At 62.3% G+C, this 110,309-nt stretch carries 103 protein-coding genes, 4 tRNA genes and 3 pseudogenes; 55 read left to right on the forward strand and 55 right to left on the reverse strand.

Annotated elements, in window-relative coordinates:
• Positions 1 to 357: 357 nt before the first annotated feature.
• Positions 358 to 663, forward strand: coding sequence for a hypothetical protein (locus H7995_RS16550; RefSeq protein WP_182344059.1), 306 nt, complete (start codon positions 358 to 360; stop codon positions 661 to 663).
• Positions 664 to 733: 70 nt separating this feature from the next.
• Here the strand turns inward: H7995_RS16550 and H7995_RS16555 are convergent, their stop codons facing one another.
• Positions 734 to 1,828, reverse strand: coding sequence for a DUF1615 domain-containing protein (locus H7995_RS16555; protein ID WP_182344057.1), 1,095 nt, complete (start codon positions 1,826 to 1,828; stop codon positions 734 to 736).
• 150 nt (positions 1,829 to 1,978) lie between these two features.
• On the opposite strand from H7995_RS16555, the gene H7995_RS16560 reads away from it, so the two are divergent.
• Entirely contained in the window at positions 1,979 to 2,593 is a 615-nt protein-coding gene (locus H7995_RS16560) for a LysE family translocator (protein ID WP_166592400.1), read from the forward strand.
• A 46-nt stretch (positions 2,594 to 2,639) separates the two neighbouring features.
• A pseudogene (locus H7995_RS16565) lies at positions 2,640 to 3,209 on the forward strand (FAD-dependent oxidoreductase); the annotation flags it as partial.
• 18 nt (positions 3,210 to 3,227) lie between these two features.
• On the opposite strand, the gene hemB reads toward H7995_RS16565, so the two are convergent.
• A complete protein-coding gene (gene hemB, locus H7995_RS16570) occupies positions 3,228 to 4,202 on the reverse strand; it encodes a porphobilinogen synthase (RefSeq protein WP_166592399.1) in 975 nt (324 codons plus the stop codon).
• Positions 4,203 to 4,435: 233 nt separating this feature from the next.
• Here hemB and H7995_RS16575 point away from each other — a divergent pair, with 233 nt between their 5' ends.
• Positions 4,436 to 5,056 (forward strand): LysE family translocator, encoded by a 621-nt coding sequence (locus H7995_RS16575; protein ID WP_166592398.1) that lies wholly within the window; start codon positions 4,436 to 4,438, stop codon positions 5,054 to 5,056.
• Positions 5,057 to 5,101: 45 nt separating this feature from the next.
• Here the strand turns inward: H7995_RS16575 and H7995_RS16580 are convergent, their stop codons facing one another.
• Entirely contained in the window at positions 5,102 to 5,803 is a 702-nt protein-coding gene (locus tag H7995_RS16580; protein WP_182344051.1) for a glutathione binding-like protein, read from the reverse strand.
• 332 nt (positions 5,804 to 6,135) lie between these two features.
• Between H7995_RS16580 and H7995_RS16585 the strand changes: the two genes are divergently transcribed.
• Positions 6,136 to 6,810, forward strand: coding sequence for a histidine phosphatase family protein (locus H7995_RS16585; protein WP_185818628.1), 675 nt, complete (start codon positions 6,136 to 6,138; stop codon positions 6,808 to 6,810).
• Between the two features lie 76 nt (positions 6,811 to 6,886).
• The gene (locus H7995_RS16590; protein ID WP_185818629.1) at positions 6,887 to 7,939 is read left to right on the forward strand and encodes a permease; all 1,053 of its coding nucleotides are present in this window, start codon (positions 6,887 to 6,889) and stop codon (positions 7,937 to 7,939) included.
• Between the two features lie 38 nt (positions 7,940 to 7,977).
• Here the strand turns inward: H7995_RS16590 and mnmH are convergent, their stop codons facing one another.
• A complete protein-coding gene (mnmH, locus tag H7995_RS16595; RefSeq protein WP_185818630.1) occupies positions 7,978 to 9,081 on the reverse strand; it encodes a tRNA 2-selenouridine(34) synthase MnmH in 1,104 nt (367 codons plus the stop codon).
• The gene (selD, locus tag H7995_RS16600) at positions 9,081 to 10,115 is read right to left on the reverse strand and encodes a selenide, water dikinase SelD (protein ID WP_185818631.1); all 1,035 of its coding nucleotides are present in this window, start codon (positions 10,113 to 10,115) and stop codon (positions 9,081 to 9,083) included. Before selD ends, mnmH begins: the two co-directional genes overlap by 1 nt.
• A gap of 151 nt (positions 10,116 to 10,266) precedes the next feature.
• Here selD and H7995_RS16605 point away from each other — a divergent pair, with 151 nt between their 5' ends.
• Positions 10,267 to 10,494, forward strand: a complete 228-nt coding sequence (locus H7995_RS16605) for a DUF6555 family protein (protein ID WP_095167875.1) — start codon at positions 10,267 to 10,269, stop codon at positions 10,492 to 10,494.
• A gap of 57 nt (positions 10,495 to 10,551) precedes the next feature.
• Here the strand turns inward: H7995_RS16605 and H7995_RS16610 are convergent, their stop codons facing one another.
• The 3 genes from H7995_RS16610 to H7995_RS16620 form a co-directional block, all read right to left on the reverse strand.
• A complete protein-coding gene (locus H7995_RS16610) occupies positions 10,552 to 10,719 on the reverse strand; it encodes a metallothionein (protein ID WP_166592393.1) in 168 nt (55 codons plus the stop codon).
• A 122-nt stretch (positions 10,720 to 10,841) separates the two neighbouring features.
• Complete coding sequence (locus H7995_RS16615) at positions 10,842 to 11,297, reverse strand: DMT family transporter (protein WP_166592392.1); 456 nt, start codon at positions 11,295 to 11,297, stop codon at positions 10,842 to 10,844.
• Between the two features lie 2 nt (positions 11,298 to 11,299).
• Positions 11,300 to 11,797 (reverse strand): DMT family transporter, encoded by a 498-nt coding sequence (locus H7995_RS16620; protein ID WP_232534592.1) that lies wholly within the window; start codon positions 11,795 to 11,797, stop codon positions 11,300 to 11,302.
• Between the two features lie 115 nt (positions 11,798 to 11,912).
• On the opposite strand from H7995_RS16620, the gene H7995_RS16625 reads away from it, so the two are divergent.
• The 3 genes from H7995_RS16625 to H7995_RS16635 all read left to right on the forward strand — a co-directional run bounded on the left by H7995_RS16625 (position 11,913) and on the right by H7995_RS16635 (position 14,509).
• Entirely contained in the window at positions 11,913 to 12,845 is a 933-nt protein-coding gene (locus tag H7995_RS16625) for a LysR family transcriptional regulator (RefSeq protein WP_166592391.1), read from the forward strand.
• Between the two features lie 190 nt (positions 12,846 to 13,035).
• Entirely contained in the window at positions 13,036 to 13,830 is a 795-nt protein-coding gene (locus H7995_RS16630; protein ID WP_166592390.1) for a hypothetical protein, read from the forward strand.
• 82 nt (positions 13,831 to 13,912) lie between these two features.
• The gene (locus H7995_RS16635) at positions 13,913 to 14,509 is read left to right on the forward strand and encodes a DcrB/PsbP domain-containing protein (RefSeq protein WP_166592389.1); all 597 of its coding nucleotides are present in this window, start codon (positions 13,913 to 13,915) and stop codon (positions 14,507 to 14,509) included.
• Positions 14,510 to 14,518: 9 nt separating this feature from the next.
• Here H7995_RS16635 and H7995_RS16640 read toward each other — a convergent pair whose 3' ends face one another.
• Entirely contained in the window at positions 14,519 to 15,235 is a 717-nt protein-coding gene (locus H7995_RS16640; RefSeq protein WP_166592388.1) for an alpha/beta hydrolase, read from the reverse strand.
• Between the two features lie 251 nt (positions 15,236 to 15,486).
• Positions 15,487 to 16,266, reverse strand: coding sequence for an ABC transporter substrate-binding protein (locus H7995_RS16645; protein ID WP_095167862.1), 780 nt, complete (start codon positions 16,264 to 16,266; stop codon positions 15,487 to 15,489).
• Between the two features lie 258 nt (positions 16,267 to 16,524).
• Between H7995_RS16645 and H7995_RS16650 the strand changes: the two genes are divergently transcribed.
• The gene (locus H7995_RS16650) at positions 16,525 to 17,184 is read left to right on the forward strand and encodes a type 1 glutamine amidotransferase (protein WP_182344044.1); all 660 of its coding nucleotides are present in this window, start codon (positions 16,525 to 16,527) and stop codon (positions 17,182 to 17,184) included.
• Between the two features lie 7 nt (positions 17,185 to 17,191).
• Here the strand turns inward: H7995_RS16650 and H7995_RS16655 are convergent, their stop codons facing one another.
• A complete protein-coding gene (locus H7995_RS16655; RefSeq protein WP_185818632.1) occupies positions 17,192 to 17,626 on the reverse strand; it encodes a rhodanese-like domain-containing protein in 435 nt (144 codons plus the stop codon).
• Between the two features lie 100 nt (positions 17,627 to 17,726).
• On the opposite strand from H7995_RS16655, the gene ftrA reads away from it, so the two are divergent.
• Positions 17,727 to 18,704, forward strand: a complete 978-nt coding sequence (gene ftrA / locus H7995_RS16660) for a transcriptional regulator FtrA (RefSeq protein ID WP_166592385.1) — start codon at positions 17,727 to 17,729, stop codon at positions 18,702 to 18,704.
• Positions 18,705 to 18,765: 61 nt separating this feature from the next.
• Here the strand turns inward: ftrA and H7995_RS16665 are convergent, their stop codons facing one another.
• On the reverse strand, positions 18,766 to 19,995 hold the full coding sequence (locus H7995_RS16665) for an acyl-CoA dehydrogenase (RefSeq protein WP_185818633.1): 1,230 nt from the start codon (positions 19,993 to 19,995) through the stop codon (positions 18,766 to 18,768).
• Between the two features lie 164 nt (positions 19,996 to 20,159).
• On the opposite strand from H7995_RS16665, the gene H7995_RS16670 reads away from it, so the two are divergent.
• From H7995_RS16670 to H7995_RS16680, 3 genes are all read left to right on the forward strand, one after another.
• Entirely contained in the window at positions 20,160 to 21,095 is a 936-nt protein-coding gene (locus H7995_RS16670; protein WP_166592383.1) for a LysR family transcriptional regulator, read from the forward strand.
• A gap of 100 nt (positions 21,096 to 21,195) precedes the next feature.
• Positions 21,196 to 21,606, forward strand: coding sequence for a MerR family transcriptional regulator (locus tag H7995_RS16675; protein WP_095167852.1), 411 nt, complete (start codon positions 21,196 to 21,198; stop codon positions 21,604 to 21,606).
• 17 nt (positions 21,607 to 21,623) lie between these two features.
• Positions 21,624 to 22,523, forward strand: a complete 900-nt coding sequence (locus H7995_RS16680; RefSeq protein ID WP_166592382.1) for a hydroxymethylglutaryl-CoA lyase — start codon at positions 21,624 to 21,626, stop codon at positions 22,521 to 22,523.
• A 697-nt stretch (positions 22,524 to 23,220) separates the two neighbouring features.
• On the opposite strand, the gene H7995_RS16685 is transcribed toward H7995_RS16680, so the two are convergent.
• Positions 23,221 to 24,918: an AMP-binding protein gene (locus H7995_RS16685; RefSeq protein ID WP_182344039.1), complete on the reverse strand. Its 1,698-nt coding sequence runs from the start codon at positions 24,916 to 24,918 to the stop codon at positions 23,221 to 23,223.
• 218 nt (positions 24,919 to 25,136) lie between these two features.
• Here H7995_RS16685 and H7995_RS16690 point away from each other — a divergent pair, with 218 nt between their 5' ends.
• The 4 genes from H7995_RS16690 to H7995_RS16705 all read left to right on the forward strand — a co-directional run bounded on the left by H7995_RS16690 (position 25,137) and on the right by H7995_RS16705 (position 30,789).
• Entirely contained in the window at positions 25,137 to 26,300 is a 1,164-nt protein-coding gene (locus tag H7995_RS16690) for an isovaleryl-CoA dehydrogenase (protein ID WP_095167847.1), read from the forward strand.
• Between the two features lie 11 nt (positions 26,301 to 26,311).
• The gene (locus H7995_RS16695; RefSeq protein WP_159994630.1) at positions 26,312 to 27,919 is read left to right on the forward strand and encodes a carboxyl transferase domain-containing protein; all 1,608 of its coding nucleotides are present in this window, start codon (positions 26,312 to 26,314) and stop codon (positions 27,917 to 27,919) included.
• A gap of 105 nt (positions 27,920 to 28,024) precedes the next feature.
• Entirely contained in the window at positions 28,025 to 28,840 is an 816-nt protein-coding gene (locus H7995_RS16700) for a gamma-carboxygeranoyl-CoA hydratase (protein ID WP_166592380.1), read from the forward strand.
• A complete protein-coding gene (locus H7995_RS16705; RefSeq protein ID WP_166592379.1) occupies positions 28,840 to 30,789 on the forward strand; it encodes an acetyl/propionyl/methylcrotonyl-CoA carboxylase subunit alpha in 1,950 nt (649 codons plus the stop codon). The genes H7995_RS16700 and H7995_RS16705 overlap by 1 nt, the downstream gene beginning before the upstream one ends.
• 42 nt (positions 30,790 to 30,831) lie before the next feature.
• On the opposite strand, the gene H7995_RS16710 is transcribed toward H7995_RS16705, so the two are convergent.
• The gene (locus H7995_RS16710) at positions 30,832 to 31,491 is read right to left on the reverse strand and encodes a LexA family protein (RefSeq protein ID WP_166592378.1); all 660 of its coding nucleotides are present in this window, start codon (positions 31,489 to 31,491) and stop codon (positions 30,832 to 30,834) included.
• 130 nt (positions 31,492 to 31,621) lie between these two features.
• On the opposite strand from H7995_RS16710, the gene H7995_RS16715 reads away from it, so the two are divergent.
• On the forward strand, positions 31,622 to 31,963 hold the full coding sequence (locus tag H7995_RS16715; protein ID WP_166592377.1) for a DUF6124 family protein: 342 nt from the start codon (positions 31,622 to 31,624) through the stop codon (positions 31,961 to 31,963).
• Between the two features lie 524 nt (positions 31,964 to 32,487).
• On the forward strand, positions 32,488 to 33,639 hold the full coding sequence (locus H7995_RS16720; protein WP_182344032.1) for a M14 family metallopeptidase: 1,152 nt from the start codon (positions 32,488 to 32,490) through the stop codon (positions 33,637 to 33,639).
• Between the two features lie 37 nt (positions 33,640 to 33,676).
• Here H7995_RS16720 and H7995_RS16725 read toward each other — a convergent pair whose 3' ends face one another.
• Positions 33,677 to 34,129, reverse strand: a complete 453-nt coding sequence (locus tag H7995_RS16725; RefSeq protein WP_166592375.1) for a winged helix-turn-helix transcriptional regulator — start codon at positions 34,127 to 34,129, stop codon at positions 33,677 to 33,679.
• A gap of 83 nt (positions 34,130 to 34,212) precedes the next feature.
• On the opposite strand from H7995_RS16725, the pseudogene H7995_RS16730 reads away from it, so the two are divergent.
• Positions 34,213 to 35,202, forward strand: a pseudogene (locus H7995_RS16730) (MFS transporter); the annotation flags it as partial.
• On the opposite strand, the gene H7995_RS16735 reads toward H7995_RS16730, so the two are convergent.
• Complete coding sequence (locus H7995_RS16735; protein ID WP_185818634.1) at positions 35,094 to 35,636, reverse strand: cytochrome b; 543 nt, start codon at positions 35,634 to 35,636, stop codon at positions 35,094 to 35,096. The pseudogene H7995_RS16730 and the gene H7995_RS16735 sit on opposite strands and share 109 nt — an antisense overlap.
• A complete protein-coding gene (locus tag H7995_RS16740) occupies positions 35,633 to 36,718 on the reverse strand; it encodes a catalase family peroxidase (RefSeq protein ID WP_166592373.1) in 1,086 nt (361 codons plus the stop codon). The genes H7995_RS16735 and H7995_RS16740 overlap by 4 nt, the downstream gene beginning before the upstream one ends.
• A 158-nt stretch (positions 36,719 to 36,876) precedes the next feature.
• On the opposite strand from H7995_RS16740, the gene H7995_RS16745 reads away from it, so the two are divergent.
• The 3 genes from H7995_RS16745 (at position 36,877) to H7995_RS16755 (ending at position 39,529) form a co-directional block, all read left to right on the forward strand.
• A complete protein-coding gene (locus H7995_RS16745; RefSeq protein WP_166592372.1) occupies positions 36,877 to 37,383 on the forward strand; it encodes a sigma-70 family RNA polymerase sigma factor in 507 nt (168 codons plus the stop codon).
• Positions 37,380 to 38,132: an anti-sigma factor family protein gene (locus tag H7995_RS16750; protein WP_182344028.1), complete on the forward strand. Its 753-nt coding sequence runs from the start codon at positions 37,380 to 37,382 to the stop codon at positions 38,130 to 38,132. The genes H7995_RS16745 and H7995_RS16750 overlap by 4 nt, the downstream gene beginning before the upstream one ends.
• Positions 38,133 to 38,215: 83 nt before the next feature.
• Positions 38,216 to 39,529 (forward strand): leucine-rich repeat-containing protein kinase family protein, encoded by a 1,314-nt coding sequence (locus tag H7995_RS16755; protein ID WP_185818635.1) that lies wholly within the window; start codon positions 38,216 to 38,218, stop codon positions 39,527 to 39,529.
• Positions 39,530 to 39,639: 110 nt separating this feature from the next.
• Here H7995_RS16755 and H7995_RS16760 read toward each other — a convergent pair whose 3' ends face one another.
• Entirely contained in the window at positions 39,640 to 40,344 is a 705-nt protein-coding gene (locus H7995_RS16760; RefSeq protein ID WP_095167828.1) for a YebC/PmpR family DNA-binding transcriptional regulator, read from the reverse strand.
• Between the two features lie 171 nt (positions 40,345 to 40,515).
• On the opposite strand from H7995_RS16760, the gene H7995_RS16765 reads away from it, so the two are divergent.
• A complete protein-coding gene (locus tag H7995_RS16765) occupies positions 40,516 to 42,426 on the forward strand; it encodes a type VI secretion system tip protein TssI/VgrG (protein WP_185818636.1) in 1,911 nt (636 codons plus the stop codon).
• Between the two features lie 7 nt (positions 42,427 to 42,433).
• Here H7995_RS16765 and H7995_RS16770 read toward each other — a convergent pair whose 3' ends face one another.
• Positions 42,434 to 43,831: an FAD-dependent oxidoreductase gene (locus tag H7995_RS16770; protein ID WP_178117398.1), complete on the reverse strand. Its 1,398-nt coding sequence runs from the start codon at positions 43,829 to 43,831 to the stop codon at positions 42,434 to 42,436.
• Between the two features lie 75 nt (positions 43,832 to 43,906).
• Positions 43,907 to 45,232: an MFS transporter gene (locus H7995_RS16775; protein ID WP_166590765.1), complete on the reverse strand. Its 1,326-nt coding sequence runs from the start codon at positions 45,230 to 45,232 to the stop codon at positions 43,907 to 43,909.
• Positions 45,233 to 45,524: 292 nt separating this feature from the next.
• On the opposite strand from H7995_RS16775, the gene H7995_RS16780 reads away from it, so the two are divergent.
• Positions 45,525 to 46,397, forward strand: a complete 873-nt coding sequence (locus H7995_RS16780; protein WP_166590766.1) for a LysR family transcriptional regulator — start codon at positions 45,525 to 45,527, stop codon at positions 46,395 to 46,397.
• 114 nt (positions 46,398 to 46,511) lie between these two features.
• On the opposite strand, the gene H7995_RS16785 is transcribed toward H7995_RS16780, so the two are convergent.
• Positions 46,512 to 47,372 (reverse strand): LysR substrate-binding domain-containing protein, encoded by an 861-nt coding sequence (locus H7995_RS16785; RefSeq protein WP_166590767.1) that lies wholly within the window; start codon positions 47,370 to 47,372, stop codon positions 46,512 to 46,514.
• Between the two features lie 109 nt (positions 47,373 to 47,481).
• On the opposite strand from H7995_RS16785, the gene H7995_RS16790 reads away from it, so the two are divergent.
• From H7995_RS16790 to H7995_RS16800, 3 genes are all read left to right on the forward strand, one after another.
• Positions 47,482 to 48,591, forward strand: coding sequence for a 2-aminoethylphosphonate--pyruvate transaminase (locus H7995_RS16790; protein ID WP_166590768.1), 1,110 nt, complete (start codon positions 47,482 to 47,484; stop codon positions 48,589 to 48,591).
• 79 nt (positions 48,592 to 48,670) lie between these two features.
• Positions 48,671 to 49,498: a phosphonoacetaldehyde hydrolase gene (phnX, locus tag H7995_RS16795; RefSeq protein WP_166590769.1), complete on the forward strand. Its 828-nt coding sequence runs from the start codon at positions 48,671 to 48,673 to the stop codon at positions 49,496 to 49,498.
• A gap of 198 nt (positions 49,499 to 49,696) precedes the next feature.
• The gene (locus H7995_RS16800; protein ID WP_166590770.1) at positions 49,697 to 50,245 is read left to right on the forward strand and encodes a cytochrome b; all 549 of its coding nucleotides are present in this window, start codon (positions 49,697 to 49,699) and stop codon (positions 50,243 to 50,245) included.
• On the opposite strand, the gene H7995_RS16805 is transcribed toward H7995_RS16800, so the two are convergent.
• Together H7995_RS16805 and H7995_RS16810 are read right to left on the reverse strand one after the other, a co-directional pair.
• On the reverse strand, positions 50,242 to 51,174 hold the full coding sequence (locus H7995_RS16805; protein WP_166590771.1) for a 1-aminocyclopropane-1-carboxylate deaminase/D-cysteine desulfhydrase: 933 nt from the start codon (positions 51,172 to 51,174) through the stop codon (positions 50,242 to 50,244). The two genes, H7995_RS16800 and H7995_RS16805, sit on opposite strands and share 4 nt — an antisense overlap.
• A gap of 256 nt (positions 51,175 to 51,430) precedes the next feature.
• Entirely contained in the window at positions 51,431 to 53,470 is a 2,040-nt protein-coding gene (locus H7995_RS16810) for an NADPH-dependent 2,4-dienoyl-CoA reductase (protein WP_182344021.1), read from the reverse strand.
• A 211-nt stretch (positions 53,471 to 53,681) separates the two neighbouring features.
• On the opposite strand from H7995_RS16810, the gene H7995_RS16815 reads away from it, so the two are divergent.
• Together H7995_RS16815 and H7995_RS16820 are read left to right on the forward strand one after the other, a co-directional pair.
• The gene (locus H7995_RS16815) at positions 53,682 to 54,812 is read left to right on the forward strand and encodes a carbon-nitrogen hydrolase family protein (protein WP_185818637.1); all 1,131 of its coding nucleotides are present in this window, start codon (positions 53,682 to 53,684) and stop codon (positions 54,810 to 54,812) included.
• A 3-nt stretch (positions 54,813 to 54,815) separates the two neighbouring features.
• On the forward strand, positions 54,816 to 55,856 hold the full coding sequence (locus tag H7995_RS16820) for an AraC family transcriptional regulator (protein ID WP_166590774.1): 1,041 nt from the start codon (positions 54,816 to 54,818) through the stop codon (positions 55,854 to 55,856).
• 339 nt (positions 55,857 to 56,195) lie between these two features.
• Here the strand turns inward: H7995_RS16820 and H7995_RS16825 are convergent, their stop codons facing one another.
• The 11 genes from H7995_RS16825 to H7995_RS16875 all read right to left on the reverse strand — a co-directional run bounded on the left by H7995_RS16825 (position 56,196) and on the right by H7995_RS16875 (position 66,716).
• Positions 56,196 to 57,095, reverse strand: a complete 900-nt coding sequence (locus tag H7995_RS16825; protein ID WP_166590775.1) for a DUF2242 domain-containing protein — start codon at positions 57,093 to 57,095, stop codon at positions 56,196 to 56,198.
• 212 nt (positions 57,096 to 57,307) lie between these two features.
• A complete protein-coding gene (locus H7995_RS16830; protein ID WP_166590776.1) occupies positions 57,308 to 59,167 on the reverse strand; it encodes a SurA N-terminal domain-containing protein in 1,860 nt (619 codons plus the stop codon).
• 231 nt (positions 59,168 to 59,398) lie between these two features.
• Positions 59,399 to 59,671: an HU family DNA-binding protein gene (locus H7995_RS16835; protein WP_002552737.1), complete on the reverse strand. Its 273-nt coding sequence runs from the start codon at positions 59,669 to 59,671 to the stop codon at positions 59,399 to 59,401.
• 147 nt (positions 59,672 to 59,818) lie between these two features.
• The gene (gene lon, locus H7995_RS16840; RefSeq protein WP_095167799.1) at positions 59,819 to 62,215 is read right to left on the reverse strand and encodes an endopeptidase La; all 2,397 of its coding nucleotides are present in this window, start codon (positions 62,213 to 62,215) and stop codon (positions 59,819 to 59,821) included.
• Between the two features lie 182 nt (positions 62,216 to 62,397).
• Entirely contained in the window at positions 62,398 to 63,681 is a 1,284-nt protein-coding gene (gene clpX / locus H7995_RS16845; RefSeq protein ID WP_095167797.1) for an ATP-dependent Clp protease ATP-binding subunit ClpX, read from the reverse strand.
• A 113-nt stretch (positions 63,682 to 63,794) separates the two neighbouring features.
• Positions 63,795 to 64,430: an ATP-dependent Clp endopeptidase proteolytic subunit ClpP gene (gene clpP / locus H7995_RS16850; protein ID WP_095167796.1), complete on the reverse strand. Its 636-nt coding sequence runs from the start codon at positions 64,428 to 64,430 to the stop codon at positions 63,795 to 63,797.
• A 91-nt stretch (positions 64,431 to 64,521) separates the two neighbouring features.
• Complete coding sequence (gene tig, locus H7995_RS16855) at positions 64,522 to 65,832, reverse strand: trigger factor (protein ID WP_166590777.1); 1,311 nt, start codon at positions 65,830 to 65,832, stop codon at positions 64,522 to 64,524.
• 403 nt (positions 65,833 to 66,235) lie between these two features.
• Positions 66,236 to 66,311 (reverse strand) — tRNA-His (locus tag H7995_RS16860).
• A 78-nt stretch (positions 66,312 to 66,389) separates the two neighbouring features.
• A tRNA-Leu gene (locus tag H7995_RS16865) sits at positions 66,390 to 66,474 on the reverse strand.
• 57 nt (positions 66,475 to 66,531) lie between these two features.
• Positions 66,532 to 66,607, reverse strand: a tRNA-His gene (locus H7995_RS16870).
• Between the two features lie 32 nt (positions 66,608 to 66,639).
• Positions 66,640 to 66,716: transfer RNA gene (locus tag H7995_RS16875), tRNA-Arg, on the reverse strand.
• Positions 66,717 to 66,992: 276 nt separating this feature from the next.
• On the opposite strand from H7995_RS16875, the gene folD reads away from it, so the two are divergent.
• Both folD and pbpG read left to right on the forward strand, forming a co-directional pair.
• Positions 66,993 to 67,847, forward strand: a complete 855-nt coding sequence (folD, locus tag H7995_RS16880; RefSeq protein ID WP_095167791.1) for a bifunctional methylenetetrahydrofolate dehydrogenase/methenyltetrahydrofolate cyclohydrolase FolD — start codon at positions 66,993 to 66,995, stop codon at positions 67,845 to 67,847.
• 237 nt (positions 67,848 to 68,084) lie between these two features.
• Positions 68,085 to 69,023 carry a D-alanyl-D-alanine endopeptidase gene (pbpG, locus tag H7995_RS16885; protein WP_166590778.1) on the forward strand — a complete coding sequence of 313 codons (939 nt, stop codon included), beginning with the start codon at positions 68,085 to 68,087 and terminating at the stop codon, positions 69,021 to 69,023.
• A gap of 38 nt (positions 69,024 to 69,061) precedes the next feature.
• On the opposite strand, the gene H7995_RS16890 is transcribed toward pbpG, so the two are convergent.
• Positions 69,062 to 69,736, reverse strand: coding sequence for a peptidase C39 family protein (locus H7995_RS16890; RefSeq protein WP_371927852.1), 675 nt, complete (start codon positions 69,734 to 69,736; stop codon positions 69,062 to 69,064).
• A 179-nt stretch (positions 69,737 to 69,915) separates the two neighbouring features.
• Between H7995_RS16890 and H7995_RS16895 the strand changes: the two genes are divergently transcribed.
• Positions 69,916 to 70,119: a hypothetical protein gene (locus H7995_RS16895; RefSeq protein WP_178117399.1), complete on the forward strand. Its 204-nt coding sequence runs from the start codon at positions 69,916 to 69,918 to the stop codon at positions 70,117 to 70,119.
• A gap of 77 nt (positions 70,120 to 70,196) precedes the next feature.
• Here H7995_RS16895 and H7995_RS16900 read toward each other — a convergent pair whose 3' ends face one another.
• Both H7995_RS16900 and H7995_RS16905 read right to left on the reverse strand, forming a co-directional pair.
• A complete protein-coding gene (locus tag H7995_RS16900) occupies positions 70,197 to 70,946 on the reverse strand; it encodes a TerC family protein (protein ID WP_166590781.1) in 750 nt (249 codons plus the stop codon).
• Positions 70,947 to 70,975: 29 nt separating this feature from the next.
• On the reverse strand, positions 70,976 to 71,224 hold the full coding sequence (locus H7995_RS16905; protein ID WP_166590821.1) for a hypothetical protein: 249 nt from the start codon (positions 71,222 to 71,224) through the stop codon (positions 70,976 to 70,978).
• Positions 71,225 to 71,360: 136 nt separating this feature from the next.
• On the opposite strand from H7995_RS16905, the gene nhaR reads away from it, so the two are divergent.
• A complete protein-coding gene (gene nhaR / locus H7995_RS16910; protein ID WP_185818638.1) occupies positions 71,361 to 72,257 on the forward strand; it encodes a transcriptional activator NhaR in 897 nt (298 codons plus the stop codon).
• A 4-nt stretch (positions 72,258 to 72,261) separates the two neighbouring features.
• Here the strand turns inward: nhaR and H7995_RS16915 are convergent, their stop codons facing one another.
• Positions 72,262 to 73,416 carry an MFS transporter gene (locus H7995_RS16915; RefSeq protein ID WP_185818639.1) on the reverse strand — a complete coding sequence of 385 codons (1,155 nt, stop codon included), beginning with the start codon at positions 73,414 to 73,416 and terminating at the stop codon, positions 72,262 to 72,264.
• A gap of 300 nt (positions 73,417 to 73,716) precedes the next feature.
• Between H7995_RS16915 and sstT the strand changes: the two genes are divergently transcribed.
• Positions 73,717 to 74,949: a serine/threonine transporter SstT gene (sstT, locus tag H7995_RS16920; protein WP_166590784.1), complete on the forward strand. Its 1,233-nt coding sequence runs from the start codon at positions 73,717 to 73,719 to the stop codon at positions 74,947 to 74,949.
• A 65-nt stretch (positions 74,950 to 75,014) separates the two neighbouring features.
• Here sstT and H7995_RS16925 read toward each other — a convergent pair whose 3' ends face one another.
• Complete coding sequence (locus H7995_RS16925; RefSeq protein ID WP_159994581.1) at positions 75,015 to 75,524, reverse strand: DUF1993 domain-containing protein; 510 nt, start codon at positions 75,522 to 75,524, stop codon at positions 75,015 to 75,017.
• Between the two features lie 128 nt (positions 75,525 to 75,652).
• Between H7995_RS16925 and H7995_RS16930 the strand changes: the two genes are divergently transcribed.
• Entirely contained in the window at positions 75,653 to 76,300 is a 648-nt protein-coding gene (locus H7995_RS16930; protein ID WP_185818640.1) for a YceH family protein, read from the forward strand.
• Positions 76,301 to 76,336: 36 nt separating this feature from the next.
• Here the strand turns inward: H7995_RS16930 and H7995_RS16935 are convergent, their stop codons facing one another.
• Entirely contained in the window at positions 76,337 to 77,155 is an 819-nt protein-coding gene (locus H7995_RS16935; protein WP_166590787.1) for a shikimate 5-dehydrogenase, read from the reverse strand.
• A gap of 245 nt (positions 77,156 to 77,400) precedes the next feature.
• Here H7995_RS16935 and H7995_RS16940 point away from each other — a divergent pair, with 245 nt between their 5' ends.
• The 3 genes from H7995_RS16940 (at position 77,401) to H7995_RS16950 (ending at position 78,466) form a co-directional block, all read left to right on the forward strand.
• On the forward strand, positions 77,401 to 77,754 hold the full coding sequence (locus H7995_RS16940) for a hypothetical protein (RefSeq protein ID WP_166590788.1): 354 nt from the start codon (positions 77,401 to 77,403) through the stop codon (positions 77,752 to 77,754).
• A 247-nt stretch (positions 77,755 to 78,001) separates the two neighbouring features.
• On the forward strand, positions 78,002 to 78,196 hold the full coding sequence (locus tag H7995_RS16945) for a hypothetical protein (protein ID WP_166590789.1): 195 nt from the start codon (positions 78,002 to 78,004) through the stop codon (positions 78,194 to 78,196).
• Positions 78,197 to 78,310: 114 nt separating this feature from the next.
• Positions 78,311 to 78,466: a hypothetical protein gene (locus tag H7995_RS16950; protein WP_185818650.1), complete on the forward strand. Its 156-nt coding sequence runs from the start codon at positions 78,311 to 78,313 to the stop codon at positions 78,464 to 78,466.
• On the opposite strand, the gene H7995_RS16955 is transcribed toward H7995_RS16950, so the two are convergent.
• On the reverse strand, positions 78,463 to 79,524 hold the full coding sequence (locus H7995_RS16955; protein ID WP_166590790.1) for an AI-2E family transporter: 1,062 nt from the start codon (positions 79,522 to 79,524) through the stop codon (positions 78,463 to 78,465). The two genes, H7995_RS16950 and H7995_RS16955, sit on opposite strands and share 4 nt — an antisense overlap.
• A 156-nt stretch (positions 79,525 to 79,680) precedes the next feature.
• Between H7995_RS16955 and trhP the strand changes: the two genes are divergently transcribed.
• Complete coding sequence (gene trhP / locus H7995_RS16960) at positions 79,681 to 81,006, forward strand: prephenate-dependent tRNA uridine(34) hydroxylase TrhP (protein ID WP_182344015.1); 1,326 nt, start codon at positions 79,681 to 79,683, stop codon at positions 81,004 to 81,006.
• 171 nt (positions 81,007 to 81,177) lie between these two features.
• On the opposite strand, the gene H7995_RS16965 is transcribed toward trhP, so the two are convergent.
• Entirely contained in the window at positions 81,178 to 82,494 is a 1,317-nt protein-coding gene (locus H7995_RS16965) for a Na+/H+ antiporter family protein (RefSeq protein ID WP_166590822.1), read from the reverse strand.
• Positions 82,495 to 83,857: 1,363 nt separating this feature from the next.
• Between H7995_RS16965 and H7995_RS28860 the strand changes: the two are divergent.
• Together H7995_RS28860 and H7995_RS28865 are read left to right on the forward strand one after the other, a co-directional pair.
• Positions 83,858 to 84,004 (forward strand): annotated as a pseudogene (locus H7995_RS28860) (HAMP domain-containing protein); the annotation flags it as partial.
• 102 nt (positions 84,005 to 84,106) lie between these two features.
• Positions 84,107 to 84,862 carry a methyl-accepting chemotaxis protein gene (locus tag H7995_RS28865; RefSeq protein WP_371927853.1) on the forward strand — a complete coding sequence of 252 codons (756 nt, stop codon included), beginning with the start codon at positions 84,107 to 84,109 and terminating at the stop codon, positions 84,860 to 84,862.
• Positions 84,863 to 84,911: 49 nt separating this feature from the next.
• Here the strand turns inward: H7995_RS28865 and H7995_RS16975 are convergent, their stop codons facing one another.
• From H7995_RS16975 to H7995_RS16990, 4 genes are read right to left on the reverse strand one after another with little or no spacing between them, the layout of a single operon-like run.
• On the reverse strand, positions 84,912 to 86,225 hold the full coding sequence (locus tag H7995_RS16975; protein ID WP_182344011.1) for a sensor histidine kinase: 1,314 nt from the start codon (positions 86,223 to 86,225) through the stop codon (positions 84,912 to 84,914).
• Positions 86,222 to 86,890, reverse strand: a complete 669-nt coding sequence (locus H7995_RS16980; RefSeq protein WP_166590794.1) for a response regulator transcription factor — start codon at positions 86,888 to 86,890, stop codon at positions 86,222 to 86,224. Before H7995_RS16980 ends, H7995_RS16975 begins: the two co-directional genes overlap by 4 nt.
• A 3-nt stretch (positions 86,891 to 86,893) precedes the next feature.
• On the reverse strand, positions 86,894 to 87,205 hold the full coding sequence (locus tag H7995_RS16985) for a PepSY domain-containing protein (RefSeq protein ID WP_166590795.1): 312 nt from the start codon (positions 87,203 to 87,205) through the stop codon (positions 86,894 to 86,896).
• The gene (locus H7995_RS16990) at positions 87,205 to 87,513 is read right to left on the reverse strand and encodes a PepSY domain-containing protein (RefSeq protein WP_185818642.1); all 309 of its coding nucleotides are present in this window, start codon (positions 87,511 to 87,513) and stop codon (positions 87,205 to 87,207) included. The genes H7995_RS16985 and H7995_RS16990 overlap by 1 nt, the downstream gene beginning before the upstream one ends.
• A 124-nt stretch (positions 87,514 to 87,637) precedes the next feature.
• Here H7995_RS16990 and H7995_RS16995 point away from each other — a divergent pair, with 124 nt between their 5' ends.
• The 4 genes from H7995_RS16995 to codA all read left to right on the forward strand — a co-directional run bounded on the left by H7995_RS16995 (position 87,638) and on the right by codA (position 91,939).
• On the forward strand, positions 87,638 to 88,717 hold the full coding sequence (locus H7995_RS16995) for a patatin-like phospholipase domain-containing protein (protein WP_185818643.1): 1,080 nt from the start codon (positions 87,638 to 87,640) through the stop codon (positions 88,715 to 88,717).
• Positions 88,718 to 88,812: 95 nt separating this feature from the next.
• Complete coding sequence (gene queD, locus H7995_RS17000) at positions 88,813 to 89,169, forward strand: 6-carboxytetrahydropterin synthase QueD (protein ID WP_007955941.1); 357 nt, start codon at positions 88,813 to 88,815, stop codon at positions 89,167 to 89,169.
• Positions 89,170 to 89,406: 237 nt separating this feature from the next.
• The gene (gene codB / locus H7995_RS17005; protein WP_185818644.1) at positions 89,407 to 90,678 is read left to right on the forward strand and encodes a cytosine permease; all 1,272 of its coding nucleotides are present in this window, start codon (positions 89,407 to 89,409) and stop codon (positions 90,676 to 90,678) included.
• Positions 90,679 to 90,691: 13 nt separating this feature from the next.
• Positions 90,692 to 91,939 (forward strand): cytosine deaminase, encoded by a 1,248-nt coding sequence (codA, locus tag H7995_RS17010; protein WP_166590799.1) that lies wholly within the window; start codon positions 90,692 to 90,694, stop codon positions 91,937 to 91,939.
• A gap of 112 nt (positions 91,940 to 92,051) precedes the next feature.
• On the opposite strand, the gene H7995_RS17015 is transcribed toward codA, so the two are convergent.
• Positions 92,052 to 93,044 (reverse strand): diaminopimelate epimerase, encoded by a 993-nt coding sequence (locus H7995_RS17015; RefSeq protein WP_182344007.1) that lies wholly within the window; start codon positions 93,042 to 93,044, stop codon positions 92,052 to 92,054.
• Positions 93,045 to 93,203: 159 nt separating this feature from the next.
• On the opposite strand from H7995_RS17015, the gene H7995_RS17020 reads away from it, so the two are divergent.
• Positions 93,204 to 94,355 (forward strand): MFS transporter, encoded by a 1,152-nt coding sequence (locus H7995_RS17020; RefSeq protein ID WP_185818645.1) that lies wholly within the window; start codon positions 93,204 to 93,206, stop codon positions 94,353 to 94,355.
• A gap of 24 nt (positions 94,356 to 94,379) precedes the next feature.
• Here the strand turns inward: H7995_RS17020 and H7995_RS17025 are convergent, their stop codons facing one another.
• The 4 genes from H7995_RS17025 to H7995_RS17040 form a co-directional block, all read right to left on the reverse strand.
• A complete protein-coding gene (locus H7995_RS17025) occupies positions 94,380 to 96,794 on the reverse strand; it encodes a TonB-dependent siderophore receptor (protein ID WP_166590823.1) in 2,415 nt (804 codons plus the stop codon).
• 133 nt (positions 96,795 to 96,927) lie between these two features.
• On the reverse strand, positions 96,928 to 97,902 hold the full coding sequence (locus H7995_RS17030; RefSeq protein ID WP_166590802.1) for a FecR family protein: 975 nt from the start codon (positions 97,900 to 97,902) through the stop codon (positions 96,928 to 96,930).
• Positions 97,903 to 97,942: 40 nt separating this feature from the next.
• Positions 97,943 to 98,443, reverse strand: a complete 501-nt coding sequence (locus tag H7995_RS17035) for a sigma-70 family RNA polymerase sigma factor (protein WP_185818646.1) — start codon at positions 98,441 to 98,443, stop codon at positions 97,943 to 97,945.
• A 114-nt stretch (positions 98,444 to 98,557) separates the two neighbouring features.
• A complete protein-coding gene (locus H7995_RS17040; protein ID WP_166590804.1) occupies positions 98,558 to 98,944 on the reverse strand; it encodes a type 1 fimbrial protein in 387 nt (128 codons plus the stop codon).
• A 189-nt stretch (positions 98,945 to 99,133) separates the two neighbouring features.
• On the opposite strand from H7995_RS17040, the gene H7995_RS17045 reads away from it, so the two are divergent.
• The 4 genes from H7995_RS17045 to H7995_RS17060 all read left to right on the forward strand — a co-directional run bounded on the left by H7995_RS17045 (position 99,134) and on the right by H7995_RS17060 (position 103,630).
• Entirely contained in the window at positions 99,134 to 99,649 is a 516-nt protein-coding gene (locus H7995_RS17045) for a sigma-70 family RNA polymerase sigma factor (RefSeq protein WP_166590805.1), read from the forward strand.
• Positions 99,619 to 100,632, forward strand: coding sequence for a DUF4880 domain-containing protein (locus H7995_RS17050; protein WP_342345334.1), 1,014 nt, complete (start codon positions 99,619 to 99,621; stop codon positions 100,630 to 100,632). Before H7995_RS17045 ends, H7995_RS17050 begins: the two co-directional genes overlap by 31 nt.
• A gap of 169 nt (positions 100,633 to 100,801) precedes the next feature.
• On the forward strand, positions 100,802 to 103,153 hold the full coding sequence (locus tag H7995_RS17055; protein WP_244647750.1) for a TonB-dependent siderophore receptor: 2,352 nt from the start codon (positions 100,802 to 100,804) through the stop codon (positions 103,151 to 103,153).
• Between the two features lie 87 nt (positions 103,154 to 103,240).
• Positions 103,241 to 103,630: a VOC family protein gene (locus H7995_RS17060; RefSeq protein WP_166590807.1), complete on the forward strand. Its 390-nt coding sequence runs from the start codon at positions 103,241 to 103,243 to the stop codon at positions 103,628 to 103,630.
• A gap of 22 nt (positions 103,631 to 103,652) precedes the next feature.
• Here the strand turns inward: H7995_RS17060 and H7995_RS17065 are convergent, their stop codons facing one another.
• From H7995_RS17065 to H7995_RS17075, 3 genes are all read right to left on the reverse strand, one after another.
• Positions 103,653 to 105,095, reverse strand: a complete 1,443-nt coding sequence (locus H7995_RS17065) for a mechanosensitive ion channel domain-containing protein (RefSeq protein ID WP_185818648.1) — start codon at positions 105,093 to 105,095, stop codon at positions 103,653 to 103,655.
• Between the two features lie 174 nt (positions 105,096 to 105,269).
• Complete coding sequence (gene ycaC, locus H7995_RS17070) at positions 105,270 to 105,896, reverse strand: isochorismate family cysteine hydrolase YcaC (RefSeq protein WP_166590809.1); 627 nt, start codon at positions 105,894 to 105,896, stop codon at positions 105,270 to 105,272.
• Positions 105,897 to 106,045: 149 nt separating this feature from the next.
• Positions 106,046 to 106,912, reverse strand: a complete 867-nt coding sequence (locus H7995_RS17075; RefSeq protein ID WP_182343993.1) for a pirin family protein — start codon at positions 106,910 to 106,912, stop codon at positions 106,046 to 106,048.
• A gap of 104 nt (positions 106,913 to 107,016) precedes the next feature.
• On the opposite strand from H7995_RS17075, the gene H7995_RS17080 reads away from it, so the two are divergent.
• Positions 107,017 to 107,925: a LysR family transcriptional regulator gene (locus H7995_RS17080; protein ID WP_166590825.1), complete on the forward strand. Its 909-nt coding sequence runs from the start codon at positions 107,017 to 107,019 to the stop codon at positions 107,923 to 107,925.
• 138 nt (positions 107,926 to 108,063) lie between these two features.
• Entirely contained in the window at positions 108,064 to 108,867 is an 804-nt protein-coding gene (gene dkgB / locus H7995_RS17085) for a 2,5-didehydrogluconate reductase DkgB (RefSeq protein WP_166590811.1), read from the forward strand.
• A 10-nt stretch (positions 108,868 to 108,877) separates the two neighbouring features.
• Here the strand turns inward: dkgB and H7995_RS17090 are convergent.
• The coding region (locus tag H7995_RS17090; RefSeq protein WP_185818649.1) for an ATP-binding protein at positions 108,878 to 110,309 on the reverse strand (1,432 nt) is incomplete at its 5' end.

Consider the following 110,309-nt stretch of genomic DNA (forward strand, 5'->3'; position numbering starts at 1 on the left):
CAACTCCTTTCGCGCTTCGATGAACTGAAGCAACCTGCTGCCGAAAACTGCGTAACTCATTGTTTACCAAGGAGTTTCCCGTTTCGACTGCGCCGGAAGTGGGGCGAATTATAGACACCTGGAATCTGCCGTCAACTGCTAATTTGGTTTTTCTATCAAAAGCCCCAGAACCGCCCTCAATCCCGACTCTCTATATAGAAGAGCAATGTCTTGCCCTGCCCCCATCAGTTCCTGGTCCTGCTTGTCCGCGCCATCACCGCCATCGATGTTCACCATCGACCCAATGAAATTCTCTTAAAAATCCTGACGCGTAACATTGGCTCCATACCAACCACGACACCCCCGGAGCACACCCTCATGAAACGCCACATCATCCTCAGCCTCGCTTTCTCCGTACTGGCCACCAGTGCATTCGCCACCGACCTGGCACACCCCGTCAGCGCCACACAACAACCCGCCGTGATCGCCGAAGGTGGCTCCGACCGCCTGCAACAGAACCGTGTTGCCGAAGGTGGCTCCGATCGTCTGCAACAGAACCGTGTCGCCGAAGGTGGCTCCGACCGCCTGCAACAGAACCGTGTCGCCGAAGGTGGCTCCGACCGTCTGCAACAAAACCGTGTCGCCGAAGGTGGCTCCGATCGCCTGACCCAGAACCGTGCATGAATTGCCGGTCCGCACACCTCAACAAAAAGCCCGGCACACTCTGCCGGGCTTTTTTCGCCCTCCGTCGGCCCTAACCCGCGGCTGCGCGCTTCATGCAACGCTGATAACGCTCATCGACACGCTTGGCAAACCAGGCCGTGGTGAGCTTACGGGTGATTTTCGGGCTCTTTAGCTCAATCCCCGGCAACACCGCCCTGGGCAACGCCTGGCCTTGAGGCTTTTCGGCCAGCGCGAATACCCGCTTGTAGAGTTTGCTGTCTTCGAAAGCCAGACTATCCCCCAACTCCAGTTGATCGCGGATCGTGCTGTTGCGCATATCCAGGCGTTTACCCAGGCTGCGCACTGCCAGTTCAGTGGAACCCGGCAGTAGCGAACCGTAGCGGATCAAGTCGCCATCCAGCGCCAGGGAACCACCGGTCGCGCGGTTCAGTGCAGCCTGGAATGCCGCATTGCGGCTGGCGTACCAGCCGGCATTGAAGTCGGCGAAGCGATACAGCGGCTGGCTATAGCTCACCGGGTAACCGAGCAGGTGGGCGATGCCGAAGTACATGCCGCCCCGCCGAGTGAACACCTCACGGCGGATCGAGCCGTCCACCGGGTACGGATAGTTGCGCGCCTGCTTTTCGGCAAACGCGATGCTGACCTGCATCGGCCCACCGGTGTGCACCGGGTTGAACCCGCCGAACAGGGTCTTGCCCATGGGCACCCGGCCGATGAAGTCATCGAAGATCGCGCTGAGCTCTTTTTCGCTACGCGCCGCATTCAACCGGTCACTGTAACTTTTGCCATTGGTCGAACTGACCTGCAGGGCCCCCCGCACCAGGAGACTGGGGATATGCGCCCTGGCAGCACGGCGGTCGATCTCGTCCCGGGCAATCTTGCCCAGCCCCGGCACTTTCGGGTCAGCCTGAAAGGTCGACTCCTGCTCGGTCACTGCCAGCACCGAACAGAGATTCTGCGAGGTCGCGGGAATCGCCTGCGCGGCAAAGGCACTATAGATGTCGTTAGCCCAACCTTGCCGGTCCACCGTACTGGCGGGCAACAAGCGTACGATCTGCGCTTTGACCTGGTCCGGCTTGGGCGCTGCATCGCGGCTACCCTGACTCGCACACCCGGCCAGCAATAGCAGCGTAGCGAGGCTGATGATCAATTGATTGGCTTGCATGGTGTGGCTCAAGGGTCCTTTTGACCGACCGGGCGAATGACTCGCACTACACTTCGGTGTTTTCCTCTGGAAAAGCAACCCGCATTGCACTTCAATGAACGATTGCTTGCGGGTGCTCTGACACCCGATCACCGACTGGAGTTCGCTGGCATGCTGACAATGGATTTTCTGCTGACCTCACTGATCGTCGTGTTGATCCCCGGCACTGGCGTGGTATTTACCCTCTCCACGGCGCTGGCCGCTGGCAAACGGGCCAGTGTCTACGCTGCGCTGGGCTGCACGGGCGGGATAGTGCCGCACCTGATGGCCTCGATGCTGGGCCTCTCGGCAATCCTGCATACCAGCGCGCTGGCATTCCAGGGGCTGAAGTTTGCCGGGGTCGCCTACCTGTTGTACCTGGCCTATGCCACCTGGCGCGACCGCTCGGCATTTGCCGTCAGCGATACACCGCTCAACCTGAGTGGCGGCACCATCATGCTGCGCGCTGGCCTGCTCAATCTGCTCAACCCCAAGCTGACGATATTCTTCCTGGCGTTTCTGCCGCAGTTCATCACGCCCAACGGGCCGTCGGCCACGGTGCAGATGCTCACCCTAAGCACAGTGTTCATGTTGATGACCTTTGCGGTATTTGTGATCTATGGCTTACTGGCGAACTTTTTTCGCACGGCCGTCATCGAGTCACCCACCGTTCAGAACTGGCTGCGCCGCGGATTTGCCGCATCGTTCGCCGCACTGGGCCTGAACCTGGCGTTTGCCCAGCGCTGAGCCTCCCCATGGGGCGATGATAAAGACACCACCCACTACCAGAACGGCAGATCACAGGTTGCTCGACAGCTATGCCATCGAACGCATGGCCTTTGCTCGCAAACTGGTGAGCACCACCGATCGGGTATTCAGCTTCATCACAGCCGAAGGCGCCATCGCCGACCTGTTGCGCACCCGCGTGGCACCGTTGCTGTTACCCAAAATGGCGGCACTGGAGCGGGCTCGCGAGTGGTTGTTCCGCACCGTGTCGCAAATCACCCTGAACTACCGCGCGATGCCACTCAGTGCGGGCCATGCCGGCACGGTGTTCGGTGGCGATCGCCTGCCGTGGGTACAGGATGCTGAGCGCGACAACTTTTCCAGCCTCGCCCTCCCCGCCTGGCAGGTGCATGTGTACGGCGACACCAGCGACGAAATGCGCGCCTGGTGCAGCGATCATCACCTGGCGCTGCAGGTGTTCGCCTACACGCCCGCCCATGCAAAAGCCGGCCTGGCGTGCAATGGGTTCTACCTGTTGCGGCCTGACAGCTACGTAGCGCTCGCCGACCCGGGCGCTGACCCGAAAGTCATCGAGCGCTACTTTCACGCTCATGGGATCAAGCCGTTCATGAGCTGAGCGCGCGCCCGTAGCGGGTCAGATTCCGCTAAGCGCCAGGTCCATGGCGAAGTAGGTGAAGATCAGGTCCGCACCGGCGCGCTTGATCGCACCCAGGCTCTCGCGCACCACCCGCTCTTCGTCGATCGCCCCGGCGGCCGCGCCGAACTTGATCATCGCGTACTCGCCACTGACCTGATACGCCGCCAGCGGCAACCGCGAGGCTTCGCGGATATCGCGGATGATGTCCAGATAGGCGCCGGCGGGCTTGACCATCAGCGCATCGGCACCCTCCTGCTCATCCAGCAGCGATTCGCGCACGGCTTCGCGGCGATTCATCGGGTTCATCTGGTAGCTCTTGCGATCGCCCTTGAGCGCACTGCCACCGGCCTCGCGGAACGGGCCGTAGAGGGCCGAGGCAAACTTGGTCGAATAGGCCATGATCGACGTCTGGTGGAAGCCAGCAGCGTCCAGGGCGCGGCGAATGGCCTGCACCTGCCCGTCCATGGCCGCCGAGGGTGCAATCACATCCGCCCCGGCACGCGCGGCGGCGACGGCTTGCTGGCCAAGGTTGAACAGCGTCAGGTCGTTGTCGACTTCGGCGCCATGCATCACCCCGCAGTGGCCATGATCGGTGTACTCGCAGAAGCAGGTGTCGGACATGACGATCATTTCCGGCACCGCGTCCTTGCAGATCCGCGCCATGCGCGACACCAGACCGTTTTCCCGCCAGGTGTCGCTGCCATTGCCATCCAGGTGGTGCGACACCCCAAAGGTCATCACCGACTGGATACCGGCCCGGGCGTAACGCTCGATTTCACCGGCCAGTTTCGACTCGGGAATCCGCCGCACACCCGGCATGCTGGTGATCGGTACGAAATCGTCGATTTCTTCCTCGACAAAGATCGGCAACACCAGGTCATTGAGGCTGAACTCGGTTTCCTGGAACAGCTTGCGCAGTTGCGGGGTGCGCCGCAAACGGCGTGGACGGGCTTCGGGGAACTGGCTGGACATGAAATTTCCTGGCAGGAGGCCAAAGGCCTGAACAAGACAAAAAGTGCTGGAGGCGCGAGCTTATGCCCCTCGCCCCTGCTGGCACAAATGCCGGTGAGGCAAGAGTTTATTGCGAAAACAGTAACAATAGAACCCGAGGGGCCCCATCCCCTGACAGTGACTCACAGTTCAACTAATCTGCCTAACGCACCCACGGTGGGTGACAAACCCCGAAGGATACGGAGTGAGCCCAGATGTTTGAGATACACAACTACGGCAGTTTCATCGCGGCGATCGTGATTTTCCAACTGATCCCCGGCCCTGGCACCTTTGCCATCCTCAATGCCACCGCCCGCAACGGCATCGGCGCCGGTTTTGGCGCGGTGCTGGGGACCCTGCTGGGGGATGCGACCTACATGATTGCCGCTGCGGCCGGCCTGGCAGCGCTGATGAGCGCCAACCCGCTGCTGTTCCAGGGGCTGCAGTGGTTCGGTGCAGCGTACCTGTGCTGGATGGGCATACAAATGTTGCGCACCCCGGTGGCGCAACATGACGCGGCCCTGGAACCGCGACGCTCGGCGCGCACCTATTTGCGCAACGCCCTGGTCATCAGCCTGACCAACCCGAAGGTCATGCTGTTTTTCGTGGCGTTCTTCCCGCTGTTCATCAGCCCGGGGTCGTCGACGGTGACCCTGGTGGCGATGATGGTCCACGTGACCCTGATCAGCCTGCTGTACCAGGGCGCCCTGGTGCTGATCGGCAACGCCGCGGCGATCCGCTTGAAGGCCCTGCCCCTGGCCCGGACCATTGCCACCCGGGTGGCAGCCATCGCGCTGATCGGCTTTGGCCTCAAGCTGGCGGCCAGCAACCGCTAACCCAGCGCCCAGGTACGCCACTGCACCCGGCAGTGGCGGACCGGTTCAAGGCTTGGGAATTTCCAACCCGCGCACTACCGCCGGGCGCGCCAGGAAGCGCTCCAGTACCCGCAGCACATTGGGGAAGTTATTGATCCCCACCAAGTCGCCGGCCTCATAAAATCCGATCAGGTTGCGTACCCACGGGAAGATCGCGATGTCGGCAATGGTGTAGCGCTCACCCATGATCCAGTCACGCCCTTGCAGGCGTTCGTCGAGTACCTTCAGCAAGCGGGTGCTCTCGGCGACATAACGGTCCCGCGGACGTTTGTCCTCGTACTCCTTGCCGGCGAATTTATTGAAAAAGCCCAACTGGCCGAACATCGGGCCGATACCGCCCATCTGGAACATCAGCCACTGAATCGTCTCGTAACGTGCCGCCGACTCCTGGGCCAGCAGTTGCCCGCTCTTGTCGGCGAGGTAAATCAGGATCGCTCCGGACTCGAACAGCGCCATCGGCTTGTCGTCGGGGCCGTGAGGGTCGAGGATCGCCGGAATCTTGTTGTTGGGATTGAGCGACAGGAACGCCGGGGACATCTGGTCGTTGGTCTCGAAACTCACGCGATGGGCCTCGTACGGCAAGCCGATCTCTTCGAGCATGATCGAGACTTTGACCCCGTTTGGCGTAGGCAACGAGTAGAGTTGAAGCCACTCGGGGAACTGGGCAGGCCATTTTTCAGTAATCGGGAACGCTGACAAATCGGTCATAGTGAACATCCAGTGACAATTCAACGGCTGAGTTTTGGCCTAACACGCGGCACACGGCCGGCCTGTACGCGGGCTAGCTTATAGCGAGCCTGCCGGCGCCGGCATCTTAAATCGGAAACATTATGTCGCTAACCTTCCCCCATTCTCAGCGTTACCCCGGATAAAGTGCGCGCCCGCAGATTCCAATCGAACCAATGGCCCTCAGCGGACTCTGAAGGCAGCGCGCGCGCAAGATGACTCGCCCAACGACATGGAAAACCATCCGAAGCCGGGAGCTTGCGGTGGAAAGGTTTGTCAGCCTTAACCTGAATGTGCTGAAGAACTAATACTTGATGAGAAACCCACTGCAGATCACCCAACGCCTGAAACAGCGCGCCTTCGTGTTCCTCCCTGCACTGCTGACTACCTGCGCCCTGCTGCTGTCGCTGGAGTCGAGCGAAAGCCGCGCCCAGCCGGTTGATGGCACCCAGACCCTGGTGTTTTTGCGGCATGCGGAAAAACCGGCCGGCGGTCTCGGACAACTCAATTGCCAGGGCCTGAACCGCGCCATCGATCTGGCACAGCTGCTGCCCGAAAAATTCGGCAAAGCCGATTTCGTGTTTGCCGCCAACCCGACCCGCAATGTCGAGGAAGGCGAGCTCGACAACTCCTACAGCTACATCCGTCCCCTGATGACCATCAGCCCGAGCGCGATCAAGCTGGGCCTGCCGGTGAACATCGAGTTTTCCGCCAACGACACCAGTGAACTGGCGGACGAACTGCTCCACGACAAGTACCACAACTCGATCATCTACACCGCCTGGTCCCATGGCTACTTGCCAGAGCTGATCAACAAGGTGGCGCGCGAAGCGGTGGGCAGCAAGCTGTCGATCACCGAGGACTGGGAGTCCGGCGACTTCGACTCGATGTACGTCCTGACCCTGACCTGGCACAACGGCAAGGCCACCTTGCAGAGCCAGCATTACAAACAGGGCCTGGACAATGGCCAGGAGAGCTGCCCGACCTGACAGGGCGGCCGCACCAGCGCAGGGCCCGGGGTGAGGTATGATGCGCGACCTGTCCCCCTGTACCCGGAACCCCTGTATGTCCAACTTCTTAACCACCCCCAACCGGGGCTGGTCGTTCTGGTGCAAGCCGGCCCTGTTCCTGTTGGTGGCCTGCATTGGCCTCTACTACGTCAAGTGGTCCCCGTACTACTTCAAGGCCTTTACCGCTGCCGACAGCCACAGCATTGGCGCCTCGATTCTCAACGACGCGCAAACCGCCCCCCTGGCCGCCGCATTGACGTACGCCAAGGTGTACTTCCTGGCAATCTGGAAGGCCGCCGTCCTGGCGGTAATCCTCGGTTCCCTGCTGCAAGTCCTGATCCCGCGGGACTGGCTGCTGCGGCTGTTCGGCCGCGCGGGCTTCGCCTCCACCCTGCGCGGGGGCCTGTTCGCCCTGCCCGGCATGATGTGCAGCTGTTGTGCAGCGCCGGTAGCCGCCGGCATGCGCCGGCAAAACGTATCCGTGGGTGCGGCGCTGGCATTCTGGATCGGCAACCCGGTGCTGAACCCGGCCACCCTGGTATTCATGGGTTTTGTCCTGGGGTGGGGCTTTACCGCCCTGCGACTGGTCGCCGGCATCGTGTTGGTGCTGGGGGTTTCGCTGGTGGCCCAGCGCATTTCGCGACCCGAGCAAGTGCCACAAGCCGCCCTGCAAGCCGTGGAAAACGTCAGCACCACGGATTCGCAACCCTTCCTCGGCCGCTGGATCCGCACCCTGTGGCAATTGTTCTGGAGCACCATTCCGGTCTACATCCTGGCCGTATTGGTGCTGGGTGCCGCGCGGGTCTGGCTGTTTCCCCACGTTGACGGGGCGATGGCAGACAGCTTGTGGTGGCTGGTACCGCTGGCCATCGTCGGCACCCTGTTCGTGATCCCCACCGCGGCGGAAATCCCGATCGTGCAGACCATGATGGCCCTGGGCATGGGCACCGGCCCGGCGGTTGCGCTGTTGATGACCCTGCCCAGCATCAGCCTGCCGTCGCTGCTGATGCTGCGCAAAGACTTCGACACCCGGGTGCTGGTGACCGTGGCCCTGCTGACCATGCTGGTCGGCGGGCTGTGCGGGCTGATCGGCGCGCTGATACTGTAAGGCACGTGGCAAGGCGCTGAACGGTCGGCGCCTTGTTCTCAAGCTTGCCGGCGGCTGCGTTCGCGCAGGTATTCAAGCACCGCGGCCTGCTCACCCGCGAACTCGATTCGATCGCCCTTCTTCTCGCGCTGAAAGGCGTACATCGGGTCGTAGTACTCGTTCAACAACCCTTCGATCCAATCGCGATGCAGGTCCACCGCACCGCTGCGTGCCTGTTCAGCCAACGCCGCTTCCATCAAGCCGAACAGCCGTTGGTGGCGCTCGCCCCCCAGACGTTTGCGAATGTTGTTCAGGCTGTCCAGCAAGCGCTCGGAAAACTGTACAAAGCCCTGATCGCCATACACCGCGACAAACTCGGCGCACAGGTCCACCACATAATCACGCAGGATGCGCTCTACCCGCCCCTGCACGCTGTCCTCCAGCCAGACCATCGCAAAACGCTGCATGCCCTGATACAGCGGCAACGGCAAGGCGCAACTGCCCACCATGCGGCTTTCGTCCTCGAGCACAAACTGCTCGATGCCCCTGGCGCGCTTTTTCAGTACGTCGACTGCCAGGCGGTTCTCGAAGTCGATATTGGACGGTTGCCCGCTCGCCCGCTTGCCGAAGCTGGAGCCACGGTGATTGGCATGCCCTTCCAGGTCCAGGCCATTGTTCAATCGCGTGAGGACATCGGTCTTGCCGGTACCGGTCATGCCACCGAGCAAAACGAAATCGCACTGGCCGACAGCCTGGTCGAGCGTATCCAGCAGGAAGGTACGCATTGCCTTGTAGCCACCGCCGACCCGAGGATAGTCGATGCCTGCTTCGTCCTTGAGCCATTGCTGGACGATCTGCGAGCGCAGGCCTCCACGAAAGCAATACAGATAACCCTCGGGATGGGCCTGCGCGAAATCGGCCCAGGCCTGGATCCGCTCGGCCTTGATAGCCCCCGAGACCAACTGGTGCCCCAGGACAATGGCCGCCTGCTGGCCTTGCTGCTTATAACAGGTGCCGACACGCTGACGTTCGTTGTCAGTCATCAGCGGCAGGTTGACCACCCCGGGAAACGCACCCTTGGTGAATTCGATCGGCGCACGGGTGTCCATCATCGGGCGATCGTTGAGAAAGATGTCGCGGTAATCGGTGATATCGACAGGCATCAAATCACCTCGACCGCGTTGCTCTGTCGCTCGACCAGTTCACCGATAGGCGCCAGGTCCAACCCCAACTCGGCGGCCACCGCCAGGAATTGCGCGTTGCCCTGCGGTGTCACGGCAACCAGCAAGCCGCCACTGGTCTGCGGGTCGCACAACACACGCTTGTGCAACTCCTGGACACGCCCCAGCTTACTGGCGTAGCTGTCGAAATTGCGCAGGGTGCCACCCGGCACACACCCTTGGTCCAGGTAGTACTCGACACCCGGCAGGCGCGGCACGCGGTCGTAGTAGACCCGAGCCGTCAGCGCACTGCCGTCGGCCATTTCCACCAGATGCCCGAGCAAGCCAAAACCGGTGACATCAGTCATGGCGGTCACGCCGTCGAGCTTGCCGAATCGGCTCCCAGGCTTGTTCAAGGTGCACATCCAGTCCCGAGCCAGGCCCACGTCGCTGTCACGCAGCTTGCCCTTCTTCTCGGCGGTGGTGAGGATGCCGATCCCCAACGGTTTGGTCAGGTACAACAGGCAACCAACGGTCGCCGTGTCATTGCGCTTCATATGACGTTTTTGCACCAGCCCTGTGACCGCCAGGCCGAAAATCGGCTCCGGGGCATCAATCGAGTGCCCACCGGCCAAGGGGATTCCCGCCTCATCGCAGATCGACCGACCGCCGCGAATCACTTCCCGGGCAATCTCCGGCGCCAGCACATTGACCGGCCAGCCGAGAATGGCAATCGCCATCAACGGATCGCCCCCCATGGCGTAGATATCGCTGATGGCATTGGTCGCGGCGATGCGCCCGAAGTCGTAGGGATCATCGACAATCGGCATGAAAAAGTCGGTGGTCGAGACCACGCCGCGCTCGTCATCAATGGCATACACCGCCGCATCATCACGCGAAGCGTTGCCCACCCAGAGTTTCGGGTCGAGGTTCTGGGCGCCGCTGCCAGCCAGGATCACTTCCAGCACCTGGGGCGAAATCTTGCAACCACAGCCTGCACCGTGACTGTATTGAGTCAGGCGAATGGGCTCGCTCATGGGGGGCACCTCGGCAAAAAAGATCGCCCAGTCTAACAGAGCCCATTGGCCGCCCCCCAGAAGCCAGTCGATTGAGGCCCGCCGAGCAATTGGAATGAATTTTTTCAGCGACGGGGGATCACTCTAGTACGACAGGGAGGAATAGCGGCACATGATCAACGCAAAATTGTTCGTCATCGAATACACCCTTCACGGTGTGCCCAAGTCTTTCATCATCCGTCAGGAAAAGATGGACAACGCCGAGGCCTGGCACTGGGCCAGTTGCGACGCCGGGGTTGGGCGCATCGGCCGCTTTGGCCGAGAGAAAGTGAAGAAGACCAGCAAGCCGGCAGCGGAGAAATTCGGCATCGAAAACGTCACGTGGCGGCCCACCAGCTGAAGCGTGCATGACCTTGCCGTGGGCGCCATCTCGGCGTCAACGGCAAGGTCATACCCACTAGCCATGAGTCCCTTTGGCGCACTGGCAGCCCGCCGTCGTGCAGGCTTCGCCGTGCTCGTGATGCTTGGCACACCCCTCGCAGCAGTAGTGCTTGCCATGCCGGACTATCGAATGCTCGCCCAGTTTGCACGAGCAGTTGGGACAAGCGCAGGTGTCTGCTTTCATCAGTCTGACTCCATTGGTGTGGTCGTCCAGAGGCGACGCCAATGTCACCTCTCAAGCAGTGACCGCACCCACCGACATACCCTCGCGGCCCCTCGCTCCTGATACAGGTTAGTCGATAAACCTCAGGCCACTTGCCGGCGACTGCTGCGGTACATCAACACCAGCGCCAGCCCCAGGCAGACCATGGCCAGAATGCGATGGCTGGACAACTCGATGGACGGATTGCCCAGCCAGCCGAAATGGTCGATCAGCATGCCCATGCCCAACTGGCCGAGGATCACCGCCACCGTCGCCACCGCCGTGCCAACCCGGGGCACGGCACCGACCATCACCAGCATGTAAACCACGCCAAACAGGGCTCCGCTGAGCTGCCACTTCGGCACCTCCAGCAGGCTGACGGCATGGGCTGGTTCGAAGAACAGAATCAGCAAGGCGGTCGTGATGGCCCCCACCACAAAGGTCAACAGGCTACTGCGCAACACACCGACCGCCTGGCCCAAACGGCCGTTGATCGCCGCCTGCACACTCAACACCGCACCGGCCGCGACAACCACCAGCAACAACACCAACAGATACATGTTCAACCCCGCGCAATCAGGACAAGAGCAGCGACGATCAGCAGCAAGGCCAGCCAACGCTCCCGGTTGACCGGCTTGCGCGCCGCGCCGAACCAGCCGAAATGGTCGATCAGCACACTCTTGCCGACCTGACCGGAGAGGATCGCAATCATCGTCATGGCAATCCCGATGACCGGTGTCGCCAGGGTCAACACCACCACGTACATCGGCCCGAGCAAACCGCCAATCAATTGCCAGCGCGGCAAAGTGCTGAATGCCGGCCCCGGTTGCGGCCCGCTGAACAGCAACAGCAGAAACAGGATCGCCGAGCCGACACCGAAAATGCTCAGGGTCGCCCACAGATGCCCCACCTGGGCGCCCAAAGGCCCCAGCAAACCCGCCTCCACCGACAGGCCCATGCCCGCCAGGATCACCAGCGGTAGCAACAACAAGCGGGTGAGCGGGTTGGGCCGGGGCGTGACAGCGGCCCCGAGGGCCTCACGGGTAGAAACTGAAGACATGACAACTCCTGCACAAAGGTGAAAAGAATGACGGGCATTATCAATTGCCCAACCTTTGCGATAAATGCGATTCTGTCGACAACACTTTTGCGTAACTCGCACAGCAGGCTGTTTCATGCAGGGTCTCAATGAACTCAGTTTCAAGGCGCTACGGTTGTTCGTAGCGGTTCTCGATCACGGCAGCTTTTCCGAGGTCGCCCGCCGCGAAGGCCTGGCGCCTTCATCGATCTCGCGGCAGATCCAATTGATGGAACAGGCCCTCAGCCAGCAATTGCTCTACCGCCACACGCGGGCTGTGACGCCGACCGAGGCCGGGCGCCTGCTCGGCCAGCATGCCCGGGTGATGCTGGTGCAACTGGAAGAAGCCGAACAGGCCTTGCAGGAACAGGCCAGCGAACCCAGTGGCCTGGTGCGCATCAACGCGCCGGTGGTGTTCGGCCAGTTGCACCTGTCGCCCTGGATCGCCGAGCTGTGCCAGCGTTATCCCAGGCTGCAGCTGGACATCCAGCAAACCGATCGTTACGTCGACCCACTGCAGGAAGGCTGCGACCTGCTGTTTCGTATCGGCGCCCTGCACGACTCCAGCATGCAGGGCCGCGTGGTCGCGCCGCAGCGCTATCACGTCGCCGCCAGCCCGGCGTACCTGGCACACCATGGCACCCCGCAGCATCCCGTGGAGCTGGCGCGGCACCAGTGCCTCGCCTACAAGGGCGACTCCGGTCTGCAACGCTGGTTCTTCCGCCAGGACCCGGGCGAGTGGACCCCCTACTCGGTCAGGGGGCCGCTCACCGGCAACCACGCCGACACCCTGACCCAGGCTGCCGAACAGGGCATGGGCCTGGTGATGTTTCCTTCCTGGCTGATCGGCGAGGCCCTGAGCCGGGGCAAGCTGGTGCAGGTGCTCGGTGATTTCCAGGCCTCCAACAGCCTCGAACCCCAGCAGATCGCCATTCTCTGGCCAGGCAGTCGACGCTTGTCAGTGAAAGTGCGCGCAGTGATCGACTTTTTCGTCGAACGTTTTGGCGCAGTGCCCTACTGGGATCAGTAAGCCGGCTGGGGGTACAACCCAGCCATCGCACGATCAGCCACCTGTTCGCCGCGCGGATCATCACACACAGCCCCAGACCGATCGACGACGCAGCCCTCTTGAAGTGACGGGGATGTTGCAACCAGAGGGTTCAGGCGCCACGGCGAAGCCTTGTATGCTGTGTGCCCCGCCATCGAACAAGGAACGCTCCGTGCTGCTGTTGAAACTCGTGCTGATCCCCGGTTTTCTCCTGTTGATTTCCCTGGCCGGCAAACGCTGGGGACCGAGCGTCGCAGGATGGCTATCGGGGTTGCCGGTGGTGGTCGGGCCGATCCTGTTTTTCCTCGCGGTCGAACAAGGCCCGGCATTTGCGACCCAGTCGGCGATCGCGGCGCTGTCGGCCATGTCGGCGATGATCACCTTCTGCGTGGTCTACGCCCAGGCCGCGCAACGCTGCAACTGGCCGGCGGCGCTGCTGATCGCCCTGTTAAGTTGGAGCCTGGTGGCCTGGGTGCTGTCAGTGATGCCCGCGTCGCTGCTGTTGTCGGTGATCGCCGCGGCGACCGCCCTGCTCGCGGCTCCCTACCTGTTCCCCGCCGCACAACCCTTGCTCGCAGGCCCCGCGCCAAAGTCCGACAGACTGTTGCTGCGCATGCTGGCCGGGGCGTTGCTGACGCTGGCGGTGACCTGGTTCGCCAGCACCCTGGGTGAGCGCTGGAGCGGTTTGCTTGCGGTCTTCCCGGTGCTTGGCAGCGTGATGGCAGTGTTCTCCCAGCAAACCCGGGGGCCAGCATTCACCGCCGCGTTGCTGCGCGCCACCGCGACCGGCATGTACGCCTTCGCAGCCTTTTGCCTGACCCTGGCCTTGACCTTGCCGCGTTGGGACGGCTGGGCCTTTGTGCTCGGGGTGGCGGTGTCGCTGGTGATGCTGCTGATGACCAAGCGGCGGGCCGCACCCTCGCCCCTGCGCACCGGGACAGCGCCGCCGGTCAAGCTTGAAGACTGACCCACCGGCAAGTTCGTGCTGGAGTGAGTGAGGGGCCCCGTGGGATGATCGCCACCCCGCGCGATCACACCCGGAGACTCGCATGTCGCTGCTGAAAAAAATCATCGCCAGTAAACACGCCGCTGTTCTGTTGCTGACAGCGCTCACCACCTTCGGCGCCGCCAGCGTCTACGCCGCCAGCCAGCCGACGACCAAGACCGCCGCGGCAGAAAAAGTCGCGGTGCTGGGCAACAAGTTCACCTTCAGCCTGCCCAAGGGTTTCATTGCCAACCCATTGCCCGGCGGTGACGCGGCCAACGGCACGTCCGGCGCCAAGGGCACCATGTACACCAATCAGCAAAGCAAAACCGTGCTGATCATCGCCGAAAACACCTTGCCCGAAGGCCTCAGCGTCAAGGACAACGACGCGGTATTCCTCGACGAGTCCATCTCCGGTTTCGCCAGCCAGCAACGCGAAGCCCTGGCCGACTTCAACAAACAAAGCGAAAAAAGCCTGACCCTCAAAGGCCTGGGACTGCGCCAGATCGACTTCACCGCCACCCAGGGCGGCGGCCCGACCCTCAACACCAGCCTGCTGGCCGGCTCGGGCACTCGGATGATGCTGATCCAGATCATCTCCCGCGCCGACGACAAGGCCGGGCACGCGGCCCTGGTGAAAAACATCCTTGGCGAAAAGTAAACCGGCGAGCTACTGATTGATCCGTAACAACCAGGCATCGAGGTCCTTGATCTCCGACTCGCTGATACTGTGACCGAGCCCCGGATAGGCATGAAACTGCGGCACCAGGCCCAGCCCCGACAACAGGCTGTTGGCGTCAGTGCCATCGCTGAAGGGCAAGCGCTGGTCGTCCGTGCCATGGCCGATGAAAATCGCCAGGGAACCCAGCGCCGGGTCCGCCTTGAGCTGACCACGCAACACCGGCAGCACCTTGCCACTCAACGCCGCTATCCCACGCACCGCCGTGGGATGGCGTAGCGCGACTTCATACGACATGATCGCCCCCTGGCTGAAGCCCACCAGGAACACCCGATCGGCCGTGGTGTGATACTTGCTCGCCGCCTTCGCGACAAAATCCATCAGCAACGCGGCACTGCGCTGCAAGTCATCACTGTCCCCGTCGTACGCCCCGTCCCCCTTCTTGTTAAACCACTGATAACTGCCCTGCTCCAGCACCTGCGGCGCACGTACCGCCAAATAGGTATACGACGCCGGCAACCCCTCCTTGAGATTAAACAGATCCGCCTCGTTGCTGCCGTAGCCATGAAGAAAAATCACCAGCGGCTGATTGGCCGGGCCGGGGATCGATTGTTCGAGGTACTGCAGCGGCAAATCGTCATGCAACACCGATTGGGCCTGCACGACCGGGGATGCCAGCAACAGGCATACGGCAAACAACTTGAGCATGGACCTTCCTTCAATGGGGCGGATTCGCGGGGCAGCGTAGCATGCGAGGGAAAACGGGGAATGAAACAGGCCGGGCACGCCGACCTTGATCAAGGGCTGCGAGGATTGGGGTATTGCCGAAACATACGGTGCGGCGGATCTGCCCCCCCAAAAACTCAGCGCCTACCCAAATGAACACGAACGGACTCCCCCTCCAGGCATAAAAAAAGTGGCCACCGCGTCAACGGTGGCCACTTTTTCCAACGGTGAAATTACTCGCCGTAAACGTCGAAATTGAAGTACTTGTCCTGCACTTGCTTGTACTTGCCATTGGCGCGGATTTCAGTGATGGCAGTGTTGAACTTGTCCGCCAGCTCCTTATCGCCCTTGCGCACGGCAATGCCTGCACCGCCACCGAAGTACTTGGCGTCTTCATAGGTCGGGCCAACAAACGCAAAACCTTTACCGGCGTCGGTTTTCAGGAAGCCGTCGTCCAGGGTGACCGAGTCGGCCAGCATCGCGTCGAGGCGGCCAGAGACCATGTCCAGGTTGACTTCCTGCTGGGAGCCGTAGCGCACCAGCACGATACCGGCCGGCTGCAGCACTTCGGTGGCGAAACGGTCGTGGGTACTGGCACGCAGAACCCCGACTTTCTTGCCCTTGAGCTCGGTCAGCGGATCCTTGATGTCGGAACCGGCCTTCATCACGAAACGTGCCGGGGTGTGGTAGTACTTGATGCTGAAGTCGACGTTCTTCTTGCGGTCGTCAGTGATGGTCATGGACGACAGGATCGCGTCGATTTTCTTGACCTTGAGCGCGGGAATCAGGCCATCGAACTCCTGCTCGACCCAGGTGCACTTGACTTGCATCTGCGCGCACAGCGCGTCGCCGATGTCCACGTCGAAACCGGTCAGCTTGCCGTCTGGGGTTTTCATCGAGAACGGCGGGTAACCGGCTTCGATACCGATACGGATCGGCTTGGCGTCTGCGGCCACGGCCGAGAGGGACAACACGGACAGTGCCAGAGCACCGAACATCACTAGCTTCTTCATTTATAACTCCTGTGTGCGGAGACTCTTGTTGGCGACCTCGACGGTAGCTTGTGGCTAGTATTTATCGAAGTGGCCGGCAGTCTAGAGCTGCACCCAGCGAGCAAATTGTGCATATGCGACAAATAGTTATAGAAAAGTGGCAAAGGTGTGAGCACAGATGACCCCTTGCCTCGACCTACCGAAATGGCCTACAGAAGCATCACGCTTTGCGTCATGATGCCCGCGCAGTCCGACATTCACCTGCGACGGTTCCCGCCCATGCTCGCACCTTCAAATTCAGTGCAGTTGATTCAGCACCACCCTGCCGAAGGCCCCGGCGCCATTGCCACCTGGGCGCAATCCAGGGGCCTGACCCTGGCGGTATTCCGCGCTGACCTCGGGCACTTGCCAGCGGTGAGTGCCGCTCCGGTGATTATTCTGGGAGGGCCATACGAATCCAACGCCGGCCCCGCGTGGCTGGCGCAAGAACGCCAGTGGCTGGCCGCCAGCCTGGCGCAGGGGGCACCGGTGTTCGCCATCTGCCTGGGCGCACAATTGCTGGCCCTGAGCCTGGGCGGCCAAGTGCGCCGCATGGCCACGACTGAAACCGGCTGGACCACCGTCAACTTTGCCGACGGCTCGGCATTGAAGGTACTTGAATGGCACGAAGACGCGATTGACCTGCCGCCTGGCGCGCAGTTGCTGGCCAGCAGTGCGCTGTGCGAGCAACAGATGTATGCCGTCGGCTCGACCCGTATCGGCTTGCAATTCCACCCGGAATGGAACGCCGAGTCGGTTGCCCAACTCAACGCCCATTTCGCCGATGAATCGCCCCTGCCCCGCCACCAGGACCACAGCGCCGCTTACCGCCAGGTGTACGACTGGCTGCAGGTGACACTGGATCAATGGCACCTGGCCGCAACCGCCGCCTCGCGGTAACGGACGCTCAGCACTCGCAGCCAATTGCCACATCGGCCCGCGCTGCACCTGCGGCACTTAATACAAATCCCTCATCCAGCCACCCGGTCACTCCACCGATCATTTCCTTGACCGAGTACTCCAGCGCCGCCAGTTTCACCGCGGCCTTGTTGGCGCCATTGCAATGGGGGCCGGCGCAATACACCACGAACAAGGTGTCCTTGGGGTAACCCGCCAACAACCCGGCCGTGATCAGGCGCCCGGGAATGTTGATCGCCCCCGGCAGATGACCGCGCTGGTAAGCCAAAGGCCCACGCACATCCACCAGGACAAAATCCACTGCACCGGCCTCCTGGCTGCTGAAGACGTCGGAACAATCGGTTTCAAAGGTCAGGCGGTTGCTGAAATGCATCAAGGCAACGGCGCTAGGGGCTGCAGGAATCGCGCGAACCAGGCTGGTCATGGGTGTTCTCCAAAGCATGTGTGGGCTTGCCAGCACTGTATCGAACCGACCTGAAGCGCTACAGTGGCGCACAAGACACTCACTGGGAACTTTCCGCCAAATGCACAGCACACCCGGTTCTGTAGCGATCCTGGCCTACGACGGCCTCTGTACCTTTGAGTTTGGCATTGCGGTGGAGATCTTCGGCCTGGCACGGCCCGAGTTCGACTTCCCTTGGTACCAGCACCGGATCGTCGCCGTCGATCAGGGCCCGATGCGGGCTACCGGCGGCATTCAGGTGTTGGCCGATGGCGGCATGGAACTGCTGGAGACCGCCCGCACCATCATCATTCCCGGCTGGCGCAGCCGCAGCGATCCGGTGCCCGCCACTCTGTTGGCGGCATTGCGCCGGGCCCACGGGCGCGGAGCACGCCTGGTGTCGATCTGTTCCGGGGTGTTTGTGCTGGCGGCCAGTGGCCTGCTCGACGGCTTGCGCGCCACCACCCACTGGCGCTACACCGACGAACTGAGCGCACGCTACCCCAACATCCTGGTGGACCCGGACGTGCTGTACGTGGACGCGGGCCAGTTGCTCACCTCGGCTGGCAGCGCCGCCGGCATCGATGCCTGCCTGCACCTGGTGGCGCGGGACTTTGGCACCCAGGTGGCCAATTCGGTGGCGCGCCGGCTGGTGATGTCACCGCAACGCACCGGCGGCCAGGCGCAGTTCATCCCCGCCCCGGTCAGCCGCACACCCCGCAGCGACCTGTCACGGGTAATGCAATGGGCTCGCGAGCGCTTGCACGAACCACTGGAAGTACGCGACCTGGCCAGCCAGGCGGCAATGAGCGAGCGCACCTTCCTGCGCCGTTTCAGCGAAGCCACCGGGGCTTCGCCCAAGTCCTGGCTGCAACAGCAACGCCTGGCCCGCGCCCGTGAACTGCTGGAAAGCAGCCGGCACACGACCGAGCAGATTGCGCAGCAGTGCGGCTATCGCAGTGTGGAGAGTTTTCGCGTGGCCTTTCGCACGGTGGTCGGGTTGGCACCGTCGGTGTATCGCGAGCGGTTTGGTCGCGGCGAGCAGGCGCTGCCGGCCTAGGACCGAAACGTCAGCACCCGCCAACGCCAAAGGCGCGGGCGGGTGTCAGGTGAGGCGCGGTTTAATGGCCGCTACGGAGCATTTCCTTGGGCACATACTTGCCGATTTCGAACTTGCCGATCGCCGCACGGTGCACCTCGTCCGGGCCATCGGCCAGGCGCAAGGTGCGTTGCATGGCGTACATGTAGGCCAGCGGGAAATCGTTGGAAACCCCGGCACCGCCATGGATCTGGATCGCCCGGTCAATGACCCGCAAGGCCACGTTCGGGGCGACCACCTTGATCTGGGCGATCTCGCTTTTCGCCACTTTGTTACCCACGGTGTCCATCATGTAGGCAGCCTTGAGGGTCAGCAGGCGCGCCATGTCGATTTCCATCCGCGAGTCGGCAATCTTGTCGATGTTACCGCCCAGGCGTGCCAGCGGTTTGCCGAAGGCCGTGCGATTGACCGAGCGCTTGCACATCAATTCCAGCGCGCGCTCGGCCATACCGACCGAACGCATGCAGTGGTGAATGCGGCCCGGGCCGAGGCGACCCTGGGCGATCTCGAAACCACGTCCCTCGCCCAACAGTACGTTTTCGTAGGGCACACGGACGTTTTCGAACAGCACTTCGGCGTGACCGTGGGGCGCGTCGTCGTAGCCGAATACCGGCAGCGGACGCAGAATTTTTACCCCAGGAGTGTCCACCGGCACCAGGATCATCGAGTGCTGCGCATGGCGTGGCGCATCCGGGTTGCTCAGGCCCATGAAGATCAGAATCTTGCAGCGCGGGTCGCAGGCCCCGGAGGTCCACCATTTCTTGCCATTGATCACCCACTGATCGCCATCGCGCTCGGCACGGGCCGCCATGTTGGTGGCATCGGATGAGGCCACATCCGGCTCGGTCATGGCGAACGCCGAACGGATCTCGCCGCGCAGCAGGGGTTCAAGCCAGCGCTGTTTCTGCTCTTCGTTGGCGTAGCGCACCAGCACTTCCATGTTGCCGGTGTCCGGCGCCGAGCAGTTGAAGGGTTCCGGCCCCAGCAAGGAGCGCCCCATGATCTCCGCCAGCGGTGCGTATTCGAGGTTGGTCAGGCCGGCACCGAGTTCCGATTCCGGCAGGAACAGGTTCCACAGGCCTTCGGCCTTGGCCTTGCTTTTGAGTTCTTCCATGATCGCGGTGGGCTGCCAGCGATCACCTTCGGCGACCTGGCGCTCAAACACGGCTTCGGCTGGATAGACGTAAGCATCCATGAACGCAGTCACGCGTTCACGCAGTTCCTGAACCTTGGGCGAATAAGCGAAATCCATGGGCGGCTACCTTTTTTGACGAGGTGATGAAGTCGTTATTGAGGGCATGAATTGATGCTAGATCAGCGTTGATAATTTACCTAGCCTATTCTCGGCGTGTATTAACATTCATCACCGATATATGATCGACTGATCGAGCCCACCTACAACAAGAGCGTAGTGACATGAATCTGAGCAAGGTCGACCTCAACCTTTTCATCGTCTTCGATGCCATCTATACCGAAGCCAACCTGACCCGCGCCGGGCAGATCGTCGGCATTACCCAGCCCGCAGTGTCCAACGCTCTGGCCCGCCTGCGCGAGACCTTCAACGACCCGCTGTTCGTGCGCACCGCCCAGGGCATGGTGCCGACACCGATGGCGCAGAACATCATCGGCCCGGTGCGCAATGCGCTCTCGCTGTTGCGGGTCTCGGTCCAGGAAAGCCGCATCTTCAACCCGTTGCAGGCGGTCAAGACTTACCGCATCAGCATGACCGACCTCACGGAAGCGGTGATCCTGCCGCCGTTGTTCCAGCGCCTGCGCCGCCTGGCCCCGGGCGTGGTCATCGAAAGCTTCCTGTCCAAGCGCCGCGAGACCACCAAGGAACTGGCCGCCGGACGCCTGGACTTCGCCGTCGATGCGCCGCTCAACACCGACCCGCAAGTGCGCCACGTCAAGCTGATGGAAGACCGGTACGTCTGCGCCATGCGCAAGGGGCACCCCATGGCCGGCAAGGAAAAGTTCAGCCTCGACGATTACCTGTCCCTGACCCACATCCATATTTCCAGCCGTCGCAGCGGCCTGGGCCATGTCGACCTGGCACTGGGCAAGATGGGCATCCAGCGCAAGATCGCCCTGCGGTCGCAGCATTACCTGATGGCCTCTCAGGTCCTGCAGCAAACCGACATGGTGATGACCGTGCCGGAACGTTTTGCCCGCCGCCATGAACTGCAATCATTCCTGCTGCCGGTCAACGATGTGCCCCCGGTGGCAACCCACCTGTACTGGCACGAAAGCACCGACCAGGACCCGGCCAACCGCTGGATGCGCGAGCAGATGATCGAGTTGTGCCAGCAGGTCACGGCGCACGAGAAGAAGCTGGATAAGCAGCAGGCTTGAGGGCGGGTATCGGACAATGGGGTCTGGTGCAGCGCTTGCTGCTTGACGTTTACGTCAACCTGACATTAGCTTAGCGCCAAGCCCCTTTTTCGAGCGTGCCATGAGCAGCCAGACCTACAGCATTTCCGACCTCGCCCGCGAGCTCGACATCACCACCCGCGCCATCCGTTTTTATGAAGAGCAAGGACTGCTCAGCCCCGAGCGGCGCGGGCAGGAGCGGATCTACTCGCCTCGGGACAAGGTCAGCCTGAAGCTGATCCTGCGGGGCAAGCGCATTGGCTTTTCCCTGGCCGAATGCCGCGAGCTGATCGAACTCTACGACCCCACCAGCGGTAACACCAAGCAGTTGAACAGCATGCTGGCGAAAATCAGCGAACGCCGGGAACAGCTGGAACAGCAACTGCTGGACATCGAACAGATGAAGCTGGAGCTCGACACCGCCGAAGAGCGCTGTGTCCAGGCGCTGGAACAGACCCTCAAGAGCCAGCAGGCCGCGCCTTCACACTCCTAACCACAGGTGAACCTGATATGTCCCTCCCCTCCCATGTACGCCTGATCGAAGTCGGCCCACGCGATGGCCTGCAAAACGAAGCCCAACCCATCAGCGTCGCCGACAAGGTGCGGCTGGTCGACGCGTTGACGGCCGCCGGCCTGGGTTACATCGAAGTCGGCAGCTTCGTTTCGCCCAAGTGGGTACCGCAAATGGCCGGCTCCGCCGAAGTGTTCGCGCAGATCCAGCGCAAGCCCGGGGTTACCTACGGTGCGCTGGCGCCGAACCTGCGTGGGTTCGAAGACGCCATGGCCGCCGGGGTCAAGGAAGTCGCGGTGTTTGCCGCCGCCTCCGAAGCCTTCTCGCAACGCAACATCAATTGCTCGATCAGCGAAAGCCTGGAGCGATTTGTGCCGATCATGGACGCCGCCCGCCAGCACGGTGTCAGTGTGCGCGGTTACGTGTCCTGTGTGCTGGGCTGCCCGTACGAAGGTGACGTGGCCCCGGAGCAAGTGGCCCTGGTTGCTCGCGAGCTGTATGCCATGGGCTGTTATGAGGTGTCCCTGGGGGACACCATCGGCACCGGCACCGCCGGCGCTACCCGGCGGATGTTCGAGGTGGTGGGCGCCCAGGTGCCACGGGACAAACTCGCCGGCCACTTCCATGACACCTACGGCCAGGCCATGGCCAACGTCTACGCCAGCCTGCTCGAAGGCATCGCGGTGTTCGACAGCTCCATCGCCGGCCTGGGCGGCTGCCCGTATGCCAAGGGTGCCAGCGGTAACGTGGCCACCGAGGACGTGCTGTACCTGCTCAACGGCCTGGGGATCGAGACGGGGGTGGATATGCCGCAATTGCTGGTGGCCGGCCAGCAGATCTGCGACGTCTTGGGGCGAGTAACGGGTTCGCGCGTGGCCAAGGCCCGCAGCGCCCAGTAAATGTGTGCCGGGGTGTTACCGCCCCGCACCAAAACGAGTAACACGGAAACAACCTGAGGGAATTTTTAGCCTGGGCTTGTTCAACAAAATATTAAGTCATTGATTTTAAAGGACTTTTAAAAGTTGGCACGGGTTCTGCTATCTCTATGGCATAACAAGAACAAAAAAAGCGGCAAACCTAATAAAAATAAGACGTAACGACTCTGACATAACAAAAACAACACGGCAGAGACGCAGCTAACAGATTTTTTTGGAGAAGGTGTGCTTTCAGGGTGCTGCTTGCAGTGACCCGCAACCGGGCAGAGAACAATAAAACTACCTTCAGGTAGCTCCCGAACTGGTTGGATCGCTTGGCGAAAAAGCAGATCAGCGCTCAAAAAAATACGTTTGCTCTTGACCCCGCATGGGGGTCGCACAAAACAGCGGTAAAGGGCCACGGTTGCCAAAAACAACAACAGACCGCCCCTTAATAATAAAAATAGAGCACGCAACGACAAATTAAAGGGGAGCCTCGGCTCCCCTTTGTGCTGTCTGGGGTTTAAGGTCCCCGCCACCCCCATTTGCAGAAGCAGCGGATCAACCCATCACCCACGGTGGGAGCGAGCGTGCTCGCGATAGCGGTGGCTCATCCGACATCCATGCTGGACATACCATCGCCATCGCGAGCAAGCCGCGTGCGGCTTGCTCGCCCCTGCAGTCAGCCCTTGACCTCCCGCAGCTCCTCGATGGAGATCTCGCGCATCTTGAACTTCTGGATCTTGCCAGTCACGGTCATCGGGAACTCCTCGACGAACTTGAAGTGACGTGGCGTCTTGAAGTGGGCGATGCGCTCCTTGCACCAGGCTTGCAGCTCCAGTTCGTTGGCGCTGTGACCGGGGTGGAATTTGATCCAGGCGACAATCTCCTCGCCATATTTCTCGCAGGGAATGCCGATTACCTGTACATCCGCCACCGCCGGGTGGGTGAAGAAAAATTCTTCCAGCTCGCGCGGATAAATATTCTCGCCGCCACGAATGATCATGTCCTTGTTACGCCCGGCGATGCAGACGTAGCCCTCTTCGTTCATGGTCGCCAGGTCGCCGGTGTGCATCCACCCGGCCTGATCGATGGCTTCGGCGGTGCCCTCAGGGTTGTTCCAGTAGCCGAGCATCACGCTGTAGCCGCGGGTGCACAGTTCACCAATGGTGCCGCGGGGCACGAGGTTGCCGGCTTCATCGATAATCTTGCTTTCCAGTTGCGGCTGGGTGCGGCCGACGGTCGTCACCCGCAGCTCCAGATTGTCCGCAGGACCGGTCTGCAACGACACCGGGCTGGTTTCCGTCATGCCGTAGGCAATCTGCACTTCGTTCATGTGCATTTCGCTGATGACCCGGCGCATCACCTCAATCGGGCAGGTCGCCCCGGCCATGATGCCGGTGCGCAGGGACGACAGGCCAAACTCCTTGCGCCGCGGGTGATCGAGCATGGCGATGAACATGGTCGGCACGCCATACAAGCCGGTGGCCTTTTCCTGGGCCACGGTTTCCAGGGTCAACAGGGGATCGAAGGCGTCGTTGGGGTAAATCATGGTGGTGCCATGGGTGATACACCCCAGGTTGCCCATCACCATGCCGAAGCAGTGGTACAGCGGCACCGGGATCACCAGGCGATCGTCGGCCGTCAGCCCGAGGCTTTCGCCCACCATGTAGCCATTGTTGAGGATGTTGTAGTGACTGAGGGTGGCTCCCTTGGGGAAACCGGTGGTGCCGGAGGTGTACTGAATGTTCACGGCCTGGTCGAAATGCAGGCTGTTCTGCCGCGCCTTGAGCTGCTCGGGCGGCACCCCTGCCCCCAGCTCTGTCAGTTGCGACCAGGGCAGGAAGCCTGCGGGCGGCTGCGGGTCGAGGCTGATGACGCCGCGCAGTTGCGGCAGGCGCTCGCACTGCAATTGGCCGACCGGGTGTTGCGCCAACTCCGGCGCCAGGCCCTGCAGCATGGCGTGGTAATCGGAGGTCTTGAAGGAGCCGGCACATACCAGCCACTGGCAACCGGACTGCTTGAGCACGTACTCCAGCTCCGAGCTGCGATAGGCCGGGTTGATGTTGACCAGAATCACCCCGATCTTCGCGCTGGCGAACTGGCTGATGCACCACTGGGCACAATTGGGCGCCCAGACGCCGAGGCGATCCCCGGCCTGCAGGCCCAGCGCCAGCAGCGCCCTGGCGTGCAACTCCACCGCCTCGGCCAGTTGCGTCCAGCTGTAGCGCAACTGCTGGTGGCGGACCACCAACGCTTCGCCCTGCGGGTAACGGGCGACCGTGTTGTCGAATGCCTGGCCAATGGTCATCGCCAGCAAGGCTTTGTCCTGCGAGCCACGGGTGTAGCTGTGCTGTGGGTGAGCACTGTGTTGATCCATGACGACCCCTATTGTCTTTATTAGCGGGTGTGTGGAAGCCCGGCATCATGCCGCCGGACCCGACCTGAACTGCCTCTACTCTCGCTCAAGTTGACGTTAACGTAAAGGGCGATTGACAGCCATTCGTCTCAGGTTTACGTTAACGTAAAGGTGACAGTCGACTCGGCGCGCATCGCAGGCCGATTCTCCATTGATAAAAACAAGTTTGAAGGTGCCCCATGAGCTATCCGTCTCTGAACTTTGCCCTCGGCGAAACCATCGACATGCTGCGTGACCAGGTCCGCGCATTCGTCAGCAAAGAGATCGCGCCCCGCGCCGCCCAGATCGACATCGACAACCTGTTCCCCGCGGACCTGTGGCGCAAGTTCGGCGACATGGGGCTGTTGGGCATCACCGTCGCGGAAGAGTACGGCGGTGCCGGCCTGGGCTACCTGGCCCACGTGGTCGCGATGGAAGAAATCAGCCGCGGCTCGGCCTCGGTCGCCCTGTCCTACGGCGCTCATTCCAATCTGTGCGTCAATCAGATCAACCGTAACGGCAACCACGAGCAGAAAACCAAGTACCTGCCCAAGCTGATCAGCGGCGAGCACATCGGCGCGCTGGCCATGAGCGAGCCGAATGCCGGTTCCGACGTGGTCTCGATGAAGCTGCGCGCCGATAAACGTGGCGACCACTATGTGCTTAACGGCAGCAAGACCTGGATCACCAACGGTCCGGACGCCAATACCTACGTGATCTACGCCAAGACCGACCTGGAAAAGGGTCCGCACGGGATCACCGCGTTCATCGTCGAGCGTGACTGGAAAGGCTTCAGCCGCAGCAACAAGTTCGACAAGCTGGGCATGCGTGGCTCCAACACTTGCGAGCTGTTCTTTGACGACGTCGAAGTCCCGCAAGAGAACATCCTCGGCGTGCTCAACGGCGGCGTCAAAGTCCTGATGAGCGGCCTGGACTATGAACGCGTGGTCCTGTCCGGCGGTCCTACCGGGATCATGCAAGCCTGCATGGACCTGATCGTGCCTTACATCCACGACCGCAAGCAGTTCGGCCAGAGCATCGGCGAATTCCAGCTGATCCAGGGCAAGGTCGCCGACATGTACACCCAGCTCAACGCCAGCCGCGCCTACCTGTATGCGGTGGCCCAGGCCTGCGAGCGTGGCGAAACCACCCGCAAGGACGCCGCCGGGGTGATCCTCTACAGCGCCGAACGCGCCACCCAGATGGCCCTCGACGCGATCCAGATCCTGGGGGGCAACGGCTACATCAACGAATTCCCGGCCGGTCGCCTGCTGCGCGACGCCAAGCTGTACGAAATCGGTGCCGGCACCAGTGAGATCCGTCGCATGCTGATCGGTCGCGAACTGTTTAACGAAACCCGCTAACGGAGCTGTCCATGGCCATCCTGCACACCCAGCTCAACCCCCGTTCGGCGGAGTTCGCCAGTAACAGCGCGGCGATGCTCGCTCAGGTCGACGCACTGCACACCCTGCTCGCCCAGGTCCAGCAAGGCGGCGGCGCCAAAGCCCAGGAGCGGCATACCTCGCGGGGTAAACTGCTGCCCCGCGAGCGGATCAACCGCTTGCTCGATCCTGGCTCGCCCTTCCTGGAAATCAGCCAGTTGGCGGCGTACCAAGTCTATGGCGAAGACGTCCCGGCAGCGGGTGTGATTGCCGGCATCGGCCGGGTCGAAGGCGTTGAATGCATGATCGTCGCCAACGATGCCACGGTCAAAGGCGGCTCCTACTACCCACTGACGGTGAAAAAACACCTGCGGGCCCAGACCATTGCCCAGCAGAATCGCCTGCCGTGCATCTACCTGGTGGACTCCGGCGGTGCCAACCTGCCACGCCAGGATGAGGTGTTCCCGGACCGTGAGCACTTCGGCCGGATCTTCTTCAACCAGGCCAACATGAGTGCCATGGGCATTCCCCAGATCGCCGTGGTCATGGGCTCCTGCACCGCCGGTGGGGCCTATGTGCCGGCCATGGCCGACGAAGCCATCATGGTGCGTGAGCAGGCGACGATCTTCCTCGCCGGCCCCCCCCTGGTGAAAGCCGCGACCGGCGAAGTGGTGAGTGCCGAAGACCTTGGCGGGGCCGATGTGCACTGCAAGATTTCCGGGGTCGCCGACCACTACGCCGACAGCGACGAACATGCCCTGGCCCTGGCCCGACGCAGCGTCGCCAACCTCAACTGGCGCAAGCTGGGCGAGCTGCAACAGCGCACGCCGATTGCTCCGCTGTTTGCCAGCGACGAGCTGTATGGCGTGGTTCCGGCTGACGCCAAGCAACCGTTTGATGTCCGCGAAGTGATCGCGCGCCTGGTCGACGGCTCGGTGTTCGATGAGTTCAAGGCGCTGTTCGGCACCACCCTGGTGTGCGGTTTTGCCCACCTGCACGGTTACCCGATCGCGATCCTCGCCAACAACGGGATCCTCTTCGCCGAAGCCGCACAGAAAGGCGCGCACTTCATCGAACTGGCCTGCCAGCGCGGGATTCCCCTGCTGTTCCTGCAAAACATCACCGGCTTCATGGTCGGCCAGAAGTACGAAGCCGGCGGCATCGCCAAGCACGGCGCCAAGCTGGTGACCGCGGTGGCCTGTGCCAAGGTGCCGAAGTTCACCGTGATCATTGGCGGCAGTTTCGGCGCCGGCAACTACGGCATGTGCGGGCGCGCCTACGATCCGCGGTTCCTGTGGATGTGGCCCAACGCGCGCATCGGCGTGATGGGGGCCGAGCAGGCCGCTGGCGTGCTGGTGCAGGTCAAGCGCGAGCAGGCCGAACGCAGCGGCCAGGACTTCAGCGCCGCCCAGGAAGCCGAGATCAAGCAGCCGATCCTCGATCAGTACGAAGAACAGGGCCACCCCTACTACTCCAGTGCGCGGTTGTGGGACGACGGGGTCATTGACCCGGCGCAAACCCGTGACGTGCTGGCACTGGCGTTGTCCGCTTCGCTGAACGCAGCGGTCGAACCGACTCGCTTTGGCGTGTTCCGGATGTGATCCCGCAGGCGTCAGGCTGCCCGCGAAAAGAGCGCTTGAGACAGGCGCAATGACGTTCGCCGGCAAGTCCGAGGCCTGCATCGAAGAGTTGTGCAGAGGTTAGACATGAGCGACTTCAATACCCTGGAACTGCTGACCGATCCCCGTGGTTTCGCCACGCTGTGGCTCAGCCGCGAAGCCAAGAACAACGCGTTCAACGCCGAAATGATTCGTGAGCTGATCCTGGCGCTGGACAAGGTCCAGGCCGATCCGAGCCTGCGTTTTCTGCTGGTGCGCGGGCGTGGCAAACATTTCAGTGCCGGCGCCGACCTGGCCTGGATGCAGCAATCGGCCGAGCTCGACTATCACACCAACCTGGACGATGCCCGCGAGCTCGCCGAGTTGATGTACAACCTGGCCAAGCTGAAGCTCCCGACCCTGGCCGTGGTGCAAGGCGCGGCCTTTGGCGGCGCGGTGGGCCTGGTCAGTTGCTGCGACCTGGCGATCGGCACCGATGACGCGCAGTTCTGTCTGTCGGAAGTGCGCATCGGCCTGGCGCCCGCGGTGATCAGCCCCTTCGTCGTGCAAGCCATCGGCGAGCGTGCGGCCCGTCGTTATGCCCTGACAGCCGAGCGCTTCAGTGGCCAGCGGGCCCGGGAGCTGGGCCTGCTCAGCGAAAGCTATCCGGCCAGCGAGCTGGAGTCACAGGTCGAAAGCTGGATCAGCAACCTGCTGCTCAACAGCCCGCAAGCCATGCGCTCGAGCAAAGAGTTGCTGCGTGAAGTCGGCAGCGGTGCGCTGAACCCAGCCCTGCGCCGCTACTGCGAAAACGCCATTGCCCGGATCCGGGTCAGCCCCGAAGGCCAGGAAGGCTTGCGGGCCTTCCTGCACAAACGTCCGCCGAGCTGGCAGGCACCCTCCACCCCCCAGGAGCCACGTTGATGAGCGCACCTGTACTCACCACCCTGCTGGTGGCCAACCGCGGCGAAATCGCTTGCCGCGTCATGCGCACCGCCAAGGCCCTGGGCCTGACGACCGTGGCCGTGCACAGCGCCACTGACCGCGACGCCCGCCACAGCCGCGAAGCGGATATCCGCGTGGACCTGGGCGGCAGCAAAGCGGCCGACAGTTACCTGCAGATCGACAAATTGCTGGCCGCGGCCAAGGCCAGTGGCGCCCAGGCGATTCACCCCGGCTACGGCTTCCTTTCGGAAAACGCCGGCTTTGCCCGCGCCATCGAAAACGCCGGGCTGATTTTCCTCGGCCCACCGGCCTCGGCCATTGACGCCATGGGCAGCAAGTCTGCCGCCAAGGCCTTGATGGAAACCGCCGGCGTACCGCTGGTCCCGGGGTATCACGGGCAAGCCCAGGACCTGGAGACCTTCCGCATCGCCGCCGAGCGCATCGGCTACCCGGTGCTGCTCAAGGCCACGGCCGGGGGCGGCGGCAAGGGCATGAAAGTGGTCGAGGACACCAGCCAGTTGGCCGAGGCCCTGGCCTCGGCACAACGTGAAGCCCTGTCATCGTTCGGCGACTCGCGGATGCTGGTGGAAAAATACCTGCTCAAGCCACGCCACGTGGAAATCCAGGTGTTTGCCGACCAGCACGGCAACTGCCTGTACCTCAACGAACGGGATTGCTCGATTCAACGTCGCCACCAGAAAGTGGTGGAAGAAGCCCCGGCCCCCGGCCTCAGCGCCGAGCTGCGCAAAGCCATGGGCGAGGCGGCGGTACGCGCTGCCCAGGCCATCGGTTATGTCGGTGCCGGCACCGTGGAGTTCTTGCTGGATTCGCGTGGCGAGTTCTTCTTCATGGAAATGAACACCCGCCTGCAGGTCGAACACCCTGTCACCGAAGCCATCACCGGCCTGGACCTGGTGGCCTGGCAGATTCGCGTCGCCCAGGGCGAGCCACTGCCGATGACCCAGGCTCAGGTGCCGCTGATCGGCCATGCGATTGAAGTGCGTCTGTACGCCGAAGACCCGAGCAATGACTTCCTGCCGGCCACCGGGCACCTGGCGCTGTACCGCGAATCCACCCCGGGCCCGGGACGTCGAGTGGACAGTGGCGTCGAGGAAGGCGACGTTGTTTCGCCATACTATGACCCGATGCTCGGCAAGCTGATTGCCTGGGGCGAGGACCGCGAACAGGCCCGCCTGCGCTTGCTGAGCATGCTCGATGAGTTTGCCATTGGCGGTTTGAAGACCAACATCAGCTTCTTGCGCAGAATCGTCGCCCACCCGGCATTCGCCGCAGCCGAACTGGATACCGGATTTATCCCACGCTACCAGGAGCAATTGCTGCCGGCACCCCAGGCACTCAGCGATGAGTTCTGGCACGTTGCCGCCCAGGCCTTCGCCCAAAGCCGACGCCCCAGCGTGCGCGGCGACGACCCGAGCTCACCGTGGGCCAACGGCAACGGTTTGCGCGCAGGCTTGCCGGCTGAAACCACCCTGCACCTGAGCTGTGAAGGCCAGGACCGGGCCATTACCCTGGCACCGGCCAACGCCCACACTGCTGAGCTCAAGGGCGAGCAGCTGCAGGTCGAGCATCAGGGACTGCGCCGCCAGTTGCGGGCGATTCGCCAGGACCGGCAGCTGTACCTGCAATGGGCAGGCGAGTTGCGCTGCATCAGCGAGTACGACCCGATTGCCGCCGTGGAAGCCAGCCACAGCCATCAAGGCGGCCTGACTGCTCCAATGAACGGCAGCATTGTCCGGGTGTTGGTCGAAATCGGGCAGACGGTGGAAGCCGGTGCGCCACTGGTGGTGCTCGAAGCGATGAAAATGGAGCACAGCATTCGGGCGCCCCAGGATGGCGTGATCAAGGCTTTGTATTGCCAGGAAGGCGAGATGGTCACCGAAGGCAGCGCGCTGGTCGAGCTGGAGTAACCGGGAGTCACCGGCAGGTCCTGTGAGCCAGGACCTGCCGGGTTAAAACCGCGCGGTGGCCTGCACCACCACGCCGATGATCCGACACTGGTCGGTAAACAGGGCCTTGGGGTAGGTCGGATTCAAGGGCACCAGATACCGTTGCCCGCCCTCCTCGATCAACTTGCGAAAGGTCGCTTCGGCGCTGTCGGCCCATTGCGCGATCACCAGCTTGCCCGGCACCGCTTCCACCGCCGGGTCGACCAGGATCAGCATGTCCTGGGCAATGCTGATGCCCGTGGGGGCGGTCATCGCGTCCCCCACCACCACCAACCAGAAGGCTGCACCCTGGGCACGGTAATCCGACATCTCGGAGCGCCCGTTGCCGTAGGCCGGCACCTGGGCTTCGCGCACTTGCGACACTAGCCGCCAGTCGCTCACCGGGTAACGAAAGTACGGGTTGTACTTTTGCGCCAGCGACCCCGACTGCTCATCGCCAGCGTCCTGCGCCTGCTCGACCTCCCTGAGCACCATGGCCACTTCGAGAAAACCCAATCCGAGTTCCTGCAGCACCCGGTTCATGTCATCGAGGCTGGGCTGCCGGCGTTTGTTCAGCCAATGCCCGACACCGCCCTGTGACATGGCGAGACGCTCTGCGAGTTTTTCCTGAGTGATCCGCAGTTCACTCATCTTGGCCTTGACCAATTCAATCCATTTATCCATGGGCGGAACAATACTTCGCGTTGGCTGACCCTCAACACACACATTGTAGTATTTAATTTTTGGTCATGAATACAGTTGGTACTATTCTCTAGCAACACCAACGGCACCACCCACGGAGTAAGTACTCACCATGGATAACACCGACAACACGTTGCCCGCGCCGCAAACCACCGGCGACTTCACCACGCTCAACAACTGCGCCGCCGCCCAGCGCGCATTGGACTATTACTTGAAACCCGCTGTTTCAGAGCCTCAGGTCATCGAACAACTCTTCGATGTCAGCCGCCACGTCAGCCGCGAGGAGGCCCTGGTGCATGCCTCGGACCTGCTGCGCTGTGCAGCCGCCTGCGCCCATGAATCGGCGGACAGCCTGCAGGGCGCAAGCCGCGACCTGGCGTTTTCGGTGGTGCACATGATCGACATGGCAAAAGCCATGGTGGACAGGTCACTGGACGCAGAACAGGTCTATTGAGAAAAGCCGGTTGAAACCGAGGAAAACGTGCGGATCAGGATCAGATCGGCAGCGTCTGGCAAAGCGACGGGAAAGATTTTTCCCAGGTGAGGGGTAAAAATAGTTGACTTGCAAATGATAATGATTATTATTGCACGCAACTGGTCGCGAGATCAGTCGATAGACCAAGGGACCTTAGGTCGGACTCTTGGAATATCTCCTCATCAGGCTAATCACGGTTTTTGACCCGGCTTTTTGCCGGGTCTTTTTTTTGCCAGTTATTCTGGCTTTGGCTTCAGGCTAATGAAGATGGGTACTGCTGAATTCGATGGCGCGAATGATATCAAAAGACCATCTTTTTGCAACACGACTCACAAAAACCCGAATTAAACACTGATAAATAGCACTTGAGAATCAATCGCATAGCCACTAAGCTGCTGCAGCGTCAAGGACGACGCCCCCCCGCCTTTCCCGGTAAATTGCCCTCGGCTTTGCCCCCCGCACGTGTAAAGTAACGCCATAAAAATCATATCCAGGATGAGATTATGACCGTGGCTCAACGCTCCTTTGATATCACTGCCAACTTCGACAGCGGCAACATCGAAGTGCTGGACCTCAGCAACCCGCTACAGGCCCTGCTGGCCATCAGACCCGACACCCACAGCCCACATTTCCAGTGGTTCCACTTCAAGGCCAGCGGCCTGCATGTGGGCGAAGAACACTGGTTTCGCCTGAGCAACGCCAGTAAGTCTTCCTACAATAAGGCCTGGGACGGTTACCAGGCCGTGGCCTCCTACGACCACGTCAACTGGTTCCGGGTGCCGACCATTTTTGAAGGCGACTGCCTGCGCTTCAGCCTGGAAGCCAGCGAGACTCACGCCTGGTTCGCCTACTTCGAGCCCTACAGCCGCGGCCGCCATGACTGGCTGATCGAGCAGGCGCTGGGCAAGGCGGGTACCGAGCTGTTGGCGACCGGCAAGAGCGTCGAAGGCCGTGACATTCAACTGTTGCGCAAGGGCAGTGGTGCCGAAGGCCAGCGCAAGGTCTGGATCATCGCCCAGCAGCACCCTGGTGAACACATGGCCGAATGGTTCATGGAGGGGGTGATCGAACGCCTGCAGCAGCACAATGATCCAGAGCTCAACAGCCTGCTGGCCAGTGCCGACCTGTACCTGGTGCCTAACATGAACCCGGACGGGGCTTTCCACGGCCACCTGCGCACCAACGCCATGGGCCAGGACCTCAACCGTGCCTGGCAGAGCGCAAGCCAGGAGATCAGCCCGGAAGTGTTGTTCGTGCAGCAGCACATGGACCAATACGGGGTTGACCTGTTCCTGGATATCCATGGCGACGAAGAAATCCCCTACGTGTTCACGGCTGGCTGCGAAGGCAACCCTGGCTACACGCCACGCCTGGCCGCGCTGGAGGAGCACTTCCGCAGCCATCTGAAACACAAGACCCGCGACTTCCAGACCACCCACGGCTACACCCGCGACCTGCCGGGCCAAGCCAACATGACCCTGGCCTGCAACAGCGTCGGGCAGAAGTTCGACTGCCTGTCTCTGACCCTGGAGATGCCGTTCAAGGACCACAACGACGCCCCGAACGCCCTCACCGGCTGGTCCGGCAAGCGCTCGATGCAATTGGGCAAAGATGTGTTGTCGACCGTCGCCGAACTGGTGAAAACCCTGCGCTGATCGCTCAACTGGCCGCATGCCTTAGCGCATGCGGCCCTCAGGCCTCGCCGGCAGGCAGCCGCCGGCAATCTTCTGGCCCCAGCAAGCGGCCGTCCTCGGCGCGCAGTTCCAGTGGCCTGATTGGCTGCCCCGTCTGGCGATCCACCAGCCGCGAATGGGCCTCGCCCTGGGTAAAGAAAAACGCCTCGCCCCACTGGCGCAAGCCAATGATCAACGGAAACAGCCCGCGGCCTTTCTCGGTCAATCGGTATTGCTGGTAGGCGCTGCCATCGGCTGCCGGCAGCAGTTCGAAAATCCCATGTTCGACCAGCGCTCGCAGGCGCGCCGAGAGGATGTTCCTGGCCATGCCCAGGTTGCGCTGGAACTCACCGAAACGGCAGATGCCATCGAAGGCATCCCGCACGATCAGCAACGACCAGACATCACCGATGGCGTCCAGTGAACGGGCGACGGGGCATTCGGCGTCGGCAAAGGCAGTGCGTTTGACCATGGGTAAGCTCACAGGCAGGCCATCGAAAATGTAGTTGCAATATAAATCCACATACGAGATCGACTATGAAGCCTAGTGTGCCCCTGACCGGGTTGCTCGCGGTGGTGACCCAGGTATTGGTGGCCTATGCCGCCACGCTGGCCATGCCGCAGCAACGGGGTCGGGTGGTCGGCGTGGTCACCAGCGGCATCGTCGTCGGCATCCTGCTGGCCCGTACCGTGTCCGGGGCCATGGCCGACCTGGCCGGGTGGCGCTCGATCTATTGGCTGTCGGCCGCGCTGACCTTGCTGATGGCCCTGCTGCTGCTTTACGTGCTGCCCAAACAGGAGGCCGCGCAGCCCCAGCAACGCTACTGGCGCTTGATCGGCTCGGTGTTTGTGCTGTTCAAGGAAGAACCCGTGCTACGCCAGCGGGCGGTGTTGGCCTCGCTCTCGTTCGCCAGCGCCATGGTGCTGTGGACGCCCATGGTGTTGCCGCTGAGCGCGCCGCCCTTGTCGCTGTCCCATAGTGAGATCGGCCTGTTCGGGCTGGCGGGTGCCGCCGGGGCCCTGGCCGCTGCCCGCGCCGGGCATCTGGCCGACCGTGGCCTGGGCCACTGGGTCAGCGGCCTGTCCCTGCTGTTGATGCTCGCCTCGTGGGTGCCGATCGGCCTGGCCCAGTCGTCGCTCTGGGCCTTGCTCCTGGGGGTGATCACCTTCGACCTCGGCCTGCAGGCCATGCACGTGACCAGCCAGAGCCTGATTTACGGCGTACGGCCCGAGGCGCAAAGCCGGCTTACCGCCGGGTACATGCTGTTCTACTCGATTGGCAGTGCCCTGGGTTCACTCGCCTCGACCGCCGTCTACGCCTGGGCCGACTGGTTCGGCGTGTGCCTGCTGGGTGCCGGGATCAATGCCCTGGCGCTGGTCTACTGGCTGTCGACCCGAAGAAGCGCTGCCCACCAACGCGGCAGCGCCCTGCCCGATCAGCGATCCTTGCCGGACAGCATGCTCTGCAACACGCCGTCACGCCGGACCCAGCCGTGGAACAGCGCCGCGGCCAGGTGCAGCAATACCGTGAGGAACAGCAGGTAGGCCAGGTAACCATGAGCTTTGCGCAAAAAGGCAAACAGCGTGGCATTGGCCGGTACGATTGCCGGCAGTTGCACGCCAATCCCCAGCGTCACCGGATCGCCCGCGGCCGAAATCATCGCCCAGCCGAGCACTGGCAAGATCAGCATCAGGGCGTACAGCAACCCATGGGACGCCTTGGCCGCGAGCACCTGCCAGCCGGGCAAGTCCGCCGGCAAGGGCGGCTGGCGCGTCGAGAAACGCACAAACAGGCGCACGATCACCAGCAACAGGATCGCCACGCCCAACGGCTGGTGCAGGTGGATCAGCCATTCATGGCGCTCGGACACCGAGGCGACCATGCCGGCACCGATGAACAGCATGGCGATCACCAGCAACGCCATCAGCCAGTGCAGCAGCCGCGCCAGGGGCGCGAAGTGATTCGGTTGCGCGCTCATTGGGCGGCCTCCTGTTTAGCGCCAGGCAACTGGCCGACTTCGCTGGTCCGGCGCAGGTAAGAGCTGGCGTAGGCGGCCGAGCGCGCCGCCAGCAAAGGGTCGTTCGAGGGCTCGATGCCACTGGGCAGAATCAGCGGGTCGTAGTTGATATCCCGGCACTCGCCGCTGTTTTGCGCCTGGCTGCTTTGCAGCACCAGCGTCCCGGCGTTCAACACCTTGCGTGCGGCCGGCCAGGCTTGACTGGCGTCATCCGTGGGGTCCGTCGGCTCGGCCAGGGTAATCAGCAACTGCCAGCGCAGCGGCCCGGCCTGCAGGCGCTCGCGCAAGTCCTGTTCGAGAAAATCAGCGCCTTGCGTGGCGCCGGTGGATGCATCGTCCTGGGCCAGGGGGACTACTCCCCAACGCACGGCCTGGCGTTGACCCGCCGAATTCACCAGATAAAACGCATTGATGCCGTTATAAGTCTCGGTGGCGTAGCTGGCCGAGGGTTTGGCGCTCTTGACCCAGCGCAGGAACGGCGCGGTTTCCGGGTGTGCGGCAAAAAATGCCGGGGCCGCCGCCGGATCCGGCTTGCCCGTTGCAGGGTCCGGGCTCTGCGCCTGCTGCAACTGATAGAACGCCTGCGGCGTACCGACCGGGAACACCGGCATGCTGTTCATCCCGGTGCGCCATTGCTGTCCGTTAGCCTGGGTGAAACGCAACGCCAGGCTACGGATCGGCACGCTGCTATCCGGCGCGTAGGGATTGCCGCTGGGCAAGGCAAACCGCCCCACCACCGGGGTTCGTGCCGCATTGAACACCTGCGCGGTGGAATAGGCACGCACCTCGTTACTGCTCTCGAAATAGCCGATCACACACACGCCCTTGGCATGATTGCGGCGAAATCCTGGATGAACACCGTTGTTGGTTTCGAGCACGTTGACCAGTGCCTTGGGGGTCAGGCGCTGTGGGTCGAGAGACCCGTTGACGTAGGCAAAGGCCACAGCCATAGCGCCAACCACCAGGCCAATCGCGGCCAGGCGCAGGGCCAGGCTGACGGGACTCAAAGGGGGCCTATCGGGGGTCGGGGAACGATCTACCATGTAACACTCCAGGGCCGGGAACGGCTTGTGGCAAGGATCAGGCAGACGTTGCCCGCCGAGGTTTATTCCATGGCCCGGTGTTTATTTCTGCGCCACGGGAATAACCTCCACTGCCAAGCGTCTCTCTGGTCCCAAGCGTAGTGACTGGCCCGCCCACCATGAATAATCTCGACGAACAGTTACGTGACCTGATCCCCAGGCTGCGCCGCTTTGCCGTCTCGCTGACCCGCAATGGCAGCAGCGCCGACGATCTGGTGCAGTCCTGCCTGGAGCGCGCGCTGTCGAGTTGGGGCAGCAAACACCCGGAGGGCGATCTGCGGGCCTGGCTGTTTGCGATTCTGTACCGGCAGTTTCTCGACGCCCATCGCCGCTCCCGGCGTTATGCGCGGATGCTCGAGTTTTTCACTGGCCGCGACGAGCCGCAGCCTTCGCTGGAGCGTACGGTGATCGCGCAGACCACCCTGCAAGCCTTCGACCGGTTGCCCACTGAGCAACGGGCGCTGTTGCTCTGGGTGTCGGTGGAGGGCTTGAGTTATAAAGAGGTCGCCGAGATCCTCGGTGTCCCTACCGGCACCGTGATGTCTCGTCTGTCCCGGGCGCGCCAGGCCTTGCGCCAACTGAGCGACGGTGAAATCAGCAGCCCTTCCCTGCGGAGACTCAAATGATCAGCATGCCTCCCAGCGTCAATGACCTGCACGCCTACGTCGACCATCAGCTCAACGATGCCGACCGGCGCCTGGTGGAGACGTACCTGGCGGCCAACCCGCAGATGGCCGAGCAGGTCCGCGCCTGGCAGCAGGATGCCCAGCAACTGCGGGCAGCCCTGGGCGGCGCCTTGCAACAGCCGGACAACCCGGACCTCGACCCGAGCCTGATTCGCCAACGCCGCAAGCGCCAGTCCCGGCGTCACCTGGCCAATGCCGCCCTGCTGCTGATCGCGGTGAGCGTCGGCGGCCTGGGCGGCTGGCAGGCACGGCAAATGACCTTCGGCAGTGGCACCCTGCCGATGACGGACGCGATGCAGGCGTACCGGATGTTCGCCCAGCAAGGCCTGCTGCCGGCCGACTATCGGGTCCGTGACGACGGCGACATGCAGGGCTGGCTCGACCAGTATTTTGCCCACGCCAACCGCCTACCGGACCTCGCCAACTCGGGTTTCCAACCGGTCAGCGCACGGTTGCTGAGCACCGACCAGGGCCCGGCGGCCATGGTGATGTATGAAGATCAAGGCGGGCGCAAGATCAGCTTCTACATCCGTCCGCCCGGCCCGCGGAACTACCTGCTACCCAAAGGCAGTCGCAGCGACGGTGAATTGCAGGCGCAATACTGGTCGGGGGCCGGCTACAACTATGCGATGGTCAGCGAAGCCCGCGATCCGGCCACCCAGATCATCCGGCAGACCCTGAAGTTCTAGCCGCCCACCCCGGACGTTTACCGCTATCATTCCCACGTTTGCAGGCTCGACGCCGCCCCCTCTTCCCTTGACTGGATGTGTTCATGCATACCCTTGCACAACTGCGATCCGGCGAGTTGGCCGGGATCAAACGACTGGACCTGTCGTGCGGCCTGGAGGAATTTCCCGAGGAAATTTTCAGCCTGGCGGACTCGCTCGAGGTGCTCAACCTCAGCGGCAACGCCTTGCGCCAATTGCCGGACGACCTGCACCGACTGCGCCACTTGCGGGTGCTGTTCTGCTCGAACAATCGCTTGCGCGAACTACCGGCCGGCCTGGGCCAGTGCCAACAATTGAGCATGATCGGTTTCAAGAGCAATCGCCTGCAGCGGGTCCCGGGCGAGGCGCTGCCGCCACAGTTGCGCTGGTTGATCCTGACCGACAATGAACTGGAGGAGTTGCCCAGCGAACTGGGGCAGCGCCCCCTGCTGCAAAAACTCATGCTCGCCGGCAACCGCCTGCGCAGCCTGCCCGCCAGCCTGAGCCAGTGCCATCGGCTGGAGCTGATCCGCATTGCCGAAAATCGCCTCAGCGAACTGCCCCAGTGGTTACTGAATCTGCCGGCCCTGGCCTGGCTGGCGTATGCCGGCAACCCGCTGGAAACCGAGGCCGATGCCAGCGCGCTGGCCGCCACCGCGCACATTCCCTGGGCGCAACTGCAGCTGCAGCAGCGCCTGGGCGAAGGGGCTTCGGGGGTGATTCATCAGGCGCTGTGGCAGCCGCCATCAGCGCCGGCGCGCGAGGTCGCGGTGAAACTCTACAAAGGGCCGATGACCAGCGACGGCTCGCCCCTGCATGAAATGAACGCCTGCCTCAGCGCCGGCAGTCATGCGCAACTGATCAGTGTGCTGGGGCGCATCGTCGACCATCCGCAGCAGCAGGCCGGCCTGGTGATGGGGCTGATCGACCGCAGTTATCGCAACCTGGCCGATTTACCCAGCCTGGATTCCTGCAGCCGCGACGTGTATCAGCCTGACACGCGCTTTACCGCCGAAGTGGCGTTGAACATCGCCCGCGGCATCGCCTCGGCCGCTGCGCACCTGCATCAACAGGGCATCACCCACGGCGACCTCTATGGCCACAACACCTTGTATAACGATCAGGGCGACTGCCTGCTGGGGGACTTCGGCGCGGCGTCCTTCCATACCCGCGCCGAAACCCTGGAAACCTGCGCGCTGCAACGCATCGAAGTGCGAGCCTTCGGGATTCTGCTGGGGGAGTTGCTGGCGCGGATCGACTCCGGCCTGAGCGCGACACGGCGCGAGGTATGGGAGGAGTTGCAGCGGCAATGCTGTCAGCCCCAGGTGCTGGCACGTCCCGGGTTCAACCAGATCCTGGCCGCTTTGCACCAGGCCTGAATGGCACGCGGGCAAGCCTTGCTCCTACACAGTGCTCGGTATGCCCGTGATTTGTCGGGACCAGAGAGGTAGGAGCCGGCTTGCCGGCGATGGTGCGCTGTTCGCCTGGCTTAGCCGGCCAACCCGACAAACATGTCCTGCACGTCGTCGTGGTTGTCCAGGCCCTCGAGGAACGCTTCGACTTCTTCCATTTGCGCGTCAGTCAAGCCGCTGACAGGGTTCTTCGGCTTGTAGCCCAGTTTCGCCGACAACACGGTGAAGCCCTGCTCCGGCAAAGCTTTCTGTACCGAGTCGAGGTCGGTGGCTTCGGTGATGAACAGGGTCGCGCCGTCTTCGGCTGGTTCGAAATCCTGGGCACCGGCTTCGATCGCCGCCATTTCCGGGTCAGCGTCCGGGGTGTCCGGCGATGCCTCGATCATGCCCACGTGGTCGAAGTCCCAGGCCACGGAGCCGGAAGCCCCCAATTGCCCCTTACGGAACGCCACGCGGATTTCCGCCACGGTGCGGTTGATGTTGTCGGTCACGCACTCAACGATCAGCGGCACCTGGTGCGGGGCAAAACCTTCGTAGGTCACACGGTGGTACTGCACGGTCTCGCCCAGTTGACCCGAACCTTTCTTGATCGCACGTTCCAGGGTTTCACGGGGCATCGAAGCCTTCTTGGCCTGTTCCACCACCAGGCGCAAATGTGCGTTGGTTGCGGTATCGGCACCGTTACGCGCAGCAATGGTGATTTCCTTCACCAGCTTGCCGAAGATTTTCCCCTTGGCGTTGGCTGCCGCTTCTTTGTGTTTAACCTTCCACTGTGCGCCCATAACTCACTCTCTTGATCTGTGGCGCCGAGACATCTATTGGCCGACGCGTTGCGCAAGTTTATACGGCAAAAAGTTGGCAATCGACCAAAAAGTGCAGCGGATGAGCGACATCATCACAAGCACTTGTAGGGTCTTTCTGAAATGCGCTGATGGGCTGACTATTGACCCTCAGTGTTTCGTACCCTCGATGCCCCGAACTTCATGGCAGAAGAGTGTGTGATGCACAACGACATGGAAAGCCCCCTGGGCCTGAACCCAACCCTGACCCTCCCTGAGCTCGCCTTGAGTTTTGCGGTGCGTCAGTTCAAGGGGCACGAAGCCCTCAACCAACTCTACCAACTGGACATCGAACTGCTCGGCCCGGCACCGGCGATTCGGCTTGAGCAGTGGCTGCACCAGCCGGCCTACCTTTGCCTGGGGCCGGGTATCGGCCGCCACGGGATCGTCCAGCGCGCCGGGCTGATCGATGCCAACGCCCAGCAGATCACGTACCGCCTGACCCTCGCCCCCCGCCTGCTCGCCCTGGAGCAACCGCCACGGCGGCGTATACGGCGGGAGTTGAGCGTGCCGCAACTGCTGCACCAGTTGCTCGAGGAACACGGCCTGCCCGCCGACAGTTACCGCTTCGAACTGCACCATGGCGAGTACCCACCGCGGGCGCTGTGCATCCAGTACGACGAAACCGACCTGCACCTGCTGCATCGGCTGTGCGAAGAGGAAGGCATCCACTTTCATTTTGAACACCACGACGACCGACACGTACTGGTGTTCGCCGAGGACAGTGCCAGCTTCACCCAGCACCCGCTCGAGACCGCCTTTGCGCCCGGTGCCGACCACGCGGTGATCAGCCAGTTGTTTCAATGTCACAACCCGCCCTGCTCCGCGCCGCGCCACAGCGTTCAGCCACGGGGCGAACCACAGGAGTCGGGCCCCGCGCCGGCAGACGCCGCCAATCAAGTCGCCCAGGCCACCGCCCGGGCAACCCCGACCCAGCAGCACCAGCGCCAGTTGAGCCGGCGCGAGCTCGAACGCCTGCGGTGCCTGCACCGGCAAGTCCAGGGCCACAGCACGCAGCCCGGTCTACGCAGCGGGGGCATCCTGCAAGTCAGTGGCCATCCTGTCGCGGCATTCAATGACCAGTGGTTGCTCTGCGAGGTGGAGCATGAAGGCACCGCGAGCCACTACCGCAATCAATTCACCGCCATCCCCTGGTCCAGCGAGTTCCGCCCAGCGCACACGCACCTCAAGCCGCGCATCCCTGGCCAGCACATCGGGCGGGTGGCAGAGCCGCCGGTGCTCGACGCTCAAGGCCGGGTACAGGTCTGGTTGTGGCCTGCGCAAGCCACCGATGACGCGCCCTCGGGGCTCTGGTTGCCAAGGGTCCAGGTGGCCACGGACGCCGGGCAGTTGCCCGCAGGCGGCAGCGAAGTCCCGGTCAGTTTCCTGGATGGTGATCCCGATCGACCGGTGCTCTATGCCTGCGACCTTGGCGCCGCGCGCAATGACCAAGCCTGGCAGGATAAAGAACAGCCCATCAGCCTCTCGGCCAATGGCAACGTGCTGCACCTGACGGCAGACAGCATCACCTTGTCCGGCCCGCTGTTCAGCCCCACCCCTGCCCCTGACGTGGCCCCGCTCGAACATCCCGGACGGCCTCAGCCCCAGCACAGCGGCTGGAGCGGTGAGATCTATCTGTTCGAACATCCGCCCGCCACCACCGACCGATTGGCCCACGCCAACTGGTACATCGTGCGTATGCCGCAGCCCGGGCTCATGGAGCTGACCGGCCTGGATCGCAGCGACGTGGTCATGCAGGGCACCAGCCTGGCGTCGGGTAACCTGGCGCTTTCGCCCGCGCAGAAAAAACAGCTGGCCTGCGAGTTCGCCCGCACCCCGGAACAACTGTGCTTGCTGTATCCGGGGCAATGCGTGGCGCTGGCCGAATACTTCCAGCAACACTGGAACAGCGCGCAACGCCTGAGCTTCATTGAGAGCGCCCGGCCCGCCAGCCCGCCTGCGCACACGGGGCACAACCAACTGTTATTCGACTGGCTGCTGCCCCACGCCGGCAAGGCGCCTTGAACCGCCGCTAGCCTTTATCGGCCTTGCCGGCCGCCGCCGCAAATTTCGCCAGGCGCACGTCCAGATGCCGTGGACGCCGGCCGTGATCCTCGGCGCGCTCCTTGCGCCGGATCGCGTTACGCACCAGCAGCGAGCCCAGGTAGCGAATCGGCTCCGGCGGGAAATACCCCAGCGGGCCGTTGACCAGGGGTGAGCGGGTCCAGGGGTTGTCCAGCCCCAGCACCAGCGACGAGAGGATCTGCCCACCCATGTGACAGGGGCCGACGCCACTGCCGGAATAGCCAAACCCATAAAACACATTGCCACTGGCGCTCATCTGGCCAAAAAACGGCAGGCCGGTCACCGAGCGATCCGACGGCCCGTTCCAGGTCGCCGCCACCGGCACCTGGGCAAAGGCCGGGAAAAACTGCGCCAGGCTTTTTTGCAGCAGGCCCGCATAGGGCGATGGCTGATCGAACACCGGCAGCATGCGTCCGCCATAGGCGAAAGTATTGCCGCCCTTGCCGAGCATGATTCGACCGTCGGGGGTGTTGTGGTAGTAATGCACGAAGATCCGCGAGTCGAGCACGGTCACACCGGTGGTCAGGCCGATGGTCTTGAGCAACTCCGGGCGCGGCTCGGTGATCAGCATGTCGCTGGAAACAATCGCCACGCTGCGCTCGAACTGGGGAAAGGCACGGGCCATCCAGGCATTCATCGCCAGCACCACCCGCTTGGCACGGATGCGTCCATGGGGCGTGCGGATCACCGCCGGCCGGCCTTCCTCCAGGCCAGTCATCGCGGTGTTTTCATGCATTCGCACGCCCAATTGCAAGGCCACTCGCCGCAGGCCGCGCACCAGCTTGCCCGGTTGCACGCTGGCGGCGGCCGGCGAGAACCAGCCTTCCAGGTGTTTGCTGGAGCCCGCCATGCGCTGCACGTCGGCCACCGGACGCTTGCTGAACGAGTTGATGCCATTGCGCTCCAGCGCGGCGATCACGCTGTCGGTGGCGCCGCACTGGGCACGGTTGGTCGCGGTGTACAGCGTGCCATCAAGGCGGTAGTCGGCGTCCACCCCGTACTGCTCGCAAAACGCGCCGATGGCCTGGATGCTGTGCTCCGACTCCTTGACCAGGCGCACCGCCTCCTCGACACCGAACAGGCGCTCCAGGGTGAAGTACTTGGCCGACCAGGACAGCGCACACCCACCATTGCGCCCACTGGCGCCGGCGCCGCAGACATCGGCTTCGATCAGCAGCACATCCAGCCCGGGGTCCTGCTGCTTGAGCATGACGGCGGTCCACAGCCCGGTGTAGCCGCCACCGACAATACACACATCGGCATCGGTGTCCTGCGCCAGGGGCACACAAGGAGCGCTGGTGTCGGCTTCCAGTGCCTGGGCCAGCCAAAAGGGTCTCATGGGCAAATCTCCATATCGAGGGGGCACGGCCCCGCCGCCGATCAGGCCATGAGCGTCGGCGAGGTCGCGGGGGTAGAGTTATCAGCTGCGCAGTGGCTTGATCGCCATGGGCACATTGGGCACAAACGCACGCTCAGGTTGCAGGCTTGCCGGGCGGCTGTTCCAGTGGGGGACCAGCACCAGGGCCGAAAACAACGCGCAACCGGCAAACACGATGAACACCGTGACCGTGTCGAAGTAGCCCGGCAACAGGCCGCCGAGGATGGCGCCGACCGAGCCGCAGCCGTTGACGAAACCGGCGGCGGTGGCGCCGGCCTTGGCGGTGCCGAAGTCAATCGCGGCCGCACCGCTGATCATCGAGTCAGGTCCGTACAGGGTCAGGCCCATGACAAACAACAAGGCCACCACCAGCAACACGCTGCCGGTGTGCAAGGCGCCCATGAACAGCGCCAGCGAGACCGTCAGGGCCAGCAGGCTCAAGACACAGGCCGGCAAGCGCCGCGCTCCGAACAGTTTGTCCGAGGCCAGGCCAATCATGATCGGCCCCAGCAACCCCGCCAGCTCGAACGCGGTGGGGATGATCGCGGCGCCCACCTTGCCCACCGAGGGCATTTGCTCGAAGACGATCACCGGGCCCCACAACAGAATTGCGTAACGCGCCGGCTTGAGCATGAAGTACGCCAGGCCCAGGGTCAGCACCGTGCGATTGCGCAGGATTTCACGCAACGGCGCCCACATGCTGATCCGGCTTTGCGCATCCGCCTCGGCGGCGGTCAGTTGCGGCGCAGGCTCCACCGCCGGCAAGCCGACGTCTTCAGGCTTGTTGCGCTGAAAGATAAAAAACAGCAGCGCCACCACCGCCACCACCGCGGCACTTGAAATGAACGCCGCATGCCAGCTGCCCACCAGGGTGTAGGCCCACCAACCGGCAAAAGGCGAGGCCACCAGGCCGCCAAAGGCGTAGCACGAACTCCACAGGCCCAGTACCCGACCGCGTTGTTCGGCAGGGTAGAAACTGCCCAGGTTCTTGCACAGGCCCGACCACCCCGTGGACTGCGCCAGGCCCTGGATCACCATGCAGGTGGCAAAGATCGGCAAGGTGGCAAAGGTACCCATCACCAGCGCCGCCAGGGCTGAGATCAACAACCCACCGAACACCACCACCCGCGGTCCGTAGCGGTCGGCGAGGATGCCCCAGGTGAACTGGCCAATGGCATAGGCGGCCAGGTAGAGCCCGTCGAGGTTGGCCATGGCCATTTTGTCGAGGTGGAAGGTAGGGTCTTCGCCGATCCCCAGTTTGGCCACGGAGAACGCTTTGCGAGTGAAGTAGAAGGCCGCGTAGGCGAGCCAGGTGATGGCGAAGATTTGCACGCGCCAACGCTTGATAGTGCCGATGTGCTTATTCATGGTGGATCTGACCTCAGGGTGTGAGTGTGCCGGCAGATTCAGAAAACTAAACGCCTGTGTTTTTTATTGTTGAGCACTGCGGCAAGGCCCCTAGGAGGGCGGGCGTTACCGGTCAGATGAGTCCTGTTCCATCCCTGTCTCGAGATTTTCCATGCGCGCCAGGATCATGGCCACCGCCGCGGGTCGACTGACCAGTCAGCGGGGCTAGGGGCGATAAAAACAATTACTGATTAATAAGTGAAATCGATTTATCGTATTTCAAATATAAGCTCAGCTTGTAAGAGGTCATGCGATGTCGGTATCCCACGCCCAGCTCAAGGCTTTCCATGCCGTGGCCCAGCACGGCAGCTTTACCAAAGCGGCCGAACGCCTGTTCCTGACCCAGCCAGCCATCTCCGACCAGGTGCGCAAACTCGAAGAACGGTTTGGGGTGTTGTTGTTTCATCGCAACAAGCGCTCTGTGCGCCTGACCGACCTGGGCGAACGCCTGTTGAGCATCACCCAGCGCCTGTTCGTGATCGAAGCCCAGGCCCAGGAACTGCTGCAGGACTCCCAGGCCCTGCAGACCGGCAGCCTGATCCTGGCGGTGGATGCCCCGGTCCACGTGCTGCCGCAAATCGCCCGGTTCTGCGAGCGTTATCCGGGCATCAGTGTGAAGATCGAAACCGGCAACACCGACGAATCGCTGTTTCGCCTGTTCAACTATCAGGCCGACCTGGCCTTGCTCGGACGGGACGTCAACGATGCGCGCCTGCTGACACTGCCGTTGCGCAACGACCCGATGGTGGCCTTCGTTTCCCGCAACCACCCCTGGGCCGACCGCGAGTCGATCCGCCTGGCGGACCTGGACGACACCCCGCTGGTATTGCGTGAAGTCGGGTCGGTGACCCGCCAGACCCTGGAAGAAGAAATGGCCCGGGCCGGCTTGCGCATTCGACCGGCGATCCAGGTGGAAGGCCGCGAGGCCGCACGGGAAGCCGTGGTGGTCGGGATTGGCGTGGGCGTGGTCTCGGCCGCCGAGTTTGGCGCCGATTCACGGGTTTGCGCACTGCCGATTATCGATTGCACCCGGCGCCTGACCGAAACCCTGGTGTGTCTGCGCGAGCAGAGTTCACGGCGCGTGGTGGCGACATTTCTGCAGATGGTGCGTGAGAGCCTGGAGTAAGCAGGTCCGGCCCTATCGCGGGTAGGCCGCAAGCGGACACAGCTCCCACAGTTCCACAACCCTACACCAGCCAAGTGGAAGCGAGCCTGCTAGCGATAGCCGCGCCACACGTCATCAGACAGGCGCCAGGGCGAAAAACGCCTGGATCAGGCGCAGGTCCCGGCGCCGCTCCATGCAGCCAATCAGGTGTCGATTGACCAACCCCTTACCGATGATCGGCACCGCCCGCACCCGCGGATCGTGACTGACCTCGACTGACGACACCACCCCGACCCCCAGTTCCGCCGCCACCGCCTCGGTCACCGCCTCGCGGCTGTCCAGCTCCAGCAGCACCCGCGGGGTGATGCGCGCCTGGCTGCAGGCCTCATCGAACGTGCGCCGGGTGATGGAGCTCGGCTCACGCAGGACCATGATCACCTGGTCCAGCGCCTCGAGGCTGATGCCCTGGTCCAGGCTCGACCAGGGGTGACCGGCGGGCACCAACGCGCAGATCCGCGACTCGCTCAGGGCTTGCAGGTGCAGGCCCTTGCGCGGCTCGACTTCGGTCAGGACCGCCACATCGGCGTGTTCGGACAGCAGCGCCGCGAGGGTTTCCTGGGCATTGCCCAAGCGCAGGTTGACCGTGATGCCCGGGTAGCGCGCCCGCAGGCTGGCGAGCATCGGCATGACCATGTGCGGCCCGTCCGCCGCCACTTCCAGGCGCCCGGTCAGTAACTGCCGGTTGGCCTCGAGCATGACCTGGGCTTCTTCGGCCAGGCCAAACATCGCCCGGGTGATCGCCGCCAGCTTGATGCCCTCCTCCGTCAGTTCGACCCGCCGTGCGGTGCGCCGCAACAGCGTGATCTGGTAGTGCTCCTCCAGCGCCTTGATGTGCCCGGTCACTGCCGGCTGGCTGATGAACAGACGGGCAGCGGCCCGGGTAAAGCTGCCCTCACGGGCCACCGCATCGAATGCGCGCAACTGGAACAGGTTCATGAATAAGCCTTACTGATGATTGGCATAACAACAAACAATTTGATTGATGGCGCGGCAAATTGCAATTTATCTCCCGTAGCTTCATCCCATCGATAACGAGGACACGCGAATGAGCACTGCCGAACCCATCCTGCTCACCCCCGGCCCATTGACGACTTCGGCCCGCACCCGCCAGGCGATGATGGTCGACTGGGGTTCATGGGATGACCGCTTCAATCAACTGACGGCCAGCCTCTGTGAACAACTGCTGAGCATCGTCAACGGCGCCGACAGCCACCACTGCGTCCCCCTGCAAGGCAGCGGGACCTTCGCCGTCGAAGCGGCGATCGGCACCCTGGTGCCCCGCGACGGTAAAGTGCTGGTGCTGATCAACGGCGCATATGGCAAGCGCCTGGCGAAAATCTGTGAGTACCTGGGCCGTTCGTTCAGCACCTTTGAAACCGCTGAAGACGAGCCGACCACTGCCGCCGATGTCGACCGCCTGCTGCGGGCCGACGCCAGCATCACCCACGTTGCGCTGATCCACTGCGAAACCAGCACCGGGATTCTCAACCCACTGGCGGACATCGCCCAGGTCATTGCCCAGCACGGCAAACGCCTGATCATTGACGCCATGAGTTCCTTTGGCGCGCTACCGATCGATGCCCGGCAAGTCCCCTTCGACGCGCTGATCGCCGCCAGCGGCAAGTGCCTGGAAGGTGTGCCCGGCATGGGTTTTGTCTTCGCCAACAAGCAGGCCCTGGCCACTGCGGCCGGCAACTCCCATTCGCTGGCCATGGACTTGTTCGACCAGCACAGCTACATGGCCAAGACCGGCCAGTGGCGCTTCACCCCGCCGACCCACGTGGTCGCGGCGCTGCACGAGGCCCTGCTGCAATACAACGAAGAAGGCGGCTTGCCGGTACGCCACCAGCGCTACGCCGACAACTGCCAGGTGCTGCTCGAGGAAATGGCCAGGCTTGGCTTGCGCAGCTTCCTGCCGGCGGCCATCCAGGCGCCGATCATCGTCACCTTTCACGCCCCCCGGGACCCGCGCTATCAATTCAAAGCGTTCTACGAACGGGTAAAGGCCAAGGGTTTCATCCTCTACCCAGGCAAGTTGACCCAGGTCGAAACCTTCCGCGTCGGCTGCATCGGCCACGTCAACCAGGCCGAGATGCGTGCAGCGGTGGCCGCTGTGGCCGAGGTCTTGCGCGAGATGGAAGTACTCGAGATCTGACTTTTCAGCGATCAGCCGGCCGCTGGGTACGCCAGCGGCTACAGGGTTCATCATTCTCCAAATACAGGATTCGCACACTATGAACTACACCAACCCAACAAAGCTGCAAGCCGCCATCCTCGACTGGGCCGGCACCGTGGTCGACTTCGGCTCGTTCGCGCCGACCCAGATCTTTGTCGAGGCCTTCGCCGAATTCGACGTGCAGGTGTCCATCGAGGAAGCCCGGGGCCCGATGGGGATGGGCAAGTGGGACCACATCCGCACCCTGTGTGACCAGCCACAAGTGGCTGAGCGCTATCGCCAGGTGTTTGGCCGCACCCCGACCGACGATGACGTGACCGCCATCTACCAACGTTTCATGCCGCTGCAGATCGAAAAGATCGCCGAGCACTCGGCGTTGATCCCCGGTGCCCTGGAGACCATTGCCAACCTGCGCCAGCAAGGCATCAAGATCGGTTCGTGCTCTGGGTATCCGAAGCAGGTGATGGACAAGGTGGTCGAACTGGCCGCCACCAACGGCTACATCGCCGATCACGTGGTCGCCACCGACGAAGTGCCCAACGGCCGCCCATGGCCGGCCCAGGCCCTGGCCAATGTCATCGCCCTGGGCATCGACGACGTCGCCGCCTGCGTGAAGATCGACGACACCGTGCCCGGCATCCTCGAAGGCCGGCGCGCCGGGATGTGGACCGTGGCCCTGATCTGCTCCGGCAACGCGCTGGGCCTGACGTACGAGGGCTATCGCGCCCTGGGCAGCGACACCCTGGCCAACGAGCGCCAACGCATTCATGGCCTGTTCGAAGGTTCGCGCCCGCATTACATGATCGACACCATCACCGACCTGCCCCAGGTGATCGCCGACATCAACAAACGCCTGGCCCAGGGTGAGATGCCACAAAGCAGCTGATAGCTCACGCGCCCGACAAAGCGCCAGCCCTTGACCGGGGCTGGCGCTTTTTTTTGCACAAAAGCCTGTGGCAGAGCGCTGGACGTAGGACAAGAGCCTGACTTGGCTCAGGCAATTTCCCCCTAACAGGATTACAGTTAGCGCACTCCGTCGCACAAGAATGGAGATTTATGACCTGAATACTGAGGAATGGACCCTATGCCCTGGAAGAACTCTGTCTCACGCTACAGCACCGTATCGATCGCGCTGCACTGGTTGATGCTGGTGCTGCTGGCCGTGGTGTATGCCACCATCGAACTGCGTGGGATCTTTCCCAAAGGCAGTGGCGGTCGGACCCTGATCAAGGAAGCGCACTTCATGCTCGGCCTGACCGTGTTCGTCCTGGTCTGGCTCCGCCTGTTCGCCCGCAGCCTGGGAGTGGCACCGAAAATCGTACCGACTCCACCCCGCTGGCAAAGCCTGCTGGCGACCCTGATGCACGTCGCGCTGTATGTGTTCATGATCGGCATGCCGATCCTCGGCTGGCTGATCACCAGCGCCGCCGGCCATCAAGTGATGTTCTATGGCATCGACCTGCCGCTGTTGATCGGCGAAGACAAGGAGCTGGCCAAGCAGATCGAAGGCTGGCATGTGCTGGGCGGCACCATCGGTTACTGGCTGATCGGCCTGCACGCCGTGGCCGGACTGGCGCACCATTATTACTACCGCGACAACACCCTGCTGCGGATGATGCCCAAACGCGGTTAAACCTGCGCCTGGGTGGCAAAACCCCGGCGGCCCTGCAAGCCGCCGGTGTGCACAAAGATCCAGCGCGTACCGGACGCCACCTGCCCCGCCTCGACCTGCTGCTTGAGCGCCAGCAAGGCCTTGCCGGTGTACAGCGGTTCCAGCGGCAGGCCACTGGCCTGCTCGGTGGCCTCGATGAACGCCAGCAGCACCGGGTCGACCTTGGCAAAACCGCCGCGGCTGCCATCGATGAGCCCATAGTCGCCCACTGAGCACCCGCCCTGCGCCAGGATCGCTGCGACCTGCTCTGCCACGCCATGGTCGTGCGGTACCGCCAACACCCCCTGCACCGGATGCCTGCCCGCCTCGGCCAGCACCAGACCCGCCAGCGTGGTACCCGTCCCGCAGGCCAGCCACCAACCGTGATGATCGGTCCAGCCCAGGCCAGGCAGCTGTTCAGCGACCAGGCCCAGCAGTTGCCCGCAACCACGCGCCCCCGCCAAGCCGCCACCGCCCTCGGGAATGGGCTCAAACCCCGGGTACTGCGCCAGCCACGGCTGCCAGAACCCAGGCTCATGCCGGGCTCGATAGCCGCCGTAACCCAGCCAGTGCAGGTGCATGCCGAACGCCTGCAGGTCCTGCACCGTGGCGTTGGACTGGGGATGCCCACGCAACAGGCCGACGGTGGCAAAACCAAAGCGCTTGCCGGCCGCCGCCAGGGCGTGCAGGTGATTGGACCAGGCACCGCCCAGGCTGATGACACCCTGCGCCCCCGCCTCGCCGGCAAGCCGCAGGTGATCCATCAGTTTGAACCACTTGTTGCCACAGATCAGCGGGTCGATCAGGTCCAGACGCAGCACCGCGACCTCGACACCGGCACGGTCGAGCCAGTCCAGGTGCAGGGGTTCGAGGGGGGCGTGGGGAGACCAATCGGCAGGTAGGCAAAGCATCGGCAACATCGTTCACAAGACGTGGAAGGCCAGTCTACCAGCCATGCACCTCATAGCAGCTGCCGAGCCTGCGACGCTGCGTTCGCCTGCGAAGCGGGCGCCAAGGACCCACGCCAACCCGGCGAGGACTGCGTCCTCGAACACAGCCTCGCGCGCTCGGCAGCTGCTACCAATACTGATCGAAGTGAAAGCACCGCGATTGCTTTGCACAATCGCGGTGTCGGGTGACGGCTGTTCCGGCCGGACCCAGGTTGACTTAGAGCTCAGCCGCCAGGCGCGATCCCTGATTGATCGCGCGCTTGGCATCCAGCTCCGCCGCCACGTCCGCACCACCGATCAGGTGCACGTTCTGCCCAGCGGCCAGCAGGCCGTCGTACAGTTCGCGCAGCGGATCCTGGCCGGCGCAGATCACAATGTTGTCCACCGGCAACAGTTGCGGCTCGCCCGTCTCGCCGATGCGGATGTGCAAGCCGGCGTCGTCGATCTTCAGGTACTCGACGCTGTTGAGCATCTGCACCTGCTTGTTCTTAAGACCGGTGCGGTGAATCCAGCCGGTGGTCTTGCCCAAGCCGTCCCCGACCTTGGATTTCTTGCGTTGCAGCAGGAACACTTCACGGGCCGGGGCATGGGGCTCGGCCTTGATGCCCGCCACGCCACCGCGCGCTTGCAGGTGAGTGTCGATGCCCCACTCCTTCCAGAAGGCTTCACGGTCCTGGCTGGTGGCCACGCCCTGATGCACGAGGAATTCCGACACGTCGAAACCGATACCGCCGGCGCCAATCACCGCGACTTTTTTACCCACCGGCTTGCGCTGCAGAATCACGTCCAGGTAGCTCAGCACCTTGGCATGGTCGATACCGGGGATCGCTGGCAGCCGTGGTGCGATGCCGGTGGCCAGGATCACTTCGTCGTAGCCGCCGGCGACCAGTTGTGGCACATCGACCCGAGTGTTCAGGCACAGCTCGACATGGCTGGTCTGCAACTTGCGATTGAAGTAGCGCAGGGTTTCGAAGAACTCTTCCTTGCCCGGCACACGTTTGGCGACGTTGAACTGACCGCCGATTTCGCTGGCCGAATCGAACAGCGTCACTTGATGGCCGCGCTCGGCGGCAACGGTGGCGGCCGCCAGCCCCGCAGGCCCGGCACCGACCACCGCGATCTTCTTGATCTGCTGCACCGGCAGGTAGTTGAGTTCGGTTTCGTGGCAGGCACGCGGGTTGACCAGGCAGGAGGTCAACTTGCCGCCAAAGGTGTGGTCCAGGCAGGCCTGGTTGCAGCCGATGCAGGTGTTGATTTCATCACCCCGCCCGGCAGCGGCCTTGTTGACGAACTCCGGATCGGCGAGGAACGGCCGGGCCATCGAGACCATGTCGGCATCGCCTTCGGCGAGGATCTGCTCGGCGACTTCCGGGGTGTTGATACGGTTGGTGGTGATCAGCGGAATACCCACCGAACCGCGCAATTTGGCGGTGACCTTGCTGAATGCCGCACGCGGCACCTTGGTGGCGATGGTTGGAATCCGCGCTTCGTGCCAGCCGATCCCGGTGTTGATGATCGTTGCACCGGCCTGCTCGATGGCCTTGGCCAACTGCACGATTTCTTCCCAACTGCTGCCGCCTTCCACCAGGTCGAGCATCGACAGGCGGAAGATGATGATGAAATTCGGGCCCACCGCTTCGCGCACGCGACGCACGATTTCCACCGGCAGGCGCATGCGGTTTTCGTAGGCACCGCCCCAGCGGTCGGTGCGATGGTTGGTGTGGGCGGCGAGGAACTGGTTAATGAAATAACCTTCCGAGCCCATGATCTCGACGCCGTCGTACTCGGCGGTTTGCGCCAGGGTGGAGCAGGTGACGAAATCGCTGATCTGTTTCTCGATCCCTTCCTCGTCCAGCTCTTTGGGCTTGAACGGGTTGATCGGCGCCTGGATAGCGCTCGGTGCCACCTGTTTCGGGCTGTAGGCATAACGCCCGGCGTGGAGGATCTGCATGCAGATCTTGCCACCGGCTTCATGCACCGCACGGGTGACAATCTGGTGTTTCAGCGCTTCTTCAAGGGTGGTCAACTTGGCCGCGCCAGCGTACACGCCGCCCTCTTCGTTCGGGCCGATACCGCCGGTGACCATCAGGCCAACGCCGCCACGGGCACGCTCGGCAAAGTAGGCCGCCATGCGTTCGAAACCGCCCGGCTTCTCTTCCAGCCCGGTGTGCATCGAGCCCATCAGGGTGCGGTTGCGCAACGTGGTAAAGCCCAGGTCCAGCGGGGCCAGCAGGTGCGGGTAGTGAGCGGCGGCCATCGGTAACTCCACAACGAGTAATCACGGAAAAAGTGCGGACGCTCTTGGGCGTCCATCGGTTATGGGTCACAGACTAAGAGCAGGCCCGCCCGCACTCAATGACCGTAACTGACAAGTTATTGATCCAAATGTGCAGCACCCCTTGGCATTCGCCGGCATGGCGCCTACCCTAGTCGGCGAACCCTGCACACGGCTGATCCTTAGTTTTCTCATGCGCAAACTTCTTTACCTGACATTCGCCATGGCCTTGCTCGCTGCCCTCACCACCTACGCCATGTGGACCGCCGAACGCCCGGTGGGGCATTACCTGTCCGACCTGCGCATCCAGCTCGCGGTGGATCAGGGCGTACCCGGTGACCGGGGCAACCTGCTGGGGATCCAGCCAGAACTGTTCCCCACCGACTACCAAAGTCCCGAACGCCTGCATCGCAAACTCGCGGCCTACTTGCAGCAAGCCCGCGACCAGGGCCTGCTCAACGCCAAGACCATCGTCGTGCTGCCTGAACATATCGGCACCTGGTTGATGGTCAGCGGCGAGAAGGACGAGCTGTACCAGGCCAGCACGTTCGACGAAGCCATGAACTGGCTGGCGGTGAGCAATCCCCTGCCTTTCCTGCGGGCGCTGATCGGCGCCCAGGGTGACAGCCGCCTGGAGGATGCCCACCTGCGCATGAAGGCCAAGAGCATGGCCGGCCAGTACCAGGCGCTGTTCGGCGGCCTGGCCCGGGAATTCGACATCACCCTGGTGGCGGGCAGCATCGTGCTGCCGGAGCCGAGCGTCAAAGACGGCGCCCTGAGTATTGGCAAGGGTCCGTTGTACAACACCAGCCTGGTGTTTGGCCGGGACGGTGCGCCCATCGGCCAGCCGCAACGGCAGTTGAGCCCGAGCCTCGCCGAGCAAGGGTTTATCCGGCCCAGTGGCGACCGGGCGATCAACGTGATCCAGACCCCCGCCGGGCGCCTTGGGGTGCTGATCGGCAACGACAGCTGGTACCCGGACAACTACCGCAAGCTCAACGACCAGGGTGCCGAATTGATCGCCGTGCCGGCCTTCGTCACCGGCCGCAGTACCTGGGATCAACCCTGGCGCGGTTACCAGGGGCCCTCCACCCCAAGTGAGATCAGCCTCAAGCCGGGTGAGCTCAGCGAAGGCCAGGCCTGGCATCGCCTGACCCTGACCGCACAGCCACCCAGCAGCCTGGCCAATGCCGGGGTCAGCGTGTTCCTGCGTGGCCAGTTCTGGAACCAGGGCAGCGCCGGTCAGAGTTTCCTCAGCAGCAATGGGCAGCACTTCGCCGATGGCGAAGCCCGCGGCGCCCGTTTGTTGAATATCTGGTTGTAACCCATGAAACCGCTGCCGATGCGCCTGGGGGACCTGTCCGTCGGCTTTGTCCATAGTCTGGCGGATGCCGTGCGCAGCCACGGCTGTGACCCGCAACCCCTGCTGGAGCAATACGGCCTGGACGTCGCGCGTCTGGCCGAGGCCGGTGCCCGGCTGTCGATTCCGCGCTACATGCGCCTGGGCCACGCCGCCATCCAACTGACCGGGGACCCGGCCCTGGGCTTGCGCATGGGCCAGCTCAGTCGGCTGGGTCAGGTCGGGCTGGCCGGGGTGACGGCTGCCCAGGCGCCGACGGTGCGCGAAGCGGCGCGTTGCCTGATTCGCTTCGAGGCCTTGTACGGCTCCAACTATCGCGGCCAGTCGAGCTTCCATGAGGACACCCAAGGGGCCTGGCTGCGGTTCTACTCCATCAGTCCATACAACGCCTATAACCGCTTTGTGGTGGACTCGATCATCGCCGGCTGGTTACAGCAGCTGTCAAGCCTCTGCCCCGAGCCACTGCGGGCCGAGCGCATCGAGATTGAATTCCAGGCACCCGACTACTCAGAACGCTATGCCGTGCTGGGGGACTGCGCCCTGCAGTTTGGCGCCGAGCACAATCAGTTGCGCCTGAGCCAGGCCAGCCTGGCGCAACGCAACCCCGAGCACTGCCCCAGCACCTGGCGCCTGCTGCTCAAACTGTGTGAACGGGAACTGGAGCAGTTGACCCGCACCCGTAGCCTGCGCGAACGCATCACGCAGCTATTGGGGCCGTTGCTCAATGGCGGTCGTGAACCCGACCTGGAAGAAGTGGCGGCACGCTTGAAGCTGCCAACCTGGACCTTGCGCCGCAAGCTCGCTGAAGAGGGTACGCAGTTTCGCGCGATTCTCAACGACACCCGCCGCGACCTGGCCATGACCTACATCCGCGACACGGAACTGGCCTTTGGCGAAATCGCCTACCTGTTGGGATTTGCCTCGGCCGAAGCCTTTCAACGCGCCTTCAAACGCTGGAACGGCCAGACGCCCGGCGAGTTTCGCCGCAGCCATCGGCAATCGGCGTGAAGCCAACGTAACTGGTAGCAGCGCCACTACAACTCTGTAGCGTCGTCCGCCGGCTCCAGCGGGTCGAGTTCGAATGCCTGATATTCCAGCAGCTCTTCTTGATAATCGTCCATTGCCAATTCCTTTTTTAGTCGTGTCGAAAACCGTTGCCCAAATGACCTGCGCCATCAGCATAAAGTGCCCGCATGAAAGAAAAATGACGCGGGTACACGGTGGCTCCTGCTCATAAAACGTAGCAGACACTTCAAAATTTATCATGGGCGCCGGTGAGCGCAGCTTGATGCAGGTCAAGCGCCCGGCTGCGTTACCCCAAGAGGGGCCGCAGCACTGGCGGACGGGTTACTGGCCGGAGGACGGCATGGGCGTGATCGGCTCGCTCGGGGCAGGCAGCGAATCAGGGTTGGCCGGGGGTGGGGTCACTGTAGGCGCGGTTTCTGGCACAGGTTCCGGTACCGGCTGCGGCGAAGGTTGCGGGGCGGCCTGAGGGGCGGCTTCGATGGCCTTCTCGGGCGTGATCGGTGCGGCTTCGGGCGGCGGTGCTACCGGCTCGGAGGCGGCCTGTGCAGCCGGTGCCGGCTCAGGCATGGCGGGGACCACAGGTTCGGCGGCAGGCATTGGCGCAGGTTCTGCGGCAGGCGTCGGCGCGACCGGCGCGAGCTTGGCTTCCGGCACACCGAGGTCAGTCTTGGGCTTCTCGGTGATATGGGCGGCTTTCTTCACATCCGGTGGCAGGAACAATTCCACCAGGGCAAAAAAGCGCTCATAGAACTTGCCCGAGGTGACCGTCTCGCTCGCAACCTTGACCATCGAATCATCGGAGGAGCCGATCGGCATCGACACCGACCCCAACACGCCGACGCCGAGGCTGGCGGAGTTGTTGGTCTTCTTCAACGCATAGCGGTCCTGCAAGGCGTTGGCAAACATGGTCGCGTGATGGCTGCTGTCTTCGGCGCACACCACGCTGAAGCTGATCTCCATGTGGGTGTCGCCGGTCTGCTGGAAGCTTTTGTGGCCGCTGATCAGTTTCGGGTCGGAACTGGTGATGATATAGCCCTGGCTCAGCAACGCCCGGCGGGCGGCTTCACAGGACGCGGTGTCGGTCACCGGGTATTTGCGCGAGAAGGTTCCGGAGTCGTCGAAGTTCTCATGCTCATAAATGGCTTGGTCCTTCGCGCAACCGGCTGCGGCAGCCAGCACCAGCGCCAGTCCCGCGGTACGCATAGGGAATGATGTGAACATTGAACATCCTGAGGAAATCGGTACGGGGCGTATTGTGCAACAGTTCACCCTGTGACGGCGCATGGATTAGTGACTTGTACACCTGACCCCTCTACTGACCATCGTTTGCCGGAAAAGTCGCGCACTCAGGTGACCGATGAACAGATGAACAATAAAAAACCCCGGCCTGGTGGCCGGGGTTTTTGTTTGCAGCTGTACGCGTCAGTCAGCTATCAGTAACGCTTGACGTCGGCCTCGCTTTCCAACTGCTTGCGGTAGGCAGCAAAGTCTTGCTGGCCGACACGCGAAGCGAGGAAGCGGCGGTACTCGGCCTTCTCCTCGTCAGTTGGCGCTGCAGCTTCGTTCACCCCATTGAGGCGCACGATCACCAGGCTGCCGTCAGGCAGGGTCACGCTATCGAAGCTCGGCTTGTCCTTGGCAGCAGGCTTGGGCATGCGGAACAAGGCTTGCAGCACGGCAGGTTCGACACCTTCCTGACCACGGGTGGCCGCTTCGGTGACTTTCCAGCCCAGGCTGTCGATCGCCGTCTTGCCGTCGCGAAGGCTGGTTACCAGCTCCTCGGCCTTGGTCTTGGCCGCAGCACTGGCGTGCTCCTTGACCAGTTGCGCACGAATCGCTGTTTCAACGCTCGCCAGAGGCAGTTGCTCAGGTTTGCGATGCTCTTTGGCGCGCAGCACGATCACGGTTTCCGGATCCAGTTCGATGGCGGTGCTGTTGGCACCCTCATCCAGCACTTCCGGACTGAACGCTGCAGTGATCACGGCACGGTTGGCCGCAACACCTTCGCCACCTTCACGGCCGAACGGCGCGGAAGTGTGTACGGTCAACTTCAGATCGGCCGCTGGCTGGGCCAGGTCGGAGGATTCGAACGAGGAGTCTTCCAGTTGCTTGGTCGCCTCGACGAACAGCTGTTCCACTTGCTGGGTTTTCAGGTCGCGGGTCAGCTTGTCCTTGAGGCTGGCAAAGCTCGGCACTTCTGGCGCTTCGACGCCCAGCAACTTGATCAGGTGGTAACCAAAGCTGGAGCGAACCGGCGCCGAGACCTGGTCTTTGTCAAGCGCGTACAGCGCTGTTTCAAAGTCCGGGTCATAGACGCCTGGGCCTGCGTAACCCAGGTCACCGCCATTGGCAGCCGAACCTGGATCCTGGGAGAACTCCTTGGCCAAGGCCTCGAAGCTTTCACCCTTGGCCAGGCGCGCTTGCAGCTCTTCGATCTTGGCCTTGGCTTGCGCCTCGGTCACCTTGTCGTTGACTTCGATCAGAATGTGCGCAGCCCGGCGTTGTTCGGCCAGGTTGGCGATTTCTTTCTGATAGGCGTCCTGCAGCGCTTCGTCTTTCACGGTGACCTGGTCGAAGAAGGAGGACTTCTTCAGTTCCAGATAGTCGATGACTACCTGATCAGGGGTCATGAATTCCTTGGCGTGCTCGTCGTAGTAAGCCTTGACCTCGGCATCGGTCAGCTTGACCGAGGCAGGATCAGCCTTGACGGTCAGGGTCGCGAAATCACGGGTCTGTTTTTCCAGACGGGCGAAGGCCAGTACCTGGGCATCGGTGACAAAACCGCTGCCTGCCAGGCCGGCACGCAATTGGCCGATCAGCATTTCCTGAGCCAGCATCTCGCGGAACTGCAGGCGGCTGTAGCCCAACTGACGAACTACCTGGTCAAAACGCTCGGCACTGAACTTGCCGTCGACCTGGAATTCAGGTGTCAGCAGGATCACCTGGTCCAGAGCCGCTTCGGAGAAAGCGAACTTCGAATCATGGGCGCCTTGCAGCAGCAGTTTGCGATCGATCAGGCCCTTGAGGGCCGATTCGCGCAGCATTTTTTCATCCAGCAAGGAGGCGTCGAAGTCCTTGCCCAGCTGTTGCATGAGTTGGCGGCGTTGCATATCAACCGCCTGGCTCAGCTCGTTCTGGCTGATTTCTTCACCATTGACCTTGGCCACTTCGTTCTTCGAAGAGGAGGCCTGGAAAATGGCATCGACACCGGTCAAGGCCATCAGTGCAACGATGACCCCGATAATAGTCTTGGCAATCCAGCCTTGTGAATTGTCCCTGATATTTTGCAGCATGCGTCCCCCAGAAACGGTTGAACTTCAAAATTAGGCAACCGTGGAGCGTGGGTAGAATCCGGATAGAAGAAAGGCGCATCCGAGGATGCGCCTTCTCGTAACTGGCGGAGCGGTCGGGGCTCGAACCCGCGATCCCCGGCGTGCCAGGCAATATTCCCATCGCCCGTACTACCGCCCCGCTGCCATGTCAGGCATGACCCCGACCCGGATAGGCAAAAAACCGAGTGAGGCTTAGTTGACAGCTTCTTTCAGTGCTTTACCGGCTTTGAAGCCTGGCTTTTTGGCAGCAGCGATTTCCAGAGTCTTACCGGTCTGTGGGTTGCGACCGATACGAGCTGGACGGTCAGTCACGGAGAAAGTACCGAAACCTACCAGAACTACAGAGTCGCCGGCCTTGAGGGCACCAGTGACGGATTCGATTACAGCGTCCAGCGCACGGCCAGCAGCAGCTTTCGGGATATCAGCGGATGCAGCGATAGCATCAATCAGTTCCGACTTGTTCACTCTAAGTCCCCTTATATCTATTTGAGATGATTCTAAGTTTTTTGGTGAAAGCAAAAACGAGTGCTGAATGGCCTACAGACACTTAAGAGCCGCTTTATAACAAGGGCTCTAAAAAGCTGTCAAGGAAGCCCCCCAGGCTAATACGTACTAATGCGTGCTAATTCTTTCCTTAGAGTCAGACTCGCGTTTTTCATCCTTTGCAACTATCTCGGGAGCCACATCGGGCAAGGGCTCCGGCGCGTATTGCAGCGCAATTTGCAGGACCTCGTCAATCCATTTAACCGGTTTAATCTGAAGATCTTGCTTGATGTTGTCGGGAATTTCCTTCAAATCGCGTACGTTCTCTTCAGGAATGATCACCGTCTTGATCCCGCCGCGATGTGCCGCCAGCAGTTTTTCCTTCAGGCCGCCGATGGCCAGGACTTGACCGCGCAGGGTGATTTCGCCGGTCATGGCGACATCCGCCCGCACCGGGATCCCGGTCAGTGCCGACACCAACGCCGTGCACATGCCTACACCCGCACTAGGACCGTCTTTGGGCGTAGCCCCTTCCGGCATGTGGATGTGGGTGTCGCGCTTCTCATGGAAGTCCAGGGGAATCCCCAGGCTCTTGGCCCGACTACGTACGACCGTCAGCGCAGCGGTGATCGATTCGACCATCACATCGCCCAGCGAACCGGTCTTGATCAGTTGACCCTTGCCCGGCACCACGGCCGCTTCGATAGTCAGCAATTCACCGCCCACCTGGGTCCACGCCAGGCCCGTCACTTGGCCCACCTGATCCTGCTGCTCGGCCAGGCCGTAGCGGAATTTGCGCACGCCCAGGAAGTGCTCGAGCATGTCGGCCGTGACCTTCACCGAGAAGCGTTTTTCCAACGCGTGCTCTTTGACAGTCTTGCGGCAGACCTTGGCAATCTGGCGCTCCAGCCCACGCACACCGGCTTCGCGGGTGTAGTAACGGATGATGTCGCGGATCGCTTCAGCTTCGAATTCCAGCTCGCCCTTTTTCAGGCCGTTGGCCTGGATCTGTTTCGGCGAGAGGTATTTGACCGCGATGTTGATCTTCTCGTCTTCGGTGTAACCCGGCAGGCGGATCACTTCCATACGGTCGAGCAGCGCCGCGGGAATGTTCATCGAGTTCGAGGTGCACAGGAACATCACATCCGAGAGGTCGTAATCGACTTCCAGGTAGTGATCGTTGAAATTGTGGTTCTGCTCGGGGTCGAGCACTTCCAGCAAAGCCGATGCCGGATCGCCTCGCATGTCGCTGCCCATCTTGTCGATTTCATCGAGCAGGAACAGCGGGTTGCGCACGCCCACTTTGGTCATCTTTTGAATCAATCTTCCTGGCATCGAACCGATGTAAGTACGGCGATGACCACGAATTTCCGCTTCGTCACGCACGCCACCCAGGGCCATACGAACAAATTTACGGTTGGTGGCGTGGGCAATCGACTCCGCCAGGGAAGTTTTACCTACCCCAGGAGGACCGACCAGGCACAGTACCGGACCACGAATTTTCTTCACGCGCTTTTGCACGGCGAGGTATTCGAGGATCCGTTCTTTGACTTCTTCCAGACCATAGTGGTCGGCGTCGAGAATGTCTTCGGCACGGGCCAGGTCCAGGCGGACTTTGCTCTGCGCTTTCCACGGCACCTGGACCAGCCAGTCGATGTAGGTGCGCACCACGGTCGCTTCTGCCGACATTGGCGACATTTGCTTGAGCTTGTTCAGCTCAGCCAAGGCCTTGGCCAGAGCATCTTTTGGCAGGCCGGCGGCATCAATGCGTTTTTTCAGCTCTTCGACTTCGTTGTGGCCCTCTTCGCTGTCGCCGAGCTCTTTCTGAATGGCCTTCATCTGCTCATTCAGGTAGTACTCGCGCTGACTGCGCTCCATTTGTTTCTTGACCCGGCCACGAATACGTTTTTCGACCTGCAGCAGGTCGATTTCCGCATCCAGCAACGCCAGCACGTGTTCGACACGGGCCGACAGGTCGAGGATCTCGAGGATTTCCTGCTTCTGCTCGATTTTCAGCGCCATGTGCGCGGCCATCGTATCGACCAGGCGGCCTGGCTCGTCGATGCTGTTGAGCGACGACAGGACTTCGGCAGGGACTTTCTTGCCCAGTTGAACGTATTGTTCGAACTGCGACAGCAAACTGCGAACGAACACTTCCGACTCGCGCTCTGGCGCGTCGACTTCGTCGATCAGGGAAACTTCGGCACGGCAGTGGCCGTCCACTTCAATGAAACGCTCGACAGCACCACGTTGCTCACCCTCGACCAGCACCTTGACGGTGCCATCAGGCAGCTTGAGCAGTTGCAGCACGGTGGCGATGGTCCCGACGCGGTACAGCGCGTCTTCTCCGGGATCGTCGTCGGCAGGGTTTCTCTGGGCCAGCAGCAGAATCTGCTTGTCGCCCGTCATCGCGGCCTCGAGGGCTTCGATAGATTTCTCGCGCCCCACGAACAGCGGGATAACCATGTGCGGATAAACCACGACATCACGCAATGGCAGGAGAGGCAATTCGATGGTTGTCTTCATGATTTCGCCTCTACGGCGGCCATAAGGCCGTAAACAGATGGAAGTAAGCTTGAAACCAAGATGGGGGCTGCCTTGCAAAAAAACAAGCTGATTAGCAGAGCTCGATAAAGATCGCAGCCGGCAACAGCCCGTACAAAAGCAAAGGGGCCCGAAGGCCCCTTCTTTATCCAGCAGTGCGACGCTTACGCGTCTGGCGCTGCCTTGGCAGCCGGCTCACTGTTTTCGTAGATATACAGTGGCTTGGACTTGCCTTCTATAACGCTTTCATCGATCACTACTTTACTCACCTCGGACTGCGAGGGGATTTCGTACATAGTGTCGAGCAGCACACCTTCGAGGATCGAACGCAATCCACGGGCACCGGTCTTGCGTTCCAGTGCGCGTTTGGCGACCGACTTTAGGGCGTCGGAGCGGAACTCCAGATCAACGCCTTCCATCTCGAACAGCTTGGCATACTGTTTGGTCAGAGCATTTTTTGGCTCGGTGAGGATCTGCATCAGCGCAGCCTCGTCGAGCTCGTCCAGCGTCGCCAGCACCGGCAGACGGCCAACGAATTCCGGGATCAGACCGAACTTGACCAGATCGTCAGGTTCGACTTCACGCAGGGATTCACCGACTTTCTTGCCTTCTTCCTTGCTGCGAACTTCTGCGTTGAAACCGATGCCGCCCTTGGTGGAACGGTTTTGAATAACCTTTTCCAGACCGGAGAATGCACCACCGCAGATGAACAGGATGTTACGGGTGTCGACCTGCAGGAATTCCTGCTGCGGATGCTTGCGACCACCTTGAGGTGGAACGGAAGCGACCGTGCCTTCGATCAACTTGAGCAAGGCTTGCTGCACGCCCTCACCGGAAACATCCCGGGTGATGGACGGGTTGTCAGACTTGCGCGAAATCTTGTCGATTTCATCGATGTAGACGATGCCCATTTGAGCTTTCTCTACGTCGTAATCGCACTTCTGCAACAGCTTCTGAATGATGTTCTCGACATCTTCGCCCACGTAACCCGCCTCGGTGAGGGTGGTCGCGTCAGCGATGGTGAACGGCACATTCAGCAGACGAGCCAGGGTTTCGGCAAGCAGGGTTTTACCCGAGCCTGTCGGGCCGATCAGCAAGATGTTGCTCTTGCCGAGTTCGACGTCGTCATTCTTCTTGTCACGCTGGTTCAGGCGCTTGTAGTGGTTGTATACCGCTACGGCCAGAACCTTTTTCGCACGTTCTTGACCAATCACATATTGATCAAGGATGCCGCTGATTTCTTTAGGCGAAGGCAATTTATGCGCGCTGCTCTCGGCCTGGGCTTCCTGCACCTCCTCACGGATGATGTCATTGCACAGGTCGACGCACTCGTCGCAGATAAAGACCGAGGGGCCGGCAATCAATTTGCGCACTTCATGCTGGCTTTTGCCACAGAAGGAGCAATAGAGCAGCTTGCCGTTGTCCTCGCCGTTGCGGGTGTCAGTCATTCGTTCGATCCAAATCCGATAGGCTTGCAACACAAGATGAAGGCTATTGCGGGCTTTTTCAAGCCCGCCGGTGATCAGACCAGCCCACCAAGCCTATTTTGAGCTGCTTATTTTTAAGCTGGGCGCTGGGCAATCACTTCGTCGATCAGGCCGTACTCACGTGCGGCTTCTGCACTCATGAAGTTATCGCGGTTGGTGTCACGCTCGATTTCTTCCAGCGTGTGCCCGCTATGCTTGGCCATCAGCGTATTGAGACGCTCACGGATGAAGAGGATTTCCTTGGCATGGATTTCGATATCCGAGGCCTGGCCCTGGAAACCACCCAGTGGCTGGTGAATCATCACACGCGAGTTCGGCAGGCAATAACGCTTGCCGGCAGCACCGGCCGTCAGCAGGAATGCACCCATGCTGCACGCTTGACCGATACAGGTAGTCGACACGTTTGGCTTGATGAACTGCATGGTGTCGTAGATCGACATGCCCGCTGTCACCGAACCGCCCGGGGAGTTGATATAGAGATGGATGTCCTTGTCCGGGTTTTCCGCTTCAAGGAACAGCAGCTGCGCACAGATCAGGTTGGCCATGTAGTCCTCTACCGGACCAACCAGAAAGATCACCCGCTCCTTGAGGAGGCGCGAGTAGATGTCATAGGCGCGTTCGCCACGAGCAGACTGCTCGACAACCATCGGGACCAGGCCGCCTGCGGCCTGGATATCAGAGTTCTGCTGAATATACGAATTACGGAACATGCTCTGCAGTCACTCCCAAATAGTTATGTCTTGAATACGCATAAGCCAGCTCGAAGGCTGGCTTATGTGTGTGCTTCTAACGCAAAAACAATCAGTCGGCTTTTGGAGCTTCTACCGGCTTGACCGCTTCTTCGTAAGAGACCGATTTGTCGGTCACGCTAGCTTTCTGCAGAACAGTATCCACAACTTGCTCTTCCAGCACAACCGAACGAACTTCGTTCAGCTGCTCGTCGTTTTTGTAGTACCAGGACACTACTGCTTCTGGCTCCTGGTAGGCCGAAGCCATTTCCTGGATCAGTTCACGTACGCGGTTTTCGTCAGGCTTGAGGTCGAATTGCTTGACCACTTCAGCCACGACCAGACCCAGCACAACGCGACGCTTGGCTTGTTCTTCGAACAGCTCGGCAGGCAGTTGATCAGGCTTGATGTTGCCACCGAACTGCTGAACAGCCTGCACGCGCAGACGGTTCACTTCGTTCTCCAGCAGGGCCTTTGGCACTTCGATCGGGTTGGCGGCCAGCAGACCGTCCATTACCTGATTCTTGACCTTGGATTTGATCGCCTGACGCAGCTCGCGCTCCATGTTCTTACGAACTTCGGCGCGGAAACCGTCGATGCCAGACTCTTTGATACCGAACTGGGCGAAGAATTCTTCGGTCAGTTCAGGCAGTTTCGGCTCGGAAACGGTGTTCACGGTCACGGTGAACTCGGCTGCTTTGTTAGCCAGGTCCAGGTTCTGGTAGTTTTCCGGGAAGGTCAGGTTCAGAACGCGCTCTTCGCCTGCCTTGGCGCCGACCAGGCCTTCTTCGAAGCCCGGGATCATGCGGCCGGAACCCAGCACCAGCTGAGTACCCTTGGCGGAACCACCGGCGAACACTTCACCGTCAACCTTGCCAACGAAATCGATGTTCAGTTGGTCGTCGTTCTGCGCAGCGCGATCGACTGCTTCGTAACGCACGTTCTGCTTGCGCAGGATGTCCAGCATCTTGTCCAGATCGGCGTCTGCCACGTCAGCGCTCAGGCGCTCGACTGCGATGGACTCGAAACCGGCAACGGTGAACTCAGGGAACACTTCGAACACAGCAACGTATTCCAGGTCTTTGCCAGCTTCGAGCGATTTTGGCTCGATCGATGGCGAACCTGCCGGGTTCAGCTTCTGCTCAACCACAGCTTCGTAGAAGGAGGACTGGATCACGTCGCCTACAGCTTCCTGGCGAGCATCAGCACCGAAACGGCGCTTGATTTCGCTCATTGGCACTTTGCCTGGACGGAAGCCAGCAATCTTGGCCTTTTGGGCAGTCTGCTGCAGACGCTTGTTGACCTGAGTCTCGATGCGCTCAGCCGGCACGGTGACGCTCATGCGGCGCTCAAGAGCAGAAGTATTTTCAACAGAAACTTGCATGGATATTCCTCGTTGCACAGACGTTAGCCGGCCGTTTCCGACCCCAGAATCAAGGGCATGCATTCTAGTGGGTCAAACTCAAGAAGTCACCCTACTGAGAACGGGTAAAAAAGCAGCAGGCAATTTATAAGGGCGGATACACCAAAGCAACTCGCCCCAATGGCAAATACAGCCAATCACGCCAGGGCTCTGCGCCACCCCCTCCTTATATAGAAGAGGCGACGGGCCACAACCCCGACAGCCAATCCCGCGAGCAGGACCGGCGGGCAGCGCAGCATCATCGAGAAACATAAATACGACAAAACGCCCTGCCCCAGCAGCCCAAAACCCGCAGCCGCTGAACTTTCTAGCCAGCAAAAACAAAAAAGGCGCCAGACTGTTAAATCTGGCGCCTTTCGAAATATGGGGTGGACGATGGGGATCGAACCCACGACAACGGGAGTCACAATCCCGTGCTCTACCAACTGAGCTACGCCCACCATATTGCGTAACAAAGAAGCCAAATCACTTCTTCGTTGAGCCCCGCCCATGCCAACCGGCATGAATGAAGCTTTATTTGGTGCGGATGAAGAGACTCGAACTCTTACGCCTCGCGGCGCTGGAACCTAAATCCAGTGTGTCTACCAATTCCACCACATCCGCGAGTTGAAGCCTTTAAAGCAAAGGCGCCAGACTGTTAATCTGGCGCCTTTCGAAATATGGGGTGGACGATGGGGATCGAACCCACGACAACGGGAGTCACAATCCCGTGCTCTACCAACTGAGCTACGCCCACCATATCGCGTTACTTGTGCCAAAGCTGCCTAATGGCGCACCCGGCAGGACTCGAACCTGCGACCATCCGCTTAGAAGGCGGATGCTCTATCCAGCTGAGCTACGGGCGCCTTATTAATCTGTACTCTTGGAGGACTACAAACTAAGTGCTTTCCAGTCTTGCAGAATGTTGATTCCGCTTGACCTTCTTAACCAGTGCTAGGCTGTGCCCGACAAGTGCGACGAATAGTATAGAGCCACCTACAGGTCGTCAAATGATTTTTGAGAAAAATTCATTTAATTAAAGGGCTTAGGGGAATTTGCAGACCAAGCGCCTTTGCCCTCACGTCCTGGCATGCGAGAATGCGCTCTCTTTTCTTCCCCCTCTCGATGGTTAATCACGCGCAATGACTGCACAACTAATCGACGGCAAATCGATCGCCGCCAGCCTGCGCCAGCAGATCGCCAAACGTGTTGCCGAGCGTCGCCAGCAAGGTCTGCGCACGCCAGGCCTCGCGGTGATCCTGGTCGGCAGCGATCCCGCCTCTCAGGTTTATGTCTCGCACAAGCGTAAAGACTGTGAAGAGGTCGGCTTCCTCTCCCAAGCCTACGACCTGCCCGCTGACACCACCCAGCAAGCCCTGACCGACCTGATCGACCGTCTCAATGAAGACCCGAACATCGACGGCGTGCTACTGCAACTGCCTCTGCCCGAACACCTGGACGCCTCCAAACTGCTGGAGCGCATTCGTCCGGACAAAGACGTCGACGGTTTCCACCCTTATAACGTCGGTCGCCTGGCCCAGCGCATCCCCCTGCTGCGCCCGTGCACCCCTAAAGGCATCATGACCCTGCTGGAAAGCACCGGGGCCGATCTCTACGGGATGGACGCAGTGATTGTCGGCGCATCCAACATTGTCGGTCGCCCGATGGCGATGGAACTGTTGCTGGCCGGCTGCACCGTGACCGTGACCCACCGCTTCACCAAGGACCTGGCCGGCCACGTCGGCCGCGCCGACCTGGTGGTAGTGGCCGCCGGCAAGCCGGGCCTGGTCAAGGGCGAATGGATCAAGGAAGGCGCGATCGTGATCGACGTCGGCATCAACCGCCAGGACGACGGCAAACTGGTCGGCGACGTGATCTACGAAACCGCCCTGCCCCGCGCTGGCTGGATCACCCCAGTACCAGGCGGCGTCGGCCCGATGACCCGTGCCTGCCTGCTGGAAAACACCCTGTATGCCGCGGAAACCCTGCACGGCTGAGTCAGGGCTCAAACGAGTGCCTTAAAACGCAAACCCCGCCCTTTGGCGGGGTTTGTCGTTTCCGGCCCCGCCAGCGGCTACTCGTCGAATAACCCTGTTTTTTGCTCCAAAACAAGGGCTTTGCGCTGCCCAGCGAAGAACATTCGACAGTTCCTCAGCTACGCTCATAAAATGTAACGCTTTTCTGAAAAAAGCCCGTTGCACAACGGCATCCCCACATTTATCGAGTCCACTCGCGTGAAAATCCGTCTTTCTATCCTGAGTCTCTTCTTGGCATTTTCAGGCACTGTCATGACGCCAAGCGTCAGCGCGGCAGAAACCACAGCGGTACCTCGCGACACCTCGAAACTGCATATCGCCTCCGGCAGCGCCATGCTGATCGACCTGCAGACCAACAAGCTGATCTACGCCAGCAACCCGGACGTGGTGGTGCCCATCGCCTCGGTTACCAAATTGATGACCGGCATGGTGGTGCTGGAAGCCAAACAGAACATGGAGGAATACATTTCCGTGTCGATCAGCGACACCCCGGAAATGAAAGGCGTGTTCTCGCGGGTCAAGATTGGTAGCGAGCTGCCACGCCGGGAAATGCTACTGATCACCCTGATGTCCTCGGAAAACCGTGCCGCCGCGAGCCTGGCCCACCACTACCCGGGCGGCTATGCGGCCTTTATCGCGGCCATGAACGCCAAGGCCAAGGCGCTGGGCATGACCAGCACCCACTATGTCGAACCCACCGGTCTGTCGACCAGCAACGTCTCCACCGCCCGCGACCTGAGCAAACTGGTGCAAGCGGCACGCAAGTACCCACTGCTGAGCGAACTGAGCACCACCAAGGAAAAGACCGTGGCGTTCCGCAAGCCCAACTACACCCTGGGCTTTCACAACACCGATCACCTGGTGCGCAAAGATAATTGGGACATCAAGTTGACCAAGACCGGGTTTACCAACCAAGCGGGCCATTGCCTGGTGCTGATTACCCAGATGGGGGGGCGCCCGGTATCGCTGGTGATCCTCGATGCCTTCGGCAAATACACGCACTTCGCCGACGCCAGCCGGATCCGCCAATGGGTCGAAACCGGCAAGAGCAGCACGGTGCCTGCGGTGGCCTTGCAGTACAAGGCCGACAAGAACCTCAAGAGCCGCCAGAGCGGCGTGGCACAAACGGCGGATTGATCCGCCCCACAGCAAAACGGCGCCAAGGGCGCCGTTTTTCATTTCTGGCTATTCAATGCCTGGATCGCCTGGGCTGCCGCCTCTTCCCGTCCTGCCTGGCTCAGCTCATTGGCCGCCTGCAACCAGCGCTGGCGATCGACCTTGGCCGGTATCTGCGTCGGCGCCTGTACCAGCACGGCCCACCCCCCTGCGCTTTGAAAAGCCGACTCAAAGGACCTGAAGTCCATCAACAGGCGCTTTTCCAAGCCCGAGCGCAACAGTACCGTTTGCTTCTGCCGGTTGTAGCCGGCCAGCAAGGCATACCTCGGCGCCTTCCAGAATGCCGAACCCTCGGTGTAGCGCAGCCACACCGGGTAACCAGCGGCCACCTGGGTCAACAGTGCTGGCAGATTGCTGTCCAGCGGATAGACCACCATCCCGTATTCGCGGGCCAGTTTCTGCATGTTGTGTTGCAACTGCGCCTCGGCGCCGGGCAAATGCAGGGGTTTTTCCAGCAATCCCGGGGTAATCGTCACGCCTTGCTGCGACAGCAGGCTGGCCAACGTCTGCGGGCCACCCTGGTAGGCGTCGCCCCGGTAGAAGCGGCCGCTGAGCTCGACACGCTCGGGCAGACGCTTGATTTCCGGTTGCACAGTGCCGGCACACCCGGCCAGGCTCAAGACGCAGGCCGTAGCCAGCAAGGCAAAGCGAAATCGAGGAAGTACCGGCAACATCATCACTCACTTGTTCAGGTGCCGGGCGGTCAGCGTCCCGGCTTCGCCGCTGATCATAGCAGCGGTATAGCCTTAAACGGCAGTCGGCTGCGGCTGATAGAGCAAACTGGTTGGAGACTCACGACCATTGGTCAATAGCCTGCAACATCACAGCAGCTAGACTGACACCTGCGACAAGCATGTGCCCGATGCAGGGCAACAAGGAGGCACTGATGAGCCTGACCACCACCGTTGTGCTGCTGATCATTGGCTGGCTGGCCGTAGCGGCGGCCATGCTGTGGGGCGTATTGCGCATAACCCGCCGGCATCACCACGCCTACCGTACGCCACAAGCCCCGGCGCCAGAGCACAAACCCGAGCAACCCCACGCCTCTGCCCACTGAACGGTACTTCCCCCCACAAAACAAAACGGCCGCCTGCACCCTGGGTGCAGACGACCGTTGATCACTGCCTTCAGACGTTACGCCTGTTCGGCCGCCTTCTTCTGCCGGGCCCGACGCGACAGCATGTTCAGCACCTCGATTGCCGCCGAGAACGCCATCGCCGCATAGACGTAACCTTTTGGTACGTGGGCGCCAAAACCTTCGGCGATCAGGGTCATGCCGATCATGATCAAGAAGCCCAGGGCCAGCATTACCACGGTCGGGTTTTCATTGATGAACTTGGCCAGAGGCTCAGCCGCCAACAACATCACCAACACCGACACCAGCACCGCGATGATCATGATCGGCAAATGCTCGGTCATGCCGACGGCGGTGATGATGCTGTCGATGGAGAACACCAGGTCGAGCATCAGGATCTGGCCGATAGCCGCGGCAAAACCCAAGGTCACGCCAGAGGTTTTCGACATCGGATCATCCGGCGCCGGGTCCATACTGTGGTGGATTTCCGTGGTGGCCTTCCACAACAGGAACAGACCACCGGCGATCAGGATCATGTCTTTCCAGGAGAACGCGTGGCCTAGCACCTCGATCACCGGCGTCGTCAACTGCACGATGAAGGCGATGGTGCTCAACAGGCCCAGGCGCAGCACCAGGGCCATGCTGATACCGATCCGGCGCGCCTTGGCCCGATGCTGCTCCGGCAGTTTGTTGGTCAGGATCGAAATGAAGATCAGGTTATCGATGCCGAGCACGATTTCCATGACGATCAGGGTAGCCAGGGCGACCCAGGCGGTGGGGCTTGCAGCGAGTTGTAAAAGGTATTCCATGGGTCAGTCCTGACTCGGTGTTAGACGGATTAGATTTCCTGCGACGAACTTTCTTCTTTATCGCTATCGGCCGGGCTGTCTTTTTTGCCAATAATATTACCGGTGGCATCGCTCAGTGCCTGTTCCGCCGCCTTGTGGGTCTCATCAATCGCCAGCTTGGCCGATTCGGCCGCCTTGCCCATCAATTGCTGGGCACTTTTCTCGGCCTGGTCACAGCCCGTCAACAGCAGTGCGGAAACGGCCAGCACGGACGCTGCCGTCAGGGTCTTGAATGTCATCATGGTTTTCCTCGTTAGAACAGAGACGGCCGTATCAGCGGCCCGTCGATAGCGAGGCATTCTAAGCAGACTAACACTTCAGGAAAATTCGTATTTTTAGCGGCTATACTTCGGTTTTTACGAATCGGCACCCTCCATGCTCAACTATCGTCAATTGCACTACTTCTGGGTCGTGGCCAAGACCGGCAGCATCGTGCGCGCATGCGAACAACTGAACCTGACACCACAGACCATCAGCGGTCAGATCAGCCTGCTCGAACAGACCTACGGCATCGAGCTGTTTCGTCGGGTCGGGCGTCAACTGGAGTTGACCGAGGCCGGACGCCAGGCCCTGCCCTACGCCGAGCAGATGTTTCAGTTGGGGGGTGAACTGGAAGCCCTGCTGCGAGCCCAGCCCAATGAGCAGCAGATCGTGTTTCGGGTCGGGGTCGCGGACGTGGTGCCCAAATCCATCGTCTATCGCCTGATCGCGCCCACCATGGAATTGACCGAGCCGCTGCGCATCACTTGTCGCGAGGACAAGCTGGAGCGGTTGCTGGCCGACCTGGCGATCCAGCGCCTGGACCTGGTGATTTCCGACAGCCCCATGCCCTCGCACCTGGACATCAAGGGCTACAGCCAGAAGCTCGGCGAATGTGGCATCAGCTTTTTTGCCACCCAGGAACTCGCGCAACGCTACGGCAGCGACTTCCCCCACTGCCTGCACGGCGCCCCACTGCTGATTCCCGGCCAGGAAACCGTGGTGCGCAGCCGTTTGCAACGCTGGTTCGCCGAGCAGAAAATCCAGCCGCGGATTGTCGGCGAGTTCGATGACAGCGCCCTGATGCAGGCATTTGGCCAATCCGGCAGCGGGATTTTCATCGGCCCCAGCGTGATCGCCGATGAAGTCCGACGTCAGTACGGCGTGCAACTGATCGGCCAGACCGACGCGGTGACAGAGTCGTTTTACGCCATTTCAGTGGAGCGCAAGGTCAAGCACCCGGGCATCGTCGCCATTACCGAAGGGGGGCGCGAGCTGTTCACCAGCCTCTAAGGCTTCAGGCGCAGGCCACTGGGGCCTTGAACTTCATCAGCAGCAGGGCCAGCACGATCGACAGCAGGATGAACCCGGCCGCGGCAAAACCCAGGCTACCCAGCCCCAGGGTGTCGATCACCCGTCCGCCCACCAGGGCACCCAGGCCAATCCCCAGGTTGGCCCCGGCGATGTTCAATGACGCGGCAAAGGCCGGCGCCTGAGGTGCGGCCTTCATCAGGCGCACATGGCTGACCAGGAACAGCGCCGCCTGGGTCACGCCCCAGACGCCCATCGCCGCCGCCAGCCCGAGTGTCGAATGGATACTCGGCACCAGCGCCACCATGCCGCCGATCATGAAGCCACAAAACACCATCGAGGCGATCAGCGGATGACGGTCGACCATGCGTCCGCCCAGCGAATTGCCGATCAGGCCGACTGCGCCAAAGCCCATCAGGCACCACCCCACCAGCGTGCCGTTGAAACCGGCCAGGCGCTCAAGGATGTCGGCCAGGTAGGTGTAGGCAGTGAACATGCCGCTGAACACCAGGATCGACAACAGCACATGGCCTTGCATCAGCGGACTGCGCAGGATCTTGAACTGGGCGCGCAAGCTCACCTGTTGCAGGTGCAGATCGGTGCGGGGCAAGTAGATAAACAGCAGCAAGGCCTTGGCGAAGGCAATCACCGCGAGGATGGCGAACGCACTGCGCCAGCCAAATGCATCCGAGATCAGCGTGCCCACGGGGATGCCGAACACCGTGGCGCAGACAATCCCGAAGCCGATCTTGGCAATCGCCCGGCCGGCGTACTGCGGCCCGACAATGTCCACTGCCGTTTCGCTGGCCAGTGCCCAGAACACCGGCAACCCCAGGGCGGGTATCAGCCGAGCCAGGGCCATCACCCCGATATTGGGTGCCAGCGCCGCCAGGGTATTGGCCAGGCCGAACAGAATCAGCACGCTGATAAACAGCCGGCGACGTTCGAACCGCGCACAGTACGCGGTCAGGAACGGACCAAAGGCGGCGACGGTAAACGCGAACAGGGTCACCAACAGCCCCGCCTGGGAAACACTGACCTCAAGATCGCGGGCAATCGAGGGCAACAGCCCGACAATGACAAATTCCGTGGTCAGCACGGTAAATCCGGCGGCTGACAACAGCAGGATGGGCAACAGCATGGAAAACTCCAGAAAACGACAACGCCAGCGACAGCCCGGGGGCTCACTGCACAGAGATGAAAAAAAGGATGGCGAATCTTAACAGAATGCGTCCCCGTACCGCAGCAACACGCACCGAACCGCGGAACCTGCTGGCGTCAGATCGTCACACGCCTGCAGGATACGGCCTACGCTGTGCTAAAGTCCGCGCCCGCGAAAGACTGGACAGTTCGCGTTGCCTGCCGGTTCCGCCAGCCTGCCCCCGTGTTGCTGGCGGCCCCCATGGATTCACGGCACCCTAAAAAAATCAGAGATACCGTTATGACTGCTGCCCCGCCTACTCTCTTGCAAAGACTCAAACGCACCAGCCTGGTCACCCAGATCGTCATCGGCCTGATCGCCGGGATTGCCCTGGCCCTGCTTGCGCCTGACGCGGCGAAGTCCACCGCGCTCATCGGCAAGCTCTTTGTCTCGGCACTCAAGGCCGTCGCACCGATCCTGGTGTTCGTGCTGGTCATGGCTTCGATCGCCAACCACAAGCACGGTCAGGAAACCCACATCCGCCCGATCCTGTTCCTGTATCTGCTGGGCACCTTTGCCGCGGCAGCAGTCGCGGTGGTGGCCAGTACCCTGTTCCCATCGAACCTGGTGCTGGCGACCCACGAGGCGACGATCAGCGCACCGGGCGGGATCAGCGAAGTCCTGCAGAGCCTGCTGCTGAGCGTGGTCGACAACCCGGTCAGCGCGCTGATGAACGCCAACTTCATCGGCATCCTGGCCTGGGCCATCGGCATGGGCGTGGCCATCCGCCATGCCGGCGAAACCACCCGCACCGTACTGGGCGACCTGTCCAACGGGGTGACCCTGATCGTGCGCCTGGTGATCCGTTTTGCGCCGCTGGGTATCTTTGGCCTGGTGGCCTCGACCCTGGCCACCTCGGGCTTTGGTGCGCTGGTCGGCTACCTGCACCTGCTGGCCGTGCTGCTGGGCTGCATGCTGTTCGTGGCACTGGTGATGAACCCGGCCATCGTCTACTGGAAACTGCGCCGCAACCCCTACCCGCTGGTGCTGACCTGCCTGCGCGAAAGCGGGATCACCGCCTTCTTTACCCGCAGCTCGGCAGCCAACATCCCGGTCAACCTGGAGTTGAGCAAGCGCCTGGGCCTGCATGAAGACACCTACTCGGTTTCCATCCCGCTGGGCGCCACCATCAACATGGCCGGCGCGGCGATCACCATCACCGTGCTGACCCTGGCGGCCGTGCACACCCTGGGTATTGCCGTGGACATCCCCACCGCCATCCTGCTGAGCATTGTCGCGGCCATCTGCGCCTGTGGCGCCTCGGGTGTCGCCGGCGGCTCGCTGCTGCTGATTCCCCTGGCCTGCAGCCTGTTCGGCATCCCCAGCGATATCGCCATGCAAGTGGTGGCCGTCGGTTTCATCATCGGCGTGTTGCAGGACTCGGCGGAAACTGCCCTGAACTCCTCCACCGATGTGCTCTTCACCGCCGCAGCCTGCATGGCCGAAGAACCCAACCGCGAACAAACCGCCTAAAACCCGCCGCAACAAAAAGCCCGCCCCGGTTCTCACCAGGGCGGGCTTTTTTGTCGCGCGGGGGTTTAGAACGCGCCCATGTAATCGCGCTTGCCGACTTCCACACCGTTGTGACGCAGGATCGCGTACGTGGTGGTGACGTGGAAGAAGAACTGCGGCAGGCCGTAGGTCAGCAGGTACGACTGGCCACTGAAGCGCTTTTCCTTCGGCGTGCCCGGACGGGTAACGATCTCGATACCTTCCTTGCCATCGATCTGCGCAGGCTGGATGCCGTCGATGAACGCCAGGACCTTGGCGATCAGCGCTTGCAGCTCGGCGAAAGTCACTTCGCTGTCGTCGTACTTCGGCAACTCGACTTCAGCCAGGCGGGCCGAAACGCCCTTGGCAAAATCCACGGCGATCTGCACCTGACGCACCAGCGGGAACATGTCCGGGAACAGGCGCGCCTGCAGCAGGGCATTTGGGTCGATGTTTTTGGCCGTGGCATGGGCCTCGGCCTTGTTCAGCACATCGCTCAGGGCATTGAGCATTTGCTTGAAGACCGGAACGGATGCAGCGTACAGAGAAATAGTCATGGCAGTCTCGCTGGAGAGTGGGGCTGTGAAGGATGGCGCGATTATAGCCATGCCTGAGGCGCGGTGCGGCTTGTCTTTTACTGTGCAAGGATTAGGCTAGACGGCTTCGACTGCATAGGGAAAGCGCGATGAGCACAGAACCAGAGACGTCCACCGAAGATTTGCGCCTGAGCAGCACCGAGCTGCGCATCCTCGGCTCCTTGATCGAGAAACAGGCCACCAGCCCGGAAACCTACCCGCTGACCCTCAATGCGCTGGTCATCGCCTGCAACCAGAAAACCAGCCGCGAACCGGTGATGAACCTGAGCCAGGGCCAGGTCGGCCAGAGCCTGCGCGCCCTCGAAGGGCGCGGCTTCACCCGACTGGTGATGGGCAGCCGCGCCGATCGCTGGGAACATCGCCTGGACAAGGCGCTGGAGCTGGTGCCGGCCCAGGTGATTCTCAGTGGCTTGTTGTTCCTGCGCGGACCGCAGACGGTCAACGAACTGCTGACCCGTAGCGGGCGCATGCACGACTTCGAAGATGCCGAGCAAGTCGTGCATCAACTTGAACGCCTGATCGCCCGGGGTCTGGCGATGCTCATCCCGCGCCAGGCGGGCCAGCGCGAAGACCGCTACATGCACGCCTTGGGCGACCCGGCGGACATCGAAGCGATCCTCGAAGCGCGCCAGAACCCGGCGGAACGTGGCAGTGCCAGCGGCGTGTCGCTGGAGCGCCTTGAAGAACTGGAAGCGCGAATAGCCGCGTTAGAGGAGCGCCTGGCCCGGCTCGAGTAGCCCCGCCAGGCCTGTCTAGCCTGCCCCGCTGCCTGGTCAGGCGCGGGCAAACGCTACCGCTTGCTGGAATTGCGCTTCGCTGGGGCGAACGCCGGTGTACAGCACAAACTGCTCCAGCGCCTGGATGGCGATGACTTCAAGGCCGGTGATTACCTGCTTGCCAGCCGCCCGAGCCTGCACGATCAGCGGCGTTTCCGACGGGATCGCCACCACATCGAACACGGTCTGCGCCCCCTCGATCACCTCGGCCGGGAACGCCAGCTGCTCGGCCTCGCTGCCACCGGCCATGCCGATGGGCGTGACATTGATCAGCATCTGCGGGCGCTCCTCGCCCAGTTCCGCTTGCCAGCGATACCCCAGCGAGTCGGCCAGGGCGCGCCCGGCGTGTTCGTTGCGGGCCAGGATCAGGCCGTTGCGATAGCCACCATCGCGCAGGGCACTGGCAACGGCCTTGGCCATGCCACCGCTGCCGCGCAAGGCAAAGCTCGATGCCTGGGGCACCGCGTGGCTCTTGAGCAGTTGTGCGATCGCGATGTAGTCGGTGTTGTAGGCCTTGAGATGACCGTTGGTGTTGACGATGGTGTTGATCGAGGCGATGGCCGCCGCCGACGCATCCAGCTCATCGACCAGGGCAATGCAGGCTTCCTTGAACGGCATCGACACCCCACAGCCGCGAATACCCAAGGCCCGAATCCCGGCCACCGCCCCCGGCAGGTCCTGGCTGCTGAACGCTTTGTAGTAGAAGTTCAGGCCCAGTTGCTCGTACAGATGGTTGTGGAAACGCAGGCCGAAATTTCCGGGGCGCCCCGACAATGACATGCACAGTTGGGTGTCTTTGTTCGGGTTCATCAGCATGTGGAACTCCTTCGCTAAACACTTTCAGACCAACGGGATTAGCCAGCCCGCAAGCGTTGATCAATCATGACGAGGTACCCGGCCCTGTTGGCGTAGCCGGGTCCGGACGGCGCTACAGACCTTACACAAAATTTACCCAGGCGCCTCGTGAATTCGCCAAAAAACGTTGTCTGAGAGGTATCCCCGCGACACTTGCTGGCTCTATCGCAGAACCAGGCGCCGGGGAGACACAACGAGGAACCATCATGCTCCGTAAACTCCCTGCAATTGCCATGCTGATCGGAGCCTTCGCTGTCGCAGGACAGGCTCAGGCCCACGGTGGTGGTTACCACGGATGGGGCGCGCCGGCGGCAGTCGGCGCGGTAGTGGGTGCCGTGGTCGCAGGCTCGGTGATCGCCAACTCGCAACGCCCGGTGTATGTCCAGCAACCGGTCTACGTCCAGCCGCAACCGGTGTACATCCAGCAACCGCCGCCGGTCTACTACCAGCCGCAGCCGGTGTATGTGCAACAACCGATCTACTACCGCCCGGCGCCGGTGTACTACGGACCACCCCATGGTTATTACGGCCCACCCCGGTACTACGGTCCGCGCTGGTAATCGCTGGCGGATAAAACCCACAGGCCTCGCATCGCAACGGGGCCTGTTGTCGTTTTGCAGCCGATTCCATGTCTGAGTAAATCTCGCCAAGGTCGCTGCCGGGACAATGCCTGCGGCAAGATGGCGCATGATGGATCCGACGAATACCCTGGCTTGCGTCGCCCAGGTGTCATATTTATGTCATGGCAGAACCGCAAGCTCTGTTCTGTCCGTCACAAACGGTTAATAAAAACAAGGACGACCCTCTATGCCCACGCAAAACCCGCACCGCGTTGTCGGACTCTGCACCTCCAGCAAGGTCTATAGCGCGCTGACCGAACTCAAGCACCTTGAGGGCCATCGCAGTGCCAAGTTTCTCTCCCTACTGGCCGAGAACCTGGTGCGCAAAGGCCTGCTCAATGAACACGAAGTGATGAACATGCTCGACCAGGTCGTCGACTGACCGCCCCAACGCCGTCAATGTCCACTATCGAGCGCGTTGATTGTCCGCAGAATCAGCGCACCGGTAAGGTACCTCCATCGATTGATGGAGGTACTTATGCCCAAGGTTCAGATCATGTCCGTAATTGGTAGCGCCGTGCCCGCGCCCCTCAGGGAGCAGGGATTGCTCGCCTGTTGGTACCTGGTGCAGGACGGCGAGGCCATCAGTGGTCCACTGACCTCGCTGCCCGCCGCCCAGGCCCTGTCGCAACGCATCACCCTGAGTGCTTAAGGCAACTGCACCCGCGGCTTGGTTTCGACGTACAGCGCCCAGCTGGAGATAAACAGCGCGGCGATCAACGGACCAATGACAAAACCATTGAGCCCGAAAACCGCCAGGCCGCCCAGGGTCGAGATCAGGATCAGGTAATCCGGCATCTTGGTGTCCTTGCCCACCAGAATCGGGCGCAGCACGTTATCCACCAGGCCAATCACGAACACCCCGAACAACCCCAGGACCACCCCCTGCCAGACCGCACCGCTGAGCAGGAACCAGGCCGCCACGGGCGCCCAGACAATCCCCGCCCCCACCGCTGGCAACAGCGACAGAAACGCCATCAACACTGCCCAGAGCAACGCACTGGGAATGTCCAGGAACCAGAAGATCAGCCCACCCAGCGCGCCCTGCGTGACGGCCACCAGCAGGTTGCCCTTCACCGTGGCCCGCACCACGCGGTTGAACTTGAGTTGCAGGCGGCGTTTCTGATGCTCCTCAAGGGGCACCGCCGTGCGCAGCTTGCGCGCCAGCTCCGGGCCGTCGCGTAAAAAGAAGAACAGCAGGTACAGCATGATGAAAAAACTCACCACGAACTCAAACGTGCCCTGACCGAAGCTGAACGCCTGGGTGGCAAAGAACTCGCTGCCCTGCATCGCACCCTTGACGATTTTTTCCCGCAGGCCACTCAGGTCGCCCATGCCGAACCGATCCAACAGGTGCTGGAAGTACGGCGGCAGGCTGTGCTTGAACTGCGCCAGATAGCCGGCAATGTCCAATTCGCCGCTCTCGATATTCTTGTAGAGCGTGGACCCCTCCTGCACCAGCAAGGCGCTGATGATGATCACCGGCAAGATCGCAATCACCAGGCACACGCTGAGGGTAAACAGCGAGACCAGGTTGCGTTGCCAGCCAAATTTCAACTGCAGCCGATGCTGCAACGGGGCAAACACAATGCCCAGGATTACCGCCCAGAACACCGCGCCGTAGAACGGCAGGAGAATCCAGATAAACGCCAGGGTGACCAGGACCAACAGGACCATCAGGGATTTGTTCTGTATCGAGGAGTGGTTCATGTCCGATCCATGTCTGATAGACGCCGACTGCGCCTTACAGGTTAGTCAGCCACGAAACGCCCGAGTGCCGTGATTTCTTCAGCGAACATAGATCCAGATCAATAAACGCCCCGCGCACCTGCCCTACCCTCGCGCCCTTTTGCGATCGACGCCACCATGACTCTCGCCACACCCGAACTGCTCGCCCCCGCCGGCACCCTGAAAAACATGCGTTACGCCTTCGCCTATGGCGCCGATGCGGTGTATGCCGGTCAGCCGCGCTACAGCCTGCGGGTGCGCAACAACGAGTTCGATCACGCCAACCTGGCCCTCGGGATCAGCGAAGCCCAGGCCCAGGGCAAGCGCTTCTACGTGGTGGTCAACATCGCCCCGCACAACGCCAAGCTCAAGACCTTTCTCAAGGACCTCGAACCGGTGATTGCCATGGCCCCGGACGCGCTGATCATGTCCGACCCGGGCTTGATCATGCTGGTGCGCCGGCATTTCCCGCAGATGCCGATCCACCTTTCGGTGCAAGCCAATACCGTGAACTGGGCCAGTGTCGAGTTCTGGCAGCAACAGGGGCTGAGCCGGATCATCCTCTCGCGTGAGTTGTCCCTGGAGGAAATCGCCGAGATCCGTCAGCAGGTACCGGCCATGGAGCTGGAAGTGTTTGTCCACGGCGCGCTGTGCATGGCCTATTCCGGGCGCTGCCTGCTGTCGGGCTACCTGAACAAGCGCGATGCCAACCAGGGCACCTGCACCAATGCCTGCCGCTGGAAGTATTCAGCCCAGCCGGCGACGGAAAACAACGTGGGCGAGATCGTCCAGCAGTTTGCGCCGGAACCGACCCTGGGCCTCGGCACACCGACCGACCAGGTGTTCCTGTTGCAGGAAGCCAATCGCCCGGACGAACTGCTGCCGGCCTTCGAAGATGAACACGGCACCTACATCATGAACGCCAAGGACCTGCGCGCCGTGCAGCACGTGGAGCGCCTGACGCACATGGGCGTGCATTCGCTGAAGATCGAAGGCCGGACCAAGTCGCACTTCTATTGCGCACGTACCACCCAGGTCTACCGACGCGCGATCGACGACGCCGTGGCCGGCCGCCCGTTCGACCGCAGCCTGATGACGGACCTGGAGTCCCTGGCCCAGCGCGGCTACACCGAAGGTTTCCTGCGCCGCCACGTCCACGACGAGTACCAGAACTACCAGAACGGCAGCTCGGTCTGCGACCGCCAGCAGTTCGTCGGCGAACTGACCGGCGAGCGCCGTGAGCGCCTGGCCGAGGTCAAGGTGAAAAACCGCTTTGCCCTGGGCGACCACATGGAACTGATGACCCCCAAGGGCAACTTCCACTTCGACCTGCAGCAGTTGCAGAACGCCAAGGGCGAGCCGCTGGAAGTGGCGCCGGGGGACGGCCACATCGTCTACCTGCCGATTCCGGATGCGGTGGACTTGCAATATGGGCTGTTGATGCGGGATGTGAACAAAGACTGACGGTGGCCCTCGCGCCTACACAATCCCTCTAGGCACACACCCAAGACCTTGTAGGAGCGAGCCCTGCTCGCGATGGACGTCAACGATGACGCGGGTTTCCTGAATAAATGCGGCGCGCTCAGGTTTTTCGCGAGCACGCCGCAAGCGCCTCCAGAAGGTGTGTTCGAAGGTTTACAGCACCATCGCTGCCACCCAGCCAAACGCCAGCAACGGCAGGTTGTAGTGCAGGAAAGTCGGGACCACGGTGTCCCAGATATGGTGATGCTGGCCGTCGATGTTCAGGCCCGACGTCGGGCCCAGGGTCGAGTCCGAGGCCGGTGAACCGGCGTCGCCCAGGGCCCCGGCGGTGCCGACGATGCAGACGATGGCCAATGGACTGAAGCCCAACTGCACGCACAGCGGCACAAAGATCGCCGCCAGGATCGGCACCGTGGAAAAGGACGAGCCGATGCCCATGGTCACCAGCAGCCCAACCAGTAGCATCAACAACGCGCCGACGCCCTTGCTGTGGCCGATCCACGCCGCCGACGTCTCAACCAGGGTCTGCACTTCGCCGGTGGCCTTCATGACCTCGGCGAACCCGGAGGCGGCGATCATGATGAAACCAATCATCGCCATCATCTTCATGCCTTCGGTGAACAGGTCGTCGGTCTCGCGCCAGCGCACCACCCCCGATACCGAGAAGATCAGGAACCCGGCCAACGCGCCGATAATCATCGAGTCCAGCAGCAACTGGATGATGAAGGCGGCGGCAATCGCCAGCCCTGCCACCATCAACGTCAGCGGGTTGTACTGGACAGCCACCTGCTCGACCCGCTCGATCTTCTCCAGGTCATACACGCGCTTCTTGCGGTAGCTGACAAACGCCAGCAACAACCCGAAGACCATGCCCAACGCCGGAATACCCATGGCGTGGGTGACGTTGACGCCACTGATGTCGACGCCACTCTTGGCCACGTTGGCCAGCAGAATCTCATTGAGGAAGATATTGCCGAAACCCACCGGCAGGAACATGTATGGCGTGATCAAGCCGAAGGTCATGACGCAGGCGATCAAGCGGCGATCCAGTTGCAGCTTGGTCAGCACGTACAGCAGCGGCGGCACCAGCAGGGGAATAAAAGCAATGTGAATCGGCAGGATGTTCTGCGAGGCGATCGCCACCGCCCAGAGCAAACCGATCAGCACCCATTTGATCTGGCCACCGCCGTTGGCGTCCTGGCGATCCACCAGGGCCAGGGCTTTGTCCGCCAGGGCGTGGGCCAGGCCGGACTTGGCAATTGCCACCGCAAAGGCGCCGAGCAAGGCGTAGGACAACGCCACGGTCGCCCCGCCGCCCAGGCCACTGTTGAAGGCCTTGAGCGTCGCTTCCATACCCAGGCCACCGGTCAGGCCACCCACCAGCGCGCCAACGATCAGCGCGATCACCACATGCACGCGGGACAGGCTGAGCACCAGCATGACGCCAACCGCGGCAATTACTGCATTAATCATCGTTACCTCAAGGCACAGTCGCCGCTGAACGCGGCGCAAACGGGATGAGTCCGGCCTGCCAGCTGCAAGGGCCGACACCGGGTGGAATAGAGGTTTTATTAGAGGGCGCGCACTGTGCCGCAGCCCGCCGCGCTTGTCAAAAGCTACGCGGCCTCAAGAAAGCGCTGATGAGGCCGTTACAGGTCCAGGTCTTGGATATTTATCGATTAAGGGCGCCTCCATGTCACTCAGACAGCTGTCGATTCAATGGAAAATCACCCTGCTGGCCGGGCTGTGCCTGGCCGGCATCGTGACCTTGCTGGTGGGTCTGTCGTTGTATCGCATGGAGCACAGTTCCGAACTGGTCAAGGCATCGAGCATGAGCATGCTCAATGAAGCGGCTCAATCGCGCATCGAAGCCCAGGGCGAAGTCCAGGCGCTGGGGATTCGCCAGCAGTTCATGGACGCCTATCAATATGGCCATGGCTTCTCGCGCCAGGTGCTGTTTCTGCGCGAACAGGCCGAGAAACGGTTCCTCGACGCCTTCGACCTGCGCGAAGACCTGACCCGCCAGGTCAAGTCGGCGCTGCTGGCCAACCCGCAACTGCTCGGGCTGTCGCTGGTGTTCGAAGCCAACGCCCTGGATGGCAAGGATGAGCTGTTTGCCGGCCAGGAGGAACTGGGCAGCAATGACAAGGGCCGCTTTGCCCTGTACTGGTCGCAGCCGACCGCCGGCAAGCTGAACTCGATGGCGCTGCCCGAAAGCGACATGGCCGACACCCGCACCGGCCCCAGCGGCGAACCGGCCAATGCCTGGTTCACTTGCCCGCGCGCAACCCTCAAGCCCTGCGTGATCGAACCCTATTTCTATGTGATCGACGGCCAGAACGTGCTGATGACCAGCATCGTCTTCCCCTTGCTGGCGGATGGCAAAGTCATCGCCTCGCTGTCGGTGGACATCAACCTCAACAGCCTGCAGGCCGTCAGCCAGCAGGCGAGCCGCGAGCTCTACGACGGCCAGACAAGCGTCAGCATCCTCAGCCCGGTCGGCCTGCTCGCCGGCTATAGCCCGGACGCCAGCAAACTCAGCCAGCGCCTGGACGCGGTGGACCCGGACGGCGCCGAACTGCTGCGCATGCTGGGCGCCGCCCACCAGACCCAGAGCCTGCGCAGCCAGCAGCAACTCAAGGTGCTGTCGCCATTCGAACCGATTCCCGGCGGCAAGGCCTGGGGGGTGTTGCTCGACGTGCCGCAACAGGTCGTGGTCGGCCCGGCGCAGGCCCTGCAGGCCGAACTCGACGCCACCAACACCACCGGCACCCTGATCGAGTTGGCCCTGGGCCTGATCGCCGCGGTCATCGGCCTGCTGCTGGTGTGGCTGATGGCCCGCAGCGTGACCCGGCCGATTCTCGGCGTGGCCCGGATGCTCGAAGACATCGCCAGCGGCGAAGGCGACCTGACGCGGCGCCTGGCCTACGACAAGCAGGACGAACTCGGGCAACTGGCCGGCTGGTTCAACCGCTTCCTCGACAAGCTGCAACCGATCATTGCCGAGGTCAAACGTTCGGTGCAGGACGCCCGCAGTACCGCCGACCAGTCCTCGGCCATCGCCACCCAGACCAGCGCCGGGATGGAGCAGCAGTACCGCCAGGTCGATCAAGTGGCCACTGCCTCCCACGAAATGAGCGCCACCGCCCAGGACGTCGCCCGCAGCGCGGCGCAGGCGGCACAAGCGGCGCGCGACGCGGACCAGGCCACCCGCCAGGGCCTGACCGTGATCGACCGCACCACCGCCAGCATCGACAGCCTGGCCGCCGACATGAGCACCGCCATGGGCCAGGTCGAAGGCCTGGCGGCCAACAGCGAGAAAATCGGTTCGGTGCTGGAAGTGATCCGCGCCATCGCCGAGCAGACCAACCTGCTGGCGCTCAACGCCGCCATTGAAGCGGCGCGCGCCGGGGAAGCCGGGCGCGGCTTTGCGGTGGTGGCCGACGAGGTGCGCAACCTCGCCCGCCGCACACAAGAGTCGGTGGAGGAAACCCGCCAGGTGATCGAGCAACTGCAAAGCGGCACCCAGCAAGTGGTCGGCGCCATGGGCAACAGCCACCGCCAGGCCCAGGGTAGCGTCGAGCAGGTTGGCCAGGCCGTGACCGCGCTGCGCCAGATCGGCGACGCGGTGACGGTGATTACCGACATGAACCTGCAGATCGCCAGTGCCGCCGAAGAACAGAGCGCGGTGGCCGAAGAGATCAACAACAACGTGGCCACCATCCGCGACGTGACCGAGTCGCTGTCGGGCCAGGCCAATGAATCGGCGCGAGTCAGCCAGTCGCTCAACAGCCTGGCCAACCAGCAGCAGAGCCTGATGGATCAGTTCCGGGTGTAAACCACCGCCGGTGGGGCGACCAGATGCGCCCCACCGGCCTGATCGGCCATCAGATCCTGGGTAACTCGATCACTACCCGCAACCCGCCCCACTGGCTTTCTTCCAAACGCAATTGCCCACCCCACGCCTCGACGATATCGCGCACGATGCCCAACCCCAGGCCATGCCCGTCGGTCTGTTCATCCAGGCGCGTACCCCGGCTCAATACCTGGTCGCGCTGGGTTTCGGGAATCCCCGGGCCATCGTCTTCGACCGCCAGCACAAACCCCTCGGGCGTCTGCGCCACGCTCAGGCGCACCTCGGCATCAGCCCATTTGCAGGCGTTGTCCAGCAGGTTGCCGAGCAATTCCAGCAGGTCCTCGCGATCCCACGGCAGGTGCAGGCCGGCCGGCGCGACGTAACTGAGGTCCAGGTGCTCGCCGTGAATCATGTTCAGGGTTGCCAGCAGCCCCGGCAGCTCGGCATCACAATCAAACAACGCGCCGGGCAAGGCGTCACCGGCCAGTCGCGCGCGGTTCAGTTCACGGTTCAGGCGCTGCTGCACCTGCTCCAGTTGCGCCTGCAGGACTTTGCGCAGCTCGGGATGGGCATCGAGCTTGTCGCTGGAAGCCAGGCTCAGCAACACCGCCAACGGGGTCTTCAGTGCATGGCCGAGGTTGCCCAGGGCGTTGCGCGAGCGCTTGAGGCTGTCTTCGGTGTGCGCCAGCAGGTGGTTGATCTGCGCCACCAGGGGTTCCAGTTCTTCGGGGACCTGGGCGTCCAGTTGCGAGCGCTGCCCCTGTTGCAATTGAGCGATCTGCTCACGGGCGTTTTCCAGCGGCCGCAGGGCGCGGCGTACAGTGACCCGCTGCAACAACAGAATCAGGAGCAGGCCGGCCAGGCCCAGGCCCAGGCCGATCTGGCGCATACGCCGAAAGCTCTCCTGCACCGGGGTGTAGTCCTGGGCCACGCTGATGGAGATCGACTGGCCCAGGCGCCGGTAGTCCGAGCGCAGCACCAGCAGATGTTGACCCTCCGGCCCTAATTGCGGGTTGCTGTGCAGGCCGGGCTGCTCGAGCAACGGCAGCTCCTTGTCCCACAACGAACGCGAACGCCAGTGGGTGTCGGCAAAGTCGATGCGGAAATAATGCCCGGAGAACGGCCGCTGATAGGCCGGCGACAGGCGGCGCTCATCCAGTTGGATCCCCTGTGGGCCACGCACCAGGGCCACCAGCAGATTTTCACTGTCGTTGCGCAGGCCCGCTTCAAGGTAACGTTGCAGCCCCTGTTCGAACAGCCACAGGCTGGTCTGCACCAGCACCAGGCCGACAATCAGCAGCACACTGACCAGGCCCAGGCTCAAACGCCGCTGGATCGACCTCACTGCGCCTGCCCGCCGAACAGGTAGCCCTGGCCTCGACGGGTTTCGATCACGCTGCGCCCCAGCTTGCGCCGCAGGTGGTTGACGTGGACTTCGAGGACATTGGAGTCGCGCTCGGTTTCGCCGTCGTAGAGGTGCTCGGCCAGGTGGCTCTTGGAGAGGATCTGCTGCGGGTGCAGCATGAAGTAGCGCAACAGGCGGAACTCGGCGGAGGTCAGCTGGATATCGGCACCATCGCGCACCACGCACTGCCGGCCTTCGTCCAGATGCAGGCCGGCGGACTTGAGCGTCGGCTGATTGGCCTGGCCGTGGGAACGGCGCAGCAGTGCTTGAATCCGCAGGTGCAGCTCTTCGGGGTGAAAGGGTTTGGTCAGGTAGTCGTCGGCGCCCGCCTTGAGCCCCTCGATGCGTTCGGCCCAGGAGTCGCGCGCGGTCAGCACCAGCACCGGCGTGGCCAGGCCACCCGCACGCCATTGGCTGAGCACTTCCAGGCCCGGCATCCCCGGCAGGCCGAGGTCAAGGACGATCAGGTCATAGGGTTCGCTGCTGCCCTGGTACACGGCATCGCGTCCATCGGCCAGCCAGTCCACCGCGTAACCCTGGCGATTGAGTCCGGCCAGCAACTCGTCGGCCAGCGGCACGTGGTCTTCCACCAGAAGCAAACGCATCGATCAATCTTCCTTGTCTTTGAGTAAACGGCCGGTCCTGGCGTCCAGGTCCAGCTCACGCACCACGCCCTGGGGGGTCAGCAGTTCGACTTCATAAATGTAGACGTCATGTTTCTCTTCCAGCTCCGCCTCCAGGAGCTTGGCGCCGGGGTAGCGGTCCAGCGCCTGCTGCAGCAGTTGCTCCAGCGGCAGGATCACGCCTTGCTGGCGCAGGCGCAGGGCTTCGTCCTGATCGAGATCGCGGGCCACTGCCAGTGAACAGACCGCCAGTAGCGCCAGGGCAGCCAGCCCATAAGCGCGCAGATTTACCTTCATTACGTATCCTGATGATCCTTGAGTAGCTGCCCGGTGACAGCGTCCAATTCCAGGTCCCACTCAATGCCTTGTTGGTCACGCAACTCGATCTGATAGATGTACTTGCCGTACTCTTCTTCCAGTTCGGTTTCGGTAATGGTCGCGCCGGGGTGTTTGGCCAGTGCGCTGGCATTGAGCTTCTCGAAAGACACAATGGTACCAGCGTCACGCAATCTCAGGGCTTCATCCGGGCCCAGGTCGCGGGCGTGGGCCAGGTTGGCCGTCAGGGCGACAAGGCTGGCGGTGAACAGGGTGATCAGGGTTTTCATCGGCGGTCTCCAGATCCGTAGGGACCCAGACTACCGGCAACAACTTAATTGAAACTGAATCGTCATCATCGATGGACGGCGTACACCCACCCCGCAAGCCAGGCTTGCACAACGCGAGAGCTGCATGAGCGCTATCCACATCAAATTCCCGGCCCTGACCCTCAAGGCCGGACCGCGGGCTTTCACGCGGATTCGTCAACAGGGCCTGAACGCGATGCAGGTGGGCACGCTGCCCGGTGCCGCCGGCGGCCCGAAAGCCCTGGGTATCCAGGGCCTGGACCTGGCGCTGTTCGGTGAGTGGCTGCCGACCGCACCCCGTGAGCGCTCGCTGATTGGCGCTTCGGTGGGTTCCTGGCGCTTCGCCAGTGCTTGCTTGCCGGACGCCGCCGAAGGCATCCGGCGCCTGGGCCAGCTCTACACCGAACAGCACTTCAGCAAGGGCGTGAGCATGGCGCAGATCAGCCAGAGCTCGCGGCGCATGCTCGATGAACTGCTCGACGGCCGCGATGCGCGGATCCTCGACAACCCCCATTACCGCTTGAACATCATGGTGGTCAAAAGCCACGGCCTGCTGGCGGATGATCACCGCGGCCGCCTGGGCCTGGGGCTGTCGTCGGTGATCGCCGACAACCTGCGGGGACGCGCGCGCTTGTCGCGGCATTTCGAACGGCTGATCATCCACGACCCGCGCCTGGCGCCTCCGCTCAATGCCCTGCATGACTTCCCCTCGCGCTATGTCGCGCTGAATGCCGGCAACCTGCGCCAGGCCTTGCTCGCGTCGGGCTCGATCCCGATGGTCATGGAAGGCGTGCGCGATCTGCCAGGGGCCGGGCCCGGTACCTTCCGCGACGGTGGCCTGCTGGACTATCACCTCGACCTGCCCTACAGCGGCGACGACATCGTGCTCTACCCGCACTTCACCGACCGGGTGATCCCCGGCTGGTTCGACAAGACCCTGCCCTGGCGTCGCGCCTGCCCCCAACGCCTGCAGGATGTGCTGTTGCTGGCGCCGTCCAAGGACTACCTGGCCCGCCTGCCCTACGGCAAACTCCCGGACCGCAACGACTTCAAGCGTTTCATGGACGATGCAGCAGGCCGCCAGAAGTACTGGCGCACCACCATGCAGGAAAGCCAGCGCCTGGGCGACGAGTTCCTCGAACTGGCCACCAACGGCCGCCTGGGCGAGCACTTGCTGACCCTTTAGTCAGTGTTTTCCCGCAAGCGTTATTTCAAGCTGTTAAACTCGCCCCCTGCCCCCATCGCCGCGGGCGATAGCCACCTGACAGAGCTCAAACCACTGTGGAAATTTTCAAAGAATTCACCTTCGAGTCCGCCCACCGCCTGCCCCACGTTCCGGACGGCCACAAGTGTGGGCGCCTGCACGGCCACTCGTTCAAAGTGGCGATTCACCTGAGCGGTGACCTCGACCCGCACACGGGCTGGATCCGTGACTTCTCGGAAATCAAGGCGATCTTCAAGCCACTGTACGAGCGCCTGGACCATAACTACCTGAACGACATCCCAGGCCTGGAAAACCCGACCAGTGAAGTGCTGGCCAAGTTCATCTGGAATGAACTCAAGCCGCTGCTGCCGGAACTCAGTGCAATCCGCATCCACGAGACCTGCACCAGCGGTTGCATCTACCGCGGCGAATAAGCCAGGCCGTCAAAAAAACCACCGTCCCCCCGGTGGTTTTTTTGTGCCTGTGCCTTGGGGGTTCTCATGACCTTGCAGACTCGCCCCCACTTGGGTCTCGTGTTTCCTCAGACGCACTGCTTTCGTGCCCGCCTTGGGCCAAATACCCGCGCTCGACTATAAGTAACAGGGCCAATCGCTGCTTTGGCACGCGCACTGCTACATCCCCGTGTCCTCCTCTCCCGCAAGGAACGCCACATGACGCAGAACGATCCGGGCAATGACTACCCCTTGAGTGAAGTGCCGATGCATGCCCGCAAGGGCCTGATGTCGACAGCCATGGTGCTGCTGGGCTTCACCTTTTTTACCGCGACCATGTTTGCCGGGGGCAAGCTCGGGGTGGCGTTCAGTTTTAGCGAGATGCTCGCGGTGATTGCCCTCGGCAACCTGCTGCTGGGCATGTATGCCGCGGGCCTGGGTTACATCGCCTTCAAGAGCGGCCTCAATTCGGTGCTGATGGGGCGTTTCTGCTTTGGTGAGCTGGGCAGCAAACTCAGCGACCTGATCCTCGGTTTCACCCAGATTGGCTGGTATGCCTGGGGCACGGCCACGGCTGCCGTGGTGCTGGGCAAATACTTGCAGTTGAGCGACGACACGGTGCTGGGGCTGATGGTGCTGTTCGGCCTGATGTTCTGCGCCACGGCCTATGTCGGCTATCGCGGCCTGGAAATCCTCTCCTACATCGCGGTGCCGGCCATGATGCTGTTGTTGATGCTGTCGATGTGGGTCGCCACGCTCAAGATCGGTGGCCTCGACGCGCTGCTGGCAGTGGTGCCAAGCACCCACCTGGACTGGTCGACCGCCATCACCCTGGTGTTCGGCACCTTCGTCAGCGGCGCGACCCAGGCCACCAACTGGACCCGCTTCTCGCGCTCCGCCAAGGTCGCGGTGCTGGCGAGCCTGATCGGGTTTTTCCTTGGCAACGGCCTGATGGTCCTGATCGGCGCCTACGGGGCCATCGTCTATCAGCAGCCGGACGTGGTCGAGGTCCTGCTGTTGCAAGGGTTCGCCATGGCCGCGATGGCCATGCTGTTGCTCAACATCTGGAGCACCCAGGACAACACCATCTACAACTTCGCCGTCGCCGGCTGCAACCTGCTGCGCACCCGGCGTCGCAAAACCGTGACCCTGGCCGGCGCCGTGATCGGCACCCTGCTGGCGCTGCTGGGCATGTACGACATGCTGGTGCCTTACCTGATCCTGTTGGGCACGGTGATTCCGCCGATTGGCGGGGTGATCATGGCGGACTTCTTCTACCGTTATCGTGGTCACTATCCGCGCCTGGCCGATACCCGGCTGCCAGCCTTCAACTGGGCCGGACTCGCCGCCTATGGGGTGGGCACCGTCGCCGCGTTCGGCTCGCCGTGGGTCGCGCCGCTGGTCGGCATAGGCGCTGCCGCGCTAACGTATGTGGCATTGACCTGCGTCCTGGGGACCCGTACCTCCAGCGCAGCACTACCCGATCTATAAAGGGATTCGCCTGATGCACATCATCAACGCCCGCCTGCGCAACCGTGAAGGTTTGCACGAACTGCACCTGGAAAACGGCATTATTTCCGGGATCGCCCGCCAGACCGAAGCGCCGACCCTGGGCCCCGAAGACCTCGACGCGGGTGGCAACCTGGTGGTGCCGCCCTTCGTCGAGCCGCACATTCACCTCGACGCCACGCTGACCGCCGGTGAGCCGCGCTGGAACATGAGCGGCACGCTGTTCGAAGGCATCGAATGCTGGGGCGAGCGCAAGGCGACCATTACCCAGGAAGACACCAAGACCCGGGCGAAAAAGACCATCGACGCCCTCGCCGCCCATGGTATCCAGCATGTGCGCACCCACGTCGATGTCACCGACCCGCAACTGACCGCGCTCAAGGCCATGCTCGAAGTGCGCGAAGAGAGTCGGCACCTGATCGACCTGCAGATCGTCGCCTTTCCCCAGGAGGGCATCGAGTCCTACCGCAACGGCCGCGAGCTCATGGAGGAAGCGATTCGCCTGGGGGCCGACGTGGTGGGCGGGATCCCGCACTTTGAATACACCCGCGACCAGGGCGTCAGTTCGGTGAAGTTCCTGATGGACCTGGCCGAGCGCACCGGCTGCCTGGTGGACGTGCATTGCGACGAAACCGACGACCCGCACTCGCGCTTTCTTGAAGTGCTGGCCGAAGAAGCCCGCAGCCGCGACATGGGGGCGCGGGTGACCGCCAGCCACACCACGGCCATGGGTTCGTACGACAACGCTTACTGCGCCAAGTTATTTCGCCTGCTGGGGCACTCGGGGATCAGTTTTGTCTCCTGCCCGACCGAGAGCATTCACTTGCAAGGGCGCTTCGACAATTTCCCGAAACGCCGGGGCGTGACCCGGGTCAACGAATTGCTCGAAGCCGGCATGAACGTGTGTTTTGGCCAGGACTCGATCGTCGACCCCTGGTACCCGCTGGGCAACGGCAACATCCTGCGGGTCCTGGAAGCCGGCCTGCACATCTGCCACATGCTCGGCTACCGCAACCTGCAAAGCTCGCTGGACCTGGTGACGGACAACAGCGCCAAGGCCATGGCCCTGGGTGACCGCTACGGGCTGGAACCGGGACGGCCGGCCAACCTGCTGATCCTCTCGGCCGACAGCGACTACGAAGTGATCCGCAGCCAGGGCCTGCCGTTGTACTCGATCCGCGGTGGCAAGGTGTTGATGAAACGGCAGATGCCGGTGATCGAGATGTTTGGCTCGGCTTTGTAGGGGGTATTGAGCAGGCTCGCACAGGGGGCTACGCATCGCGCAAATCTGCGTCGCGGTTGTCGAGACTGGGTTTGTGGGCATAGCCGTTGCTGCGGTGATGGTGGATGTGAATTCAACGCATCAAGCGCGCCGTCCCGAACAAGCTGACCCGGCTCAACTCACCGCCCTGCTCTTCGAGCAACACCGGGGCCGTGCCGCCGGGCATCACCACCGCCACCGTGCCTGCGCTCACCCAGCCGACACTCCACGCCGCACAGGCCACCGCGCTGGCACTGGTGCCCGAGGACGCGGTCGGGCCTTCGCCGCGCTCGAACACCCGGGCGCTGAGGCGATTGGCCGATTCGCGCATTGCCCATTGCAGATTGACCCCGGCGGCACACGGCTGGCCCCCGCCGCTGGGCGGGGCAAAAGCGATGCGGGTCAGGTCGTCAGCCAGGCCGGGAGCGGCCATCTGCGGGTTGCTCGGCAGCTCGTGCGCCTGGGCCACCAGCGTCACGCAATGGGGGTTGCCGATGCGCACGAATTGACTGTGTGACCACTGCCGATTGACCCGGGCCAGTTGCGGCACATGGCTCAGCGGTCGTTGATTGAGCTGCGCCGCTGACACCCCCTGAGCCGTCACCGCTGGCGGGCCGAACGCAGGCTTGCCCAGGTCCAGCCAGAACCCTTGCACACCCTCGACCTCGGCCGCCTGCACCGAGGTGTGCACGGGCGACCGGGCGTTGCCCTGGTCATGATGGACCTTGAGCAAACAGCCGCCCTCGGCCGGCATCAAGCCCTGCTCGGTCAGTGCCTGGGCGAAGATGGTCAAGCCGTTGCCGCTGCGCTCGGCCAGGGTTCCGTCGGTGTTGACGATCAACAGGTCAAACGGCGCGGTCTGCTGAAACGGGCCGACCAGCAAACCATCGCTGCGATGTGCCTTGGCCCCAGCGGGTCGCGTGCCCGGCGCCCAACTGCAGCAGGCCTGGATCGCCCGTGTTGTCCAGGCCATTGCTTGTTGCGCCGCCTCGGCGGCGGCGTCGGGCAGGTCGATCCCCAGTTCGCGCAATTGCACGGGGCTGACCACGGCATAGATATTCCCGCGTGCATCAAACAACGACGTCATGAACAGGTCCTGGGTTGAGTCTGGAATGATTGCCTACTGTAGGCGATTTCCTCGGATCAACGAACCGCCTGGTGACGAACCCCGAGGTCGTCTGACGGTCGTTGATGTGCAAGGATGTGCCCCTGTTTGCCGCTTCCATTGAAAGACCAAGGATGTTCCATGACCGCCATCACATCACCCGCCCAGGTAGTCCCTGGGCGCCTCGAGCAGATGTCGACCCGCATCGCGTTCTTCATCGCCGGTTTTGGCATTGCCGCGTGGGCGCCGCTGGTGCCCTACGCCAAGGCACGGGCCGGGCTGGATGAAGGGACCCTCGGCTTGCTGCTGTTGAGCCTGGGGGTGGGCTCGATCCTGGCGATGCCGCTGGCCGGCGTGCTGGCGACGCGCTTCGGCTGTCGGCGGGTGCTGAGCGGCGGCACGCTGCTGATCTGCCTGGCGCTGCCGTTGCTGGCCACGGTGTCCACGGTGCCCTTGCTGATCGCCGCGCTGTTCCTGTTCGGTGCCGGCCTGGGCACGGTGGACTCGACGACCAACCTGCAGGCGGTGATTGTCGAGCGCGCCAGCGGCAAGACCATGATGTCGGGGTTTCATGGCATGTTCAGCCTCGGCGGGATTGTCGGCGCGGGCGGGGTCAGCGCCCTGCTGGGCCTGGGGATTTCCCCGCTGGGGGCGATGGCCGTGGTGATCGTCATGCTGCTGGCTGCGCTGTTCAAGGCCGCGCCCCACCTGCTGACCTACGGCAGCGAAAGCACCGGGCCGGCGTTCGCGGTGCCCCACGGGATCGTGCTGTTCATCGGCGGCATGTGCTTCATCGTGTTCCTCGCCGAAGGCGCGGCACTGGACTGGAGCGCGGTGTTCCTGGCCCAGGAGCGCGGGATCGACACGGCCTATGCGGGATTGGGGTATGCGGCGTTCGCCCTGACCATGACCATCGGACGCCTGACCGGCGACCGGATTGTCCGCCGGCTGGGCGCTACCCGGGTCATCGTGTTCGGTGGTTTGACCGCCGCTACGGGCTTGTTCCTGGCGACCTTCGCCCCGAGCTGGGAAGCGGCCCTGGTGGGCTATGCCCTGCTGGGCGTGGGCTGCTCGAACATCGTGCCGGTGCTGTACACCGCGGTGGGCAAACAGACGGTGATGCCCGAAAGCATCGCCGTCCCGGCCATCACCACCCTGGGTTATGCCGGCATTCTCGCCGGGCCGGCAGTGATCGGATTTGTCGCCCACGCCAGCAGCCTGAGTTTCGCCTTCGGCTTGATGGCGGTGTTGCTGGTGGCGGTGGCCATTGGCGGGAAAGTGTTAAAGGTGTGATCGCCTTGCAAGCACTGCGCGCGGTCAGAAACCGACGCTGGCCTGGACGAAAAAGGTCCGTGGCGCACCGACGTACATGCCCGCATTGTTGTCGCTGGAGCGGGTGAAGTACTGCTTGTCGAAGAGGTTTTTCACCCCGGCGCCAAGCTTCAGGTTCGACAGTTGCGCGCCAAAGTCATAGCCGCCACGCACGTTCCAGGTCACGTAACCCGGAATGTCGCCGTACTGTCCGTCGGCAGTGCCTTCGGTGATGTAGTCGCCACTGAAACTGCCATCGGCATTCACCGCAGTGCCCGGTGAGTGCTGCTTGGACTGGGCGAACGCGTCGACGTTGTAGGTCCAGCGGTTGACGTCGTAACGCAAGCCGACGGTGGCCACCTGCCGGGAATAAAACGGCAGGTCACGGCCCTTGAAGCCCGGGATCTCGCCTTCATACACGGCACGGGTGTAGGTAACGCCGGCATTGGCGGTCAGGCCATCGAGCCGAGGGTCGAGCGCGGCCATGTCGTAGTGCACCGAAGCTTCAATGCCCTGGTGGGTGGTGGCGCCGAGGTTGGTCCAGCCGGCATCGTTGCTGATGTATTGCAGTTCTTCATCGAAGTCGATGTAGAACAGCGTCACTTCACCGCCCCACACATCATCGTTGTAGCGCGTACCGATTTCGTAGGTCTTGGCCTTTTCCGGATTCAGGCCGCTGGCGGTCTCGTCACCCGAACCGCCCTGGCCGAGCTGGAAATACTGCAGGGCGCCGAACGAAGTTTCGTAGTTGGCGAACAGCTTCCAGGCATCGGACAGGTGATACATCACGCTCAAGGCCGGCAGCGGTTCATGGCTGTCGATGCTGCGGCGTTTCTCCTGCACCGGCTTGCCCGACGTATCGAGCACCGGGCGGTCGTGCCACTCGGTGCGGATGTCTTCAAAACGAATGCCCGGGGTCACGGTCCAGTTGCCGACATCGATTTTGTTGTCGACGTAGACAGCGTTGGCTTCGGTGCCGCCGGTGCGGTCCTGGTACACGTGGCCGTCGGCGGTCGGGGTCTGCACCGGCTGGTTGTTCACCAGCGCCAGGCGGCTGGCCTGTTCGTGCATGCCCTCCTTGAGGTAGCGATAACCCACGCTGACTTCCTGGGACGTCGGGCCGACATCGAACACATGGGACACCCGTGGCTCGATGCCGAAGGTGTAGTAGGTGCGCGGGTAGGCGCTCAGGGTCTTCTGGTCACGGGCGGCGATGGTGCTGCCGCGAAAACTGTCGGAGTAGTAGGTCAGCACTTCGGCCTGGGTGCGGTCGTCGATCATCCGCACCCACTTGAAGGACACGTCCTTGCGTCGACCGCTGAAGCTGTCGTAGTCCCGCACCGACTGGTAGGGATTTTCGTCGTACTGCTGCTGGGTCAGCCCGCCGGGCATGTCGGCCTTGGCGTCGTAGTAGTGGAAGTTCAGCGAGAAATCGTCGACATCGGTGGGCGCCCAGTGCGTCTTGAGGATCACGTCGTCAATGTCGTTGCCGTTGTTGCTCGCCCGGTAGCCGTTGCCGTTGACCCCGGAGTACAACAGCGCCACGCCCATGCCATTGTCCGCGGTGCCGCCGAGAAACGCCGTGTCGATGTGCTTCCAGCCACCGCGCTGGGAGGTCTCCAGGGTGCTGCCGATTTCCCCGGTGGCTTTCTCCGGGATAGCCCGGGTAACGAAGTTGATCACCCCGCCGACGTTCTGTGGGCCATAACGAACCGAACCGGCGCCTCGCACCACGTCGATGCTGTCGAGGTTGCCGGAGGAAATCGGCGCCATCGACAGCTGCGGCTGGCCGTAGGGGGCGAAGGCAGCCGGGACACCATCGATCAACACCGTGGAGCGCGGTGACAGGCGCGAGGTCAGGCCTCGCACGCCGACGTTCAGGGAGATGTCACTGCCGCCCGTGCCGTTGGCGTCCTGGACCTGCACCCCGGGTACGCGCTTGAGCACGTCGCCGACGGTCATCGCGCCCTGCTCGACCATGGCTTCGCGACGGATCACCGTGCGCGCACCGGGGTGGTTCTGCACCACGGCTGCATTGGCGTCAGCCAGCCAGTCGCCGACCACGGTGATGGCGGTCACCCCCAGTTCCAGCGGGCCCGATCCAGACGCCGACGTGGCGGCCGGGCTCAAAGTGACCGAGCCCTGGTCAATCGAATACTCCAGGCCGCTGCCCTGCAACAACTGGCCCAAGGCTTGCTCCGGCGACAGGTTGCCGTCCACCGCCGGCGCCTGCTTGCCGGCCACCAGTTGCGGATCGAAAAAAACCTGCAGGGAGGTTTGCTGGCCCAGTTGGCTCAGGGCCGCCCCCAGGGGTTGTGCTTGAATGTGAATATTGCCGCCAGCCGCCTCGGCAGACGCCAGCGGTATGCCCGCGTTGACGGCCAGTGCCAGCACCAGGGGCAGCCAACGGGAAGAAAGCATGGCGGGATTGTTGTTTTTCGGGCGGGAGTTTTTCACGTCGAACCTTGTCCTGTTGATCGCAAATAGATGCGGCCGTTAATGCAAACCAGTTGCAGTTGGACAAGAAGACGAAGAACTCGAAAAAAACCTGAATCTATCGCGCAATTATTTCCTGGCTGCCGTCTTCGCGGGTACGGATCGCCACCGGCAGGATGCTCGGCAAGGCCTTGAGCAAGGCCTCGGTGTCGTCGGACTTGAACACGCTGGTCAGACGCAGATTGCCCACCGCTGCGCTGCCCACGGTCAACGGCCGCTCCCGATAACGCGAGACCTCGGCCGCCACTTCACTGAGGCTGGCATCGTTGAACACCAGCTTGCCGCTGCGCCAGGCGGTCAGCGCCTGGGCATCGACCGCCTGGGCCCGGGCAACCCGCCCCTGAGCGTCAATCCGGGTCGCCAGCCCTGCCGTGAGGCTGACCCACTCACTGTCGCGCCCCTGCACCTTGACCCTGCCCTGCTCCACCACGACCCGCGTTTGCTGAGCGTCGCGGCGTACATCAAAGCGAGTGCCGGTCACCGTCACCTTGCCCACGCCCGCCACCACCACGAACGGCCGATGGCTGTCGTGCGCGACGTTGAACATCGCTTCGCCCTGGGTCAGCTCGATGCCCCGGTGGTCGCCCTGGAAATTCACCCGGACCTGACTGCGACTGTTGAGCTCGATCAGCGAGCCGTCCGGCAAGTTCACCTGGCGGCGCTCGCCCAACACGGTGGAAAACTGCGCCTGGTAGCTGGGCGAGCCAGCCAGGCCATTGAACAGGCCGACACCCACCGCCACCGCCAGCACACTGGCCGCCACCGCATACTGCAGCAGAGGCCGGCGCTTGATCCGCGTGGACGGGGTGGCGCACAGGGCTTGCAGGCGCGCCTTGGGCACCAGCTCGGTGGCACTCCACAGGCCTTGCAGCAGTTGATACTCATCGCGGTGCTGAGGGTGTTGCGCCAGCCAGGCGCTAAACCGTTGCTGGTCGCCAGGGTTCAGCGGTGCGTCCTGCACACGGGTAAACCACAGCGCCGCCTCGTCGCGAACCGTGGCCTGTCCGCACGCGCAATCACGGTTATCCATCATGGAAGGTCCTGTCGGGCGGTGGCTTGGAATGGCGGGTGATTCATGGCGCAGCCCCGTCTAGGCGCTCACGTAGATGCCGCAGGGTGCGGATCATATACTTTTCCACCATGTTTTTAGACAGTCCCAGGCGTTCGGCGATTTCCGCCTGGGTCAGCCCTTCGAGCTTCTGCCAGATGAACACCGTGCGACAGTTGACGGGCAACTCGGACAGCGCCCGCTCGATGCAGTCAGCCAGTTGGATCGCGTGCATGTAGTGCTCCGGGTCATCGCTCGACGATCCACAAAGATCCAGCGCCTCGGACTCCATGACCCCCCGACGGTCCTCACGCCGGTAACCATCCACCGCGATATTGCGCGCCGTCTGGTGCAAATAGGCCCGTGGTTGCTGCACCTGGCTCGAGTCGGATTCCAGCACCCGCACGAAGGTGTCGTGGGCCAGGTCCTCGGCTGACGCCCGGTTGCGTAACCGGCGTGTCCAGGTACCGACCAACTCTTCGTAGTGCTCGAAAAATCCGGGTCTGCGGGGCAGCTTGGGGGTCATTGCGGTGCGCTGTGTTGGCGAGGGCGTGAATAGTAATGCTTCCTATTAATGCCGGCAATGCAGCGCCTGGCCACCCGTCCTCTCAACCCTCGCCTGCGTTCGCTGTGCCCGTTCTCACGGCATGATCAGGGTGATCAGGTAATTGCCCGAGCGGACCGGCTTGCCCGTTTCGTCCAGCAACTGATACTGCCGATCGAAATACCGACTGTCCCGGCCCGTCTCGGCCAGCAACTTGACCTTGACCTTGACCGTCGAAGCGTCGAGGGCCGTGACCTGGCTGACCGGAACCAGGCGATGCGCCTCGATAGTCGTCCCGCGGCTCTGTGCCGAGCACCCCGTCAGCGCCACGACGGCACCCTCGCCCGCACTCGAGGTGCAGGCGGGTTCGACAATCGCGCCCTGAAAGTGGATAGCGCCCTGGGAGGGCGCGCTGGCCGCCACACACAGGCCATTGAATGCAGCGTACAAACTGATTCCGAGCAACAGTTGCTTGCGGTTCATGATCAACGCTCCTTGGGGGGTCAAGGACTGCATCGGCAAGTCTGGCTGAAATCTTGAGTTTTTAAAGCGACGGCGGTTTTGGGGGATGCCAGAAGGGATATTTCACGGTGCTTGCCAGCCAGGCCAACGGCAAATATGATAATCATTATCATTTGTAACTTTCCCGCCTCTCACGCCGTGCGAATCCCCATGCCCTCGACCTCTCCCGCCAGCCATCACGGACTCGCCACCCTGTACCGCGAGCAGCACTCCTGGCTGCAACGCTGGTTACGCTGTCGGCTCGGCTGCTCCCACAGTGCCGCGGATCTGGCGCAGGACGTGTTCGTGCGCTTGCTGGCCAAGACCGAACTGATCGAGGTCCAGGCCCCACGCAGTTTCCTGGCGACGGTGGCGCAGAGTGTGCTGTCCAACCACTACCGCCGGCAGAAGCTCGAAAAGGCTTACCTGCAAGCCCTGGCCACCCTGCCTGAGGCAGTGATACCTGACCTCGAAACCCAAGCCATTCTCCTGGAGACCCTGCTCGAACTGAATGCCGTGCTGGAACGCCTGGAGATGCCCGTGCGCAAGGCCTTCCTCTGGTCGCAACTGGACGGCTTGAGCCATGGCGAGATTGCCGAGCGCCTGCAGGTGTCGATTGCCACGGTCAAACGCTACATCATCAAGGCCGGTGCCCAGTGCATCCTGCTGGATGGGGGCTGGAGCTGATGGAGTCGCGGGTCGCGTCATCCACCCAAGCGCCGATTCCCCTGCCCGTCGCCGAGCAGGCCATGCACTGGCTGCTGGAGTTGCAGGCCCCCCACGTCAGCGAACAAACCCGCGCACACTGGCTGCAGTGGCGCCAGGCCGACGCCCTGCATGAAATGGCCTGGCAACGGGCCCAGGCGTTTTCTTCGCGCATGAGCAGCCTGCGATCACCGGGCCAGCGCCCACTCGCCAACGCCGCGCTGGCGCCCATGCTGTCGCGGCGCAGCGCCTTGAAAAACCTTGCCCTGTTGCTGGCCGCCGGCGGTACCGCGTGGAGCGCCCGCGACAGCGCGCTGGTACAGGACTGGCGCAGCGACTTCAGCAGTGCGGTCGGTGAGCACCATACCGTTCAACTGGCTGACCAGATACAGGTGCAACTCAACACCGACAGCGCCATCGAAATGCGCTTCGATCCGCAGCAGCGGGTGATACGTCTGTTGCGCGGCGAAATGCTGCTCAACTCGGCCACGGCCCTTCCCTTATGGGTAGAAACCACCGAAGGTCGAGTGCAGATGTTCGGTCAGCAACTGGCCGTGCGCCAACGCCAGGGGTTCACCCAGGCCAGCAGCCAGAGCGGCGGCCTGGGTATTTACCCGCAGGCGCGAGGCAATCCGTCGATCAGCGTGGCCCCCGGGCAAGTGGTCAGCTTCGATCGGCACAGCCTGCTCGCCCAACGCCCCCTGCGTGCGGGCGAGTTGGCCTGGAGCCACGGCATGATCGTCGCCCAGGGCCAGCGCCTGGCCGACTTCCTCGCGGAGCTGGCACGCTACCGGCGAGGCCATCTGGGCTGCGATCCGAGCCTGGGCGACTTACGGGTCTCGGGGACGTTTCCGCTGCACGACACCGACCAGGTGCTGCTCGCCCTGAGTGAAACCTTCAACCTCGACGTGCAGCACCTGACCCGCTACTGGGTCACCCTCAAAGCCAGGCCTAACCTGGCCTGAAGTTTTTTTGCACACGGGTGAGCCGTTTCCGTTTCTGGCGAGACTCGTATCCCCAAAGATCACTTTTATTGGGGAATCACCTATGCAGCACGCGCATCCAACACGCCACGGGCGGCCACACTTGATCAAGCAACAGCTGGCCGCCGCCGTGCTGCAAGGCCTGGCCTGCATGAGCCTCGCCAGCCCGTTACTGCTGGCCGCGAGCGCAGTGCAGGCAACGCAGCAGCAACTGGACTTTGCCATTCCCGCAGGTGCCCTGGGCAACGCCCTGGCACAGTTTGGCGAAACCGCGCACTTGCTGCTCAGCTATCCCGCCGAGCTTACCGAGGGCCGCACCACCCAGGGCCTGAACGGTCGCTTCGAGGTCGATAACGGCCTCGCCACCCTGTTGGCCGGCACCGACCTGGAGGCCCTGCGCAGCACTAACGGTGGATACCAGATCGCCCGGCGGCAGCACACCGATGCGTTGCAGCTAGACGTCCTGAGCATTTCCGGCAAGGCGCCCGGCTCGACCACCGAAGGCAGCGGTTCCTACACCACGCTGTCGTCCAGCAGTTCGACACGGCTGAACCTGACCCCCAAGGAGACCCCGCAATCGCTGACCGTGATGACCCGCCAGCGCCTGGATGACCAGCGCCTGACCACCCTCAGCGACACCATGGACGCGACCCCGGGGATCATCGTGCTGCGCGACGGCCTGGGCGCAGAAAGCGACAGTTTCTGGTCCCGGGGTTTCGAGATCCAGAACTTCGAGATCGACGGCGTGCCGACCGTCACGCGCATGGACAACTACGCCCAGAGCATGGCCCAGTACGACCGCGTGGAAGTGGTGCGAGGCGCCACCGGCCTGATCAGTGGCATGGGCAACCCGTCCGCCACCATCAACCTGATCCGCAAGCGCCCGACCGCCGAGGCCCAGGCCAGCGTGACGGGCGAAGCCGGTAACTGGGATCGTTACGGTAGCGGTTTTGACGTGTCCGGCCCGCTGACCGAGAGCGGCAACGTGCGCGGTCGAGTGGTGGCGGACTACAAGACCGGCGGTGCCTGGGTCGACCGCTTCAAGCAGGACTCACAACTGCTGTATGGCATCAGCGAATTCGACCTCACTGAGGAAACCTTGTTGACCCTGGGCTTCAGCTACCTGCGCACCGATGTCGATTCGCCACTGCGCTCCGGCCTGCCGACACGTTTCCCCAATGGCCAGCGCACCGATCTCAGCCGCTCGACCAACGCCTCGCCGGACTGGTCGCACAATGACCACGAGCAGACCAGTTACTTCACCTCCATCGAGCAGCAACTGGGCAACGGCTGGAGCGGCAAGGTCGAGTTCACCCACACCGAGAATAAATTCGACGAGGTCTTCACCTACCTCAACGGTACCCTGCAGACCGATGGCAGCGGCACCAGCCTGTTGCCGGTCAAGTTTGCCGGCACACCGCGCCAGGACAACCTCGACCTTTACCTGACCGGCCCCTTGAGCCTGCTGGGTCGCGAACACGAAATCATCGGTGGCCTGACCCTGTCCAAGTACAACGAGAACGTCCCCAGCTACGGTGGCTGGCGCTATGACTATTCCGGCTCACCGGCGGGCGCCATCGACAACCTGTTCGACTACCACGGCAACAACCCCAAGCCGGACTTCCCGGTCACCGGCAAGTCGTCCATCGACGAGACCCAGTATGCCGCCTACCTCACCGGACGCTTCCACGTCAGCGACGACCTGAGCCTGATCCTCGGCGGGCGCCTGGTGGACTGGAAACGCGACACCGAAGATCGCCCTTATGGCGCGGATGCCAGCGAAACCCAGTCCCGCGAGACCGGGGTGTTCATTCCCTACACCGGGGTGGTCTACGACCTGAACGAGGTCTGGTCGCTGTATGCCAGCTATACCAAAATCTTCAACCCGCAAGCCTCCTGGGTTCGGGATGAAAACAACAAGCCGCTGGACCCGATGGAGGGCACCGGGTATGAAGTCGGGATCAAAGGCAGCCATTACGATGGCCAGTTAAACTCCAGCCTGGCGCTGTTCAAGCTGGAACAGGACAACCTCGCGGTGTGGCAAGCCGAGTACCCCGGCAGCAACGTCTACAAGTCCGAGCAGGACACCACTTCCCAAGGCATGGAGATGCAACTGGACGGGCAAGTGCTCGACGGCTGGCAGGTCGGCGCGGGCTACGCCTACACCGTCACCACCGATGCCGACGACCAGCGTATCAACACCACCCTGCCCCGCCATAGCCTCAAGACCTTCAGCACCTACCGCCTGGGCGGCGACCTCGACAAGCTGACCGTCGGCGGTGGTGTCAATTGGCAGAGCAAGGTCGGCAGCGACCTGCATACCTTCACTCAGGGCAGCTACGCGATCACCAACCTGCTGGCGCGCTACGACATCAGCAAGAACCTCAGTGCCTCGGTCAATCTCAACAACCTCTTCGACCGCGAGTACTACAGCTACGCCGGCTATTACGGCAACTACGGCGCACCGCGCAACCTGATGACCAGCTTCAAGTACAACTTCTGAAGCCGGACGCTGGCCTGCCAGGTCGCAGGCCAGCGTTGTCTCGTGCTAGATTCGCCCGCCAACCGGCACAACAAGGAGTGTCCACCGATGAAGTTCGGCTACCTGATCATCTACGTCCCCGACGTTCGCGCGTCCCTCGAATTCTTCTCCTCGGCCTTCGGCCTGGCCACCCGTTTCCTCCATGAATCGGGCACCTACGGCGAACTGGAAACCGGCGAAACCGCCCTGGCCTTTGCCGCCGATGAGCTGGCCGGGATGAATTTCAGCACGGGCCACGTCTCGGCCCATGCCTCGGCCAAGCCACTGGGCATGGAAGTGGCCCTGGTCACCGACGACGTGGTGGCGGCCCACGCTCGCGCATTGCAGGCTGGCGCCCGGGAAATCGCCGCCCCCACCCACAAACCCTGGGGGCAGACCGTGTCCTACGTGCGCTGCCCGGACGGCACGCTGGTGGAACTCTGCTCGCCGATTGCCTGACATCCCTCTGATTGACCGAGCGCTAGGGCCGACGACGCAACCACTGTAGAAAGCCTTTTTTCGCCAGCACTTTCGGCACTTCCTGGCTCAGGGCCTGGGCGCTGTGCAGGCGATAGTCGAGCAAGGCGTGGATGGCTTCGCTGATGTCATGGCGGGCGTCGAGGCAGGGTTTGAGGTAGGCCTTTTCGATGCGGTACAGGCTGCAGAAGGTCTTGGCCGAGAAGTCCGCCGGCAGCGAAGCATCGGAGAGGATGCCGGCTTCACCGATCACCTCCCCCGGCCCCATGCGCCCGGCTTCCAACGGGCTACCGTCGCGGCTGAGGGTCACCGAGACCACCCCCGACTCGATGATGAACAGGTAATCGCTGACGTCGCCCGCCGCCAGGATCGTCTCGCCGGCACGCAAGGTTACGAGTTGCATGTTCTGGCTGAAGGTGTCTTTTTCGTCCGGGCGCAGGGTGGAGAAAATACTCGAGCTTTCCAGCAGTGCCCGCGGCCGCGAGAAGCCTTCTGGTGCCTGGTTTTCCGCGCTGGACAACAGGCTCACACCCGAGGCCTGCAAGTGCCGGAAGGCCAGGTCGAACAGGGCATTGCGCGCTTCGCGCTTGTGCAGCATGGCGCTGACAAAGGCGCTGATCTCGTATTCCACGCCACTGCTGCTGGCACTTTTCAATGCCACGCTGGGGGCCGGTTTCGCGAGCAATTGCCGGCAACCTTGCATCGCCCGCTCCAGTGCTTCGATCACCGTTTGCGGGCGCGCATGGGGGCTGACCTGCACGCTGACCGCGATGCCGAAAATGTCGCTGGGGCGGCTGAAGTTGATGATTTTGGCCTTGGCCGCCAGCGAGTTGGGAATCACTGCCATGCTGCCCTGGGCGGTCTGCAGGCGGGTGGCACGCCAGTCGATGTCGATGACCCGGCCCTCCATGCCGTCGATGGAGATCCAGTCGTCGAGTTGATAGGGTTTGGTGGTGTTGAGCACGATCCCCGAAAACACGTCACTGAGGGTACTTTGCAACGCCAGGCCGACAATGATCGCCACTGCCCCGGAGGTGGCCAGCACGCCCTTGACCGGCAGGTCGAGGACATAGGCCAGCGCGGCAATCACCGCAATCAGGAAAATCACCGCGCCCAGCAGGTCCTGCAACAACCGCCCGGTATGCCCGACGCGCTGCATCATCAGCGCGCCGATCAGCACCGTCAGGGTTCTCGCAGCGAACAGCCACCAGCCGATCTGCAGGCCGGTCGCCGCCAGGTGCAACGGCACATTGTCCGGCCAGGGCGCAGTCTGCAGCGGGTTCAGGCCTTCGTTGAACAGCACCACGCTGAACAACGCGAAAATCAGTACCCGCACCAGCAGCTTCCAGTAGCTGCTAATGGCGCTGAGCAACCGCCACAACAGCATGTCGAGGAGAATCAGGGCCAAGGCGCAGATCAGCGGGTGATCAGTGAAAAAAGACAGCATCGAACCACTCCAGCCATGCCAATGCCGTGACGATTGCACTGACTGCGACACAGTGTAGGAGCAATTGATGGCAGGCAAAGAAGGGACCACAGAAAAACCTGCAGGAGCACAACTTTGCTCCTGCAGGGGATGAGGGATGGCGTACCGAATCGGCGTACGCCATCCGGGCAAGTATTACTTGCTGTTGGTCAGGGTGTTGTAGCTGGTCATCAGGTTGCGGTAGTCCGGGATGTGGTTGGAGAACAAGGTGCCCAGCCCTTCCACATCGTTGCGCCAGTCGCGGTGCAGCTCGCAGGCCAGGCCGAACCAGGTCATCAATTGGGCGCCCGAGGACGACATGCGGTCCCAGGCCGATTGGCGGGTCAGTTCGTTGAAGGTGCCGGACGCGTCGGTCACCACAAACACTTCAAAACCTTCGGCCAGGGCCGAGAGGGCCGGGAATGCCACGCAGACCTCGGTCACGACACCGGCGATGATCAGTTGCTTCTTGCCGGTGGCCTTGATTGCCTTGACGAAGTCTTCGTTGTCCCAGGCGTTGATCTGGCCAGGCCGGGCAATGTAAGGCGCATCCGGGAACATCGCCTTGAGCTCGGGCACCAGCGGACCGTTGGGGCCGGTTTCAAAACTGGTGGTCAGGATGGTCGGCAATTTGAAGTACTTGGCCAGGTCGGCCAGGGCCAGCACGTTGTTCTTGAAACGGTCGGGGTCGATGTCGCGCACCAGCGACAGCAGGCCTGCCTGGTGATCCACCAACAGAACGGCGGCATTATCCTTGTCCAGACGCTTGTAAGAAGTAGTCATTGCAGTAGTCCTCGCGTGTTATCGATGCCGAGTGAACGTCGGCGTTGGGGGTACCCGGCCGATGCTGGACGTCCAGCACCGGCTGTTCGTTCGCCACCTGTGAGCCCTTACAGCTCAAGGAGCGTAGTCATGATTTGAAGCGGCAGGGGTCAACCCTGCATCTGGCCGAAGCGCCCGGACTGGAAGTCGGCGAACGCCTGGTGAATCTCTTGCTCGCTGTTCATCACAAACGGGCCGTGGCCGACGATGGGTTCGTCAATCGGTTCGCCGCTGAGCAGCAACACCACGGCATCGCCATTGGCTTCCAGGCTCAGTTGATCGCCCTTGCGCTCCAACAGGGCCAACTGCCCTTGACGCACCAGCTCCACGCCGTTGACCTGCACCGTGCCGCGCAATACCACCAGCGCCGTGTTGCGGCCATCGTGCAGGTCGAGGTTGAGCAACTTGTCGCCTTTGAGGCGCAGGTCCCAGACGTCGATCGGGGTGAAGGTACGTGCCGGCCCCCGCTGGCCGGCGAACTCACCGGCGATCAGGCGCAGGCTGCCGGCCTGGTCCGGCAAGGCGATGTTCGGGATGTCGGCGTCGAGCAGCGTCTGGTAGCCGGGGTCGGCCATTTTGTCCTTGGCCGGCAGGTTGACCCACAACTGCACCATTTCCAGGGTGCCGCCGCGCTTGGCGAATGCCTGGGAGTGGAACTCCTCATGGAGAATGCCGGAGGCCGCGGTCATCCATTGCACATCGCCAGGGCCAATCTTGCCGCCGCTGCCGGTGGAGTCACGGTGCTCCACTTCGCCGTCGTAGACGATGGTCACGGTTTCGAAACCGCGGTGCGGGTGCTGGCCAACGCCCCGCCGGGCATTGGTGGGGGTAAATTCAGCAGGACCGGCATGGTCGAGCAGCAGGAACGGGCTGATGTGTTTGCCCAGGTTGTCGTAGGAAAACAGCGTGCGAACCGGGAAACCATCGCCCACCCAGTGCATTTTTGGGCTGGTGTAGATACCGATGATGTTTTTCATGGTGCCTCCGAATGGGCTGAGTCAGAACATGGACAAAGCTTAAATCCGCCACCATTGATGGGATAGACTGCAAAAATCGCTCTTAGCGTTCTATTTGAGGAACGATAGTGGAAGACCTGAACACCCTGTATTACTTCACCGAGGTGGTCGAACACGGCGGATTTGCCGCGGCCGGGCGTGCCCTGGACATGCCGAAATCCAAGCTCAGCCGGCGTATTGCCCAGCTCGAGGAACGCCTGGGCGTGCGCCTGATCCACCGCACCAGCCGGCATTGCTCGCTCACCGAAATCGGCCAGGCCTATTACCAACGCTGCCTGGCAATGCGCGTGGAAGCGGAAAGCGCCGCCGAACTGATCGAGCGCAATCGCTCCGAACCCCAGGGCCTGGTGCGCATCAGCTGCCCGACCGCGCTGCTCAATTCCTGGGTCGGGCCGATGCTGACGCGCTACATGCTCAAGTACCCTCTGGTGGAGTTGTTCATCGAGAGCACCAACCGCCGCGTCGACTTGATCCACGAGGGGTTTGATATCGCCCTGCGGGTACGGTTCCCGCCCCTGGAAAACACCGACCTGGTGATGAAAGTGCTAGGCAACAGCACCCAGGTGCTGGTGGGCAGCCCGGCGTTCGCCCAGCGCTTGTCGACGCCCGCCCTGCCCGCCGACCTGAGCGGCCTGCCCAGCCTGCACTGGGGGGCGGCGCAACGGGAATACCAGTGGGAACTGTTCGGCCCGCAGGGCGCCACGGCGCTGATCCGCCATCATCCACGCCTGGTCACCGACGACTTGATCGCCCTGCGCACCGCCGTGCTGCAAGGCCTGGGAATCGCCCACTTGCCGGCCGTGGTGGTGCGCGACGACCTGGCCGCCGGGCGCCTGATCGAACTGGTGCCGGGCTGGGCGCCCAAGTGCGGGATTGTCCATGCGATCTTCCCGTCACGCCGCGGCTTGCTGCCGTCGGTGCGCACGCTGATCGACTTCCTGGGAGAAGAGTTCAGCCACAGCGATATTGCCTAGGGGCAAGCGTGGAGCTTCCAGCGGCTGGTCCCATTCGTGATTTTCAGTAAACAATGCTTTGCCGGGACAGCGGTTTTTCTAAAGGCAGGGGCACGGGATACTCAGGGTCATTCCCGTCATCACCTCCTGGAGTCACCCATGTCTGTTCCCGCCTTCGGCCTCGGTACGTTTCGCCTGCAGGGCCAGGTGCTCATCGATTCGGTCAGCACGGCCCTGGAGCTGGGTTATAGGGCCATCGACACCGCACAGATCTACGACAACGAAGCCGATGTCGGCGAAGCCATCGCCGCCAGCGGTATCAACCGGCAAGCGTTGTTCATCACCAGCAAGATCTGGATCGCCAACTTCGCCAGGGACAACCTGATCGCCAGCCTCAAGGACAGCCTGCGCAAGCTCAAGACCGATTACCTGGACCTGACCTTGATCCATTGGCCGTCCCCGGAAAACCAGGTACCGGTGGAGGAATTCATGGCGGCCCTGCAACAAGCCCGGGAGCTGGGCCTGACCCGGCAGATCGGGGTTTCCAACTTCACCGTCGAGCTGATGCAGCAAGCCATCGACGCAGTGGGTGCGCAGAACATCGCGACCAACCAGATCGAGCTGCACCCCTATCTGCAGAACCGCAAGGTGGTGGAATTTGCCCAACGCCACGGTATTCAGATCACCTCCTACATGACCCTGGCCTATGGCGAAATCCTCAACGACCCCGTCATCAAGCAGATTGCCCAGCAGCATCAGGCGACGGCCGCGCAAGTGACCCTGGCCTGGGCCATGCAGCTGGGTTACGCAGTGATTCCGTCATCGACCCGGAGGGCCAACCTGCAAAGTAACCTGGGTGCGGTCGGGCTGACCCTCAGTGACGCCGAGATGGCACTGATCGCCGGACTGGAGCGCGGTCAGCGCCTGACCAGCCCCAAGGGCATCGCACCGAACTGGGATTGACCCACGCGGCTCAGCCTTTGAGGTACTGATCCAGCTCTCGCATGGCTGACCCCAGGCCTTGCACCGCCTGCTCCAGGGCCGCACTGTCGGCGGACTCCTGGCAGGCGGCCTCAAGCAACTCGCAACCGTGAATCAGCTGCCGGGCCCTGACCATTTTCGCCCCACCCTTGATGCGGTGAGCCAGCTCAAGCAAGCCCGGCACATGGCCTTCTGCATGCAGCGCCTGCAGCCGTGCCATGTCCTCGGCATTGCTGGCCGCCAGTTGCACCAGCAGATCATCGATCATCGCTGGATCATCCCCACTCATCTGCCGCAGCCCACTAAGGTCGATGGCCGCATCGACCACGGACGCAGGGGGCGGCGGCTCATGGGTGTTCAGTGTGCCCCGCGTAACGGCGGTACTGAGGTCGTGCAGGCCAATGGGCTTGAACAGGCAATCATCCATCCCCGCCTCCAGGCAGCGGATATTCTCCTCGGGCTGGGCATTGGCGGTAAAGCCCAGGATCAGGCAGGAAGACAAGCCCTGGCGGCGTTCTTCGTCGCGGATCGCGACCGCCAACTCATACCCGTTGAGCGCGGGCATGTTGACGTCGCTGATGACCACGTCAAACACCTGCTCGCGCCAGAATTGAAACCCCTCTATTCCGTCTTTGGCCAACTGCACCCGATGCCCCAGATGGCTCAATTGCTGGGCGAGCAACTGGCGATTGGCCGGGTAGTCATCCACCACCAGCACATTCAACGAACGCCCTGGCTTCGTCGTCGGGGGTTCGCTGGCGGGTGGCGACTCGCTCAAGGGGGGCAGTGTTGGCAGATCGAGGGAAATTTCAATCTGGGTCCCGCGGCCCAGCACACTGTTCAGTTGCAGACGTCCTGCCATCATCTCGCACAAGGTGCGGCTGATCACCAGGCCCAGGCCCGAGCCACTGCGCCCATCCTGTGAACCCTGGCCCGCCTGCACAAAGGGGCTGAACAGGCGCTGCTGGTCGGCGTGGCTGATGCCAATCCCGCTGTCCTCGATCACCACCTTGACCGCCACATGCCCGGCCATGGTGCCAGGCACCACCCGCAGCATCAGGCGAATGTGCCCGGTGTGGGTGAACTTGATGGCGTTGCTCAACAGGTTGGACAGGACCTGTTTGAAGCGCATCGGGTCGATCAACACATCGCGCTGGCAGCGCACGTCCAGCTCCACCTGCCACGCCAGTTTTTTCTGCCGCGCCAGGCCTTCGAATACCGCACTCACCGATGTCACCAACAGCGGCAGGCTGGTCCGCTCCGGCACCAGGGCCAAATGCCCGGACTCGATCCGCGAGATGTCGAGGATGTCGCCAATCAGCTCCAGTAGGTGCTGCGCGGCATTGGATGCGACTTCAATCGCGACGCGGTCGGTCACCCCCTGCTCGGCACGTTTGCTCGCCAGCTCCAACATGCCGATCAGC

Source organism: Pseudomonas kielensis (assembly GCF_014236655.1).
GTDB classification, from domain to species: domain Bacteria; phylum Pseudomonadota; class Gammaproteobacteria; order Pseudomonadales; family Pseudomonadaceae; genus Aquipseudomonas; species Aquipseudomonas kielensis.

Coding starts and splice junctions, on each gene's coding strand:
- H7995_RS16550 (WP_182344059.1), top strand. CDS start 358: ATGAAACGCCACATCATCCTCAGCCTCGCTTTCTCCGTACTGGCCACC.
- H7995_RS16555 (WP_182344057.1), bottom strand. CDS start 1,828: ATGCAAGCCAATCAATTGATCATCAGCCTCGCTACGCTGCTATTGCTG.
- H7995_RS16560 (WP_166592400.1), top strand. CDS start 1,979: ATGCTGACAATGGATTTTCTGCTGACCTCACTGATCGTCGTGTTGATC.
- hemB (WP_166592399.1), bottom strand. CDS start 4,202: ATGTCCAGCCAGTTCCCCGAAGCCCGTCCACGCCGTTTGCGGCGCACC.
- H7995_RS16575 (WP_166592398.1), top strand. CDS start 4,436: ATGTTTGAGATACACAACTACGGCAGTTTCATCGCGGCGATCGTGATT.
- H7995_RS16580 (WP_182344051.1), bottom strand. CDS start 5,803: ATGACCGATTTGTCAGCGTTCCCGATTACTGAAAAATGGCCTGCCCAG.
- H7995_RS16585 (WP_185818628.1), top strand. CDS start 6,136: ATGAGAAACCCACTGCAGATCACCCAACGCCTGAAACAGCGCGCCTTC.
- H7995_RS16590 (WP_185818629.1), top strand. CDS start 6,887: ATGTCCAACTTCTTAACCACCCCCAACCGGGGCTGGTCGTTCTGGTGC.
- mnmH (WP_185818630.1), bottom strand. CDS start 9,081: ATGCCTGTCGATATCACCGATTACCGCGACATCTTTCTCAACGATCGC.
- selD (WP_185818631.1), bottom strand. CDS start 10,115: ATGAGCGAGCCCATTCGCCTGACTCAATACAGTCACGGTGCAGGCTGT.
- H7995_RS16605 (WP_095167875.1), top strand. CDS start 10,267: ATGATCAACGCAAAATTGTTCGTCATCGAATACACCCTTCACGGTGTG.
- H7995_RS16610 (WP_166592393.1), bottom strand. CDS start 10,719: ATGAAAGCAGACACCTGCGCTTGTCCCAACTGCTCGTGCAAACTGGGC.
- H7995_RS16615 (WP_166592392.1), bottom strand. CDS start 11,297: ATGTATCTGTTGGTGTTGTTGCTGGTGGTTGTCGCGGCCGGTGCGGTG.
- H7995_RS16620 (WP_232534592.1), bottom strand. CDS start 11,797: ATGTCTTCAGTTTCTACCCGTGAGGCCCTCGGGGCCGCTGTCACGCCC.
- H7995_RS16625 (WP_166592391.1), top strand. CDS start 11,913: ATGCAGGGTCTCAATGAACTCAGTTTCAAGGCGCTACGGTTGTTCGTA.
- H7995_RS16635 (WP_166592389.1), top strand. CDS start 13,913: ATGTCGCTGCTGAAAAAAATCATCGCCAGTAAACACGCCGCTGTTCTG.
- H7995_RS16640 (WP_166592388.1), bottom strand. CDS start 15,235: ATGCTCAAGTTGTTTGCCGTATGCCTGTTGCTGGCATCCCCGGTCGTG.
- H7995_RS16645 (WP_095167862.1), bottom strand. CDS start 16,266: ATGAAGAAGCTAGTGATGTTCGGTGCTCTGGCACTGTCCGTGTTGTCC.
- H7995_RS16650 (WP_182344044.1), top strand. CDS start 16,525: ATGCTCGCACCTTCAAATTCAGTGCAGTTGATTCAGCACCACCCTGCC.
- H7995_RS16655 (WP_185818632.1), bottom strand. CDS start 17,626: ATGACCAGCCTGGTTCGCGCGATTCCTGCAGCCCCTAGCGCCGTTGCC.
- ftrA (WP_166592385.1), top strand. CDS start 17,727: ATGCACAGCACACCCGGTTCTGTAGCGATCCTGGCCTACGACGGCCTC.
- H7995_RS16665 (WP_185818633.1), bottom strand. CDS start 19,995: ATGGATTTCGCTTATTCGCCCAAGGTTCAGGAACTGCGTGAACGCGTG.
- H7995_RS16670 (WP_166592383.1), top strand. CDS start 20,160: ATGAATCTGAGCAAGGTCGACCTCAACCTTTTCATCGTCTTCGATGCC.
- H7995_RS16675 (WP_095167852.1), top strand. CDS start 21,196: ATGAGCAGCCAGACCTACAGCATTTCCGACCTCGCCCGCGAGCTCGAC.
- H7995_RS16680 (WP_166592382.1), top strand. CDS start 21,624: ATGTCCCTCCCCTCCCATGTACGCCTGATCGAAGTCGGCCCACGCGAT.
- H7995_RS16685 (WP_182344039.1), bottom strand. CDS start 24,918: ATGGATCAACACAGTGCTCACCCACAGCACAGCTACACCCGTGGCTCG.
- H7995_RS16690 (WP_095167847.1), top strand. CDS start 25,137: ATGAGCTATCCGTCTCTGAACTTTGCCCTCGGCGAAACCATCGACATG.
- H7995_RS16695 (WP_159994630.1), top strand. CDS start 26,312: ATGGCCATCCTGCACACCCAGCTCAACCCCCGTTCGGCGGAGTTCGCC.
- H7995_RS16700 (WP_166592380.1), top strand. CDS start 28,025: ATGAGCGACTTCAATACCCTGGAACTGCTGACCGATCCCCGTGGTTTC.
- H7995_RS16705 (WP_166592379.1), top strand. CDS start 28,840: ATGAGCGCACCTGTACTCACCACCCTGCTGGTGGCCAACCGCGGCGAA.
- H7995_RS16710 (WP_166592378.1), bottom strand. CDS start 31,491: ATGGATAAATGGATTGAATTGGTCAAGGCCAAGATGAGTGAACTGCGG.
- H7995_RS16715 (WP_166592377.1), top strand. CDS start 31,622: ATGGATAACACCGACAACACGTTGCCCGCGCCGCAAACCACCGGCGAC.
- H7995_RS16720 (WP_182344032.1), top strand. CDS start 32,488: ATGACCGTGGCTCAACGCTCCTTTGATATCACTGCCAACTTCGACAGC.
- H7995_RS16725 (WP_166592375.1), bottom strand. CDS start 34,129: ATGGTCAAACGCACTGCCTTTGCCGACGCCGAATGCCCCGTCGCCCGT.
- H7995_RS16735 (WP_185818634.1), bottom strand. CDS start 35,636: ATGAGCGCGCAACCGAATCACTTCGCGCCCCTGGCGCGGCTGCTGCAC.
- H7995_RS16740 (WP_166592373.1), bottom strand. CDS start 36,718: ATGGTAGATCGTTCCCCGACCCCCGATAGGCCCCCTTTGAGTCCCGTC.
- H7995_RS16745 (WP_166592372.1), top strand. CDS start 36,877: ATGAATAATCTCGACGAACAGTTACGTGACCTGATCCCCAGGCTGCGC.
- H7995_RS16750 (WP_182344028.1), top strand. CDS start 37,380: ATGATCAGCATGCCTCCCAGCGTCAATGACCTGCACGCCTACGTCGAC.
- H7995_RS16755 (WP_185818635.1), top strand. CDS start 38,216: ATGCATACCCTTGCACAACTGCGATCCGGCGAGTTGGCCGGGATCAAA.
- H7995_RS16760 (WP_095167828.1), bottom strand. CDS start 40,344: ATGGGCGCACAGTGGAAGGTTAAACACAAAGAAGCGGCAGCCAACGCC.
- H7995_RS16775 (WP_166590765.1), bottom strand. CDS start 45,232: ATGAATAAGCACATCGGCACTATCAAGCGTTGGCGCGTGCAAATCTTC.
- H7995_RS16780 (WP_166590766.1), top strand. CDS start 45,525: ATGTCGGTATCCCACGCCCAGCTCAAGGCTTTCCATGCCGTGGCCCAG.
- H7995_RS16785 (WP_166590767.1), bottom strand. CDS start 47,372: ATGAACCTGTTCCAGTTGCGCGCATTCGATGCGGTGGCCCGTGAGGGC.
- H7995_RS16790 (WP_166590768.1), top strand. CDS start 47,482: ATGAGCACTGCCGAACCCATCCTGCTCACCCCCGGCCCATTGACGACT.
- phnX (WP_166590769.1), top strand. CDS start 48,671: ATGAACTACACCAACCCAACAAAGCTGCAAGCCGCCATCCTCGACTGG.
- H7995_RS16800 (WP_166590770.1), top strand. CDS start 49,697: ATGCCCTGGAAGAACTCTGTCTCACGCTACAGCACCGTATCGATCGCG.
- H7995_RS16805 (WP_166590771.1), bottom strand. CDS start 51,174: ATGCTTTGCCTACCTGCCGATTGGTCTCCCCACGCCCCCCTCGAACCC.
- H7995_RS16810 (WP_182344021.1), bottom strand. CDS start 53,470: ATGGCCGCCGCTCACTACCCGCACCTGCTGGCCCCGCTGGACCTGGGC.
- H7995_RS16815 (WP_185818637.1), top strand. CDS start 53,682: ATGCGCAAACTTCTTTACCTGACATTCGCCATGGCCTTGCTCGCTGCC.
- H7995_RS16820 (WP_166590774.1), top strand. CDS start 54,816: ATGAAACCGCTGCCGATGCGCCTGGGGGACCTGTCCGTCGGCTTTGTC.
- H7995_RS16825 (WP_166590775.1), bottom strand. CDS start 57,095: ATGTTCACATCATTCCCTATGCGTACCGCGGGACTGGCGCTGGTGCTG.
- H7995_RS16830 (WP_166590776.1), bottom strand. CDS start 59,167: ATGCTGCAAAATATCAGGGACAATTCACAAGGCTGGATTGCCAAGACT.
- lon (WP_095167799.1), bottom strand. CDS start 62,215: ATGAAGACAACCATCGAATTGCCTCTCCTGCCATTGCGTGATGTCGTG.
- clpX (WP_095167797.1), bottom strand. CDS start 63,681: ATGACTGACACCCGCAACGGCGAGGACAACGGCAAGCTGCTCTATTGC.
- clpP (WP_095167796.1), bottom strand. CDS start 64,430: ATGTTCCGTAATTCGTATATTCAGCAGAACTCTGATATCCAGGCCGCA.
- tig (WP_166590777.1), bottom strand. CDS start 65,832: ATGCAAGTTTCTGTTGAAAATACTTCTGCTCTTGAGCGCCGCATGAGC.
- folD (WP_095167791.1), top strand. CDS start 66,993: ATGACTGCACAACTAATCGACGGCAAATCGATCGCCGCCAGCCTGCGC.
- H7995_RS16890 (WP_371927852.1), bottom strand. CDS start 69,736: ATGTTGCCGGTACTTCCTCGATTTCGCTTTGCCTTGCTGGCTACGGCC.
- H7995_RS16895 (WP_178117399.1), top strand. CDS start 69,916: ATGTGCCCGATGCAGGGCAACAAGGAGGCACTGATGAGCCTGACCACC.
- H7995_RS16900 (WP_166590781.1), bottom strand. CDS start 70,946: ATGGAATACCTTTTACAACTCGCTGCAAGCCCCACCGCCTGGGTCGCC.
- H7995_RS16905 (WP_166590821.1), bottom strand. CDS start 71,224: ATGACATTCAAGACCCTGACGGCAGCGTCCGTGCTGGCCGTTTCCGCA.
- nhaR (WP_185818638.1), top strand. CDS start 71,361: ATGCTCAACTATCGTCAATTGCACTACTTCTGGGTCGTGGCCAAGACC.
- H7995_RS16915 (WP_185818639.1), bottom strand. CDS start 73,416: ATGCTGTTGCCCATCCTGCTGTTGTCAGCCGCCGGATTTACCGTGCTG.
- sstT (WP_166590784.1), top strand. CDS start 73,717: ATGACTGCTGCCCCGCCTACTCTCTTGCAAAGACTCAAACGCACCAGC.
- H7995_RS16925 (WP_159994581.1), bottom strand. CDS start 75,524: ATGACTATTTCTCTGTACGCTGCATCCGTTCCGGTCTTCAAGCAAATG.
- H7995_RS16930 (WP_185818640.1), top strand. CDS start 75,653: ATGAGCACAGAACCAGAGACGTCCACCGAAGATTTGCGCCTGAGCAGC.
- H7995_RS16935 (WP_166590787.1), bottom strand. CDS start 77,155: ATGCTGATGAACCCGAACAAAGACACCCAACTGTGCATGTCATTGTCG.
- H7995_RS16940 (WP_166590788.1), top strand. CDS start 77,401: ATGCTCCGTAAACTCCCTGCAATTGCCATGCTGATCGGAGCCTTCGCT.
- H7995_RS16945 (WP_166590789.1), top strand. CDS start 78,002: ATGCCCACGCAAAACCCGCACCGCGTTGTCGGACTCTGCACCTCCAGC.
- H7995_RS16950 (WP_185818650.1), top strand. CDS start 78,311: ATGTCCGTAATTGGTAGCGCCGTGCCCGCGCCCCTCAGGGAGCAGGGA.
- H7995_RS16955 (WP_166590790.1), bottom strand. CDS start 79,524: ATGAACCACTCCTCGATACAGAACAAATCCCTGATGGTCCTGTTGGTC.
- trhP (WP_182344015.1), top strand. CDS start 79,681: ATGACTCTCGCCACACCCGAACTGCTCGCCCCCGCCGGCACCCTGAAA.
- H7995_RS28865 (WP_371927853.1), top strand. CDS start 84,107: ATGGAGCAGCAGTACCGCCAGGTCGATCAAGTGGCCACTGCCTCCCAC.
- H7995_RS16980 (WP_166590794.1), bottom strand. CDS start 86,890: ATGCGTTTGCTTCTGGTGGAAGACCACGTGCCGCTGGCCGACGAGTTG.
- H7995_RS16985 (WP_166590795.1), bottom strand. CDS start 87,205: ATGAAGGTAAATCTGCGCGCTTATGGGCTGGCTGCCCTGGCGCTACTG.
- H7995_RS16990 (WP_185818642.1), bottom strand. CDS start 87,513: ATGAAAACCCTGATCACCCTGTTCACCGCCAGCCTTGTCGCCCTGACG.
- H7995_RS16995 (WP_185818643.1), top strand. CDS start 87,638: ATGAGCGCTATCCACATCAAATTCCCGGCCCTGACCCTCAAGGCCGGA.
- codB (WP_185818644.1), top strand. CDS start 89,407: ATGACGCAGAACGATCCGGGCAATGACTACCCCTTGAGTGAAGTGCCG.
- codA (WP_166590799.1), top strand. CDS start 90,692: ATGCACATCATCAACGCCCGCCTGCGCAACCGTGAAGGTTTGCACGAA.
- H7995_RS17015 (WP_182344007.1), bottom strand. CDS start 93,044: ATGACGTCGTTGTTTGATGCACGCGGGAATATCTATGCCGTGGTCAGC.
- H7995_RS17020 (WP_185818645.1), top strand. CDS start 93,204: ATGACCGCCATCACATCACCCGCCCAGGTAGTCCCTGGGCGCCTCGAG.
- H7995_RS17025 (WP_166590823.1), bottom strand. CDS start 96,794: ATGCTTTCTTCCCGTTGGCTGCCCCTGGTGCTGGCACTGGCCGTCAAC.
- H7995_RS17030 (WP_166590802.1), bottom strand. CDS start 97,902: ATGATGGATAACCGTGATTGCGCGTGCGGACAGGCCACGGTTCGCGAC.
- H7995_RS17035 (WP_185818646.1), bottom strand. CDS start 98,443: ATGACCCCCAAGCTGCCCCGCAGACCCGGATTTTTCGAGCACTACGAA.
- H7995_RS17040 (WP_166590804.1), bottom strand. CDS start 98,944: ATGAACCGCAAGCAACTGTTGCTCGGAATCAGTTTGTACGCTGCATTC.
- H7995_RS17045 (WP_166590805.1), top strand. CDS start 99,134: ATGCCCTCGACCTCTCCCGCCAGCCATCACGGACTCGCCACCCTGTAC.
- H7995_RS17055 (WP_244647750.1), top strand. CDS start 100,802: ATGAGCCTCGCCAGCCCGTTACTGCTGGCCGCGAGCGCAGTGCAGGCA.
- H7995_RS17060 (WP_166590807.1), top strand. CDS start 103,241: ATGAAGTTCGGCTACCTGATCATCTACGTCCCCGACGTTCGCGCGTCC.
- H7995_RS17065 (WP_185818648.1), bottom strand. CDS start 105,095: ATGCTGTCTTTTTTCACTGATCACCCGCTGATCTGCGCCTTGGCCCTG.
- ycaC (WP_166590809.1), bottom strand. CDS start 105,896: ATGACTACTTCTTACAAGCGTCTGGACAAGGATAATGCCGCCGTTCTG.
- H7995_RS17075 (WP_182343993.1), bottom strand. CDS start 106,912: ATGAAAAACATCATCGGTATCTACACCAGCCCAAAAATGCACTGGGTG.
- dkgB (WP_166590811.1), top strand. CDS start 108,064: ATGTCTGTTCCCGCCTTCGGCCTCGGTACGTTTCGCCTGCAGGGCCAG.